The sequence below is a fragment of the Pseudomonas sp. BIC9C genome (genome assembly GCF_034541995.1).
In the GTDB taxonomy this organism is placed as follows: domain Bacteria; phylum Pseudomonadota; class Gammaproteobacteria; order Pseudomonadales; family Pseudomonadaceae; genus Aquipseudomonas; species Aquipseudomonas fluorescens_CC.
Genome location: NZ_JAWDGM010000006.1, coordinates 173,015 through 287,949, shown reverse-complemented (window position 1 = coordinate 287,949; position 114,935 = coordinate 173,015). Strand labels below are relative to the sequence as shown.

At 59.3% G+C, this 114,935-nt stretch carries 99 protein-coding genes, 1 other RNA gene and 5 pseudogenes (1 of these 105 cut by a window edge); 52 read left to right on the top strand and 53 right to left on the bottom strand.

From position 1 onward, the window contains the following. Positions 1–48 precede the first annotated feature (48 nt). From RS887_RS24945 to RS887_RS24900, 10 genes and pseudogenes are all read right to left on the bottom strand, one after another. Complete coding sequence (locus RS887_RS24945; RefSeq protein ID WP_322617488.1) at positions 49–555, bottom strand: hypothetical protein; 507 nt, start codon at positions 553–555, stop codon at positions 49–51. A 4-nt stretch (positions 556–559) separates the two neighbouring features. Continuing rightward, entirely contained in the window at positions 560–1,297 is a 738-nt protein-coding gene (locus RS887_RS24940) for a hypothetical protein (RefSeq protein WP_322617487.1), read from the bottom strand. A gap of 34 nt (positions 1,298–1,331) precedes the next feature. Then, entirely contained in the window at positions 1,332–2,876 is a 1,545-nt protein-coding gene (locus RS887_RS24935; protein ID WP_322617486.1) for an SUMF1/EgtB/PvdO family nonheme iron enzyme, read from the bottom strand. Then, on the bottom strand, positions 2,866–4,089 hold the full coding sequence (locus RS887_RS24930) for an ABC transporter permease (RefSeq protein ID WP_322617485.1): 1,224 nt from the start codon (positions 4,087–4,089) through the stop codon (positions 2,866–2,868). Before RS887_RS24930 ends, RS887_RS24935 begins: the two co-directional genes overlap by 11 nt. After that, positions 4,073–4,774 carry an ABC transporter ATP-binding protein gene (locus RS887_RS24925; RefSeq protein WP_322617484.1) on the bottom strand — a complete coding sequence of 234 codons (702 nt, stop codon included), beginning with the start codon at positions 4,772–4,774 and terminating at the stop codon, positions 4,073–4,075. The genes RS887_RS24930 and RS887_RS24925 overlap by 17 nt, the downstream gene beginning before the upstream one ends. A gap of 10 nt (positions 4,775–4,784) precedes the next feature. Then, positions 4,785–6,764 carry a vWA domain-containing protein gene (locus tag RS887_RS24920; protein ID WP_416340011.1) on the bottom strand — a complete coding sequence of 660 codons (1,980 nt, stop codon included), beginning with the start codon at positions 6,762–6,764 and terminating at the stop codon, positions 4,785–4,787. Positions 6,765–6,775: 11 nt separating this feature from the next. Further along, positions 6,776–7,801: a hypothetical protein gene (locus tag RS887_RS24915; RefSeq protein WP_322617483.1), complete on the bottom strand. Its 1,026-nt coding sequence runs from the start codon at positions 7,799–7,801 to the stop codon at positions 6,776–6,778. Positions 7,802–7,804: 3 nt separating this feature from the next. Next, positions 7,805–10,514 (bottom strand): annotated as a pseudogene (locus tag RS887_RS24910) (putative virulence factor). Further along, a complete protein-coding gene (locus RS887_RS24905) occupies positions 10,511–13,576 on the bottom strand; it encodes a virulence factor SrfB (RefSeq protein WP_322617482.1) in 3,066 nt (1,021 codons plus the stop codon). Before RS887_RS24905 ends, RS887_RS24910 begins: the two are co-directional and overlap by 4 nt. A 17-nt stretch (positions 13,577–13,593) precedes the next feature. Beyond that, positions 13,594–14,970, bottom strand: a complete 1,377-nt coding sequence (locus tag RS887_RS24900) for an SrfA family protein (protein ID WP_322617481.1) — start codon at positions 14,968–14,970, stop codon at positions 13,594–13,596. A 267-nt stretch (positions 14,971–15,237) separates the two neighbouring features. On the opposite strand from RS887_RS24900, the gene RS887_RS24895 reads away from it, so the two are divergent. Beyond that, a complete protein-coding gene (locus tag RS887_RS24895) occupies positions 15,238–16,449 on the top strand; it encodes an aldose 1-epimerase family protein (RefSeq protein WP_322617480.1) in 1,212 nt (403 codons plus the stop codon). A 6-nt stretch (positions 16,450–16,455) separates the two neighbouring features. Here RS887_RS24895 and RS887_RS24890 read toward each other — a convergent pair whose 3' ends face one another. Together RS887_RS24890 and RS887_RS24885 are read right to left on the bottom strand one after the other, a co-directional pair. Beyond that, complete coding sequence (locus tag RS887_RS24890; protein WP_322617612.1) at positions 16,456–17,148, bottom strand: ATP-binding protein; 693 nt, start codon at positions 17,146–17,148, stop codon at positions 16,456–16,458. Between the two features lie 183 nt (positions 17,149–17,331). Next, positions 17,332–17,817 (bottom strand): hypothetical protein, encoded by a 486-nt coding sequence (locus RS887_RS24885; protein WP_322617479.1) that lies wholly within the window; start codon positions 17,815–17,817, stop codon positions 17,332–17,334. 459 nt (positions 17,818–18,276) lie between these two features. Here RS887_RS24885 and RS887_RS24880 point away from each other — a divergent pair, with 459 nt between their 5' ends. The 8 genes from RS887_RS24880 (at position 18,277) to RS887_RS24850 (ending at position 32,222) form a co-directional block, all read left to right on the top strand. Then, positions 18,277–20,205, top strand: coding sequence for a CHAT domain-containing protein (locus RS887_RS24880; RefSeq protein WP_322617478.1), 1,929 nt, complete (start codon positions 18,277–18,279; stop codon positions 20,203–20,205). Beyond that, positions 20,202–21,335: a hypothetical protein gene (locus tag RS887_RS24875; RefSeq protein WP_322617477.1), complete on the top strand. Its 1,134-nt coding sequence runs from the start codon at positions 20,202–20,204 to the stop codon at positions 21,333–21,335. The genes RS887_RS24880 and RS887_RS24875 overlap by 4 nt, the downstream gene beginning before the upstream one ends. A 7-nt stretch (positions 21,336–21,342) precedes the next feature. After that, a complete protein-coding gene (locus RS887_RS24870) occupies positions 21,343–25,740 on the top strand; it encodes a trypsin-like peptidase domain-containing protein (RefSeq protein ID WP_322617476.1) in 4,398 nt (1,465 codons plus the stop codon). Positions 25,741–26,288: 548 nt separating this feature from the next. Further along, positions 26,289–26,909 carry a TnsA endonuclease N-terminal domain-containing protein gene (locus tag RS887_RS24865; RefSeq protein WP_322617475.1) on the top strand — a complete coding sequence of 207 codons (621 nt, stop codon included), beginning with the start codon at positions 26,289–26,291 and terminating at the stop codon, positions 26,907–26,909. Further along, positions 26,893–28,809 carry a DNA-binding domain-containing protein gene (locus RS887_RS24860; RefSeq protein ID WP_322617474.1) on the top strand — a complete coding sequence of 639 codons (1,917 nt, stop codon included), beginning with the start codon at positions 26,893–26,895 and terminating at the stop codon, positions 28,807–28,809. Before RS887_RS24865 ends, RS887_RS24860 begins: the two co-directional genes overlap by 17 nt. Beyond that, positions 28,806–29,684, top strand: a complete 879-nt coding sequence (locus RS887_RS24855) for a TniB family NTP-binding protein (RefSeq protein WP_322617473.1) — start codon at positions 28,806–28,808, stop codon at positions 29,682–29,684. The genes RS887_RS24860 and RS887_RS24855 overlap by 4 nt, the downstream gene beginning before the upstream one ends. After that, entirely contained in the window at positions 29,642–30,766 is a 1,125-nt protein-coding gene (locus RS887_RS30655; protein ID WP_416340009.1) for a TniQ family protein, read from the top strand. The genes RS887_RS24855 and RS887_RS30655 overlap by 43 nt, the downstream gene beginning before the upstream one ends. Before the next feature lie 469 nt (positions 30,767–31,235). Beyond that, complete coding sequence (locus tag RS887_RS24850; RefSeq protein ID WP_322617472.1) at positions 31,236–32,222, top strand: hypothetical protein; 987 nt, start codon at positions 31,236–31,238, stop codon at positions 32,220–32,222. Positions 32,223–32,896: 674 nt separating this feature from the next. Here the strand turns inward: RS887_RS24850 and RS887_RS24845 are convergent. From RS887_RS24845 to RS887_RS24785, 14 genes and pseudogenes are all read right to left on the bottom strand, one after another. Further along, entirely contained in the window at positions 32,897–33,088 is a 192-nt protein-coding gene (locus tag RS887_RS24845; RefSeq protein ID WP_322617471.1) for a hypothetical protein, read from the bottom strand. Between the two features lie 11 nt (positions 33,089–33,099). Continuing rightward, complete coding sequence (locus RS887_RS24840) at positions 33,100–34,389, bottom strand: hypothetical protein (protein WP_322617470.1); 1,290 nt, start codon at positions 34,387–34,389, stop codon at positions 33,100–33,102. A gap of 313 nt (positions 34,390–34,702) precedes the next feature. Beyond that, the gene (locus RS887_RS24835; RefSeq protein ID WP_322617469.1) at positions 34,703–36,559 is read right to left on the bottom strand and encodes a hypothetical protein; all 1,857 of its coding nucleotides are present in this window, start codon (positions 36,557–36,559) and stop codon (positions 34,703–34,705) included. Positions 36,560–36,607: 48 nt separating this feature from the next. Beyond that, positions 36,608–36,952 carry a DUF6527 family protein gene (locus RS887_RS24830; protein WP_322617468.1) on the bottom strand — a complete coding sequence of 115 codons (345 nt, stop codon included), beginning with the start codon at positions 36,950–36,952 and terminating at the stop codon, positions 36,608–36,610. Positions 36,953–36,955: 3 nt separating this feature from the next. Further along, positions 36,956–38,329, bottom strand: a complete 1,374-nt coding sequence (locus tag RS887_RS24825; protein ID WP_322617467.1) for a ThiF family adenylyltransferase — start codon at positions 38,327–38,329, stop codon at positions 36,956–36,958. Next, on the bottom strand, positions 38,326–39,417 hold the full coding sequence (locus RS887_RS24820; RefSeq protein WP_322617466.1) for a multiubiquitin domain-containing protein: 1,092 nt from the start codon (positions 39,415–39,417) through the stop codon (positions 38,326–38,328). The genes RS887_RS24825 and RS887_RS24820 overlap by 4 nt, the downstream gene beginning before the upstream one ends. A 314-nt stretch (positions 39,418–39,731) precedes the next feature. Next, entirely contained in the window at positions 39,732–39,992 is a 261-nt protein-coding gene (locus RS887_RS30650; RefSeq protein WP_416340008.1) for a YegP family protein, read from the bottom strand. Between the two features lie 106 nt (positions 39,993–40,098). Continuing rightward, on the bottom strand, positions 40,099–40,662 hold the full coding sequence (locus tag RS887_RS24815) for a helix-turn-helix domain-containing protein (RefSeq protein ID WP_322617465.1): 564 nt from the start codon (positions 40,660–40,662) through the stop codon (positions 40,099–40,101). A 24-nt stretch (positions 40,663–40,686) separates the two neighbouring features. After that, positions 40,687–41,778: an ATPase gene (locus RS887_RS24810; RefSeq protein ID WP_322617464.1), complete on the bottom strand. Its 1,092-nt coding sequence runs from the start codon at positions 41,776–41,778 to the stop codon at positions 40,687–40,689. Positions 41,779–42,249: 471 nt separating this feature from the next. Next, entirely contained in the window at positions 42,250–42,843 is a 594-nt protein-coding gene (locus RS887_RS24805) for a hypothetical protein (protein ID WP_322617463.1), read from the bottom strand. A gap of 465 nt (positions 42,844–43,308) precedes the next feature. Further along, a pseudogene (locus tag RS887_RS24800) lies at positions 43,309–44,154 on the bottom strand (YifB family Mg chelatase-like AAA ATPase); the annotation flags it as partial. A gap of 267 nt (positions 44,155–44,421) precedes the next feature. After that, on the bottom strand, positions 44,422–45,222 hold the full coding sequence (locus RS887_RS24795; protein ID WP_322617462.1) for a hypothetical protein: 801 nt from the start codon (positions 45,220–45,222) through the stop codon (positions 44,422–44,424). A gap of 101 nt (positions 45,223–45,323) precedes the next feature. Continuing rightward, positions 45,324–45,770, bottom strand: a complete 447-nt coding sequence (locus tag RS887_RS24790) for a hypothetical protein (RefSeq protein WP_322617461.1) — start codon at positions 45,768–45,770, stop codon at positions 45,324–45,326. Between the two features lie 535 nt (positions 45,771–46,305). Beyond that, positions 46,306–46,566 (bottom strand): accessory factor UbiK family protein, encoded by a 261-nt coding sequence (locus RS887_RS24785; protein ID WP_322617460.1) that lies wholly within the window; start codon positions 46,564–46,566, stop codon positions 46,306–46,308. A gap of 420 nt (positions 46,567–46,986) precedes the next feature. Between RS887_RS24785 and glnK the strand changes: the two genes are divergently transcribed. From glnK to sutA, 4 genes are all read left to right on the top strand, one after another. Beyond that, positions 46,987–47,325: a P-II family nitrogen regulator gene (glnK, locus tag RS887_RS24780; protein ID WP_002555808.1), complete on the top strand. Its 339-nt coding sequence runs from the start codon at positions 46,987–46,989 to the stop codon at positions 47,323–47,325. 35 nt (positions 47,326–47,360) lie between these two features. Beyond that, positions 47,361–48,698, top strand: coding sequence for an ammonium transporter (locus RS887_RS24775; protein WP_111282964.1), 1,338 nt, complete (start codon positions 47,361–47,363; stop codon positions 48,696–48,698). A 214-nt stretch (positions 48,699–48,912) separates the two neighbouring features. Then, positions 48,913–49,338 carry a secondary thiamine-phosphate synthase enzyme YjbQ gene (locus RS887_RS24770; RefSeq protein ID WP_008015517.1) on the top strand — a complete coding sequence of 142 codons (426 nt, stop codon included), beginning with the start codon at positions 48,913–48,915 and terminating at the stop codon, positions 49,336–49,338. A gap of 101 nt (positions 49,339–49,439) precedes the next feature. After that, on the top strand, positions 49,440–49,763 hold the full coding sequence (gene sutA, locus RS887_RS24765; RefSeq protein WP_007980816.1) for a transcriptional regulator SutA: 324 nt from the start codon (positions 49,440–49,442) through the stop codon (positions 49,761–49,763). Positions 49,764–49,948: 185 nt separating this feature from the next. Here the strand turns inward: sutA and RS887_RS24760 are convergent, their stop codons facing one another. From RS887_RS24760 to lptM, 6 genes are read right to left on the bottom strand one after another with little or no spacing between them, the layout of a single operon-like run. After that, positions 49,949–50,656, bottom strand: coding sequence for an HAD-IA family hydrolase (locus RS887_RS24760; protein WP_322617459.1), 708 nt, complete (start codon positions 50,654–50,656; stop codon positions 49,949–49,951). Continuing rightward, on the bottom strand, positions 50,653–51,552 hold the full coding sequence (gene xerC, locus RS887_RS24755; protein ID WP_322617458.1) for a tyrosine recombinase XerC: 900 nt from the start codon (positions 51,550–51,552) through the stop codon (positions 50,653–50,655). Before xerC ends, RS887_RS24760 begins: the two co-directional genes overlap by 4 nt. Before the next feature lie 2 nt (positions 51,553–51,554). Then, positions 51,555–52,280, bottom strand: a complete 726-nt coding sequence (locus RS887_RS24750; protein WP_322617457.1) for a DUF484 family protein — start codon at positions 52,278–52,280, stop codon at positions 51,555–51,557. 13 nt (positions 52,281–52,293) lie between these two features. After that, on the bottom strand, positions 52,294–53,124 hold the full coding sequence (dapF, locus tag RS887_RS24745; RefSeq protein ID WP_322617456.1) for a diaminopimelate epimerase: 831 nt from the start codon (positions 53,122–53,124) through the stop codon (positions 52,294–52,296). Positions 53,125–53,128: 4 nt separating this feature from the next. Continuing rightward, positions 53,129–54,376, bottom strand: a complete 1,248-nt coding sequence (gene lysA / locus RS887_RS24740; RefSeq protein ID WP_008015512.1) for a diaminopimelate decarboxylase — start codon at positions 54,374–54,376, stop codon at positions 53,129–53,131. A 9-nt stretch (positions 54,377–54,385) separates the two neighbouring features. Then, positions 54,386–54,562, bottom strand: a complete 177-nt coding sequence (lptM, locus tag RS887_RS24735; protein ID WP_007992225.1) for an LPS translocon maturation chaperone LptM — start codon at positions 54,560–54,562, stop codon at positions 54,386–54,388. Positions 54,563–54,782: 220 nt separating this feature from the next. Here lptM and cyaY point away from each other — a divergent pair, with 220 nt between their 5' ends. From cyaY to rnk, 3 genes are all read left to right on the top strand, one after another. Further along, complete coding sequence (cyaY, locus tag RS887_RS24730) at positions 54,783–55,115, top strand: iron donor protein CyaY (protein ID WP_322617455.1); 333 nt, start codon at positions 54,783–54,785, stop codon at positions 55,113–55,115. Between the two features lie 4 nt (positions 55,116–55,119). Continuing rightward, entirely contained in the window at positions 55,120–55,344 is a 225-nt protein-coding gene (locus tag RS887_RS24725) for a DUF1289 domain-containing protein (RefSeq protein ID WP_322617454.1), read from the top strand. Positions 55,345–55,470: 126 nt separating this feature from the next. Continuing rightward, positions 55,471–55,881, top strand: coding sequence for a nucleoside diphosphate kinase regulator (gene rnk, locus RS887_RS24720; protein ID WP_008015509.1), 411 nt, complete (start codon positions 55,471–55,473; stop codon positions 55,879–55,881). Positions 55,882–55,888: 7 nt separating this feature from the next. On the opposite strand, the gene RS887_RS24715 is transcribed toward rnk, so the two are convergent. The 3 genes from RS887_RS24715 to RS887_RS24705 all read right to left on the bottom strand — a co-directional run bounded on the left by RS887_RS24715 (position 55,889) and on the right by RS887_RS24705 (position 59,680). After that, positions 55,889–58,732, bottom strand: coding sequence for a class I adenylate cyclase (locus RS887_RS24715; RefSeq protein ID WP_322617453.1), 2,844 nt, complete (start codon positions 58,730–58,732; stop codon positions 55,889–55,891). A gap of 192 nt (positions 58,733–58,924) precedes the next feature. Beyond that, complete coding sequence (locus RS887_RS24710) at positions 58,925–59,170, bottom strand: TIGR02647 family protein (RefSeq protein ID WP_322617452.1); 246 nt, start codon at positions 59,168–59,170, stop codon at positions 58,925–58,927. 225 nt (positions 59,171–59,395) lie between these two features. Further along, positions 59,396–59,680: a hypothetical protein gene (locus RS887_RS24705; protein ID WP_322617451.1), complete on the bottom strand. Its 285-nt coding sequence runs from the start codon at positions 59,678–59,680 to the stop codon at positions 59,396–59,398. A 124-nt stretch (positions 59,681–59,804) separates the two neighbouring features. On the opposite strand from RS887_RS24705, the gene RS887_RS24700 reads away from it, so the two are divergent. Continuing rightward, on the top strand, positions 59,805–60,464 hold the full coding sequence (locus RS887_RS24700) for a glutathione S-transferase (protein ID WP_322617450.1): 660 nt from the start codon (positions 59,805–59,807) through the stop codon (positions 60,462–60,464). 148 nt (positions 60,465–60,612) lie between these two features. Here the strand turns inward: RS887_RS24700 and argH are convergent, their stop codons facing one another. After that, positions 60,613–62,007 (bottom strand): argininosuccinate lyase, encoded by a 1,395-nt coding sequence (gene argH, locus RS887_RS24695; protein ID WP_322617449.1) that lies wholly within the window; start codon positions 62,005–62,007, stop codon positions 60,613–60,615. A 531-nt stretch (positions 62,008–62,538) separates the two neighbouring features. Between argH and RS887_RS24690 the strand changes: the two genes are divergently transcribed. The 7 genes from RS887_RS24690 to RS887_RS24660 all read left to right on the top strand — a co-directional run bounded on the left by RS887_RS24690 (position 62,539) and on the right by RS887_RS24660 (position 68,992). After that, positions 62,539–63,285, top strand: coding sequence for a LytR/AlgR family response regulator transcription factor (locus RS887_RS24690; protein WP_111282937.1), 747 nt, complete (start codon positions 62,539–62,541; stop codon positions 63,283–63,285). A 138-nt stretch (positions 63,286–63,423) separates the two neighbouring features. Beyond that, entirely contained in the window at positions 63,424–64,365 is a 942-nt protein-coding gene (hemC, locus tag RS887_RS24685) for a hydroxymethylbilane synthase (protein WP_322617448.1), read from the top strand. Further along, positions 64,362–65,129 carry a uroporphyrinogen-III synthase gene (locus RS887_RS24680; protein ID WP_322617447.1) on the top strand — a complete coding sequence of 256 codons (768 nt, stop codon included), beginning with the start codon at positions 64,362–64,364 and terminating at the stop codon, positions 65,127–65,129. The genes hemC and RS887_RS24680 overlap by 4 nt, the downstream gene beginning before the upstream one ends. Positions 65,130–65,145: 16 nt before the next feature. Continuing rightward, positions 65,146–66,306: a uroporphyrinogen-III C-methyltransferase gene (locus tag RS887_RS24675; RefSeq protein ID WP_322617446.1), complete on the top strand. Its 1,161-nt coding sequence runs from the start codon at positions 65,146–65,148 to the stop codon at positions 66,304–66,306. After that, positions 66,303–67,541 carry a heme biosynthesis protein HemY gene (locus RS887_RS24670; protein WP_322617445.1) on the top strand — a complete coding sequence of 413 codons (1,239 nt, stop codon included), beginning with the start codon at positions 66,303–66,305 and terminating at the stop codon, positions 67,539–67,541. Before RS887_RS24675 ends, RS887_RS24670 begins: the two co-directional genes overlap by 4 nt. Before the next feature lie 263 nt (positions 67,542–67,804). Beyond that, positions 67,805–68,356 carry a disulfide bond formation protein B gene (locus RS887_RS24665; RefSeq protein ID WP_322617444.1) on the top strand — a complete coding sequence of 184 codons (552 nt, stop codon included), beginning with the start codon at positions 67,805–67,807 and terminating at the stop codon, positions 68,354–68,356. Between the two features lie 177 nt (positions 68,357–68,533). Continuing rightward, positions 68,534–68,992, top strand: coding sequence for an Rsd/AlgQ family anti-sigma factor (locus RS887_RS24660; protein WP_008015492.1), 459 nt, complete (start codon positions 68,534–68,536; stop codon positions 68,990–68,992). Between the two features lie 59 nt (positions 68,993–69,051). On the opposite strand, the gene RS887_RS24655 is transcribed toward RS887_RS24660, so the two are convergent. Next, entirely contained in the window at positions 69,052–69,717 is a 666-nt protein-coding gene (locus tag RS887_RS24655; RefSeq protein ID WP_322617443.1) for an FKBP-type peptidyl-prolyl cis-trans isomerase, read from the bottom strand. 192 nt (positions 69,718–69,909) lie between these two features. Here RS887_RS24655 and RS887_RS24650 point away from each other — a divergent pair, with 192 nt between their 5' ends. Then, the gene (locus tag RS887_RS24650; RefSeq protein ID WP_322617442.1) at positions 69,910–71,004 is read left to right on the top strand and encodes an AlgP family protein; all 1,095 of its coding nucleotides are present in this window, start codon (positions 69,910–69,912) and stop codon (positions 71,002–71,004) included. On the opposite strand, the gene RS887_RS24645 is transcribed toward RS887_RS24650, so the two are convergent. Continuing rightward, a complete protein-coding gene (locus tag RS887_RS24645; RefSeq protein ID WP_322617441.1) occupies positions 71,001–71,465 on the bottom strand; it encodes a TIGR02444 family protein in 465 nt (154 codons plus the stop codon). The two genes, RS887_RS24650 and RS887_RS24645, sit on opposite strands and share 4 nt — an antisense overlap. 50 nt (positions 71,466–71,515) lie before the next feature. On the opposite strand from RS887_RS24645, the gene RS887_RS24640 reads away from it, so the two are divergent. The 6 genes and pseudogenes from RS887_RS24640 (at position 71,516) to RS887_RS24615 (ending at position 78,880) form a co-directional block, all read left to right on the top strand. Further along, positions 71,516–73,426: an ATP-binding cassette domain-containing protein gene (locus RS887_RS24640; RefSeq protein ID WP_322617440.1), complete on the top strand. Its 1,911-nt coding sequence runs from the start codon at positions 71,516–71,518 to the stop codon at positions 73,424–73,426. After that, complete coding sequence (locus tag RS887_RS24635; RefSeq protein WP_322617439.1) at positions 73,426–74,007, top strand: mechanosensitive ion channel family protein; 582 nt, start codon at positions 73,426–73,428, stop codon at positions 74,005–74,007. Before RS887_RS24640 ends, RS887_RS24635 begins: the two co-directional genes overlap by 1 nt. Before the next feature lie 186 nt (positions 74,008–74,193). Next, complete coding sequence (rhtB, locus tag RS887_RS24630) at positions 74,194–74,826, top strand: homoserine/homoserine lactone efflux protein (RefSeq protein WP_007998964.1); 633 nt, start codon at positions 74,194–74,196, stop codon at positions 74,824–74,826. 119 nt (positions 74,827–74,945) lie between these two features. After that, positions 74,946–76,275, top strand: a pseudogene (locus tag RS887_RS24625) (IS4 family transposase). A 147-nt stretch (positions 76,276–76,422) separates the two neighbouring features. Then, positions 76,423–78,321, top strand: a complete 1,899-nt coding sequence (locus RS887_RS24620) for a cytochrome c/FTR1 family iron permease (RefSeq protein ID WP_322617438.1) — start codon at positions 76,423–76,425, stop codon at positions 78,319–78,321. Positions 78,322–78,424: 103 nt separating this feature from the next. Continuing rightward, entirely contained in the window at positions 78,425–78,880 is a 456-nt protein-coding gene (locus RS887_RS24615; protein ID WP_322617437.1) for a YaiI/YqxD family protein, read from the top strand. A gap of 100 nt (positions 78,881–78,980) precedes the next feature. On the opposite strand, the gene elbB is transcribed toward RS887_RS24615, so the two are convergent. After that, entirely contained in the window at positions 78,981–79,649 is a 669-nt protein-coding gene (elbB, locus tag RS887_RS24610; RefSeq protein WP_322617436.1) for an isoprenoid biosynthesis glyoxalase ElbB, read from the bottom strand. Positions 79,650–79,764: 115 nt separating this feature from the next. Between elbB and RS887_RS24605 the strand changes: the two genes are divergently transcribed. Beyond that, positions 79,765–81,000: a sterol desaturase family protein gene (locus RS887_RS24605; RefSeq protein ID WP_322617435.1), complete on the top strand. Its 1,236-nt coding sequence runs from the start codon at positions 79,765–79,767 to the stop codon at positions 80,998–81,000. On the opposite strand, the gene RS887_RS24600 is transcribed toward RS887_RS24605, so the two are convergent. Continuing rightward, positions 80,981–81,613 (bottom strand): DedA family protein, encoded by a 633-nt coding sequence (locus RS887_RS24600; protein WP_322617434.1) that lies wholly within the window; start codon positions 81,611–81,613, stop codon positions 80,981–80,983. The genes RS887_RS24605 and RS887_RS24600 overlap by 20 nt on opposite strands. A 208-nt stretch (positions 81,614–81,821) precedes the next feature. Here RS887_RS24600 and hemB point away from each other — a divergent pair, with 208 nt between their 5' ends. Both hemB and ppk1 read left to right on the top strand, forming a co-directional pair. Continuing rightward, positions 81,822–82,835 (top strand): porphobilinogen synthase, encoded by a 1,014-nt coding sequence (hemB, locus tag RS887_RS24595; RefSeq protein ID WP_007982864.1) that lies wholly within the window; start codon positions 81,822–81,824, stop codon positions 82,833–82,835. A gap of 18 nt (positions 82,836–82,853) precedes the next feature. Next, a complete protein-coding gene (gene ppk1 / locus RS887_RS24590; RefSeq protein ID WP_322617433.1) occupies positions 82,854–85,076 on the top strand; it encodes a polyphosphate kinase 1 in 2,223 nt (740 codons plus the stop codon). Positions 85,077–85,250: 174 nt separating this feature from the next. Here the strand turns inward: ppk1 and ppx are convergent, their stop codons facing one another. The 5 genes and pseudogenes from ppx to RS887_RS24565 all read right to left on the bottom strand — a co-directional run bounded on the left by ppx (position 85,251) and on the right by RS887_RS24565 (position 89,830). After that, positions 85,251–86,753 carry an exopolyphosphatase gene (ppx, locus tag RS887_RS24585; protein WP_322617432.1) on the bottom strand — a complete coding sequence of 501 codons (1,503 nt, stop codon included), beginning with the start codon at positions 86,751–86,753 and terminating at the stop codon, positions 85,251–85,253. 231 nt (positions 86,754–86,984) lie between these two features. Beyond that, positions 86,985–87,722, bottom strand: coding sequence for an amino acid ABC transporter ATP-binding protein (locus RS887_RS24580; RefSeq protein WP_322617431.1), 738 nt, complete (start codon positions 87,720–87,722; stop codon positions 86,985–86,987). Continuing rightward, positions 87,709–88,359, bottom strand: coding sequence for an amino acid ABC transporter permease (locus tag RS887_RS24575; RefSeq protein WP_322617430.1), 651 nt, complete (start codon positions 88,357–88,359; stop codon positions 87,709–87,711). The genes RS887_RS24580 and RS887_RS24575 overlap by 14 nt, the downstream gene beginning before the upstream one ends. Further along, positions 88,356–89,024, bottom strand: coding sequence for an amino acid ABC transporter permease (locus tag RS887_RS24570; RefSeq protein ID WP_322617429.1), 669 nt, complete (start codon positions 89,022–89,024; stop codon positions 88,356–88,358). The genes RS887_RS24575 and RS887_RS24570 overlap by 4 nt, the downstream gene beginning before the upstream one ends. 22 nt (positions 89,025–89,046) lie before the next feature. Continuing rightward, positions 89,047–89,830, bottom strand: a pseudogene (locus RS887_RS24565) (transporter substrate-binding domain-containing protein). Between the two features lie 256 nt (positions 89,831–90,086). Here RS887_RS24565 and RS887_RS24560 point away from each other — a divergent pair. The 6 genes from RS887_RS24560 (at position 90,087) to RS887_RS24535 (ending at position 96,318) form a co-directional block, all read left to right on the top strand. Then, entirely contained in the window at positions 90,087–90,794 is a 708-nt protein-coding gene (locus RS887_RS24560) for a FadR/GntR family transcriptional regulator (RefSeq protein WP_322617428.1), read from the top strand. Positions 90,795–90,915: 121 nt separating this feature from the next. Further along, positions 90,916–91,245 carry a thioredoxin TrxA gene (gene trxA / locus RS887_RS24555; RefSeq protein ID WP_003206727.1) on the top strand — a complete coding sequence of 110 codons (330 nt, stop codon included), beginning with the start codon at positions 90,916–90,918 and terminating at the stop codon, positions 91,243–91,245. Between the two features lie 248 nt (positions 91,246–91,493). Further along, positions 91,494–92,753, top strand: a complete 1,260-nt coding sequence (gene rho, locus RS887_RS24550) for a transcription termination factor Rho (RefSeq protein WP_003206716.1) — start codon at positions 91,494–91,496, stop codon at positions 92,751–92,753. A 141-nt stretch (positions 92,754–92,894) separates the two neighbouring features. Next, the gene (gene ubiD, locus RS887_RS24545; protein WP_111282894.1) at positions 92,895–94,361 is read left to right on the top strand and encodes a 4-hydroxy-3-polyprenylbenzoate decarboxylase; all 1,467 of its coding nucleotides are present in this window, start codon (positions 92,895–92,897) and stop codon (positions 94,359–94,361) included. Further along, positions 94,361–95,329, top strand: coding sequence for a CDP-6-deoxy-delta-3,4-glucoseen reductase (locus tag RS887_RS24540; RefSeq protein ID WP_322617427.1), 969 nt, complete (start codon positions 94,361–94,363; stop codon positions 95,327–95,329). Before ubiD ends, RS887_RS24540 begins: the two co-directional genes overlap by 1 nt. A gap of 320 nt (positions 95,330–95,649) precedes the next feature. After that, on the top strand, positions 95,650–96,318 hold the full coding sequence (locus tag RS887_RS24535; protein ID WP_007978886.1) for a gamma-glutamylcyclotransferase: 669 nt from the start codon (positions 95,650–95,652) through the stop codon (positions 96,316–96,318). Here RS887_RS24535 and glpT read toward each other — a convergent pair. Continuing rightward, positions 96,294–97,643, bottom strand: coding sequence for a glycerol-3-phosphate transporter (gene glpT, locus RS887_RS24530; protein WP_322617426.1), 1,350 nt, complete (start codon positions 97,641–97,643; stop codon positions 96,294–96,296). The genes RS887_RS24535 and glpT overlap by 25 nt on opposite strands. A 416-nt stretch (positions 97,644–98,059) precedes the next feature. After that, positions 98,060–99,037: an NADPH:quinone oxidoreductase family protein gene (locus RS887_RS24525; protein WP_322617425.1), complete on the bottom strand. Its 978-nt coding sequence runs from the start codon at positions 99,035–99,037 to the stop codon at positions 98,060–98,062. Between the two features lie 151 nt (positions 99,038–99,188). Between RS887_RS24525 and RS887_RS24520 the strand changes: the two genes are divergently transcribed. Next, positions 99,189–99,596 (top strand): flagellar basal body-associated protein FliL, encoded by a 408-nt coding sequence (locus RS887_RS24520; protein WP_111282887.1) that lies wholly within the window; start codon positions 99,189–99,191, stop codon positions 99,594–99,596. Between the two features lie 141 nt (positions 99,597–99,737). Here the strand turns inward: RS887_RS24520 and RS887_RS24515 are convergent, their stop codons facing one another. Beyond that, entirely contained in the window at positions 99,738–100,190 is a 453-nt protein-coding gene (locus RS887_RS24515; protein WP_322617424.1) for an EVE domain-containing protein, read from the bottom strand. A gap of 195 nt (positions 100,191–100,385) precedes the next feature. On the opposite strand from RS887_RS24515, the gene RS887_RS24510 reads away from it, so the two are divergent. Further along, on the top strand, positions 100,386–100,541 hold the full coding sequence (locus RS887_RS24510; RefSeq protein WP_007982896.1) for a hypothetical protein: 156 nt from the start codon (positions 100,386–100,388) through the stop codon (positions 100,539–100,541). A 35-nt stretch (positions 100,542–100,576) separates the two neighbouring features. Here RS887_RS24510 and RS887_RS24505 read toward each other — a convergent pair whose 3' ends face one another. From RS887_RS24505 to RS887_RS24490, 4 genes are all read right to left on the bottom strand, one after another. Then, positions 100,577–101,182, bottom strand: a complete 606-nt coding sequence (locus tag RS887_RS24505) for a 5-formyltetrahydrofolate cyclo-ligase (RefSeq protein WP_008015434.1) — start codon at positions 101,180–101,182, stop codon at positions 100,577–100,579. 86 nt (positions 101,183–101,268) lie between these two features. Then, positions 101,269–101,447: non-coding RNA, 6S RNA (ssrS, locus tag RS887_RS24500), on the bottom strand. A gap of 30 nt (positions 101,448–101,477) precedes the next feature. Next, positions 101,478–101,795 (bottom strand): cell division protein ZapA, encoded by a 318-nt coding sequence (locus RS887_RS24495; RefSeq protein ID WP_015097304.1) that lies wholly within the window; start codon positions 101,793–101,795, stop codon positions 101,478–101,480. Continuing rightward, positions 101,792–102,001 (bottom strand): TIGR02449 family protein, encoded by a 210-nt coding sequence (locus tag RS887_RS24490; protein ID WP_007982902.1) that lies wholly within the window; start codon positions 101,999–102,001, stop codon positions 101,792–101,794. Before RS887_RS24490 ends, RS887_RS24495 begins: the two co-directional genes overlap by 4 nt. Before the next feature lie 193 nt (positions 102,002–102,194). Between RS887_RS24490 and RS887_RS24485 the strand changes: the two genes are divergently transcribed. From RS887_RS24485 to gcvH, 9 genes and pseudogenes are all read left to right on the top strand, one after another. Next, entirely contained in the window at positions 102,195–102,749 is a 555-nt protein-coding gene (locus RS887_RS24485; protein ID WP_322617423.1) for a YecA family protein, read from the top strand. 27 nt (positions 102,750–102,776) lie between these two features. Next, entirely contained in the window at positions 102,777–104,111 is a 1,335-nt protein-coding gene (pepP, locus tag RS887_RS24480; RefSeq protein ID WP_322617422.1) for a Xaa-Pro aminopeptidase, read from the top strand. Beyond that, positions 104,108–105,295 (top strand): 2-octaprenyl-6-methoxyphenyl hydroxylase, encoded by a 1,188-nt coding sequence (gene ubiH, locus RS887_RS24475; RefSeq protein WP_322617421.1) that lies wholly within the window; start codon positions 104,108–104,110, stop codon positions 105,293–105,295. The genes pepP and ubiH overlap by 4 nt, the downstream gene beginning before the upstream one ends. A gap of 38 nt (positions 105,296–105,333) precedes the next feature. Beyond that, a pseudogene (locus tag RS887_RS24470) lies at positions 105,334–105,444 on the top strand (tetrameric acyl-CoA thioesterase); the annotation flags it as partial. A gap of 9 nt (positions 105,445–105,453) precedes the next feature. Next, entirely contained in the window at positions 105,454–106,671 is a 1,218-nt protein-coding gene (locus tag RS887_RS24465; protein ID WP_322617611.1) for a 2-octaprenyl-3-methyl-6-methoxy-1,4-benzoquinol hydroxylase, read from the top strand. A 248-nt stretch (positions 106,672–106,919) separates the two neighbouring features. Next, a complete protein-coding gene (locus RS887_RS24460; protein WP_111282879.1) occupies positions 106,920–107,924 on the top strand; it encodes an extracellular solute-binding protein in 1,005 nt (334 codons plus the stop codon). 218 nt (positions 107,925–108,142) lie between these two features. Next, positions 108,143–109,759 (top strand): iron ABC transporter permease, encoded by a 1,617-nt coding sequence (locus RS887_RS24455; protein ID WP_322617420.1) that lies wholly within the window; start codon positions 108,143–108,145, stop codon positions 109,757–109,759. 155 nt (positions 109,760–109,914) lie between these two features. Continuing rightward, positions 109,915–110,997, top strand: coding sequence for a glycine cleavage system aminomethyltransferase GcvT (gcvT, locus tag RS887_RS24450; RefSeq protein WP_322617419.1), 1,083 nt, complete (start codon positions 109,915–109,917; stop codon positions 110,995–110,997). 49 nt (positions 110,998–111,046) lie between these two features. Beyond that, positions 111,047–111,430 carry a glycine cleavage system protein GcvH gene (gene gcvH, locus RS887_RS24445; protein ID WP_322617418.1) on the top strand — a complete coding sequence of 128 codons (384 nt, stop codon included), beginning with the start codon at positions 111,047–111,049 and terminating at the stop codon, positions 111,428–111,430. Between the two features lie 114 nt (positions 111,431–111,544). Here gcvH and RS887_RS24440 read toward each other — a convergent pair whose 3' ends face one another. Beyond that, positions 111,545–112,684 (bottom strand): DegT/DnrJ/EryC1/StrS aminotransferase family protein, encoded by a 1,140-nt coding sequence (locus tag RS887_RS24440; RefSeq protein WP_322617417.1) that lies wholly within the window; start codon positions 112,682–112,684, stop codon positions 111,545–111,547. A 154-nt stretch (positions 112,685–112,838) separates the two neighbouring features. Between RS887_RS24440 and gcvP the strand changes: the two genes are divergently transcribed. Further along, on the top strand, positions 112,839–114,935 hold the 5' portion of the coding sequence (gene gcvP, locus RS887_RS24435; protein ID WP_322617416.1) for an aminomethyl-transferring glycine dehydrogenase. 777 nt of this gene lie beyond the right edge of the window; 2,097 of the gene's 2,874 nt are visible here — the first part of the coding sequence; its start codon is at positions 112,839–112,841; the stop codon falls past the right edge of the window.

Genomic DNA, 114,935 nt, shown 5'->3' with positions numbered 1-114,935 from the left:
TTCCTGAAAAAGTGCAGGCATCCATCGGGATGCTTGCGGGGTGAAAAGTTACTCTTCGTAGCCGAGGCTGAATTGCAGCTGATTGACTTTTTTCTGCAATGTTTTCAGCTCTTGCTGCTTGGCCGCCAGTGTCGCGGGTGTTGATTTGGTCGCTGGCGCCGCTTGCGAAGCCTTGAGCTGCCGCTCGAGGTCGGCAATCTGCTTCTGCACCTGGGCTTCATTGCCACGGCGGGCCTTGAGCGAGGTCAGCAGTTGCGCCAGCGACTGATTCAACGCCGCCTGGGCTTTCTGCTGGCTGGCCAGATCGGTCTTGGTGCTGAGCTGCTGGGCCTGAATGTTCTCGTACACCTGGCGGAACATTGCGTTTTGCTGCCGGGACTCGCTCAGTGCCAGTTCCTTCTGCTTGACCTGATCGCTGTAACCACCGGAGTAGTCGCAGTTCATCTTGGTCAGCATGCTGCTGTCGCGATTGGTCGCATCGCATTCGCCGGGCTGGCTCGCGCAACCGCTCAGGGTCAGGACGGCAGTGATGAGCATCAGTTGTCTTGGCGTCATAGGCTTAACCCAGGGTGATTGCGGAGCGTTGGCTGTACAGAGCGTCGACTTCCTTCTGCAGGCTGACGACTTTCTGGTTCATTCTTTGAATGTTCATCTCCACTTGCCTGATCTCGGCGCTGGAGCCTTGTGAACGCTCGGCGTCTGCCACTTTGCTGTACTCGGTGACTTTGGTACGCATGTTGGCCAGGTCTTTACGCAGGCGCGCGATGTCCGAATCGATCCCGGCGATTTGCGCCTGAGCCCTGCTCCTGTCGACTTTCTTGTTGGCAATGTCCTTTTTGATCTGGGCAATTTGCGCATGGTCATCATTGATCACTTGCTGAGCGGTCGCAGTCCGGGCGATCACGTTTTGCGTGTCTTGCTGGACGTCGCTGTTCATCTTCGCCAGGCGGGTGGAGGTGTCGGCGTATTCGGCGCGACGTTGATCCAGGTAATAGTTCGCGCCCATGGCCACGCCACACGCGGTAATACCGGCGGCGATGACGCACACGGTTTTGTTGTTGCTGTTGGACAGTGCGCAAGCGAGGATGCCGACACCGGCGCCGACGGCGCAGGCCTGGTAACCGGACTTGCTGAAGAACTCTGCGTCATTGCCCTGGGTCAGGCGCGGGTCGGCACCGTCGCCTTCGCCTTCGCCCAGCATGGAGCTGCCGGTGTTGGCGCAACCGGTCATGAGCAGACTGCCGGCGACAACGAAAGCGATCTGTAGCTTGAAGCGAGTCCAAAGGCTGCGCGACATGGTGAAACTCCTGGGTAACGGTGTTGACCCGTTGTTATTGAGTGACGGTTTTGCAGCTGGTCAGCCAGGCTTCAGTGTCGATTTTCTGCTTTTGCAGGAACGCCTTCTGATTGGCCCAGTGGGTGCGCAAGTAAGGTTTGAGGTCTTGCAGCTGTTTGTTGCGGGTGATGATTTCTTCCATCACCGGGACTTGCGTTTCAAGCAGTGGCTGGCCGTACAAGGTAGCCGATTCCACCAGGCTGCTGGCGTAGTAACGGCTGAGTTTGTGCAGGCGATCCTTTTGCTCCTCGAGCTTGCCTTTACGCATGTCGCAACTGGCATCTTTGTCTGCGCTTTCACAGTTGAGCTTGTAGTTCTTTTGCAGGAAGTCCACGTACTGGCCGTCGTCGAGCATCGTGGTGCACAGGAACGCACCCAGGTTGAGGCTGGCGCGGATCGCCTGGTCGCGGGTTTCTTCCTGCTGCTGGTTGCTGGCGCGCAGCTGGTTTTCCAGGGCCTGGAGCTTTTCCTTGAGCGCTTTGTCTTCGATGCCCGAGGCGAGGCTGTTCAGGGATTGTACGGTGCCTTTGTCGGCGGATTCGGTTTCCTTGCTGCCGGTGCCGAGTTTCTTCCAGCTGCTTTCGATGCTGGCGACCCGTTCGCGAGAGGTGAGGGTCGGGGAGACCAGCACCAGTCGCAGGCCGGTGGTCTTGTTTTTCACCTGGCCTTCGGCGTTGTAATACGGCTCTTCCTTACGCAATGCCGTACGCAGGTCGGCCTGCGCGGTCAGGTAGTTGCCGCCACGGACGACGTAGCCGCCGGCCTGACCGTGCTGGCGGTCGAGTTTGTTCAGGCGAAACGGCTCGAACATCATTTCGTCGACGTTACCGAGCATGTCATGCAAGCCCAGCGGGTTGGGCTTTTGCAGTCCGGTCAATTGCACTTTGCCATTGGACGATTGCGCCCCGGCGAACCACTCGTAGGCGTTGATGCCTTCTGGCATCGGGTAGTGTGTGTCGCGGAATTCTGCGGCACCGACTTCCAGCCCGCCGCGCGCGGCGAACTCCCATTCTACTTCGGTTGGCAGGCGCAGGAAGCCTTGCGCGCCGTCTTCCTTGGGCAGCTTGTCGGCGGCGTTTTTACGCAGCCACAGGTTGTACTTGTCGGCGGCTTCGACGGCTTGCACCCAGCTCACCGCCGTTTGCGGCAAGCGCATCCGGGTGGCGGCGGTGGGGCAGGTTGCTTCGGTCAGCGCAGCGTATTGCAACTGACTCATCTCGTACTTGGCCATCAGGTAGTAGCGGGATTTGTCGTTCTTGGCCCCGGTAAAACTGCCGGCGATAAAGGTCGGACGGGTCTGTTCGACATAGCCGTATTCCGCGCCGTCCTGACCGATGTTGATCGGGTAGTCATCCAAGGGACCTGCGACCGGAATGAACACCTTGCGAAACACCATCGAGCCTTCGCAGGGCATCGGCAGCACGACGTCGCCAGACTCGGGCATCGGGTTGTAATACTTCTCTTCCCAGCCCGCCGCCGAGGCGTCGAGCAAGTAGCCGAGGCTCAGGGGTAACAGCAAGCCAAAACGTTTATAGCTCACGCAGACTCTCCGCAGGTTGGATGTTGATGGCTCGCAGGGCGCCGATCACGGCCACCAATGCAGCGACCAAAAAGGTCAGGAGCAGGGCGGCCAGGCCATGCCAAACAGTGATGTGGCAAACGAAGGTGCCGGTGGCCTGGCTGCTGCCGAGCAGGTAGTCGAACAAATGACTGCCCACGGCATAAAACCCCAGCCCGCCAACGTAGCCGGCCAAGCTCAACGCCAGCGCTTGCAGGACCACGAAACCGCCGACAGCCCGGCGCTTGAAGCCCAGCAGACGCAGGACCGCCAGGCTTTTGCGTTTACGGTCGATGTTGGCCAGGAACGCGCCGACCATCGACGCCACGCAGCCGATCAGTGCCGCCATGGCGATCACACCGAAGATCAGCCCCAGCACATGGTTGATGGCTTTGACGTTGTCGATGTCGGCCAGCCGACTCGACGTTTCGATGTGTTGTTCGTTGAGCCAGTGTTCCAGCGGTGCGACCTGATCAATGTCGCGCGCATAGACGCGGGCGCGGGCATACAGCGGTTGTAGATTACCCTGAGGCTTGCCGGTGGTAACGCCGAACTCACTGACCTGATAACCGTCGCGAAAGCGCTCCAGATCCAGCAGCAGCGGCGGGGCGACAAACCCGGCAGCGCGACCGAAGCGGGCGCCATCGAGCACGGCCAGTACCGTCAGCGTCATCTCGCCGCGTTCATTGACACCTTCCAGACGACGCAACGCCCGCAACTGCACGCTGTCGCCGGCCTTGGCCTGCAAGCGTTGCGCTGCACTGGCGCTGAGGATCACTTGATTGCCGACGGGGTTGAGTGGCGCCAGGTTCAGTTGTGGGTCGCCCGGCTCGGTGGCGATGATTTCCGCACCTTCGACAAACCGTTGCATGCCGATCAGCAGGTCAGCCTGAGTATTGAGCGAGCGGGTCTGGCCGAGGGCAAAACCGGTCTCGGGGCGCAGGCGTAAACGCTCGATCCAGGCCGTGTCGTAGTTGCCGTTGCTGAGCATCTTCACTTCAAGGTTGCGCGGGTCGCGCAGCAGTTCGTCCTGCAGCTGGCTGACCACCCCATGTTTGAGCCCGAACAGCAACAACAACGGCGCAATCACCGCCACCAGGGAGGCGGCGATGCACAGCGAGACCTTGCGATCGTGCCAGAGGTCTTGCAACGCCAGTGAGCCCAGCAGGCGCAAGCGATCAGTCCATCGGTTCAAACAGAGTCTCTCCCTGATGGCTGATAGCGCCGAGTCGCGGTAAGCCGAAATCTTTCAGCAAGGCCCAGTCATGGGATACAACGAGTGCACTCAGGCCCATGCTCGACACCAGGCTCAGGAGCAACTCGAACAAACGCCGGGCACTGTGAGGGTCGAGCGCGGCGGTCGGCTCGTCGGCCAACAGCAGTAGCGGTTCATGGGCAATTGCCCGAACGCAGGCCACGCGCTGGCGTTCGCCGATCGATAAGGCCTGAGGTTGTTTATCCAGCAACCCTTGCAGGCGCAACACGTCAACGGCGTGGTCGATGTGATCGCTCTTCGCCGGCATCCCGAGCAAACGGCGCGGCAGGCTGATGTTGTCTCGCACGCTCAGGAACGGCAGCAAGCCGCCGCTCTGCAAAATGAATCCCAAATGTCGTGAACGCACCGCTGCAAGAGCAGGCTGGTCGTCAGTGGCCAATAGTTGGGCGATATCCTGAGCGTGCATCGGGCCCAGCCGAAAGCGCTCGAGTTCCACCGGCGCGAGCAACAGGCCAATGGCTTCAAGCAGCGTGCTTTTGCCGCTGCCGCTCTCGCCGGTGATGGCGAGGATTTCCCCGGCGCCGACCTGCAAGTGCGGCAGTCGCACATGATGAGCCTGTGCGCCTTCACCACGGCGCACCAGCAGGTTCTTGATATCGAGCATGGGCGTCTCGTTAAGGCATCATTTCCAGTGGCACGGGGTAGACGTTGTCCCGCGCATCGCTGTCTTTGGCTAAAGCTACCCAACGGTCGACATCGGCGTTGTAACGCTGGTAATGCCGCAGTTTGGTGTTCAGCGTGCGGATGAATTTTTCTTGTGCCAGACCATCCCAGCTCTTCCAGGTCTCTTCATCCAGGTTCAGCACTTCACTCTGATAGGGCAGGTCTTCGAGGTATTCACCGAGGACGCCCATGTCCGCCAGTTTGGCGTTGCTGTTCTGTTTGAGCTGATTGGGATCGGCGCCCATGGTCGCCGCCACGGAACGCAGGCGATCGAACATTTCCGTCGGTGAAATCAGGCCTTCGTTGGCGGCATCGAGAATCTGCTTCATCACGTCGCTCAAGTCGCTGAGCTGTGACTTGGTCAGCAGCACCCGCACGTCGGTGGTCGGGATGTTCTGCTTGATCAGGTCGCGGTCGGTGATCCATGCCTTGAACACTGGCGGGGCCTTGCTGTTGGTCTTCTCGCCGAGATAGGCGAGTTGCATGGCGTGGCCGATCAGTGCCGTGTCTTCGAGCATTTTCTTCTCGGCCGGGTCCTGCTTGGCGTTCGCCGCGCTGCCGATGGCGTCTTCGCCCATGTAGGCGGCTTTGACTTGTGTAGTGATCGCCGCAGCCAGTGCGTCGACCTTGCGCCCGAACTCCTGCACATCGCCAGCGTTCACCGGGTAGTACAGCGAAGTGTTGGTGCCCGGGTAGGTCGACAGGTTCTGGTACTGCGCCTCGGCCTTGGCATGGTCCTTGGCCCCGGCCGGGGTTTTCAGGTGCAGGGTGTAAATCGCCACGCCCGGGTTGGCGGCCTCCATACGCACCTGCGCGGCGCTCAAACCGGTCTTCGACAGCTTGTCGTCGCCTTCGATGGCGCCCGCGTCGGTGATCAGCACCACGTAGCGCGCGCCGAACTGGCTCCAGTCGACCTTGTCGATGCTCTCCATGACGCCGGCAAACGAGTCTTCATCGAAGCTGCTGCTCGACACGGTGGCCTGTTTGAGGTCTTTGATCCTGGCGAAAAAGTCAGCGCTGTCTTTCACCTGCGTCGGGTCGGCGTACATCTTGGTGGTGTATTCCAGCCCCGGCACCGCCTGGGTGTTGGAGCGGAAAGCCACCAGGCCGAACTTGACCTGCTTGCCGAGATTCTGCGCTTCGATCTTCTGGTAAACCTTGCGGATCGCCTCGCGGGTGCGGTCGATGTAGGGGTCCATCGAGATCGTCGAGTCGATGACAAATACCACGGCCGCACTGAATTCCTTCAGTTGGTTGGCCTTTTTCTCTTCGGCTTCCTTGCTGCCGGCAGCGCTGTTTGCAGCACCGCCCTTGGCGTTCTTGTCATCCGGCTTGCTGACGGAGGCGACGTTGAGCAGGCGCGTGCGGAAACCGCTTTCGGTCATGACTTCTTCGCCACTGAGCACCGGCAGCAGGTAAAACTGCTTTTGCAGGTCGACGAAGTATTCAGGTTCTTCAGCCAGTACGCCCGGTGCTTGCTGGCCCTTTTTCAGCGTGGCCCGCAGTGGCGCGACTTTGCTGACCGGGTCCGGTGCATCAAGAATGCCTTCGACGGTGGCGCGGTCCTTGAAGAACAGCAGCCGGTCGCGGTTGGCCGGGTTGGTGAAGGCCAGCGTCAGTTGCATCTTCCAGTCGGTGGTACAGCTGGCAGGCAGCCAGCCAATGGTTTTGCCGTAGCTGTCGGGGCCGACTTTCAGCCACTCGGCGTTGTTTGCTTGCGCGCGCTCGTACACATAAAAGCGGCTGAAGACCGGTTGTGCGTCGCCTGTCGCACCGCCCGCCGTCGGGCTGATTTTGCAGCCAGGCGTGGTCAGCACGCGTTGGAACAGGGTCTTTTTACCGGCCTGGATCAGCGGTTTGTCATCGGCCTGGGACAGCGGGCTGATGCACAGCGCCAGTAATGCGGCGCTGCTCAGCAGGAATCGACTCATGGGCGAACGCATCACTTCTGCAACTCCTCGAAACGCTGCTTGGCTTCGGCGTTGTTCGGGTCCTGGGTGAGGATGGTTTCATACCAGTAGGCGGCGGTGGCGTTGTCCGCGGCCGGGAAGCACTCGCTGGCCTTCAGGTATTTAGGGTCGTATTCGCGGGCATAGGCGTTGGCGATCAGCGCGTCACCGGCCTGGGCACGGTTGGCGTACAGGCGCTGGGCGACGCCGCAGTGCTTGCCGGCCTTGGCCTGGTTGATGATCTCCAGCAACCTGGCACTGTCGGGTGCCGCCTTGATGCAGGTCTGGACGAAGGTCAACTCGGGCAGGCTGTTCATGCTGTCGAGGGTGCAGGCTTGAGCCTCGGCGCCGGCGGGTGCGGCGGCAGTGGCTGCAACCGCAGGGGCGGGGGTGCGTTTGTAGAACCAGAATCCGGCACCCGCCGCCAGCAGCAACACCACCACAATCAACAGACCGATCAGGCCTTTGTTGCTTTTCTTCACCGGTGCGGGAGGCGGCGCGTAGGCGGGTTCGGTGAGCACCGACTCCAACTCCACTTCTGGCTCGGCGGTGGACAGGGTCAGTTCAGGCAGCTCCGGGATTTCAGGGATCTCCGGTGCCGGTGCGCTCGGCGCGGTCAGTTCGGCACCGCCGTAAGTCGAGCGTGTCTGGCCGCCGGCCGTGGACGGCAGCAAACCAACGCCTGGGCGAACCACGCCTTTATCGGCATGACCGTGGCTCTGTTCGCGCAGTTCGATCTGGAATTGCGAGTTGGCGACGCCTTCCAGCAGTGGGTCAACCACGTCCGGTCCGACCTGCGTTTCCATAGCTTCGCCGTTGGCCGTGAGGTTGAAGCGCGAGACCTTGAACCAGAATGGATTGTTGCTCCAGGCCTTGTGGCCCTGAAGGTAAAAACCGTCCTGGTTGCGCTGAATGGAAAACTCCAGCTGTTCCTCGCCACCCTGCCATTTCTTCACAGTGAGGCGGGCCTGGCCAGGCACATTGGGCTCTAACGCGAGCAGGTCGACACGAATTGGCATTGCTTATCTCGCTGCGAAGGCTGTGAGCACTTGGCCCAGCCGTTCGTTCTGTTCAGGGGTTATTTCACGTCCGGCACCATGGCCGGCATTGTCCTGCGTGATGTAGGCCAGGCCCGAGAGCCAGTCGCCTAGATACCGCTGCGCCTGATTCGCCGGTTGCGCCGGCAGCACGGGCACTTGTCCCGGGCCAATGTCGGCGTAGAACGAAAATAGAGGCGCCTTGGCTCCGGCGCGGCTGTTCGGGCGCTCGCTCACCGGCTTCTGGAGGTAGCCGAACCAGGACACGAAATCGCGCAGCACACGTTGCACTTCCAGTACCTGGCGTTCGACCAGTTGATCGCGCCGCGCGCCACTTTGTGCGCGCTTGAGGACGGCGCGGCTCAGTTGCCCCGGCAAGTCCTGGCGATAGCCGGCGGTGATCAGTTCATCGACCACCGCTTCCAGCAAGGCCTTTTCCAGCCCCAGCAGGTTGAGCAGGCTTTGCCGGGTGGTCAGTTCACGCAGATGCGCGATCCAGGCCTTGAACGCCGCTTTGGCGAAACGGTGTTCGTTGCTTTGCAGCTCAGGTGCCGAGGTGCCGGTATTACTGCTGACCGGCGCGTCTTGGCTCAGGTCGTCACCGAAATCGAAATCGAAACCGGCGTCGTTACCGTAGAGGCTCTGGCTCGGTGTCGGGGTGACCGGTTCGTCGTTCACGGTCGGCTCGTCATCGGTTTCGTACACGCCGCTGAGGTACAGGTCGCGCACCTCTTCGCTCGGCATGTCGAGTTGATCGATCAATTCGCCAAGCACCGCAGGGCGACGGCCCAGGCCCGTCAAAATCATTTGCGCCTTGGCTTTCTTGGCGGCTGCGGCACCGTCGTCGTCAGCGTGGTACCAGGTGCTCAGGCCGTGAGTGGTCAGGCCTTCGAGGCACTCGCTCAATTGCTCGCGGATGCGCTGCAATTTGAATTCGATATTGGCCACGCCTTTGAAACTGCCGCTGAAGTGGCTGATGCCACCGTCATCGTTGCACAGCATTTCCGTCCAGGCGTTGGCCGGGTTCTTGATGTGCTTGCACACCAGAGCGTTGCTGGCGAAGCTGGTGCCCAGCGCGCTGACACGTTCCTGATAGATGGCATTGAGGCCGGTTTCCGCACCGGTCGCGTCCTGCCCGATGAACGCCGCGTCCATACGCGGTTTGCGCACCAGGTAGGTGTTCTGGAACGGTGTGCCGGCCCAGTCGTTCATCCAGCTCAGGCTGCCGAAACGCTCCAGCATGGTCAGCTTGACCATGCCGTTCCAGCTCTCGTCGTACTGATCAGGTGTCAGGCTCAGGGAGTTGGTGATTCGCAGGTCGAGCATGGTCAGCGCCCAGATCAGGCCGGTATCGCGCTTGCTGCGAGCGGCCGAGTCGGCGCCCTGGGTTTTTCGATCCAGCGGGTCAGCACCGGGCCCACGTCGTTGACGTCGCTCTGCTTGGTCGAACTGGTGCAGACCACCAGTGCGTTCATTTCCTGGTTGTCGGTGTAGCGTTCGAACAAGTAGGCGACCTTGCCGCGCAGGATCAGCTGGGAAACGGAGTTGTCCTTGGTGCTGGTTTGCGGGTCGTTGGAATCGGCGATCTCGTGCAGTTTCTGGCGCCCGCGATAACCGGGGAAATCCAGCAGGTCGACCTGATTGACGATGTCATCCACTGGCGCTTCGATCAGGCGGAAGGTCATTTCGGCGGTCAGTGCCGCCAGTTGCGCGACCGCAATTGCCTGACTGTTTGCAGGCGATCGCCAACCAGCGGTCGAACATCGATCGGCAAGTCCAGCGGGCTGCCGAAGCGTTCGAGGATGTCGACGTTCATGATGCTGTCGCGCTGGCTGTAGGTGTCGTTTTCGAAACTCACCAAGGCCTTCAACGGTGCGAACACGGTCTCGGGCAGACCCAGCTTGTGCAGCGCGCCGGCCAGTTTCTGGTACACGCGCGTCAACTCGCTTTGCTCGCCCCAGAGGATCGAAAACAGCTCGGCCCGTTCCTGGAAGTTCAGGCGTGGCGCCAATTGCAACGCTTTGGGCCAGTACAGGGGCTCAAGCTTCTTCACCGAGTTGCGGAAGTTGTCGCGCAGGTAATCCCACAGCGACACCAGATCGTCGGCATTGACCCCCGTTTGCAGCGGGCCGGTTTCGCGGCCTTCGAACGGTTTGAGCACGCGCTGGATGCGCTCTTCGTCGATCTCGTAGGAAATCCTCTCAAGGTCGAAATCCTTGAACCAGGCGTTGGCGAGAATCTTCGCCAGCTCGATTTCCTTGAACAACGTAAGTTCTACCGGGAAGTCCTTGTCCTGACTTTCCGTCGCCCGCCGGCTGAAGCGCGTTACCAGGCCGGTGGCTTCCTTGCCACCACCCACCGGGTTGATGTGCTTGATGAAGTCCAGGTGCTGGCCGCCGAAATCGGTTTCCAGTTTGCCGTTCTGACCGGCGGCGAGGGCTGAAATCAGGTAGGACTTGCCGGCCTGGGACAAGCCGAAAAAGCCAATGGTCATCGGTGTGCAGGCCACACGACCGAGGCTTTGAGCCAGGTTGCGGGCGCGGTGCAGGCGGATGTTCAGGTTGTCGGCTTCGCTGTCCAGACGCGGCGCATTGCCACGCGTCTGGCCAATCCAGTCCAGCGCCTGACCGGCGCCTTCATAAACAGCGGCCCAACTGGCAGAGAGCTGAGTTTGATCGGGGGTCAGGTCTTTCATTTGCGTTTCACACTTCCACTGTCGAGCCAGTACTTGGTCTCGCTCAGGCCGGCGTCGAGCATGGTGTTGAGTTCCAGCTCGAGGTCGCTGCGCGGGTTGAAGTTGACGTTGTTGCTGTTGGATTCGATGTCGCGGACCGAGAGGCGGTCGCTGACCAGATCCTGCTTGCGCGTGTATTTGTCCGCCGGTTTGACCTCGAACCGCACCTTGAGCAGCGGCGCGCTGCCGTTTTCACCGATTGCCCGGGAAAACTTCTCCCGCCCCGTCTTGGTGAACCGCAAGGTATACAGCGGCGAAGCGGCCCAGCGATCAGCGGCCAACTGGCGGAAACCGAGGCGCAGATCGCCGCGCATTTCCAGCTGCGGCGTATCGGCGGCGTCGCCAACGCCAATTTCAGGCAGTTTGATTTTGTAGTCTTCGGACTGGATGTCGCGGTACAGCACGTCGGCATCCTTGATCACGTTGTTCAGGTCGATGACACCGATGTGCTTGACCGTCGAATACGGCTTGAGCGCCGATGCCCGGAAGTAGAAGTTCGGCACGCTGTGGTTGGCGCACAACAGGCAGAGCATGGCGCCAACCGAGGCGGTGCTTTTCGGGTCGTCGATCCGGCCGCTCTTGTGAAACGGATACCAACCGCCGGTGCGGTAGTTTTGCAGCGCCAGAATGCGTCCCGGTGGCAGTGGCAACACCTTGCGAATGAACGCCTGGATGCCGGGCAGGCGCGAAGGGCGGCCGGTCAGCAGCAAGACATCACACGGGTAATGCGCGACCACTTCACACAGCGCACCAAGGATCTTGGTGATGTTGATCTGGTCGTTGAGGAACGCGGCGTGGAGCTTTTGCAGGTCGAAGCTGATCGGCGCGGCATACAGGTCGAAACCGCTCTGACCGCCGACATCGCGGCGTACGGCAGCGTTGACGTAGTCGAGCACGGTCTTGCTGATCGCGTTGTCACCGAGTAATTGGCGGTAACTTTGCGGGGTGACTTCTTGCGGGACCTGCGGATCGTAATGCTCGTACGCCTTGAGCAGCGCCAGGCCCAGCGGGGCGAACACCTGAAGGTTCAATTGTTGACGCAGGATCATGTCCTGGGCACTGACCGACTCATCGCCACACAGCCGTGACATCAGTGAGTTCGGGGCTTTCACGCCGGCGTTCTGCAAGGCTTTTTCGAAACTCGGCAGGACGAAGTCCTGAATCACGTCCAGCAGGATGTCGTCGCCGGCCACTTTGAAGCCATCGCGAAAACGCTGTTCGGGCACGATGTGCACGTTGCTGCCGCTGCCGGTATTACCCGCGCGGTCGAGGCGATAGTCGGTGATCACCAGGTCGGTGGTGCCGCCGCCGATGTCGATGGTCGCGAGGGTGATGCGTTGGCGGTCGGCCTTGTCCGGCCGGGCGATGGTGTCAAAAAACTCTTCCGGGTGACCGGCGAAGTTCTCGTTGACCTCGGTGTACAGGTACACCAACTGGCCGCAGGACGCTTCGTCCCATTCCACGCGGATACTCGGGATCGGCGTGCGCGGGCTAACGGCCTGATCCTGATGTGGATCTTCCTCGCCGGCATGCCAGCCGAGGCTTTTCCACACCAGGCCGATGGCTTGCAGCATGCGTTCGTTGAGGATGCTGCGCTCGGCCTGCGGCATGCCCGGTGGCACGGTCAGGGTAATGCTGTTGAGTTGGCGCGGTACGCGGGTGTGACCCTGGCGCGAACGCTGGGCCGGGCTGTTGATTTGCGACAGCGCCTGGGCCAGTACTTCGGCGAGCATGAAGGTCATGAGCGAGCTGCGTGAATAACGCGGCATGAACACCGGCAGGCGATCGTCTTCTTCGAGGCTGTATAGCGCCTCGCCGGTTTCGTTGATCAGGTGCGAGAACGGCGCGGCGGTGGCGTACGGCTCGTTGTCGGTCCTGATGTACGAGCAGTTGAAACGCCAGCCGTGGCCATAGGCGTTTTCGTCCCACAGATAGCGTTTCGGGCTGGACAGGCCAGTGGAGCCTTCGGTGCCGCGACGACGACTGGCCAGACGGCTGGCCTCATTGCCGACGCGGGCAATCGTCGCCCATTGGAACGCATCGTGACGGCCACTCTTGACCGAACAGTGATCCTTGCCGAAATACGCCTGGGCGAATTCCACGCGGCTTTCGAACGGCAGGTTGTAGGTGTGTTCGGGGGTGATCAGGTCGCGCAGTTCCAGCACGTAGTTCTGCTTCAACCCGGAGCCGGCCTGACCGTGATTTTCGATCAGGATGCCGCAGGTGCGCGAGTTGCCGACGTCCAGCACCAGGTCCACCGGAATCGGTTTGACCAGGCCATTGCTGTCGTTGGCAACCACTTTCAGCTCGGGGATTTCAACTTTCGCCCGGGCCGTTGACTGCTGGGCGGCTGACGGCTTGCTCAACAGGCTGAGCAAATTGAGGTAGTGCGCCAGGTGATAATTGGCGCGGATATCGATGTCCAGCTCTGCGCGCGAACGGTGGGCACTGCCCTCATTGAACACTTCCAGCAGCCACTCGTTGACCCACGGCTGCGCCAGAAACCAGCGGGTTTCGCTCGCCTTGGTCGCCAGTTTGAAAGACACGCCGGAGCTGATGTCTTCTTCATTTGGCGCCAGATAAGCAGTGCCGTCACGCTTGGGCATCACACGGCTGTCGAACGCCATCGTCAGGCGGTGGGTGTTACCGTCGATGTCGGGAGTCGCCAGTTTCACCAGACGCATGCGTGACCAGTTGGTTGGACCTTCGTCGAAGCGATGCGGCGGCATGAAGCGGAAAAACGGGGTCGGCAGCCAGATACCGTCGAGCAAATCGAGGCTGCTTTTCATGTCGACGCTGAACGCAGGTTTGGCTTTTTCGACCTTTTCCGGTTCGGGTTCGTAGAAAAAGAAGTCTTTCTCTTCGTTGTACGCCAGGCGGCAGATCAGCCCGCTGATCATCGGTGCGAACTCGCCCGCCGGTTCCTTGCGGGGATCCAGGCGCAGGGCGAAATCCATGAACTGGATGCCGGTGTCGCTGACCAGCGTGACGGTGTCTTCGAATTGAGTGACTTCAGGCAACATGTCGGGTTATTCCGTTTTTATTCGGCCACTTGCCGCATGGACATGGGGAATTGTTCTTTTCCGTAACCGCCGGTGCAGTCCGCGACCGTGGTCGCCCCTTTGCGGCAGTTGACCTTGGGCATGTCGTAAGTGCTGCCATCGCCGCAAACGGCCTGGCCCTGGCTGTCGATGGCCAGGCTGCCACCCTTCATAGTAGCGCTCACAGGCCCGCTACATTTCGAGCCGTCGGCCTGGTGTACGGTGACTTGGCCCTTACCGTCCTTGAGCTGGTATTCCAGACGCAGCGGTTTGCCGGTCCGGCGGTCCTGTATTCCGGCGCCTGCGCTGTACTGACCATCGAGAAACCTGGCGGCACCGTCGGCGGCGTCTGGCGGGATACTCAGGGGAGGGCCGGGTTTTGCGGCAGCGGATTTTTCTGCCTCGGGCGATGTGACATCCGGCGGCGCGGTTTTGTTTTCGGGTGGCGCGGTTTTGTTTTCGGCTGCCGGGTCTTTGGCTGGGTCCTTGGTCAAGTCGGCGGGTGCTGCGTCAGCCTTGTTACCCTCGTTACCCTCGACGGCCGGCGCTTCCACACCCTGTGTTCCGGTTATGGCGGTGCCGGTGCCGTTGGTGGCGCCTACGACGGTGCCAGTCACGGGGACGCCATTGAGCGTTGTGACATTGCCGGTCAGTGGCGGCTCTTCCAGCTGTTTTTCCACCGGCACGACGCCCTCGGGCAGCAGGTCTACCGCAACCAATGGGAGCGGGACGCAACCGCGCAGGCCGAGCAACAGCCACAAAAGCAGCAGCAGGAACGGCAGCAGCAACAGCCACCACCAGCGACGCCACCATGGACGAGCAACCACCGGCACGACGGGCGCGACAACAGGCGCTTCGACCACGGGTGGCAGCGTGAACGCGGGCGGGACCTGATAGAGGCAGTGCAGGGGATCGCCATTGCCGGTACCGGCATGCTCGAAACCCCAGAAGGTCAGCACCGGTTTGCCTTGCACCAGGTAGACGAAGTTTTCGTCCGGGAAATGAATCACGCGCTTGAGTAGCTTGCCGAACACGGCTTTGTCGCCTTGCTGCTGTTCGGCGGAGTCAGTACCCAGGAAACGCTGGCTCAACTCCTCGAGCGCGGTCTTGAGGGCTTCAAGCTGGCGGCGGGCAGGGGCACGTTCTTCTTCGGTCGCGCTGCTCCACGGGATCACATCGCCGTCGAGGCCGCTGTACCAATCGATCCGGTTGCCGAGTTCATCGCTTTGAGGGATGGCCAGATGATCGACCAAATCGGGGTTCTTGCGGCGAATGGCTTCGCGCAATTGCAGGGCTGCCCGGTAGACCGGTTGACCTGTTTCGCCGAGGGCAGTGAATGACCCGCTCTTACCGCTGCGTAATAGTGCCCCGCGCATTCAAACTCCATACGATCCGTTGCGCAAAAATGACAGACAAATGTGTCTGTACGTGCTCCTGCAATTAGCGGGCGAACTTAATGTCATTATGATATCGCCGTCAATCTGCCGGAGGTTCAAACCTTATGAGACTAACGTAAGCGTGCGGAGGTTGCATAAGGTCAATTTTAATTGGCTTGGGAAGGCTCGGGCGTAAGTTTTTTTAAGCTTGCTGAATCGTTTCATCAGCGCTATAAAAAATGCACAACTCCAAGAAAGGCTTTCCCCATGACCCCGCTCAAACTCCTCGTTGTCCTTGGCGCGCTGTCCGCCTCCCACGCCATGGCCTGGGATTACGTCCTGCTCGACAGCGACAAGGCCGCGCAAAACTGGCAGATCACCAGCCAGCAACTCGGTGTGAAAACCGACCAACCCTTCTCCGTGACCCTTCGTACCTTGCACGGCGGTCGGCAAGAGGGCGTCAGCATCGTCGACATCGATAACGGCACGATGAAACTCTCGGTGGTGCCGACTCGCGGGATGAACGTCCTGCAGGCGTCGGTCGGTAATGTGCGCATGGGCTGGGATTCGCCGGTCAAGGACGTGGTCAATCCGTCCTTCATCGAGCTCAACGGTCGTGGCGGCCTGGGCTGGCTCGAAGGCTTCAACGAGCTGGTGACCCGCTGCGGCTACGAATGGGTCGGCCATCCAGGCATGGACAACGGCGAACTGCTGACCCTGCATGGCCGCGCCGCCAATATCCCGGCCAGCAAAGTTACCCTGCATATCGATGAACAACCGCCTTACGCGATCAGCCTGCGCGGCGAACTCAAAGAGCAGGCGTTCAAGAAAGTCGATTTCTCGGTGATGACTGAACTGGTCACTGAGCCCGGCAGCGTTGCATTTGCCCTCAATGACACCCTGACCAACAGCGGTGATTATCCGAAGGAATACCAGGCGCTTTACCACAGTAACTTCAGTACGCCGTTCCTTGAGCAGGGCGCCCGATTTGTGGCGCCGGTCAAACAGGTGTCGCCGTTCAACGACAAGGCCAAAGGGGATCTGGCGGATTGGCAGACCTATCGCGCACCGACCAAGGACTATGACGAAACGGTTTACAACATTGTGCCTTATGGCGATGCCAAAGGTGACACGTTGACCGTGCTGCATAACAAGGCAGGGAGCCTTGGGGTGTCGGTTGGGTTTAATACTCAGCAGTTGCCTGTGTTTTCGTTGTGGAAGAACACCGATACGCAAGGGCAGGGATATGTGACCGGGTTGGAGCCGGGGACGAGTTTTTCTTATAACCGCCGGTATCAGCGGCCGATCGGTTTGGTGCCGACGATTGGAGTTAAAGAGCAGAAGCAGTTTCAGATCAAGTACAGCTTGCTGGCGGACAAGGGGGCTGTGGATAAGGCGTTGCATCGGGTGAGCGAGATTCAGGGCGCTCGGGAAGCCGAGGTACGACAGACGCCGTTAGTTGATCTCTCCAAGGAGTAATTCTGGTCAGTTTGTGCTCGGCCGGTACTGCAGCGCCTCAGCCAGATGATCGCGGGTGATGCCATCAACCTGCTCAAGGTCCGCCAGGGTGCGTGAGACTTTAAGCAGTCGATGGGCCGCTCGCAGCGACAAGGTCAATCGCTCACACGCCGTTTCCAGCCAGGTTTCGTCGGTTGTGGATAACTTGCAGTGTTCGCGCAGGCCCGGCAGATCAAGGAAAGCGTTCGCGCAGCCCTGGCGTTTTTGTTGTCGCTCTCGGGCGTCGGCAACCAGCACTGCGGCGGTAGCGGTGTCATCACCGGGTTTCAGCGCAGGGTTCAACGCCGTGGCTTCCCGAGCGACGGTCAGGTGCAGGTCGATTCGGTCCAGCAACGGCCCCGACAGTTTGTTGCGGTAACGCTGGACCATGTCTGGTGTACAACTGCATTTGCCGCTGGGTTCGCCAAGATATCCACAGGGGCACGGGTTCATCGCGGCTACCAATTGGAAACGGGCCGGGAAGCGGACGCGATCCTTGGCGCGGGAGATTACGATGTGACCGGATTCAAGCGGCTCCCTTAACACCTCCAACACCTTGCGATCGAATTCCGGAAGTTCGTCGAGAAATAGAACGCCATGATGGGCGAGGGTTATTTCACCGGGTTGCGGTCGCGAGCCGCTGGGACAAAAAGAATTTGTTGAGAAATGCCGAGCCCACAGGCCTCATTCCTGTGTGTTTTCATGAAGAAATAAACGAGGCGATATTCACTAATAAGTGAGACTCGGTTAGAAAACTTTGGAAATAGGTGAGACTGGCCTGAATCCAGACTTTTCCAGTTGGGTCACCTTTGCGAAATTGCACTCCACTTGACCACTGTTTGCATTCTGTCCCCATTTTTCTGATCAGTTAGGCAGCTCGCACAGATGGAAGTGCTCATCTAGGTGCCGGTGCAGCTCCGCACGAAGTTCATTCTCTCCCAGCAATCGGAAGCTGAAGTCGTAGATCGACTTCCTTCTTCCATCGATGCTCCACTTCTTGAACCAGGCGTCGGCTGCATCGACATAGACGCTCGGCCTACCGGGGAACTGATCACCGGTGACGTCAATAACCAGGTTTCCAACTTCAATCCAGGCATGCGACTTTCCGCCTTTGTCGGCCCGGACGAGCTCGGCCTGAGCCAGACCGCGGCTGATCAAGTAGTCGCCCAGGATCTCTGAGCAGTTGCCGCAACAGCCGCCGGGGAAGTTGGTCATGCAGGACGGCATGCGATTCTGCAGATGGATCGCATCGCAGGACTTGCGGAAGGCAGCGACCACTGAGCGCAGCAGCTCTACGGTGTCCGGAGAAAGCGCTTGAACGCTCGAGGTAGGGATGGAGTAGCGAGGCATGGGGGCACCGGTAGGGGCGGGGGCATCGAATGTACATCGTGGCCCGCTCAGGTGCTATACCGGAGCTTGAACCGCCGGGTACCCCGCCTGTTCACGAAGTGATGCACTCATCAATGAGGCAGCTTTCAGCCTGGGCTTTGAAAGCGCTTGTTCAGGAACGGTACTAGTATGGCTAGGTAATCGTCAGAATTTGCACTCTAGAGGTCAGATATCCGAACCTCATGCTGCTGGATGGAAGGACCGGATGTTTGGTGGGACACCAAGGTAGATTGCGTAGCCACATTGAAGTAATGCTTGGGAGACTGATTACGACTTTGAAGCAGCCGAGGCTGATGGAGGGATTCAAAGCATTGGAAGGCAAGTAATGACGATGTCGTCTGCTCTGACACAGGCCTTTTTCTTTGTGCCTTTCGGCGAAGGCTTAGTGCTACAAAATGGCGTCAGACTTTGGAGGAGGCCATGAGCAAAAGAGTGATCGAACCTGAGGTGATCAACCTCATGCTGGAGCAATACCTCAATACTGCAAAGCTCTATGCCAAGTCTCCTGGCGATTCGGAGCTGCTGCGCCGACTGAAGAAAGATTTCGCTAACCTGAACCGGCTGCACCTGAGTGGCGACACCGATTGGCTGCAGACTTGGGATGATATCACGAAGATTCATCGCATGAGTTTGCGAATGCCGCAGAGCGAAAGCTTGGCTCACATCCGCAAGCTCGTGATCCTGAAAAGCAATTTCATCCAGGATTATGGGGATGGAATTAACACGGTATATCTGGACGATGCCAGCGTGCCGTACACGGTTCCGATGTCCACCGGGAAGCGCGTTTCCGAGCCATCGTCCGGTATGGATGACTCAGCGGCGGTCGTACCAAGCCCTGTTGTGCTGGCAGAGACTTCTGTTTCAGACGAAGAGGCATCCGCACGGCATGGCGAGCGGGCAGCCCCTATTTCCAGATTCGAAAAGCGACACCTCACCGCCCGCGCGCCCTTGGTAGTCGTGCCCGATGCGAAATTCTCCATCATCGCCTGCATTGATGTCGTGCCGGGTGGTAATGGTCCATCCACCCCATTGGCTGAGGTCGCCATTCCGTCTAGCGGCCTGATGATCACCGTGGAGGCCATCGCGGGCAATAACCTGAAGCTGCTGGGCCCCGCCAGTCAAATGGTTCGAGTGTCACCCGGCGAGAAGTCACCCGAAATCGAGATCGCCCTGCAAGCCACCGCGCTCGGCTCAGTTGAAGTCGTGCTGCGTGCACACACGGACCAAGCGTATCTCGGGGACCTGCGCATCAGCATGATGGTTGCAAAACAAGGAGCACCAGATCTGCAGGACGTGAAGTCGGGCATCGCGGCAGCACCACGCATGGCGCGTAAGGCAACGCTGACAATCAACTATTCGCGAAGGGATCGCACGTACCGGTTCTTGCTGCTCGGCGACGCGACCGGCGCGCATAAAGGGGAGCTGACGCTCGACGAAGACCTCGACGTGATGATGCCCAAATTGATGGCGCAGGCCAACGGACTTGCGCGGGGGGTGGCCGGCTACACCGATGGCGCGGTGGAAACCATACTGAGCGGCATCGGCTCTGATATTTGGTATCGCCTATTGCCCCGTGAGATCAAAGACGTGCTCACCGTGTGCTGGAACGGTATCGATCGGCTAGACATCGTCTCCGACGACGACATGACTCCGTGGGAGCTGATGTTCGCCCACACTGCAGGCGGTCCGGAGATGGGGTTCATCTCCGACAAGTGGCTGGTCAGCCGTTGGCGTTTTGGTGCGGGTGCCCCGGGGGATGTCGGAGCGGGGGAATCGGTGTACGTGGTCCCGTCCAGCGCACCGCAGGCCGCCAATGACGAGGTCGATGCGCTGCAAAAAATATTTCCCTCGCAGGCCGTCTGGAAAACCGTGGACGAACTCAACAAGGGTATCCGACGCCCCGGCATGGGTATGCTGCACATTGCCGCGCACAACCATGTGCGTTACGGCGACGCAGCCGCCAGCTTTATCTCGCTGGACAAGCCGTTCCCGCAGACCATGCTCGGGGCGCACCTGCAAGGGGTGTTGGAGAACAGGCCTCTGGTGTTTATCAATGCCTGTGCGAGCTCCGCGCCCACAGTGCAATGGCAGGGCGCGACTAGCTGGGCGTCTCGTTTCCTCAACGCCGGCGCGGGCGCCTTCATCGGCAGCAACTGGGAGGTGCGCGACAACACCGCATCGATCTTCGCGCTGGAGTTCTACCAGCAGGCGCGGCAGCAACCGCTGGGCCTGGCCTTCCAGCGTGCCCGTGAAAAATGTAGCAAGCCCGGTGATCCGACCCGTTTCGCCTATTCCTTCTTCGGCCATCCAGATGCCGTGTTGCAAACGCAAGGAGCAGTCGCACCATGAACGCAGAACCCCTTCTCGTAGTACACGGCATCGCGAACCGCTCGAATGCAGACTTCCTTGCGCAATGCGCCTGGCTGCAGGAGCAGGTAGGCAAACGTTACAAGCTGATCGATGTGTACTGGGGCGACCTAGGTGGCATCAGTGACGGACTGATGGATTCGCTGCCCGCGATATTCCCTTTTGGCGAGGATAGCGGCGACTTCCACGACCACCTTACGCGAGCGCACGCGGTGATAGATGGCGGCACGCCAGCTGCGCAGGCCATCACGGTGCGTGCAACGGGCGAGATGCCAACGCAAGGCGGCTTTCACGTTCGCACCGATCCACAAACGGACGTGCAGGAGGCCATCCGCATTGCGGTGGCGCAGTCGACATTTGTGAAAGACGTGACCGACCCTGAAGTGCTCAACGCGGTGGGTGACCTGGTTGCCGCCGCGCTTGCCGAGCAGGCGCCTGGCGGTGAATTCAACGTGCGTAGCGGTACCTTTATCGTGCGCGCCGACCTCGCGTCATCGGTACTAGGCGCGGTCAAGGCGGTGATCAACGCGGCTGACGTGATGATCGGCAGGATCACCGGTGCCGTAGGCGGCACGCTCAACCAGTTCGTGCGCGGCAAGCTGGCGGGGCCGATCGCGCTCACTCTTGGCGATGTGGTGGGCTACCACCAGAACCGCCAGAAAATCCATGAGCGCCTGTTCGCGCGGCTCGACTCTGAGGCCGCTGGCTGGGGTGTGGAGGGCAAGCCAGTGCACGTCATGGCGCACAGTCTAGGCGGCCTGCTGGTGCTGGACGCAGCGCTGGGCGCGTGCGGACGCACGCTGCATATTGAGCGACTCGTCACCTTCGGCAGCCAGCCCGCGTTTTTCCACATCATGACGCCGCGCAACGGCCTGGCACCTTACCGGCACGCGCAACCCGTCGTCTTGCCGGCATCCATCGCGCGATGGATAAACCTGTGGCATCCACTGGACGTGCTGGCATTCATTACGGCCTCGGTGTTCCGCCTGAGCGGCGGCGGCGCGCCGCAGGACGTTCAGGTGCAGACCAACGCAAGCACCATTGCCGACGCGGGCGGATGGCTGCATTCAGTTTACTGGCGCAGCCCGGAGCTCGTCGCGGCCTGGGAGTGAACAGCGCATGGTCGCAATGGAGCAAAGCGTCCTCATGGTCTGCGCTGCCGACGTTTCACGTACGCACCTAGGCACAGCCTGGGTGTGCGGCCCCGGCCTCGCCATCACGGCATGGCACGTGGTGAGGGAATTCGACGAACAGATGCTCGTATGCGCAGCCGGAGAGACCAGCGCGAAACGCATAGACTACAGCGAGCTCTACGACGTGGCGTTGCTGCGCTTCGACAACGGCAAGCTGAACCCGCCCGCACTACCCATGAACGACGACGGCGACTGGGGCGTGGACGATAAATGGTGTAGCTGTGGTCATCCGGTGGGATACCCCTCCGGCTTCCCGCTGAACGGCGCGGTGTCCTCGCCCCGCTCTGCGGCGAACGGCATGCACCACTTGGTGCTTAATTGCCCGCAGGGCCCCAAGAATTTCATGCGCGGAATGTCGGGCGGGCCCGTGCTCGACGCGCGAGGCGCCGTCATCGGCGTGCTGACTGGCTACCCGGAGAATCTGGCGCAGGTCACACTTTTCGCCACGCGGCTGGACGACGCATGGGCACAGCTTTGCAAGTGGCGCGACCGCGCGCCGGCGCAATGGCAATCCGCCGGCACAGTGTCGCAATATTTCTCGCTTCAGGAGCCGGAGTGGGACCGGCCGACGCACCGCCTACCCTTTCTGCGCCGTGCCGCGCCGAAGCTCTCCGACATCTTCATCACTCCCCGCTTCCGCGCGCCGCACAACCCGCAGCGCGGCGGCGCCGCGCCACCGCAGGGCATGCACGGCGCCGACACCCTTCTGGACGTGCTGTATGCCGACACGCGGCACCTGGTGCTGCGCGGTGACCCGGGCACCGGCAAGTCCGTGCTGCTGCGCTGGCTTGCGTCGCTCGCGGCAAAACACTGGCGCACGCGACAGGTACGCAGGCTGGTGCCCGTTATCGTTCACGCGGCGAAGCTCGCGGCCGCGGATTGGGGCAGCGTGCTGCATGCGGAGCTGGGCGACGATGCGCAGTCGCTGCCGCCGCAGGCGTCATGGCTGCTGATGGTGGATGGCCTGGATGAGGTCGTCGATGTGGGAGACCGCAGCCGTATCGTGGAGCGGCTGCGCTGCAGCATGCCGGCGTTTCGCGGCAGCCCGGTGCGTCTCGTGCTTGCCAGCCGTCCGCTGGCTGTACTGGATGAGTTTCCACCCTCTCTGGCGCAGCACTTTGTACTGCAGCCCTTCACCAGCCTGCAGCTGGAGGCGTTTGCTGGCGCGTGGTTCGCTGGCCAGGCGCCGGCGCGACTGGCACAGGAATTCATCGATGAAGTGCGGCTGTCGCGCATGGAGGGGCTTACCGCGATTCCCGCGCTGGCGACGATGGCTGCTGTCGTGTTCGAGCGCTCGCCGGGCCGCACGCTGCCGCGCCGGCGCAGTGACCTGTACGATCGTTTCGTCGAACTCATGCTGCAGGAGCGCGAGGAGAAAGCCTGGGAGGGCTTCGAAAACCGGTGCATCAAACTGGACCGTTCACGCGACGGCAAGGCGCTCGCGGGAGTTCTGTGGGGCAAGCGGCTGGAGTACGCCAGGCGTCTGGCGGTGGAAATCCAGGACGGCAGTGTTGGTCTGGGCACGGACGACTTTGTGCTGCCTCTGGTGCGCATCGCGCAGGACGACGGTGTGTTGCCCGTGGTACCCGCGGGCTCGGGACAGGCCGACAAGCAATGGGTGCTGATACACGACCTCATGCTGGGCTGCGGCCTTTTCATTAGCGGCACGGCCGGGCGCCTGGAGTTTTTTCACAACACCATCCGCGAGGCGCTGGCCGCACAAGCCATCACGGCCGGCACGCCGCCACTGGCCGCAGCCATGTGGCCGATGGTGCGCAAGTGGTCGGAACCGCGCTGGCGCGAGATCGTGCTGCTGGCTCTGGCGCGCTGGAGCGAACAGGGCGAGGCGGCTCAGCGCGAGATTTGGTCGCTGCTCTCGTCGCTCATGGAAAGCTCGCTCAGAGGATTGCAGTTCACTGGCATGGCGGTGGCCGAAGGCGTGCAGCTACCTGCAGAAAATGAGGCGGAAGTGACGGCCGCGCTGTTCAACCGCCTGAGTTCTTGGAACCCCTGCGCCGAAATATTCCTTGAGTTCCGCTCGCCTAACCCGCTGGACGTGCTGCGTCTGCTCACACGGCGCGAGCGCTTCGTGCAGATGCTGGTGAAGGAGTTCGACGAGAACCCGGAGAAGTGCGCGATACGCATGTGGGCTTTTCTGGAGCTCACGCTCGACCAGGCCGGCAGCGCCGCATTGCGCCACTATCTGGATGCGGAGCCTGGCGTGGCGCTGGCGGCCGCTACACTGCTGGCGCGAGCGGGTGAGGGAGACGTTGCCGCCCCGCGGATGATCGACGCGTTGCGGTATGGGACGGACGGTGAGCGCCAGCTCCGGGCGGCCGAGGAATGGAGGGTGGCGGAGGTGATCGCGGAGTACTGCTCAGCCGCGCACCTGCAGACGGTGCTTGATGCTGGCGACATCTCGCCCGACACCCGCCTTGCTGCGACCGCCGCAGGATGGCGGCGCTACCGCGACAGCGCGATGGCAGCGCAAGCCGGGCAGCTGCTGGCATTCTGCGATTTCGATGTAGAGAGCGAGGGCGACATAGCGATGCTACGGCGCGCGCTGGCGGTGCCCGGCATCGCGGAGCGCCCGCCGCTGAAGTCTTCCGTACCCGCAATTCTGGCCGCCATGTGCGCACCAGCGCAGGACGCGCAGGCATGCGCCGCGTGGGTACATGAGCTGCGTGATGGCGTGGCCGAAACTCCCACGCTACGGGCTTATGCGCAGGCGGCCGTCCTCTTTGCCGAGCCGTTCGCGCCGCTCGATGCGGACGCGGTGCTGTCCTTGCTGCAGGACGCTGCCTTGAGTGATGCGGCGTTGGCCGCACTCGTCGAGGGGGTGGGCCATGCGCGGCGGCTTGACATGCTGGACCGCGCTAGTGCCGATACGTCGTTGCCACTCACCGCGCGTTTTGCGTCGACGTTGGCGTGGCTGGCTGGGGATGGCGGCGAGACGCCGAGCACGCGAATCGCGCAATTGCTGGTGCAGCTGCGTGGTACGCCGAAGTGGGACGGCTGCGTAGTGAGGTTGGGTGCCGCCGGCCAGGTGGGCATTGCCGCGGACGAATGCATGCATGTGTTGACGGCGCCCGGCGCGCAGGGTGGCGCCCAAGAGATCCGTTATCTCATGGACATGGGGTGTTCGGGCCATATTGCGCGAGTCATACGCACGGACGGCATCAACCCCATGGCCGCGCGGTTTGCGGTGCGCTGCCTGGGACAGCTGGGCGATGCGACGAGCCTGGGCGATGTGGCGCGGGACAGCACCGTGCCCGCGGCGGTGCGGCTGCATGCGGTGACGACGTTGGCCGAGCTGGGCTGGACGCAGGAGACGGTGGATCAGGTGCTTGGTATCGCACAGGAGATCGGCGAGCCCCCAGGGCGCACGGTAGAAGAACTGGAGGGCATCGCGATGGCGGGGGAAATAGTATCCGGCCCATGGTCGCCAGCGGTGCTCGTCCAAATGGCTGAGGCCGCGAAAAAATACTTCCCGGTGTGGAGTGAGGGTCTGGTGGATTTGCTCGCCCAGCCCAGCGTCAGCGGCAAGGATGCGGTCAGTATCATGGGGGTGCTGGGGCATGGCCAAGTTCCGCTGGAACCGGTGCTCTTGCGCTGCCTTGAACAGCCGGGCGATGGAATGCCGCTGCGCTCGCTATCCGTCTTCGCGAGCGATGAAGGCAATTTCGGTATTGCCTTGCACGCGCTCGGCGCGTTGTGCGGGGACGAGGATGAAGGCGACCCGCAGCCTGATGCGGCATGGATGCTGCGCAGGTGCGCAGCGCTCATAGCACTTCCGAAGCCGGCCAACGATCATGAGCGTACGCGCATGCTCGAATGGGTAGCCGAGCGCGCTGGCCGAATTTGGCTTGGCCTTTTGAACAGCAGCGCGCTGGGCGAGACGGAATTGGTGCAGTCGCTGGAGGCGCTCGCCGCGGCGGAGCAGCAGAAGTACGTCGCACAGAAAATGCTGCTGGATGTGGCATTGGATAAAGCCGCTGCACAGCCGGCTAGCCCTGAGCTGTGGGCCGCTATGGCACCTTACGCGCTCGCACTCGAGCGCACCGGTGATGTGTCCGGTGCGGCAAAAGTCGCGCGCGTACCGTTCAAGCAGGGTGTAAGGTTCGACCTCGCAAATGGCGATTGCCTCACGCTAGTGTTGCAGCTCGCGCGTTGCAAATTGGCTGCGCTCGTGAAGGTCGAACTGCGCATGATCGCGCTGCACGCACCACTGCCCATGGCGGTTCGCGTCGAGGCCGCCACCGCGTTGGCGAGGAAAGTCGGCGGCAAGGAAAACCAGGAACTTCTAGCGATGCTGCAGGCCTAGATCAATTTCTTCCTCGTTGTAACATTTGTCCTCAATCGGATTATCAGCAGCCCTTCACGCCTTGGCCAGACTATGTCGAGGGCAACTACGAGTTCAATAGCGGCTCCGCGGAGCGATATTCGCGATTGGTGAGCACGCCGGCCACATTCAGCAGGGCTTGGCAGAGCTTAGGTCTAGAAGCCTCAGATCCAGTGAGGCATTTCCAAAGCAAATCTGATGATTGCTCAGTCGCATGATGATGGCCGATCAAGAGCGCCCTTTTCAGATGAAGGGCCTCTGCAGATTTGCCGTGCTGTTTTAAACTTATCGTTCCTTTCCAAATGTGAATGTGTGCGGTACGCGTCAGAGCAACCCAGAGTTCTATGGAGCGCTCAAATGGACGTGATGCTTGGCCACTCGCAGAACTGTTGCCCTAAAAAGGGGGCAAATAGCGAGCCTTTGGTCAGAGTGCGCTGGGTAGCATCGTTGGCAAATTAGCCTATAGGTGCCCTATGTCCTCTACCGTCTACTTGGGTCAAGAGATCTCTCAGACCCGAAAAAGCCGATCCATGACGCGCAGCCTTTCCGGTGTTTTTCCTTTCCGCGGAAAAGGCATTTACTACGAGTCGGGCCTTGAGCGTGATTTCATCAGGATCTGGTCGCTCTCCCCGGAAGTGGTCGCACTTGTCGCGCAGCCGGTTCAAATCCCGTTCACGGCTCACAATGGGCGCGACTACATCCATACCCCGGACTTCTTCGTTCAGTTCGACGATGAGCTCAACCTGAAACCGCTACTGGTAGAAGTAAAGCCTCGTGAAGACTGGAAAGAAAACTGGCGGTTATGGTTACCCAAGTGGAAAGCCGCGTGGCGTTTCGCCCGAACCCAAGGTTGGGAATTCCATATCTTCGACGAGTCTCGTATTCGGGGCATCCGACTGAAGAACGTCGAGTTCTTACAGCGTTATCGGAATATGGCGCTGGATCCGAAGCTGACGGAAGTCATTCTGGGGAAGCTAGCGATGATGCGACGTGCGCCGTTCCACGCATTGCTGGCACTGCATTTTCATGGTCATGAAGCTATCGGCCGATCCCATCTCTGGCATCTGATTGCCACAGGCCAGGTTTGGACGGATCTCGACCAGGAGCTCAACGAGTTTTCTGTCATGAGGTGCCATGATGAGCGCTTCTGATGTCCAGAGCCATGCCCTGAACAGGGCCGCCCTTAAGATCCAGGTGGGTGAGTTTGTACGCCATCACAAGGACACCTACAAAATCGCGTTGCTGGTGGATTTCCACCATGTGCTTGGTCAGGACATCGAGTCGGGCATTTCCAAATTGCTGCCGATCGTCGAGCTGAAAAGGCCTGAAGGCAAAAATGGGCGGGTGTATGCGAGCGGCCTTGATTTGGCGCGAATCGCGGATAAACAGTGGGCCATTGCCGAACAGCGCTATGCAATCATCTCCCCACTTCTGGCCATGGACATGCACGTTGAAGGCGCTGTGCTCAAACGCGCTAAGGACTGCGGCGTCAGTAAGGCAACGGTCTATCGATGGTTGTATGCCTACACGGAAGGCAGCCGTTTCTTGAGTCTGTTGCCCCAGGCTCGAGGCTGGAAGAAAGGCAATGCACGCGTAAGTGCTGAAGTGGAAGACATCATCGGAAATGTTATTCAAACGCTCTACCTGAGCACGCGCCGGTACACCATCAAGGATGTACATGAAGAAGTGACCAAGATTTGCCGACTGCGAGGGCTTAAGGCCCCGTCCATTCCAACTGTTAGTCAGCGCATCAGGAAGGTTCCTGCCAGGCAAGTTCTCAAAGCCAGGGGCTATGCAGATATCGCTTCTGACACCTATGAGGCGCGTCCCGGTAAATATTCTGCCGACTACCCGTTGCACCGGATTCAGATCGACCACAGCCCGGCAGACGTGATGATCGTCGATGATGTACATCGCGTCTCCATCGGCCGCCCGTGGGTAACTATGGCCATCGATATGTACTCGCGGATGGTCGTTGGCTACTTCATATCATTAGATGCGCCGTCGGCTGTATCGGTGGCCATGTGTCTGGTTCAGGCAATGCTGCCCAAGCATGAATGGCTCACCCACCATCAGGTTTCAGGTGAATGGCCTGTGTGGGGTTTACCGTACGAAATCCACAGCGACAACGGCCCTGACTTTAAAACCAAGAGCCTGATTTTGGCTTGTACTGCCCACAACATCGAACGGCAATTTCGCCCTCGCAAGCGACCTCACTGGGGTGGGCATATCGAGGCGTTGATGGAGGAGAACGCCAAGGTATTCAGCAAGCTGCAAGGCGCCACTCAGCGTAACCCTGACAGCCGTGGAGATGTCGACTCGGACAAAGAGGCGACCATGAGCTTTGACGCACTAGAGAAGTGGTTGGTGCACACCATTCTGATCTACAACAACAAGCCGCATAGCGGCATCTTGTTCAAACCTCCGATAGCCATGTGGAATCAGGCCTTCTGGGGACCTAAGGCATTTTGCGGCATGCCACCGATTCCGGAGGACCCCCTGTCTCTGCAGCTGGACTTCCTGCCCTCTGAATACCGCACCATCCAGACCTATGGCGTCGAATGGGATGCGATGTATTACGCAGAGGCGCTTCGCCCATGGATTAATCAGGTTGATCCCAAGACGGGCAAGAAAATGCAGTTCCTGTTTCGGCGAGATCTACGAGATATCAATTTCATCTGGTTCTTTGATCCGGGTCTGAACAGGTATTTCCGAGTGCCGTTGGCTGATGGGCGGTTTGATAGCGTCTCCGTGGCGGAGTACGTCAAAACCAAGCGTGAGCTTAAAAAAGAGAACTTGGCCTCGGTGGACAACGACACCATTCGGCAGCACATCGAAAAGCGAAGAGTTATTGAAGAGGAAGAGGCGGTCAAAACCAAGGCTGCCAGACGAAACGCTCAGAAAACCAAGAACAATGCTAAGGGCAAGACCCCTGCGACGGTATTCCTTGGTCAGCAACAGGACAACCCGCCTAGGTTGCAACCGGCATTACCAGTTGAGGATGCATGGGGTGATGATGACGATGTTCCGCTGTATGGAGGTGTGGCATGAGCAATTACCCTCATCTGCTGCAGGAGTTCAAGCCGATCATGGATCTCTCTGACGCGGAGCGCCTAGCCTTCATCAAGTCCCGATGGATCGATTACGAGCTGTCAGAAAATCTGTTTGAGCAGTTGTACGCCAAGCTCTGTGGCCATAGAGATGTACCGGATTTTTTCATCGTCGGCGAGTCCCGGATGGGCAAATCATCCCTGGTGGACAGGTTCATCGCCGTGCATGGAGATGAATACGTGAATGAGGACGGTTGCAGGGTTCGGCCGATCATCAAGGTCGAAGTCAGTAAGCCTAGTCTGCGAATGTTCTACTGCTCGATCCTCAGCTGTTCGAACTCACCCTTCAACCCCGATGCCAGCGAGATGAAGCTGCGCTACAAGGTGGAGAGTCTGCTTACCTCCAGCCAGACCAAGATGCTCATCATCGATGAAATCCAAACCATCGCCAATGGAACGTCGCGGCAAGTCGCCGACTTCATGAATGAGATCAAGTGCCTGACGAATACCTTGAAGCTGGCAGTCGTCGGAGTCGGAATGCCCAGTGCCAACAAGTTGCTCATGCTCGAGCGCCAGTACGCGGCTCGGTTTGTAACAGTGGAGCTTCCTGTGTGGGCGCCTTCTATTGGTTTCAGACAACTGCTAAAGGGTTTTGAATCCTGGCTGCCACTTAAGCAACCCTCCAATCTTGCGAGCAAGGAGATCGCGGGGCTGATTCTTAAACGAAGCCAAGGTATTACGGGCTACGTGGAGGAGATCCTTTTTCACAGTGCTCGCAAGGCTATCGAGACGGGTAGGGAAAAGATCGATCTCGAGTTGTTGGAGAAGTACCAATGGTCTCCCGATGCTTCTGGCATGAGGAAGTACGTCCGGTAGGCCAGAAGTGGCCATGGGCACCAGTGCTGCAGCGTGACGAGCTGTTTTCTTCGTGGTTGATCCGCTGCGCTCTGTGCAATGCCTGCGATGCAGTGGAGATGGCGCGTTATATCTGGCCGCAGCGTCGGATATGGACAGGAGATTGTGATTTGGTCATTTGCTCATTGTGCCTGAGCGACCTGCAAGATCGCTCAGGCATCCCCGCCGCGGCGCTTATCAGTTCCTCACTGGCTCCAATCTGCGTGTCCATGGGGCTGAAACTTCCTCCCGTAGGCATCACGCCTTGGGTGCTATCACTGGGAGGGAGAAACCTGCGTCGAGCCGGCGGTTTGCAATATTGTCCCTGCTGCTTTGCCGAGTCTCCTTTCTACCGACTTCAATGGCGGCTGGCTTGGTATACCTGCTGTCCTGAACATGGGGTAAAGCTTCACGATTGTTGCCCTCACTGTTCGGCAGTCATATCACCTCATCGGCTTGATTATCGGGCCCGTGACCTTGCGCGGTGCCATGAGTGCGCTGGGTTGTTGTCTGCGGTTGATGCCCAGGCCGGGGGAGCCGACGAACTGCAACTGATTCGACAAGCCGATTTGATTCTTCAGGGGCGGCCGGTTGGCCTCAACTGGCCTGCGATGCCCGTAGCAGAGGGTTTTTCTATCTTGAAAGGGCTGTTCAGATTGGTGCGCGTATTGGCAACTAGCCCTTCGGCAGCGGGAAAACAGTTCTTGGCGGCCCTTGATGTGGATTGCGCTTCGTTAACGCCGGCAGTGGACGTCGGATTGGCGTTGGAGTGCTTGAGTAGCACTGAGAGATCACACCTCCTGCCTGCGGTGAGCCAAATCCTGTCGGCCGGCGCCGATCGCTTCCGGGCGGCGGCTGAAAGTGCTCAATTGTGTCCTTCTATCCGTGACGCGGTAGCGGGGGCCGGTCAACCCTATCTTGCGCAACTTTTGCCGCAGCGACCGTGCCGTCGTTATGTACGGACGTCGTCCGCATCGGGCTTACGCCCCAGATCCCCGCGCTCTGTGTTGAAGGCCTGGTTACGCTTCAAAAGAAAAATGCTTCGTACGGAGGGGCGCTGGTGAGCAACAAAGGCGATTGTAAAGGAGCGGTGTCTTGATCAGTTCTCCACCCCTTGCATGCGCCTGTCATGAATGCGGACGCGCGATGAGCAAGGCCAAGAAGATTTACCACGAAAAGCGCTTCTGTGAAGCGTGCTATGCCCGACTGTTTAAACGACAAATTTGCCCGGCCTGCGGCAACTTCGCCCGTCTCCCGGTGTTTGATGCTTCTGCGGTCTGCCGCACATGCGAAGTGAAGAAACCCTGTGTCCGCTGCCACCGTTCCGGCTTGAAGATCGGCAAACTCACGGCGCAAGGGCCAGCATGCGTTTCCTGTGCACATTATTTCCGGAAGCCGCAGCCGTGTGAGCGTTGTGCATCCCCTTCCACTCGCTTGGTTAGGATTCAAGTCGAAGAACGTTGGCTACGGTGTTGTCCTGCCTGTCAGTCAAAATTAAGTAACGCGTGCTGCTCAGCCTGCCGACGGCCCAGGGTGATCGTTTCGGTAGATGGACCGGCCCTGTGCAAAAAGTGTTTTGAACTGGGCGAGGTTCCCTGTCCACGCTGCGCCAAGTTGATGCCGGCCGGCTTGGGCAACGCTTGTATGGCGTGCTTCTGGGATTCATCTTTTGAGGTGCGAAGGAGCCGTCTGCTGAGTGCGATTGAGGACGAGCGCCTCTGTATAGCGATGGGTGGCTTTTCTGTCTGGCTCAAAGCACGTCGCGGGGCCCACTTTGCCGCATTGAACATGCAGCGTTACCAGCCATTTCTGGAGGCTATACACCTGCATTGGGAGTCGCTGCCTTCCTATGCCGAGATGGTTACCCATTTCGGTGCGGAGACGCTCAGACGATCGCGTTCGGTGGTGATCTGGCTCGCAGAGAGTGGGATGTTAGTGGTTGATCCGGAGGCCCGAGAGAACTCAAGCGATCAACGTCGTATCAATCAATTTCTGCAGTACTTCCCTGATGGAGTCGCCAAAGAAGCTCTCCAGGTTTACCAGCAGTTTCTGACTGGGCGCTCTGTAAAGCTACGGACGGTACGCCTGGCACTTGGGAGTGCGGTGCGCCTTTTACACCGTTGTGACGAGGCGGGCCAAGCGCTCCCGAGCCAGCGAGTGCTGCGCCTGTTCCTTCGCACTCGGCCAGGGCTTCATGCATCGCTGTTTGGCTTCGTGAGCTTTTTAAATCGCCATTATGCGTTGCGATTGGACGCTCGCTTTGACCAGGGGTGGCTAGTTAAGTCTGCCAACCATGTTGCAGAGGTCAAATTGGCTCAACTCTATGTTACGGCTGCTGGAGAACTGCCGGAGCAGAAATGGATTAGAGCGGCCATGGCGTATTTTCATAGGATCAAGCTCCCATCACGAGAGTTGCTGCAGTACGAGAAGGAGGCTCAGGGCGACCAGCGTGGCTTCATCGTGAAGTTTAAAGGGGGGGCGTATTGGGTGCCTGAGGGACGGGCTCCTCACTCAGCGTAATGAGAACCCGCGGTCAGATGCGAGCGTGTCAACGACGTCGCCTTACTCGAGACAGGTTTACTGACGGTGACGCCAAACTGCCACCACGCCTAGATTGCGGTACCGTCCAGCCAGGCTGGCATGTAGTCGCTGAATCGACAGGAATAGAAGGTTAACAATTATCTATGCGCGTTGAGCAAAGTGCTCGAGTCGCGAAGTGATCGGGTTAGCAATTCGAAACTACTCTCCAGCGATCAACTGAATGCGGTAAGCAAACCGATCAAGGATTTCAGCGTTTTGACCAGACCCACTTGGTTGACTACTTCTGTTATCACAAAGGCCAGCCAAGCAAGGTGGACTCGGCGTGTGGAATGAACATTCCGCCGGCGATTTTTTAGATTTTTTTGTTCGCTCGCAGGTTTTTATAGGTCACTGATTCTAAAAAACTGGCTTTATGCGCAATTATGCAAGAATTCATAATTTGTCTTTGATGCATGCGTTGGCGGCGAAGCAAGGCATGCAGGACGCTTGGAAAAAAGGCTGGACGTAACCGTTGCACCTTCCTGATAAGCACCCAGGAGGTGTAAACCTTATTCAGGACGAGACACGAACAACAAAAAAGCCTGCGTCACCGCAGGCTTTTTTTGCATCCGCTTTGTACCGCTGCATCACCCGCTGCAAGCGCGGGTTTCTCATCAATAGCTGGCGAGTGTAAGCAACGTCTCGCGAGTGCTCGGCTTTTTATCAATCTGCCGGATCATCAGATCGTAACTGCTAGCATCAGTGGTTTGACGAGCTGGGCGGATTTGCTGGTTCTCAAAGCGCAGCGCGTCTTTCGCGGTAACCGATGCGGTTGGTTCCACTGGTTGGGGGGCTGAGAAGTTCATGTCGGACTCCATCATTCTGTTCGCTTAAAGAAACGGGGATTCAGCTCGGGTTTGAAATAGTGTTTTCGATCAATCCACACGAACCCATCATGCTTGCTAATCACAGCGACATCTATAGGTCCCGAAACGGACTCACTGGGGCGCGTTACACGCTCCTTCAGTGACTCTAGCTCAATCAAGCTCCTTGCCAAGCCCGCCATATCTGGAAGGGGAAGAGAATTTATAATATTTGAGAGCGGAGATATATGTTGGTTTCGGATTTGTTCATACCATTGGTCGGCGTGTGATTTCCGGGTTTCTGTTGTGATTTGTTCAAGGTCTTGTTGAGAAAGAGGATTTTGCGCTCCACAAGCGTTCATCACTCGTTCGCCCATTTCATTCAACGCTTCCCATGAGGAGTTGTAGATCGTATCGAAGACGTCAGGCGAAACGCCCATGCGAAAGGTATCGATCATGTGTGTGGTTGCGAAAGGCTGAATAACTGCCGCCGTCGATGCGTCCATCGCTTTGGAGTCGTTTATGTTCTTCTCCACGATCAGTCGATCGCCAAGGAATCCGTAGCAGTCGTACACCTCAAGGACAGGGAAATATTCTTCCTTGCCGTATCCTGCGATCACCACTCCAGTCAGCGGAGCGTAGTCCAGGAATTGTTTGACGGCCAGCTTGATAAGGGCGTTAACAAACCGTGGCACCAAGTGGGCGCGAGTATTGTCTTGGACGAAAATCGCAATGCTTTGAGCCGCAACGTTTTCCCAGGTGTCGGTGGTCTCTGTAACTGCGCTTGCGATGTCTGCTTCGGTAAGGAGCCTATGGAGTGGAAACTCTTCGACATCGTGCTCAGCTAGGGTCAGAGCAGCATCAATCTCATGAACTGCCACAGACTGCAGTTCCCGAACGTCACTGAAACCCAAGTGACCGGCGATCATTTGCTGCAACCGGAACGATGCTCCACCAACGAGCATGAGCAGTGCATCTACCTTGCTTTCTTTCGAAAACAGCTTTTCGTTATGCTGCACGAAGTCGAAGAATTTTGCCGAGTAGGTTTCGAGCTTGTCGAACTGCTCGGTGCCTAAGTCCTCGCGAAAAGATTTGATGTAGAGCTCCCAAGGCACTGTTTGAAGCGCGGCAGAGCCGAAGATCATCAGTCCCACTGGCGCTTGTCTGGACAGCTCATATAACTTGTTGGCGCCCTTGAAATAGCGCTTCTCGAGCTCCCCATTTTTCCATGTTGTCACGGTCGTGGCGCTATCGGCGGCAAGCACCACGGCTGTGCGGCTCATAATCGCGATCTCTGCCGTCATCTCAATTCCCTTCGTAATATCGCGGCTGAATGGTGGCAATATGCCTGATAGGGGCAACGATTGCTATACAAGGGCTGGCTCGTTGGCCGGCTCCAGCTGTTGGCAAAGAATCGCAGCAACCTTGGGCAAACGCTTCTGATTTAAAGATGAAGCTGCGTACTGAGCTTCAGCTCTGAAACGCTCGATCAACACCCTTGAGCCCTGCATCCCAGGCTCCTCCTCATGTGAAGAGCACTAGTTAGCTCAAACGGAGACCACTCGAGTATATGGGGCTACATCGTGTGACTCGTTCCCATCTGCTGAATGGTGAGCTTCAGGTGGGTACGCGACGGTACTTAAGATCCTTGATGGTGTTCAACGCATTGGCTGCAGCTTTGTCTAGAAGCGCACCAGGATCTGAGCCCCAATGGTGCGGGAAAATGTAGCACTGATAATCAAAAGGCCAGCTCATATTCTTGAAGACACCGTTGTGCTCAGGCAGCTCCTGATCGATATGGCCGCAGATTTGTTGTATCCGAGCTCTGTCTTGGTCATGGATATGACAGATCATCCCGCAAAACGACTGCTCCTTTGGCTCGAGGTCTTTACCTATCCAGCGATGGCGCTGGATCTCTGCGACTAGGTATAAATCAGCGCCTTCGGTTACCAAGAGGTACATCATTCCCCGGCGAACATCTTCTTTAATCGTGATCCATTTATTTTGTCTCTCAAACTCTTCAGCCCGCGCTTGGGGATCTCTATGCTCCCAGGTTGGGCCAAGTTCCAACCTATCAGAGAAGGCAATACACTTCGGGGGACCTTCGGTGTAGGCATCGTCAGGCACATACCAGGACAATCCATCGATTTTTTTCCGTTGCGCCATCCGGTTGAAGGCTTTCCACATTTCTATCAGCGCGCCTTGGGCCTCAATGTCGACCGTATTTGCACTGGCAGTCATCTTGCCCGTCGTAGCGTCACCCTGGCCCTGACTATCTCCAGTTCCGTATTTGTCCGGTAAATCCTTGTCCTTTGGAATGAACCTCACCTGGCCAAATGGCTTCTCCACTTTTGTGCGAGTGCTTTCTCGCGTGGTAATGAATTCAAACTCTTCAGCGTCAATATCTTCATGGATGTAGTTGCTGGTGGGTTGATGCGAGTCGGTCATCACGATGTCGAGATCACTCTCAGCAAGCCGCCGCCCTTTTTCCAATGGGGTCGCCAAATCACCGGGAGCATTCCCATCCCGTGCGTTCGCCACGCGACGGATGTCGATCTTGAGTCCTGGAGGCTCACGAGTGCCCACCAAAGCCGTGCAGATGAATTGGGTTTTGCCTTGCGTCCAGAAGCCGCGGCATTTGAGGGTCGTAGCTCCAAGAAACCACGGTCTGACCTGCAAACTATGAGGCTGTCCCGATTTGAAGCTTTTTGGGTTCACTTGGCTAAAAAGGTGTCTAGCAGCTCGCGTCGCACATCCGTCTCCATTGGCGAGCAGCGCCAAGATAGCTTTGTCTTTTTGCAGCATATCTCTGTGCGGATACACGACTAGCTGATCTGGCAGATTTCTCTCTTCCTGCGGGGTTGGCTGTGCCAGCAGACGACTCAACACTTCTGGCCACTCGTAAGTGGTCAAGATTCGTGGAATTTCTGAACCTAGCGAATAGCCGCTCACCAGGAAATCAATGCAATTTACTATCAAGGATTTGCCATCCGGCAAAGTAAATCTCAACAGCCAGTCGTCGTCGCATTGCTCCGGAAGAAGGTACGGGCTACTAGGGGCACAGAGCTGGTAGCGGCTAGCACGATTCCATTTCCAGCCGTAGCTGAAGTCGACATCGAAATACTGAGTGGTCATGCCCACCTTGGCGACCGGGTATCCCTCCCGGAGAATTACACCCATTTGGTACAACCGCAGACGGCTAAGAGCGATATCACGAACTTCTATCTTGTCTGTCAGCATATCGGCATCGAGAGCGCGAAACACGACGTTTACCAAAGGAACAGTATTGTCGGCGGAGTTTCTGATGATTTTGCTGTACCACCAGACGATCCATTCACCTGGTGGGAGCTTGAGGTCTAGCTCCCTCGAGCGTCTGCGCGAGCGAGACAGAGCTAGTTTTTCGCGCTTGATCTGATGCGGCACTGCGATGTCTAGTGCTGAATCTAATGAGATTTCCATTGTGGGAAGATTCAAGGATCTACCTGCCGCTCTGCTCGTTGAATATTGAGGCCAGCGATGCCCTTAACGGCACCACTGAATCCGACCTTTTTTAAGCCAGAAATGGGACTTGCAGCCATTTTTCAGCCACACCGATGGATGAACCGAGGGGTGGCCTTTGGCATCCACGTTGTAATCCCATCTAGGATTTGCCTCATCAATCACCAACAGCTCAATCGTGCGTCCGCATCCGCAGGGACACTGCAGGCCAACCGACCAGTCCTCTCGGCTCTCCTGCATCAGAATTACGGAACGGATTGGCATTTTTTGGGGCAGGGAATCTCCTTTGATAACGACCAACCGCCTAGGCGGAAGTACGTCATCAAATTTCAAAACCAGCCTGCGCCAGAGGCCACGCAGCATGTCCATTTATTACACTCCCAAAGGTGGTAGACCCAACAGCGGCTCGTGATCACCATTGCCGAGGAGTATGTTAGGGCTCTTGGCGAAGGAGGCCTCAGACGCAAAGTCCTCAAGACACCCTGAGAGCGTGAAGAGGGTTTGTGCGTAGTCGCTGTTATCTTCTTCACGGAAGGGGAATGCTCGAGCGATGAACTCGTTGACGCATGCACTGGCTGCTCGCATGTTCAACGTGATCACAGAAGGTGCCTCCTCTTGCACCCCGGTGATATAGCCCCTGGCGACTCGCTCGCGATGAGCCTCCGGGTCTGAGTTGAGCAGCTGCTCGGCGTGTAAGGATTCCGGTGTGTAAATTCTACGGTCACTCAGCGTTGGCCCACCTGGACGCACATAGTCGATTCGCCCTTGTACGTCATGAATCTTCGGTGTCCCAGTACGCGATAACCTCGTAGGGATCGTCACTCCGACGTCAAACAAAGGGGTGAGAAAGGATGACGACATGAGGTCGCAAATCAGTCGCCCTTGTTGAGAATCCACGCAGCAAAAAATGACATCAGCATCGGCTACAGCCAGAACCGCTTGTCTATCGAAAACCGAAGCGTTAATGGGATGAGCGATTCGGGTGCCCCTAATACGCTCAACCGCGTCAGCAAGGACCTCCACTTTGGGGCGGCCAGCTTTGGCATCTGCGAATGTCGAGTTGAGGATCCGATTCAGGTTTTTTTCTTCCACCTGATCGTGATCGATGAGAAGGAGTTTTCCGAAACCCAACCTTGCCAGCTGTTCAGTCACGACGGAACCCGTGCCAGAGACGCCAATAACGGCCGCGGTCAGTTTGGAGAGGGAGGCTGTCATTTCTGAAGTGAAAGCCATACCTGGTTGCTGTCCTGACATGTCACACGGCCAGAAACAGATGTTGTTTCCCGGAACGTTCACCATCGCGATGTCTTCACCTGACAAATCCGGATGGTAGACGCGGGCGCGCATGGCGCCGCTAGGAATCATGATGGCGGAGCCATGAATGGCCTCTACTCCTTGGACGAGCGAGACCATAGTGCTTTCATCGCTGTTGTCATCAGCCAACGAGAAGTCGAACAGACCACCCGGGTGCGAATGCACCAGGATGATCGACAGCGATTGCGGGAGCGCTTCGTCTATCGCCAGTTCGAGATACTCGCCAGGCCAGGTAAGCGCGTCGGGTTTGCGAACCTTGCACTCGTCGTGAGGCACCAAAATAACCTTCTTCGAGAGGAGTTTCAGCGCAGAGCCAGGCGAGCGTGTACAGATGAGGATGGCTGCGGCTTCCTTACCGTCGCCCGGGAACAGGTGTTCCCGGAGCTCGGCGTGGATTTCTTCCGTCAGCACAAGGCGGGATTGTGCTGTCACAGACCAACCTCCTTTAGCAGGCAACCGTCGACCATGACCAGCTGGGTAACCACATTGTCTGTGGCCGGATCCCAACTGCGATGACGAGACCAACCTTGGAACGTCACACCATCGATGTGTCCTGGAATGTGCGTTTGCGCGATCTCCGCACCGTTGGCCAGTCGCACGGCCGGATAGAGGTAGAACATGTCCAGCAAGGTGTTGGGATAGGTAGGAGGAATGTTCAAGGCCATCTGAACGACTGCTTCCGAGTAGCCATCCGGCAACGCGTAGCCATGAATCACCAACCAACGCCCGCCTTCACTGGTGTTACGGGTTTCCCACCGATGACCAACCGTGTCGAGATACTGTTCGTCCCGAGGCAGCAGTTTGAAATCGCGGCGAAGCGGTAGAGCCGCCTCGCCGTTGTTCACATCCTTTTGAGTCAGGCGGAGCTTTTCGATACCCTCCGGACGCAAATCGATGTTGTCGCCAATTTCCAGAGCCTGCTTAGGTTGATCGCGAACCATGAGGAAGATCTGCCAGCTCAGGTTCGGGTTCAAGTTGGCCGTTACGATGGCTTCCCGCACAGACACAATGGGCTTATCGAACTCATACACTTCACCCTGGATGTTCAGTTTCCAGATTGCTTTGCGGGTGATGAAATGTTCGATTCCGTCCTTGTCCAGGTTGATCAGATGAGAGTCTTCGATCTCCTGATCAGGTTCATCTTCTCGCTCAAGCAACAGACGTTTACCCGTCCCGACATCGGCGAGTTTGCGAATGGTGTGACCAGAGATATGTTTGCAGGGCCACTCATAGCGGGCGCCATCCACCATAAGCAGGTACTTGCGGTCAGACTCAACGACAATGAAGCGATTGACCCCATCGCTCAAAGCTGTTGTCTCGTCTGGACGGATGTCTTCCTGGGCGCCAGATTCGAACATCTGCAGGATCACCGGTGACTGGTCGGGCTTGAACCCCGCAGCCGCGGCGATTTGGGCACCAGTTGGGGTGCTGTCTTGGAGATGAACCTGACGATAAACCAGGTCGTTGCTGGCCACTTCGACACTGTGGCGCTGTTGGTGTTGCAGTTGTTCATGTTGCATGGGGTGTATCTCCTAATGATTTCCGCTCACGCGGTTATTTGGCTTGCGAAATGGCAGCCAGAATTAGCCGTAGAGGAGAGGACCCCCAACCATTACTTGACTGGTGTGGATCACGCGGAGATACTCAGTTTTCGCTCAGAGACATCTCGACTCGGTTCCTTCGCGCAATGTGGCGTTGCGCTATGGTTCTCATCTACGTTGGATCGTCTTACTCGTTAGATCCCTGTCTGCTTCGTGTCAGCTCCTATTTTGTGCAGTCGATAATTTGCGCGGTCTGGGCATAGCGTTTCACCAAGCCAATTGCGTTCTTTCTTTCATCGGCTGATGTGCTGAAGCACCCTGCCGATAATTCTGTTGTTTGAAGCCTTCACGTGGAATGTGAAATGCAACGAACCTGCAATCCTTCCGTAAAATCTGTCGAAGGGTGAATGCTCTCGGCAAGACTCGATACCGTTCAGGCAACCGCCCAAGGTCTGATAGCTATCGCTATGAAGCAGCACTTGGTTGTCCCCAGTCTTGAGCTGGAAAATCCATCCGTTGTCCTCCGCTCTGTGAACCTCGTACGCTGCTTTCATCAATCATCCCTGTTCTTTTTCTCGTTCAATGATTCTGTTTACCGGAAGGCCAAAAAAAAGGGGCTTGCTCGAAAGCATACCCCTTTTTCTCGGTAAAGCAAGCCCGTTAAACAGATTTTCCTATCACCTGGTAGATGAACTCCTTTCCGCCACTACCCGCCGACATCTCCACGCGGGTTATGAAGCCCTCTTCTGAGAGACGTTTGAGTCGGGTGCTTGCATTCTGAACGCTCATCTCAAGCGCCTGTGCTACCTGGGTGGTGGTAACGGAGCGGTTAGCCAAGACGACATCGAGCAGGGGAAGGCTAGCAGGAGAAGGCGCAGGGCCCACAAACCGGCACTTGCCATCTATCCAGCACGTGACTCGAAAATCTCCAGATATCGCAGCACCTTCTAAGTTAGCGATTATGTCTTCATCAGCTAAGTCACAAATGAAGAAGGAGATTTTTTTAGCGTACTGTTTAAAAGTGAATATAAGTGATTCGCGGAGAAATGAAACATCGGCTCCATCAATGTTCTTGAGGGATATGCCAATTGTTTTGATGCCTACAACTGAGGCAATCTTTTCCAACAACTTGGCATGAGCCTTCCTACCCCTGGCAGTACCATAGGGGTTGTTGCTTCCATCCGTGAAGTCGTGAAGGTCGATTATGTAAGTTTTCTCGTTCATTTCTTGAGTTTAATCAGAATGTATTTATTTGTCAAGTTTGAATTCAAAGACGATATGTGTTCCGCGAAGCCGAGGTAAGCCTAATGACCAACTGTGATTATGCAAGTCATTTTCTTTATAAGTCAGTGCGACCGAAAAATCTTCTTGGCGAATACTAATTTTCGCATTAAGACTTTCCGCGTACCCGCTACTTGTGTAAAGGCCAGCCCCACCTTTTCCTTTACCTCTACTGCTCAATCCGCCCTTACGCATGGCATGAATGATGAGTTGAGCATCTGAAGCTTCCAGTGTTTTAGGGAATTGATTTGCAACGTCAGGAAAATGCAGGTCTAACGCAGGTCGGAGGGTCGAGCAGATTCCTTTCCCAGAGTCTGAGATGACCGCCACAATAGACGTCGAACCTTTCAACGTGTAGCTCTGGAGGCCCGCAAAGCCAGGGATTTTCGTGCCAGAATGTTCCTCGGCGTTTCCGATCAATTCCCCCAATACGCAATGAAGCTTTTGAGCATGGTTCTTTCCAAAAGCATCAATGAAACTTAACTTAAAACGTTCTGGTACGTTTTCATCGCTGTTGGCGTCGATAGGCAGCAACTCTACCAATTTGGTGGTGTTTGCTTTATGACGAAGTGCAGTCGAACTGCTGGGTTTGCGGGGTAGGACTTTAATAGATTTAGTGAGTCGGTCGAAGAAGCCTGCTCTATTCAAATAAGAAAGTGCGTCAGGGTTCTCGCTGAAATCGAGCTCTACAATCCGCTTAACTTCCGCTAACTGATTGGCCAGTGCTAAAATTCTAGAGGCGGCACAAAATAAAACTTTGCGCTCCTTAGGAATTTTCAAAATGATATGACCATGCACACTGTCGAGCGGAGAGCCATATTTGACTAGTGAGCGCTCAAAGTGTTCCTGAGTAATCCAGGTTCGGCTGGCAGTGAACTCGATCTTGAGACACGCATTCTTCTTCAGAAGCCAGACGAAATTTTCGTCTTGCACAAACTCCTCAAGATTATCGTAGAGGCATTTGGTGACTTCCCGGCGTTCACAGTTTAGAGCTTTGGCGATATCTCGAGCTTTCAAACCCGGGCTATCGCTTAAGATCTGGGCAATCCTTTTCCGCATGAAGAGTTCGCTTAACTTCTTGATCTTATAGTCTTTCTTTGGTAATCCCAAAGCCCTGTTTTTACACTTCCTTCCACCGAAACCGTTGCCAGTCAGGTTTGGAAATTATACCCCTAGGCCCAGAGAATCAAAATGCCATCTATCTGAACCAGCTGAGATAAATACGCCCTCGCTGGCCTTAACCGAGTGCGACGACCACACGAAGTCCGCCAACTTTGCGTTTTTTCTCACTGGAAGCGAATTGTTAAAGAGCGGTGATACTGCTGCGGGCTGTCTTGGATCGCTGGACAAGCTGTCGCAGGGTTTGGTCTCATGACTTATACTGTATGGATGTACAGTACATGTTTTCTTTTGCGCTTAGCAAGCCCCCTCGTCTCGATGTGATACGGAAGCTCCCGTTAATACGAGTCCAAAATGGAGATTCTGTCGAGTGGCTAGGCAGGATGGGTGGCGGGTTGAGGCGCGATCCATTTATCGATTAGCCGTGAATGCGGCCTGGCGGTGTAGCTCAATCGTGAAAGGCTTTCCGGAGGGATCCATTGCCAGCAAAATCACGCGATCTGACCTCACCGATTGCAGGTGGAGTTCGTCTGACAACCCACTTGGATAGGAACTGTCTAGATTGCGCATTGGTTCTCCAGATAGCTTGGCCACCAGCTCAGGAGAAAAATCGATGCCCGCCAGATTGACCGATTTGGGCAGTGTATTGAGGCTGATTAGGGATATGGAAAGCAGGTCGCGATCTGTTGTCCAAGTGCCAGCTCCTATGACGTTGTATGAGAACTTGAACTTCTGTTGCTTGACCTCCCCTTCAAGAGTTATCACCCCGCCTACGTTGTATTTACCTTCATGCAGGTAGGTTGTCAGTCCCTTAAAGCTCCAGGTGCCATCCGTAATTGGAAAGGAGTAGTTCGTTTCCCATCGGCCGATAAGATCGGGATTATGATTGTTGAGTGGGGAAAGTGTTAAATACAGGGAAGCCAGCCCAGCGAAGCCGCTCAAAATGCCTATGATAGTGCCAATTTTCTTGGTCACTGGTGCGGAAGCCCAGTCGAGAAATTTCATACGAAGTGTCCTTTTTTTGAATGCCTAAACGATTGCTTATCCAGTACTGCGCCTTAAGCGCATTGCGTTTGGATCGTATCGGCTGACTTCTTATTCGCTGAATATCTCTTGGCCACGTTACCGCCCTAGATCGCGGGTATCGCCCACGGCGGTGCGAAGGCTCCTGGCAGTTTGGAAGGTTGGCGAACCGTGCTGCGCCTTATTCCCCCCAAGGTAAAGATATCTTTCCTTTAAGCGCTGAAAATGGCCATAGAGGCAATATTTCTTTACTTACGGCAAAGCAGTGCGTCTTGAAGGATTGCACGGCCCGAGCGCACTCGAAGAATCGAGCAGCATCAGCAGCCAGTTTGATGAGGCCGGTACAGCAAGGACCTTTTGGATACGCATGACGCGTCAGCGGAGCGTGTAATCGCATTTTTCCTCTCAGTTTATTCCTTGTTTTCTCATTAATTTCTTTTTGTCCCAGCCGCCGCCGACCAAGGCCGGCCCGGAAGCGGAGTGGTGGGGTTGGCGGAATGGTCTTTGCGGCCATTGGCTCAATGGCACGCAACTGGTAACGGATTGAATGGCTGCGACTTCAAGCGCTTCATTTTCGGCTAGCGGTGGGAGCAAACCCGGTAAACGACTCGCCAACAGCGTTTTCCCCGTCCCCGGCGGCCCGCTGAGCAGGAGGTTGTGAGCCCCCGCCGCCGCAATCAGCAAAGCGCGCTTGGCCGAGAGTTGGCCCTGTACTTCATTCAAGTCAGGATAGGGTTTGCTGGCATAGAGCAAGCCGTTGGAGACATAAGGCTCAATCGGTGTATGCCCATTGAAATGCGCAACAGCCTCAAGCAGATGATCCACGGCAATCACTTTCAGTCCCGAGGCAAGGCACGCTTCCTCGGCGTTCGCTCGCGGCACCATCAACCAGCGCCCGGCCTTGCGCGCCGCCAGCGCTGCCGGCAAGACCCCACGAACCGCCCGCACGGCACCTGATAGCGCCAACTCCCCAAGGCATTCCGCATCATCGAGTGTCAACGTAGGCACCTGCACACTGGCCGCGAGAATCCCCAGGGCAATCTCCAGATCGAACCGCCCGCCATCCTTGGGTAAATCCGCCGGCGCCAGATTCAACGTGATCCGCCGCGCCGGAAATTGCAGCCCCGAATTGATGATCGCACTGCGCACCCGATCCTTGCTTTCCTTCACCGCCGCTTCGGGCAGGCCGACCATGGTCAGCGATGGCAAACCATTGGCCAGGTGGACTTCAACGGTGACAGCGGGTGCATCCACGCCAATCTGGGCGCGGCTGTGGACGATGGAGAGGGACATGGTCGTTCCTTGAGCTAAACGGGGGCCGCTTCCTGCGGTTTTTTGAAGGGTAGTCGCAGAGTCTGGCCGGAGAGGAGGGAAACTTTCGCAGAATGTTGCTGAAGCCTCGATCTTGAACAGCAGCCAAACGCTGCGTTCGACTGCGGTGGCTCCCTCCTGAGTAATCGCACTACTCAACGCCGTTTGCGAGTTGCATAAGGATCACCTGCAAAACATATCGCACGTATTTGACATCTCGGATTTATTAAATGTGTAAAATCAAATAACTTATGTTGCGACAGTATTTTTGAGGGAAGTTGTGCCGGTAAATAAGCTGCTGTCACCTTCTATGATTTTGCTGGCGAAGCCCTCGGTATCCGTCTTCTTTTTACCTTCTGCGATATGCGTAAAATAGTTGAAGTCTAAATCTATCCAGTCCGTAAGTTTGGTTTCGTAATCGTTTGGATACTGTGCTTGCACCACTGGGGGTAGACCCTTGTAATGGTCAAGGACACTTTGGAAGAATTTGGTGAGTTTTCCGGTGCTGTTATATTCATATTCTGCTTCGGCCACCACTCTCTGTCGCCATGCAAATTCTTGTTTGGCTGACTCTTCCAGTGCTGCCCGTCTTTCATTGACGGTAAAGGTTCCGCTGTCATCGTAAGTGATTAACGCAAGTTGATCCATGGGCATTCCGGAAAACGGATTTTTGCCGAGTCCGTTTGTATACTGTGTCGCACTTTTGGCACGCGCTAATAATGTGGAGTTATCTGAGTCTGGAACTTCAGAATCGTACTTTGATTTGTTGGCAGTGTAATTGGCGCTCTCCAATTCGTTGAATGTATTTCTAGCCATCGAACCAAGTTCCGTTCTAGTGAGGCGTGCATCCCGGGCCTGTGCGCGTACTGAGGCTTCGCTCAACTGGCTCGCTAGCGTGGAAACGGTACTGCTATCTCGTACCTTGCCAGATGGGCCTTGGGGTGTGCTTTGGTTGACAGCTGGTGTTTTGTTGGGAGTCGCGGTCAATGTTTTTGCTCCAGCCAGCGCTGTGCCGCTGTTAGCTGCAGTGTTGATTGGTAAGTTAACCATTTATTGCCACTCCCTGCTCGAAAACTAAAATATGATATGTCGCCTAATAATGTTGACTCTTTAGCAAAACCTTACACGCACCGTAGGGGCTGTTATATGCTTTACTTCATGGTGATCTCTACTGACCAAGCATAGGAGGACGGATTTGTTTTGGTTGTTTTTATGGTGCAGTTGGCCCCGCCACCAGGTGTGGCCGTATGATTCCACTTTGGAGTTTTGCTCGCGCCTGAGCCAGTAGCGGCCACAAATGTAGCTAGGTAAACACATTCCTTGTTGCCAATTTGATATCTCAAATTAGCATGGTTGTAATCAGGTGATATCCGGCTTTGTATTGTGTAGGTGTCTGTGCCATTTGCAATCACGGACACTTGTGGAGTAGGTGACGCATTTGCTTTCGTTATAGCTTCGTTGTTGGATATAGGGGTGTACGTAGCAGTCTGGGTTCCAAGATTTTTGAACGTGACTGTCACAGGTGGCCCTGCGACAGCTGCACTTATGTGAAGTGCAGTCAATGCGAAAGCCATAATTGACGGCTTGAACGATTTCATGGGTGTTGCTCCTTGTGGTGTTGGTAAAAGTATTCCATTTAGAAAATCGCGTTCATCACAAACTATTATCCAGTCCTTCAGTAAGGTCTTGAATTTTCTCGAGCGGGTGCAATTCCCGCATACAAATGAAGGAAGCAGCCGCTGATTTTCGCCAAACGAATCGGGTGGCAGTTGTGCGCGGGTTTGCGAACCGGCGACTCTGGAAAAATCGGCAGACCCGAAGGTCTTCCATGTACGACCACTATTCGAGAAAGAGATAAATCTCTGGTTTGAACGCGGCCACGGTGCGTTGGGTGGTATTCGAGTCGCCAAACCCATTGCTGATTAAATCAGCTGAGAGTGAGCTTAGAAACCGGAGCTTTGCAACGCAATCGGACGGCAAATGAGATCTTTGTAGGAAATTGCCGGGTTTCTTGCAGGCTTGAAGATCCCAGCCTGCGGCAATTCCTACAGCTGAGTCTGAAGGTTATTCCGAGCTATCGCGAACAAGCTCGCTCCCATTTTGGATCGGGTTTGAAAGTGGGGACAGGGGGGGTTACTCGCTCGGCGGATTCAGCTTCGCTTCCAGCTCCGCCACCTTCGCCTCAAGGCTTTCCAGCCGAGCCCGGGTGCGTGCGAGTACAACCATCTGACTATCAAACTCTTCCCGACTCACCAGATCCAGTTTGCTGAAGCCGCTCTGCAGCAACATCTTGAACTGGCTTTCGATTTCAGCTTTCGGCAGAGGCGTGTCGCCGCTGAAGAGGCGGGAGGCTGTGCCGGTCAGGGCGTCGAGGAAGTCTTTTGGCGCGAGCATGGGCAATGTCCTGGAAACAATGACGGGCAGTGTATCACGCAGTGTCTATAGTCATTTGCGCGGGCAAGGGGTGCACGCTTTTCGCGCATGGGGACGGACGGCGTTGCACCGTTGTTGTGCGTAACGTGCCGGGTGTTGTCGCGAAGTATCAGCCATCCGCCGGCAAGAGCTTGAAAACAGTCAGTTTTGTGGAGATGGCAAGCTTTCTGCTTAGTCCCTCATGACCCATGCACTGATGCAGTCGCTGTGACGAATGCAGTGCGCCAAGCGGAACGCGGGGGAGTGTTTCGTTAGGAGTGGTTAGCTGGCGTCGGACGGGCAGGTAAGGCCGACGATGCGTTACAAAGCCAGGCACTGCGCTTAGACTTGAGACGGGTTTGTTTTCCTGGGGCAAGTCCACCAATTCGGGAGAGAGTTTTCATGAAGCTAGTCACTGCCATCATCAAGCCGTTCAAGCTGGACGACGTACGCGAGTCGCTGTCCGAGATCGGCGTGCAGGGCATTACCGTCACTGAAGTCAAAGGCTTTGGTCGGCAGAAGGGTCACACCGAGCTGTATCGCGGCGCGGAATACGTGGTCGATTTCCTGCCCAAGGTGAAGATCGACGTCGCCATCGACGACAAGGATCTGGACCGGGTAATCGAGGCCATCACCAAGGCTGCCAACACCGGCAAGATCGGTGACGGCAAGATCTTCGTGGTCAATCTGGAACAGGCGATTCGCATCCGTACCGGCGAAACCGATACCGACGCAATCTAAGCCGCCACAAACCCAACGCCCCAGGAGAAAACAATATGACTCTGCGTAAATTCGCAGGGCTAGGAGCCCTGTTGTCCATCGTAATGCCCAGCCTTGCTTTGGCGGCAGACGAAGTGGCGGCCCCAGTCCTCAACTCCGGCGACACCGCCTGGATGTTGACCTCGACAGCCCTGGTACTGTTCATGACCATTCCCGGCCTCGCGCTGTTCTACGGCGGCATGGTTCGGTCGAAAAACATTCTTTCCGTGATGATGCAGTGCTTCGCCATTACCGGTCTAATCAGCGTCCTGTGGGTCATCTATGGCTACAGTATCGCGTTCGACACCACGGGCATGGAGCAGGGCGTCGTCAATTTCAACTCGTTCTTCGGCGGCATGGGCAAGGCATTCCTCGCCGGCATCACGCCAGCCAGCCTGACCGGGCCTGCGGCGCTGTTCCCTGAGGCTGTGTTCGTCACCTTCCAGATGACTTTCGCCATCATTACCCCGGCGTTGATCGTCGGCGCCTTCGCCGAGCGGATGAAGTTCTCCGCGATGCTGGTGTTCATGGGCGTGTGGTTCACCCTGGTTTATGCGCCGATTGCGCACATGGTCTGGTCCGGCAACGGCGGCCTGTTGTGGGACTGGGGTGTTCTGGATTTCGCCGGCGGCACCGTGGTGCACATCAACGCCGGTGTGGCCGGTCTGGTTGCCTGCCTGGTGCTGGGCAAGCGCAAAGGCTTCCCGACCACGCCGATGGCGCCGCACAACCTCGGTTACACCCTGATGGGCGCGGCCATGCTGTGGGTCGGCTGGTTCGGTTTCAACGCCGGTTCCGCCGCTGCGGCCAACGGTACCGCCGGTATGGCGATGCTGGTGACGCAAATCGCTACCGCCGCTGCTGCACTGGGCTGGATGTTTGCCGAGTGGATCACCCACGGCAAACCTAGCGCATTGGGTATCGCTTCGGGCGTGGTTGCCGGTCTGGTGGCAATCACCCCGGCTGCCGGCACCGTTGGCCCGATGGGCGCGCTGGTAATCGGCCTGGCGGCTGGCGTGGTGTGCTTCTTCTGCGCTACCACCCTGAAGCGCAAGCTCGGTTATGACGACTCCCTGGACGCCTTCGGCGTGCACGGTATCGGCGGTATCCTCGGCGCAATCCTCACCGGTGTGTTCGCCGCGCCGTCCCTGGGTGGCTTCGGCACCGTGACCGACATCGCCGCACAAGTGTGGATTCAATGCAAAGGCGTGGGCTTCACTGTGATCTACACCGCGATTGCCACATTCATCATCCTCAAGGTGCTGGATGCGGTCATGGGCCTGCGCATCAACGAAGAAGAAGAAGCGGTTGGCATCGATCTGGCGCTTCACAACGAACGCGGCTACAACTTGTAAGTACGCGCGTAAAAACTTGCCCGGCTTGCCGGGCATTTTTTTTGTCTGAAATTTGTCATTGAAGAGGGCGCTGAAAGGTTTTTTCCTGCGGGTTTTGCGATGTTTGTGTCGGGTGTTTTTGTGCAGGCAAAGGCTTACAGGATTGAAGGAATATTAGGGCCTTTGTTTTTTCCCAGAGCGCGCTAGAATGCGCCCCGAACGTGCGGAGAACTGTATGTGGCAACAGACTCTGATTACCTTGCGGGCGAGGCCCCGGGGCTTTCATCTGGTAACGGACGAGTTACTCGCCGGCCTGCCTGAACTCAAGGCGTGTCGGGTCGGTCTGTTGCATTTGTGGCTGCAGCATACCTCGGCGTCGTTGACCATCAACGAGAACGCCGATCCGGCGGTACGTCGCGACTTCGAACGGTTTTTCAATCGTCTGATCCCACAAGGAACAGACGGCTATGAGCATAACGACGAAGGCCTGGACGACCTCCCGGCGCACTTCAAGGCCAGCGTGCTTGGCTGTCAGCTCAGTTTGCCGATTTCGGCAGGCCGGCTGGCGTTGGGGACCTGGCAAGGCGTTTACCTGGGCGAGCACCGTGATCATGGCGGTGCCCGTAAAGTCCTCGCCACCGTGCACGGTGAAGAGGCATAACCGCTGGTCAGCAGCGGCTGTTGATTTTTTTCCGGCAGCCTTCGACAGAGGGCAAAGCTGGGCTATAACTAATCTGCTTTTCGCAAGTCATGAGGTAGAACATGAGCGACGATGATCTGGAAAACGACGACCTCGAAGTAGGCGACGACGACGAAACCGAAGAAGGTCTGGAAGCAGCGGCAGAAGACGTCGCTGAAGACGACGGCGGTGATGCGCCGGTTCCGACCGCCAAAGGCAAGGCCAAGGCAGCGGTATCGGTCGATGAGCTGCCGAGTGTCGAAGCCAAGAACAAGGAACGCGACGCCCTGGCCAAGGCCATGGAAGAGTTCCTGGCTCGTGGTGGCAAGGTGCAGGAAGTGGAGGCCAATGTGGTCGCCGATCCTCCCAAGAAGCCTGACAACAAGTACGGCAGCCGGCCTATCTGAGCCTGTTACCCGCTTGCTGAAAAAGCCCGCCGTCGCCGCGGGCTTTTTCATGCCTGAAACAAAACTTTCAGATTGAATACAGTCCACTGTGGGAGCGGGCTTGCTCGCGAATGCGGTGTACCAGTCGACATTGATGTTGGCTGACACGGCGCCTTCGCGAGCAAGCCCGCTCCCCAGGTTTTGTGTCAGGCCGAAGCTGCGTTCCACAACGCCAACAACGCCGGCAACTCGGTCAGGCTGCGAATCTCGGCATCCGGCAGGCGTTCGGCTTCCCAGGTCTTGCCCGACGGGTTGAACCAGATTGCCCGCAATCCTGCCTGCTGCGCCCCGGCAATGTCATCACCCGGATGATCGCCGATGTGCACCGCGGATTCGGCGGTTACGCCGCCGCGTTGCAGCGCCTCATGAAACAGCCGTGCATCGGGTTTGGCGATGCCGATGTCTTCGGCGCACAACGCAAACTTGAAGTAGTCCGCCAGCCCCAGCCGACGCACATCGGCATTGCCGTTGGTGACCACGCCGAGGGTGTAATGGTTGGCCAATACTTCCAGGGTCGGTTGCACTTCCGGGAAGATTTCCAACTGATGTCGGGCATGCAAAAACACTTCGAAACTCTGATCGGCCAGGTCGGACGCTTCTTTGTGGGGGTAACCGGCTTCTTCCAGCGCCTGGAACAATACGCGGCGACGCAGGGCACTGATGCGGTGCTTGAGGTTTGGCTCGATGCTCAGGATGCGTTCGCGAATGGCCCACAAATGCTCCACCGGCACCGCGCCCAGATCAGGTGCGTGCTCAGCCAGCCATTCACGCAATATGGCTTCGGCGCTGACGATCACGGGGGCTGTGTCCCACAGGGTGTCGTCGAGGTCGAAGGTGATCAACTGAATACTCATGAATCGTCGCCTTTCGTGCGTTTGGCCCGTGGGTGGGCGCTGTCGTAGACCGCTGCCAGATGCTGGAAGTCCAGGTGGGTGTAGATCTGCGTGGTCTTGATGTCCGAGTGGCCGAGCAGTTCCTGCACCGCGCGCAAGTCCTGGGAGGACTCCAGCAAGTGGCTGGCGAAGGAGTGCCGCAGCATGTGCGGGTGCAGGTTCTGCCCCAGTTCGCGCTCGCCGGCCGCCTTGACCCGCACCTGGATCGCCCGTGGGCCCAGGCGCCGGCCTTGCTGGCTGACAAACACCGCATCGTCCGCCGGGTTGGCCATGGCTCGCAGGGGCAGCCATTGTTCCAGCGCCTCGCGGGCCTTTTTGCCTACCGGCAGCAGGCGGGTCTTGCTGCCTTTGCCGAGCACCTGGACCATGCCATCTGCCAGGTCGAGCTGATCGAGATTGAGCCCCGTCAGCTCCGAAAGCCGCAACCCGGAGGAGTAGAACAACTCCAGGATCGCCTGGTCCCGACGCGCGAGAAAGTCATCTTCAACCCCGCCTTCAAGCAGCTGCAGGGCACGGTCGGTGTCGAGGGTTTTCGGCAGGCGGCGTTCGCCTTTGGGTGGTGCCAGGCCGTTGGCCGGATCGTGGTCGCACAGGCCTTCGCGGTTCAGGTAGTGATAAAGCCCGCGAACGGCCGACAGCAATCGCGCCAGGCTTCGCGATGATTGACCCTGGGCGTGCAGGCGGGCAATCAGGCTGCGCAGGCGCTGGATGTCCAGCGCCGCCCAGCTGCCGATGTTCTGTTTGGCGCACCAGCCCAGCACTTTGTCGAGGTCGCGGCGATAAGCCGACAGCGTATGCGGCGACACCTGTCGCTCACTGCGCAGGTGTTCGCAGTAAGCGTCCAGTTGCCGTTCCACGTTCAGCGTACCGAGCGCAGGGAGTTGTTGACCCGTGGCAGCACGCGACCCATGACTTCAGCGATGTAGCTCAGGAACAGGGTGCCTACCGAGCTTTTGTAGTGCTGCGGATCGCGGCTGGCGATGGCCAGGATGCCGTGGATGCCCTGGTGGCTGATGGCAACGACTGCGGTGGAACCGATCTGCTTGCGCTGTTCTTCGCCGAACAGGAAGTCCAGCTCATGTTCGCGCAGGCTGCCGCTGACGCTTTTTTCTTCCGAGAGCAAGCCGCCGATGGCCACTTGTGCTTCGGCATGAGTGGCCCAGCGGCCGACCGGCATGGCGTTGTCACCAAGCAGGATGAGGCTGACGAAGGGCACCTGGAATTCCTGGCGCAGGCTGTCTTCGACGCACATCACCATATCTTCCAGGCTGGCGGCATCCATCAGCGCCAGGATCAGGCGACGGGTCTTGTCGAACAGCCGGTCGTTGTCGCGGGCTACGTCCATCAGGTGCGACAGGCGATGACGCAACTCGATGTTGCGGTCGCGCAGGATGGTCATCTGACGCTCCACCAGCGACACGGTGTCGCCGCGCCGATGGGGGATACGCAGGGACGGAAGCAGTTCTTCGTGCTCGACGAAGAAGTCCGGATGAGCCTCCAGGTACGCGGCTACAGCCGCCGCCTCCAGGCTTTCGGACGGTGATTCGTCAGCTTGTCGTGCGGGTACCTGGGGCTTGTCGGTCATGGGTTTCGCTCACTCAAAGACGCACTTGTCCTTCATATACGCGCACTGCCGGGCCGGTCATCATCACCGGTTGGCCGGGGCCTGCCCATTCGATGGACAGGCGCCCGCCAGGCAGGTCGATCAATAGCGGCGAATCCATCCACCCCTGGCTGATCGCAGCCACTGCGGCAGCACAGGCGCCGGTTCCGCAAGCCTGGGTTTCCCCGGCACCGCGTTCCCAGACGCGCAACTGCGCGCGGCTCCGGTCGATGACCTGGAGAAAGCCGACATTAACCCGTGCCGGGAAGCGCGGGTGATGTTCGATTTTCGGGCCCAGTTCATGCACCGGCGCGTTGTTGATGTCGTTGACCCGTACCACCGCATGGGGATTGCCCATGGACACGGCAGCCAGATCGACCGGGGCGCCGTCGACGTCGACCTGATAACTCTTGGCCTGCTCCGGCGCCTGGAACGGAATATCCGCTGGCACCAGGCGCGGAGCGCCCATGTTGACGCTGATCTGGCCGTCGTTACGCACGTCCAGCTCGATGATGCCGCTTTTGGTTTCGACGCGAATCACACGTTTTGCGGTCAGGCGCTTGTCGAGCACGAAACGGGCGAAGCAGCGCGCACCGTTGCCGCACTGCTCCACTTCGGAGCCGTCGGAGTTGAAGATCCGATAGCGGAAGTCCACGTCCGGGTTGCTCGGCGCCTCGACGATCAGCAACTGGTCGAAACCGATGCCGGTGTGCCGGTCGCCCCATTGCTTGGCATGCTTGGGCAGAATGTGCGCGTGCTGGCTGACCAGGTCGAGGACCATGAAGTCGTTGCCCAGGCCGTGCATCTTGGTAAAACGCAGCAGCATGGTTTTACTCCGGCAGCAGGCTTTCGCCAGCAAACAACTCGGCTACCGTCTCACGGCGACGCACTTCGAATGCCTGATCACCGTCCACCAACACTTCAGCGGTACGACCGCGGGTGTTGTAGTTGGAACTCATGACAAACCCGTAGGCGCCGGCCGAATGCACGGCCAGCAGGTCGCCTTCTTCCAGGGCCAGCTGACGATCCTTGGCCAGGAAGTCGCCGGTCTCGCAGATCGGGCCAACGATGTCGTAGGCGCGGGCAGCGGTAGTGCGTGGGCGCACGGCGGTGACGTCCATCCAGGCCTGGTACAGCGCCGGGCGGATCAGGTCGTTCATGGCCGCGTCGACGATGGCGAAGTCTTTGTGTTCGGTGTGCTTGAGGTACTCGACCTGAGTCAGCAGCACGCCGGCGTTGGCCACGATGAAGCGGCCCGGCTCGAACACCAGCGCCAGGTCACGACCGTCGAGGCGTTCACGCACGGCCTTGATGTAGTCGGCGGCCAATGGCGGCTCTTCGTCGCGATAACGCACACCCAGGCCACCACCGAGATCGATGTGGCGCAGGTAGATGCCGCAATCGCCGAGGCGGTCGACCAGGCCCAGCAGGCGGTCGAGGGCGTCGATGAACGGCGGCAGGGTGGTCAGTTGCGAGCCGATGTGGCAATCGACGCCAACCACTTCCAGGTTCGGCAGCTGCGCGGCACGCACGTACACGTCTTCGGCGTCAGCGATGGCGATGCCGAACTTGTTCTCTTTGAGACCGGTGGAAATGTACGGGTGGGTGCCGGCATCGACGTCCGGGTTGACGCGCAGCGAAATCGGCGCGCGAACGCCCAGTTCGGCGGCGACCACTTGCAGGCGTTCCAGCTCGTCGGTGGATTCGACGTTGAAGCAGTGCACGCCGACTTCCAGGGCGCGACGCATGTCGTCACGGGTCTTGCCGACGCCGGAGAACACGATCTTGTCGGCGCTGCCGCCAGCGGCCAGTACGCGTTCCAGCTCGCCACGGGAGACGATGTCGAAACCGGCGCCCAGACGCGCCAGGACATTCAGCACACCCAGGTTGGAGTTGGCCTTCACTGCATAGCACACCAGGTGTGGCGTACCGACCAGCGCATCGGCGTAAGCCAGGTATTGGGCTTCGATGTGTGCCCGGGAGTAAACGTAGGTGGGTGTACCAAAGCGCTCGGCGATGGCAGACAGGGCAACACCTTCCGCGAACAGTTCACCGTCACGGTAGTTAAAAGCGTCCATGAGGTTCCCTTATTGGTAGACGTCGTGCTTGTGTGCTTTCGAGGCAGGCTGCTGTTGCGACGACTTGGCCTGCTCGGCAGGGTCCTGGTCTTCATCAGGCAGGTAGAGCGGGCCTTTTTGACCGCAGGCCGACACAAGGCAGGCGACCGCGAGGAGCGCAGCAAGGGAAGAGATCAGGCGCTTCATGGCGAAATCCTTGAAAATGCATTAATTGCGCCGGAGTATACCGGCCACCCGGCGGCTTGCCTATGCAACGGACCGCCCGTCCGGCGGGGCTTGGCCCGATGCGGTAGCCATGTTCAATCCAATCTGGGAGCGGGCTTGGTCGTTATCCTTTGCAATCGACGGAGCTCGGTCGTATCTTGCGGCGCTTGAGCCTGATCAGACACTTTTTGAGGTTGCCGTAATGAGTTTGTCCGAAGCGCGTTTCCATGACCTGGTCGATGTCACCCAGCAAACCCTGGAGGACATCTTTGACGACAGCGACCTGGATATCGATCTGGAGAGCTCGGCCGGTGTGCTGACCGTCAAGTTCGAAAACGGCACTCAATTGATCTTCAGCCGTCAGGAGCCACTGCGCCAGCTTTGGCTGGCGGCGGTATCCGGTGGTTTCCACTTCGACTACGACGAAGAAAGCGAGCGCTGGATGTGCGACAAGAGCGAAGAGCAGTTGGGTGAAATGCTCGAGCGTATCGTCAAGCAACAGGCTGACGTCGAGCTCGATTTCGAAGGCCTGTGAGATCGTGACCCAGCCTGCGCCTGTCCGTCCGCCCAAGCCGCTCTACAGCAATGTCAGCCCGGCGGTGCCGTCGCCATGCAGCGGTGTGTGTCGGCTGGACGAGCAGAAAGTCTGCCTGGGCTGCTTCCGTCATGTCGAAGACATCCGCGAATGGCGCTCGGCCGATGACGAGCGCCGGCGGGTGATTTGTGCGCAGGCCTCGCAGCGCAAACAGGGCTCCGGGCCATGACTTGTATATTTTTTGAGCTGTGATAGTGTCCGGAAACGCCTCAACCCATCGAGGCTTGTGAAAACCCCGCCTTTTTCTGGCGGGGTTTTGCTTTTTTCGTGCAGAAGAAAGGAGTCTGCCCAGATCATGACCGCACCTTCCATCACCCTTACCCGTCTGGACGTCCAGCGTCTTGAGCGCCTGATCGACAGCCTGGACGAAACGCTGCCGGGCGTTATCGCGCTGCAAACAGAACTGGACCGCGCCGATACCCTGGTCGGTCACGATGAAGTGCCGGCGGATGTCGTGACCATGAATTCCCGTGTGCATTGCCGAGAAGAAGGCAGTGGCAAGGACTACCACCTGACCCTGGTGTACCCCAAGGATGCGAATGCCGACGAAGGCAAGATCTCGATCCTGGCGCCGGTGGGCAGCGCGCTGCTCGGCCTGAAGGTTGGTCAGCATATCGATTGGCCAGCTCCGGGCGGCAAGACCCTGAAGCTGACCTTGCTGGAAGTCGAATCGCAGCCAGCCAACGGTGGCGACTACAACGTTTGACCCTGCCTCAGACCTGCCCGAGCGCCTCGTTCAATGCGCGCTCCAGGTCAGCCTTGTAGCGCAGGTACAGATGGGTGGAACTCTGTCCTTCGCCGAGCAGGCCTGACAGGTCGAGATCGGTAATGTAGCAGCGATAGCGTTCGGTTTCCCGGCGCTGCCCGACGATTTCCCGGGCGACCACGCTGAACAGCTGGTCGCCATGCTCCAGTTCGGAAAACTCCCGTTGATTGCAATACAACGTCACCTGCACCTGACCCGGTGTGGCTTTGCCGACGATCGCCTGCACGTCGTAGAACGGTTTGTTCACCGGCGTTTGTGGTACCGGCCTGGCTTCGATGCGGCGCGCCCGGCCAGGGCCTGACGGCAGCAACTGGCAATACAGGGTGTCGAGGTTCAAGGGGTGGGCTGCGTCCATCGGCAACAAGGTATCGCGCCGGTACTGGATCGATTGCAGGAAGCGCTGCAACGGCACCAGCAGGCTTTGCTCGTCGTGCCAGGGCAAGCGTTGCTGCCACAGGGCATTGAATTCATCGAGCACGTACAGATCAGCCTGATCTTCGTTGACCCGGTAGAACACCTGAATGCAGTCGGGCTGGCCCGTTGGCAGGAACAGCGCAAGGTCGTGGTCTTCCAGGGCCTTTGGGTCCAGGTGAAGCGGGCTGTAGCTCGCCATTTCTTCGCCCAGGTAATCGATCAGCGCCGGCAGAGTGGTTAGCGCGATGTGCTGGACCTGGCCCGGCACCAACTCCAGCACGTGGTAGTGCTGCTGGACCTGGATCAGGTAGCGATGATTGAGCCGGCTCAGCAGCAGGTTCTGCGCGGTATCGAGGATTTCTTCCACCCGTTGGGCGATGAACTGCGCACGGTTATGGCAAAAGCAACGCACCCGCAACTTCGGCTGTTGTGGCCCGGCCGGCAGGTTGTTGAGGTAGTCGCGGATGCAGTCAAGCAGGGCGTGGGGGCCGTCGTAGCGACCGACCAGCACTTCGTTCCAGCTATTGAGCGTGACCTGGTCCAGGGTCAGCACCAGATTCTCCCGGACGCCTGCATAGCTCAATGAGTCGGTGCGCTCGGTGGTCATCAGGATATTCAGGTCGCGATGGTGCTTGAGCGGATCGATGCCGACATTCACCAGAATCAGTACTTCACTCGGCACGCTGGCGCGCAACAGAGGTTCTTCGGCAACGGTGGGCAAGGGCAGGGCGATGGTCTGTTGCAGGCTGCCGAGCAGGTTGAACAGTTCGAACTCGCTCAAGTCGCTGGTGCCGGGATGCAAGGCAAGGCGGGTGCTGCTGTCGATCACGCCATTGCGGTGGCACCAGGTCAGCAGTTCCAGCAAGTGACGGCTGCGTTTGATCGGTGCGAAATGCTCCCACTCCAGCGCCGTCAGGCTGCCGTTGTACAAGCTCCACTGGCCTTGTCCCGGTTCTTTCCTGTTCGGTGCGTGCACCAGCGTCAGGGTGTCTTCGGCCAGGTCCGGGGCGATGCCGGGGTTGATGAACTCGACTTTGCCGGCCTTGCGCTCGAAAGCGGCATGCAGTCGGCGACCGAGGACACTCAGGTCGCGCTTGTTGATGCGGCTGACCGTTTGTTCGTGACGGGCAAACTGGGTGAGGAAGCGGTAGCTGTAGTTCAGCTCGTTGACCAGCGCCCGTCGCTCGGAGCTGACCTGGCGGACTTTCCACTGGCTGCGGCTGTCGAGCAGGGCCAGTTGCCGCTGGTCCCAGTGCCATTCATGGGCCAGGCGCTCAAGCAATGAACGTTGCCAGCTCTGGGTGCGGCTGCTGCCGGTCAGTTTGCGATTGACCTTCAGGTACAGCGCGCGACGTACCAGTTCCAGGCGCTCGGGTTCATTGCGGGCGAGCAAGTATTCTTCGATACGCCGGTACACCACGACGTACGGATCCAGCTCGTCGAGGTCGAGGCGGTTGGCGAACACCGCTTGCTTGAAGCGCAGGCTCAGGCAATGGACCCTGGGGTGTTCGCTGGCGTAAACCTCGGTCAGCAACAGCTTGAGTACCGACTTGTAAGGCGACTCGATGCCCTTGAACAACTGCCAGAGCCCGGCACCGATAAATTCGCCGGGCGGGATGAAGGCCAGGTTGCCGAGGTCGAGTGTTTCATCGGCGCGGATAAAGCGTTTGGAGATCAAGGTATGGGTGTAGCGGTCGTAGCTCGACTCTTCATAGACCGGCACCAGCCACCAGATCGGCGTACGCCCGGCCAGCCAGATCGCAGTGCGGTAAAACTCGTCCAGCAACAGGTAGTGCTGGGTGGTGCCGCAGTCCTCGGAACTCAGCTGGGTGTCGCGCTCGCCACGGACGAAGCGGGTCGGGTCGATCAGGAAAAAGTGCGCTTCGGCGCCCTGGCTGGCGGCCCAGGCTTCCAACAGTTGGCATTTTTTGCGCAGTTCGGCGAGCTCGCTCTCGGTCAGGTCCGGCCCATGGCAGACCCACACATCCATGTCGCTCTGGTCGGCTTGCGCCAGGGTGCCGAGGCTGCCCATCAGGAACAGTCCGTGAATCGGCCGAGGCGGGTTGCTGCCGTGGCGCGGCTTGTAGGAAAACGAGCGGGTCAGGCGCTGGGCTTCAGCGAGGACATTGGCATCCGGCTCGAAATTCGACAGCCCGGCCGGTGTACTGCCGGAAACGTAGCCGGGCAGCAGCGGATGATTGACGTGGAAAAACAGCGGCAGCAAGGTCAGGACCCCTTGCTGGCGGGTCGATAACCCTTCCATGGCGCGAGCCATGCGTCCTTCGTTGAGTTTCAGAAAGCGTGCGCGCAACTGGCTGAGAACCTTGCGGTCGATTCCCTCGTCCAGATCAGGGCGGATTTCATGGGTGCGCGTCATGTCAGCTCAAACCGGCTCGCAGGGCTCGGACGTGGGAGTCTCAGGTGTGGGGCAGTTTAGCGCCTCGGCTGCGGGACTTTTAAGCTGATTTTGTATTTCTGGCGTCAGATTTCTATCGCGCGGCGACAACGGGCAACAAAGTGCGCCCGCGGAACTCCTTCAGCAGGGGTTTCCGTGGGCGATATGGGGAATTCAGGCTGTTTCTTCGGATTTCAGAATGGTGAGCACGGTTTGCACATTTTGCGCGGCGTCACGGCCCAGGCTGGTCAGATAACCACCATCGGGCTGGTCGATCAGATCTTTTTCAAATAGGCGTTTGGCAGCGGCAATGGCTTTCGGGGCAGCGGTCTGATGAATTTTCAAACCTTCCTGGGAACTGTCCAGGTTGAAGAGTGCGAGGATTTCCAGTTCGGCAACCAACTCAGGGGTAAGCGACATAAGGACTCCAGACTTTCTAGGAATTGGACGACAGCGCCCCTAAGGTGAACCCGCTTGTCCGGCATGTCCAGTGCTCGCGACAGGGTTTTTTTGGTTGGGGTGGAAATTGACTTGTAGGAGCGAGCTTGCTCGCGATGGTCGTGAACGATGACTCGTAAAACCAGATGCCCCGTGGCGCTCTCGGGTTTTTCGCGAGCGAGCTCGCTCCTACAGGGGGGCGTGGGCTTATTGCTTTTCCGGTGGCAGCTCGGGCAATGCGCGCAGTGCAGCTTCGTACCATTCGGTATTGAAAGCGCGGTCTTCTTCGAGGATCGCGTCGATTTCTACGGCCAGAACGTGGGCCATCAAGTTGAGGATCTCTTCCCGCTCGTAACCCACCAGCGTCAACTTGTTGAAGGTCGCCTTGGCCGCTGGCGGATTGTCGCTTTCGATCTGGTTTTCGATGGCCTGGATCAGGGTACTTTCGGCGAACTCTTCGTCGTCGTTGTCGATATCGGTCGGCTCGCTCATGGCAGGCTCCTCAGGGAAAGGTGGCCAGTTTACCCGCATTCAGCCGCGTGATGCTGCTGGCAAGAATCCCGGCAGCGTTCTATAAACAGGCACTGCCCACCCCGCATGGCCTGGAGGCTTTGTGATGATCAAGCTTTATGGATTCTCCGTCAGTAACTACTACAACATGGTCAAACTGGCGTTGCTGGAAAAAGGACTGCCCTTCGAAGAAGTACCGTTTTACGGTGGTACCAGCCCCGAAGCACTGGCCATCAGCCCGCGTGGAAAGGTCCCGGTGCTGTGCGTAGAACAGGGCTTCGTCAATGAAACCAGCGTGATCCTCGAATACATCGAGCAAAGTCAGAAAGGCAAACCGCTGTTGCCGAGCGATCCGTTCGAGCGCGCGCAGGTGTTGGCACTGGCCAGGGAAATCGAGCTGTACATCGAATTACCGGGGCGGGCCTGCTTCGCCGAAGCGTTTTTCGGCATGACCGTGCCGGAAGCGATCAAGGAAAAAACCAAAGCCGAACTGTTGCTGGGGATGGCAGCACTGGGCCGGCACGGCAAATTCAGCCCTTACGTGGCTGGCGACAGCTTGAGCGTGGCGGATCTGTATTTCCTGTTCAGCGTGCCGCTGGCGTGTGGGGTCGCCAAGAAGTTGTTTGACATCGATCTATTGGCCGAGATGCCGAAGGCCAAGGCGCTGCTGGAGTTTTTGGGGGGTAATCCGAATGTGCAGCGTGTGGCGGCTGATCGGGAAGCGGCGATGCCGGCGTTCATGGCGATGATTGCTGCCAAAAAGTAGTTCTGTGGCGTTCTGAAGTCAGTCATCGCGGGCAAGTCGGATCGCCGCACCGCCGCTCCCACAGGTTTCTTTGTTTGCCATGGATTTTTGGCAAGTACTGAATCCTTGTGGGAGCGGGCTTGCTCCGGGCGGCGTTCCGACGAAGCTTTTATCGGCTGGCCAGAAGTGCCTGACCGCGCGTCACAGCAGCTTTCACCTGCGCCGGCGCGGTGCCGCCGATGTGGTTACGGGCATTGACCGAGCCTTCGAGGGTCAGCACGGCGAATACGTCCTGATCGATCTGGTCGCTGAACTTGCGCAGTTCTTCCAGGCTCATTTCCGCCAGGTCCTTGCCGCTGTCCACGCCGTACTTCACTGCATGCCCCACGATTTCGTGGCAATCACGGAATGGCAGGCCGCGACGCACCAGGTAGTCGGCCAGGTCGGTGGCAGTGGAGAAACCGCGCAGGGCCGCTTCGCGCATCATCGCGTGCTTGGGCTTGATCGCCGGAACCATGTCGGCGAAAGCCCGCAGCGAGTCGCGCAGGGTATCGGCGGCGTCGAACAGTGGTTCCTTGTCTTCCTGGTTGTCCTTGTTGTAGGCCAGAGGCTGGCCTTTCATCAGGGTCAGCAGGCCCATCAGCGCGCCGAATACGCGGCCGGTCTTGCCACGCACGAGCTCCGGCACGTCCGGGTTTTTCTTTTGCGGCATGATCGAGCTGCCGGTGCAGAAACGGTCGGGCAGATCGATGAACTGGAATTGCGCGCTGGTCCACAGCACCAGCTCTTCGGAGAAGCGCGACAGGTGCATCATCGCGATGCTGGCGGCGGAGCAGAATTCGATGGCGAAATCGCGATCGGAGACATTATCCAGCGAATTGCCGCCAACCGCGTCGAAACCCAGCAACTGTGCAGTGTATTCACGATCGATCGGGTAGGTGGTGCCGGCCAGCGCCGCGCTGCCCAGCGGCATGCGGTTGGTGCGCTTGCGGCAATCGACCAGGCGTTCGTAGTCGCGGCTGAGCATTTCGAACCAGGCCAGCATGTGGTGCCCGAACGTCACCGGCTGCGCAGTCTGCAGGTGGGTGAATCCCGGCATGATGCTGGCGGCTTCGCGCTCGGCCTGCTCCAGCAGGCCTTTTTGCAGGCGGGTGATTTCAGCCAGGATCAGGTCGATTTCGTCACGCAGCCACAGACGGATGTCGGTGGCGACCTGATCGTTACGACTGCGGCCGGTATGCAGCTTTTTACCGGTCACGCCGATGCGGTCGGTCAGTCGCGCCTCGATGTTCATGTGGACGTCTTCGAGGTCGATGCGCCAGTCAAACTGACCGGCCTCGATTTCACCCTGGATGGTCTTCAGGCCATCGATGATGCTGTCGCGCTCGGCATCGGTCAGCACGCCGACCTTGGCCAGCATGGTGGCGTGGGCGATCGAGCCCATGATGTCGTGGCGATACAGGCGCTGGTCGAAGGTGACGGAGGCGGTGAAGCGGGCGACGAAGGCGTCGACGGGTTCACTGAAGCGGCCGCCCCAGGACTGATTGGTCTTGTCAGTGCTCATGAATTCGCTCGTATCGGCTTGATGAAAGAAGGCGTGGAACGCTGGCGCGGATAATAACAGGGTTGCCAATTCTGTCGCTGACACTGGTCGACACGTTTTCTTGATGTAGGAGCGAGCCTGCTCGCGATGAACCTGAAGTCGACGCGTTTATCCAGGAGGCACGCGTTATCGTTAACGCCCATCGCGAGCGAGCTCGCTCCTACATTAGCGATTAGCGCAACGATATTTTCCAATTGAGCTGTATCGTCCCGGCAACCGTCTACAGTTGGACAATAGGATCAGCGCACTTCTCGGTGCAGCCGCTGACCATAAAAAGTGTGGGGTGCTCATATTGCGTGTCAGTAAACCCTGTGGCGATGTGTCGCCAATGCGGGCCTGGGCCGCCAGTCGCCTGGCAGATGAAAATTTAGCCGCCCGACCAGCGGCACTTTTTGACGCTCGGGCTAGTCTTAGCGTGGATCGCGGTGACAGACGTCACTTCACCTGTCTACGCTATCCTTGTGCGAGACTCACGCAGGAATCCAGCGCAATATGAATGTCCTGATCGTTGATGACGAACCCTTGGTCCGCGAGCGCCTGAGCCGAATGGTTGGCGAACTCGAGGGATACAGTGTCCTGGAGCCTAGTGCCACGAATGGCGAAGAGGCGTTGGCACTGATCGACAGCCACAAGCCGGATATCGTCTTGCTTGATATCCGCATGCCCGGCCTCGATGGCCTGCAAGTGGCTGCGCGGTTGTGCGAACGCGAAACTCCGCCCGCCGTGGTGTTCTGCGCCGGGCCCGATGAATTTGCCGTGGAAGCCTTACAGGCCAGCGCCGTAGGCTATCTGGTGAAACCTGTGAGAACTGAACAGTTACATGACGCATTAAAGAGAGCCGAGCGCCCCAGTCGTGCCCAGCTCGCCGCCCTGACCCGCCCTGCTGCCGAAAGCGGCAACGGCCCGCGCAGCCATATCAGTGCCAGAACCCGTAAAGGGATCGAACTGATTCCGCTGGATCAGGTGGTGTACTTCATTGCCGACCACAAATACGTGACCTTGCGCCACGAAGGTGGTGAGGTGCTGCTCGATGAGCCGCTCAAGGCCCTCGAGGATGAATTCGGTGACCGTTTCGTGCGTATCCATCGCAATGCACTGGTCGCCCGCGAGCGCATCGAGCGATTGCAACGCACACCCCTGGGGCATTTTCAGCTGTTCCTCAAAGGCCTCAACGGTGATGCGCTGATCGTCAGCCGGCGCCATGTGGCTGGCGTGCGCAAGATGATGCAACAGCTTTAAACAGCTGTCCGCAGGTGAATTTCACACCCGATTGCCGGACATCCGGGGCCAGGGAGGCCGAGTAGTATCTGATTCAAGTCAAAGCGGATTTGGCTGAGCTGTTATTATCTGCCGTATCTATTCAGTACGGATTGATCCATGTCCTCTCGCCAGATCCGCATCGCCACCCGCAAAAGCGCACTCGCCCTGTGGCAGGCCGAATACGTCAAAGCCCGCCTTGAGGCGGCTCATCCGGGCTTGCTGGTGACCCTCGTCCCCATGGTCAGCCGTGGCGACAAGTTGCTCGACTCACCGCTGTCGAAAATCGGCGGCAAGGGCCTGTTCGTCAAGGAACTCGAAACCGCGCTGTTGGACAATGAAGCCGACATCGCCGTGCACTCCATGAAGGACGTGCCAATGGACTTCCCCGAAGGCCTCGGTCTGTTCTGCATTTGCGAACGGGAAGACCCGCGCGACGCCTTCGTTTCCAACACCTACACCAGCCTGGACGAGTTGCCCCCGGGCAGCATCGTCGGCACCTCCAGCCTGCGCCGCCAGGCTCAATTGCTGACCCGTCGCCCGGACCTGGAAATCCGCTTCCTGCGCGGCAACGTCAACACCCGCCTGGCCAAGCTCGATGCCGGCGAATACGACGCCATCATCCTCGCCGCTGCCGGCCTGATCCGTCTGGGCTTTGAGGATCGCATCACATCGGCCATCAGTGTCGACGACAGCCTTCCGGCCGGTGGCCAGGGTGCGGTGGGGATCGAATGCCGCAGCGCCGACAGCGAAATTCATGCGCTGCTGGCGCCCCTGCATCACCAGGACACCGCCACCCGCGTGACCGCCGAACGTGCCCTCAACAAGCACCTCAATGGCGGTTGCCAGGTGCCGATCGCCTGCTACGCCGTGTTGGAAGGTGAGCAGGTCTGGTTGCGCGGGCTGGTCGGTGATCCGAGTGGTGGCCGGCTGCTCAGTGCCCAGGCTCGTGCGCCGCGTGGCGATGCCGAGGCGCTTGGTGTGCAAGTGGCCGAAGACCTTTTGAGCCAGGGCGCCGACGAGATTCTGAAAGCGGTCTATGGCGAGGCTGGTCACGAGTGACTGGCTGGCGCTTGCTGCTGACGCGTCCCGCCGATGAGTCGGCGGCGCTGAGCAGTTTTTTGGCCGAGCAGGGGATATTCAGTAACAGTCTGCCGCTTTTGGACATCGTGCCCCTTGCGACCACTGACACAATGCGCCAGGTGATTCAGGCGCTGGATCAGTTCTGCGCCGTCATCGTGGTCAGCAAGCCGGCCGCCCGGATCGGCGTCGAGCTGCTTGAGCGGTTTTCGCCAACGCTGCCTGGTGTGAAGTGGTTCAGTGTCGGCGCGGCGACTGCGCAGATCCTCGAGGATCACGGATTGGACGTGAGCTTCCCGGCAGAAGGCGATGACAGTGAAGCCTTGCTCGAACTTTCCCGACTGCGGGAGGCTATCGCCAAAACCGATGCGCGAGTGCTGATCCTGCGCGGGGAGGGTGGGCGCGAGTTGCTGGCTGAGCGTTTGCGTGAGCTTGGTGCTAGTGTCGAGTATCTGGAGTTGTACCGCCGGGCATTACCGGTTTACCCGCCGAAAGCGCTGCCGGAACGGATCCAGGCGGAACGCCTGAACGGGCTGGTGGTCAGCAGTGGACAAGGTTTTGAGCACCTGCATCAGTTGGCCGGCGACGCCTGGCCGCAATTGGCGCGGTTGCCGTTGTTTGTACCAAGCCCCAGGGTTGCCGAGCTGGCGTATGCCGCCGGGGCCAAAACAGTTGTGGATTGCCGCGGTGCCAGTGCCGCGGCCTTGCTGACGGCGTTACGGGAGCATCCCGTGCCCGTTTTCTAATGCAAAGGATGGATACGTGAGCGAAACAGCCTTGCCGAAAGATGACTCGCGACCGGTGCTTGATACACCTGTTGATGCTCCTGTTGATGAGATGCCGCCGCCACCTGCTGCCGTGCAGCGTCGAGGCAATGGTCTGGCTATCGTCGCGCTGCTGCTGGGCGCGGCCGGTGTTGCGGTGGGCGGTTGGGGTGTCTGGCAGGTGCGTCACCTGCAGGCCAATAATCAGCAGCAACTGAGCCAGGTTCAGGCGTTGAATGACCAGGCGCAGAACCTCAAGCTCAATGAGGAACGCTTGAGCGCTCGCCTGGCGCAATTGCCTGCCGCCGATGAGCTGGAAGCACGCAGTCGCCTGGTGATCCAGCTGCAAGGTGATCAGCAGCGTTTGAACCAACGTCTGGAAACCATACTCGGCGCCAGTCGCAAGGACTGGCGTCTGGCCGAAGCCGAGCATCTGCTGCGCCTTGCCAGCCTGCGACTGTCCGCCTTGCAGGACATCAGCAGCGCCCAGGCACTGGTCCAGGGTGCCGACGAGATACTGCGCGAGCAGAACGATCCAGGCGCGTTTGCCGCTCGCGAGCAGGTGGCCAAGACCCTGATTGCCTTGCGCAGTACCCAACAACCGGATCGCACCGGGCTGTTTCTGCGTCTGGGCGCGTTGCGCGATCAAGTGGCCAGCCTCACCGAGCTGGCGCCGGAGTACAAGGACCGTGGCGATTCGTTGCTGGGCCTGACCGCTGATGGCGACGGTGCCAGTCGCTGGGCGCAATGGTGGGATCGGATTTCGCGTTACATCCGTATCGATTTCAATGCCGATAAGAACGTTCGCCCATTGCTGGCCGGCCAGAGCCTGATTCAGGTGCGCCTGGCTCTGAGCCTGGCGCTGGAGCAAGCCCAGTGGGCCGCACTCAATGGTCAGGCTGCGGTTTATTCCCAAGTGCTGGACGAAGCGCGGGACATCCTCAAGGGCAACTTCAACCCGGACAACGCGCAAAGCAAAGTCATGCTTGAGCAGGTGGCCGAGTTGAGCAAGCAACCCGTCACCGTCGTCACGCCGGATATGACCGGCACCCTGAGCGCAGTGCAGGGGTATCTGGAACGGCGCAACGTCAACGCCGAGGATTCGATCAAGCCACTGGCCAAGCCTGCCGCGAACACCGCGCCGGAGGCCACGCCATGAAACGCCTCTATGTGATCGTGTTCTTAGTGATCGCCGCTGCCGCTGCGCTGGGGCTGGCGATCGCAGAACATTCCGGCTACGTGCTGATCGCCTACAAGACCTTCCGCTATGAGTCGAGCCTGTGGGCTACCTTGGCGCTGGTGGCTGTGCTCTGGCTGGTGATCTGGGGCATCAAGTCGCTGGTCGAACTGATGATGGCCTCCAGTGGCGTGGTCAATCCGTGGTCGCGACGCAACCGCAGCCGTCGGGTGCAGGTGGCGATCGAGCACGGTCAACTCGACCTGGCCGAGGGTCGCTGGGCCAGCGCGCAGCGTCACTTGCATCGGGCTGCCGAAGCCGAGCGCCAACCGTTGCTTTACTACCTCGGTGCGGCCCGTGCCGCAAACGAGCAAGGCAATTACGAAGAAAGCGACAACTTGCTGGAGCGTGCCCTGGAGCGTCAGCCTCAGGCCGAACTGGCGATCGCTTTGAGCCACGCCCAATTGCAGACTGACCGCGGTGATACCGAAGGCGCCCTCGCCACCCTGCAAGCCATGCGTGAACGCCACCCTCATAACGCACAGACCCTGCGTCAGTTGCAGCGCCTGCTTCAGCAGCGTGGTGACTGGTCGGCAGTGATTCGCCTGCTGCCGGAGCTGCGCAAAGACAAAATCCTGCCGGCAGCCGAACTCACCGAACTGGAGCGTCGGGCCTGGGGGGCGAACCTGTCTCTGGCGGCGCAACGGGAAGAAGACGGAACGGTGGGGCAGCAATCGCTCGAGCGTGCCTGGCAACAGCTGACCTCGGCACAGCGTCAGGAGCCGCAACTGGTGCTTGCGTATGCCGAACAACTGCGTCAGTTGGGTGCTCAGGTCGAAGCCGAAGAAGTGCTGCGCACCGCTCTCAAGCGCAGCTACGACAGCCACCTGGCACGGCTCTACGGACTGGTTCGCGGCAATGATCCGGCCCGCCAGTTGCAGGCTGCCGAAGGCTGGCTCAAGGAGCATCCGGCCGATCCGGGCCTACTGCTGACACTGGGTCGTCTATGCCTGCAAAACAGTTTGTGGGGCAAGGCCCGGGACTATCTGGAAAGCAGCCTGCGTGTACAGCGCAATCCGGAAGCCTGTGCGGAACTGGCGAGGTTGTTGGCGCAAATGGGCGATACTGAGCGCAGTAACCAGTTATTTCAGGAGGGCCTGGGTTTGTTGGATGAGCGCTTGCTCGCGGCTCCTCTGCCAGTGCCAGTTCGCGCTTGAGCCATTCGCTGGCGCCAGGCTCAAGCACCTGAGCAATGACCTGCGGCGAGGCAGAAATCTTCCTCGCCGCAGTACGATGATTGGTAGAAATTCAGTCGCCAAATTTCGTCGCAGATAAAGTCCTACAGAGGACTACTTGTTATCCTCTCGCCTGCGTCGGGGTTTCCCTACACCTTTGCTGAAGTCTCTGTGGGCGCCTGCCTTGAAAGGCCGTCGCGCTTTCCTCTACCGTAACGGTCTGTCACTACTTTTACGGAAAAGCCATGTCTTTGGCCTACTCACGCTCCTTGTTTTTCATGGCTTTCGTTGCGGGTGCCCTGGCGATGGGCGTTTCCTATTATCTGGAATATGCAGTCGGCCTGCGGCCTTGCGGCTTGTGTCTTGTGCAACGGTTTTGTCTGGCGCTCTTTACCGGTGTCTGCCTGATGGCTTCGGTCCATGGCCCCGGTCGCATCGGGAACATTCTGTATTGGCTGCTCGGTCTTGGTTGCAGCCTGGCCGGCACTGTCACGGCGTGGCGACAGGTCCTGCTGCAAAGCCTTCCGGCGGAACAGGCTGCGGCGTGCTCGACCCATCTGGCGGAACTGTTGGCCAGTTCGCCGTGGCTATCCGTAATACGGCAAATGTTCAAGGGCGCAGCCGAATGTTTGGAAATTTCCTGGACGCTGTTCGGTCTGAGTCTCACAGAGTGGAGCCTGCTGTTCTTCGTCGCGATGTTGATTCTGGCCGTTTACCAGTCGTTGCGACTGGTCTGGATCAGCTTTCGGCGACCGCTCAGCGGCGAGTCGTCGCCCCGGGCCTCTGCGGGCGATTAAACACTTGTATGAACATTATCGCCTGCGTACCTTGAAGCCAGTGTCGTGCGGGCATAATCTGGCCCGCACGTGTCATTGGAATTCTGTTGCTCGATGACGCTCTGCCTGACCGCCCACCGACGTTACAAGAGGCGAGCGGGCATAGAGCAGCTGACCCACAAGGGAAGAGAGATCACCATGCTCGAAAGTTGTCAGAATGCTCAGGAACGCTGGGGTGGAGTGCACCTGCTGATCGATCGCTGGTTGCAGGAGCGCAAAGAGCTGATCGATGCCTACGACAAGCTTGGCGCAAAGCCTGAGGCGCTCGGTGAGGATCGTAAACCCTTGCAGGAGTTCTGCGGTGTGCTGGTGGATTATGTGTCCGCCGGGCATTTCGAGATCTACGAACAGCTGACGGGGGAGGCCAAGGCCTTCAACGACAAGCGTGGCCTTGAACTCGCCGAGACGATCTACCCGCGGATCGACGTCATCACTGAAAAGCTGCTCGCGTTCAATGACCTGTGTGATGCCGGAAAGTGTGTCGCCGAAGAGTTCAAGACACTCGGCGGACTACTGCATGAACGCTTTGAGCTGGAAGACTGCCTGATCGAAGTGCTGCATACGGCCCATAAGGAAGCCGATTCGGTTCAGGCCTGAAGCGCTTCCTGCAAGACCTCGAAACGGTGTGCCAAGGCACGCCGTTTTCGTTTGTGTCGTCAGCCGGTAGCACCGCGCAATTCGACTTCAAACACCAGTGGAGTGAAGGGTGCGATCACGTCACCGGCACCGTCGGCGCCATAGGCTTGGGCCGATGGAATCACCAGTCGCCATTTCGCCCCGACCGGCATGTTCTGCAATGCACTGCGCCATCCGGCGATCACGCTGGCGAGACTGAACCATTGTGGCTGGCTGTTCTGATCGAACACCGTGCCGTCGGGCAAGCGACCGATGTACAGCACCTGCACCTTGCCGTTTGGTCCGGCCTTGGCGCCAGTGCCTGGCGTCAACTCGGTCAACAACACGCCATCAGCCAGTTCGCGCACGCCGGGTTTGGCTTTCTCTGCGGCGAGAAAGCGCTGTTCTTTTTCCAGTGCCATTTCGCTTTGCGGCTCGGCTGACTGCATGGCCATCCGGGCTTCATGCTCGGTCAATATCTGCTGGATCTGCTCGTCCTTCAGTGCCAGCGGTTTACCTTGATAGGCCTGCTGCAATCCTTCGACCAGTGCCTGGAGTTGCAGGTCGGGAGCCTCCTGGCGCAAGCGTTCGCCAAGGCTCGCACCCAGGCTGTAAGCGAGATCGTGGGCTTCATTTTCCTGTGTTGTTGCTGTGGCCTGGGCCACCGAAAAAAACGCGCACAGCGATAAAAAAAGGTAGCGCGGCATGGGCACTCTCCGATCTGAATTGCGGGCGATTATGCCAGTGAGAATGTGCGCAACGGTGAACTGCTTTTGCTTCGACGCAGAAGTTTTTCAGTCCTTTGCAACGCAACGCTTTCGATAGTGTCAACATGCCCTAGCGGCGGTTGCAGCAGAGGTCTAGTATGAGCCGCACTCACTTCAGCCAGGAGGTAAACCATGTCGGCCACCAAGAAGCCAGTAAACACTCCATTGCACCTGCTCCAACAACTCTCGGGCAGCCTGCTCGAGCACCTGGAAACCGCTTGTTCCGAAGCCTTGGCTGATGCTGAAAAACTGCTCGCCAAACTGGAAAAGCAGCGCGGAAAAGCGCAAGAAAAACTGCACAAGTCCCGCACCAAATTGCAGGACGCTGCGACGGCCGGAAAAGCCAAGGCGCAAGCCAAGGCCAAGGACGCAGTGGCCGATCTTGAGGAGCTGCTCGATGCTCTCAAGGATCGTCAATCGGAAACCCGCGGCTACATTCTGCAACTCAAGCGCGATGCTCAGGAAAGCCTGAAACTGGCCCAGGGCGTCGGTCGTGTACAAGAGGCTGTCGGCAAGGTGTTGTCCCTGCGCGCGGCCAAACCTGCTGTGGCACCTGCGAAGAAAGCCGCTGCCAAACCGGCTGCTGCAAAAGCACCGGCCAAGCCTGTTGCTGCAAAACCTGCAGCTGCCAAGCCAGTAGCCAAAACTGCCGCCGCCAAACCGGCTGCAAAACCGGCAGCGAGAAAACCGGCTGCTGCCAGCGCTGCAAAACCTGCGGCTAAAACCACGGCTGCCAAACCAGCCGCTGCACGACCAGCCGCTGCAAAAACCGCCGCTGCCAAACCGGCCGTGGCTAAAACCGCCGCCGCTAAACCGGCAGCTAAACCAGCCACCCGGACCGCTGCGGCGAAACCTCCTGCCAAGCCGGCTGCAAAACCGGTCGCTGCAAAACCAGCAGCCAAACCAGCAGCAAAGCCAGCGGCAAAACCTGCCGTAAAAGCGGCTGCCAAACCTGCTGCTAAACCAGCTGCAGCGAAACCAGCCGTTGCCGCCAAGCCAGCCGCTGCCAAGCCAGTTGCCGCCAAACCGGCTGCTGCAAAACCAGCAGCCAAACCTGCAGTGAAAAAGCCGGTTGCCGCCAAGCCAGCCACCGCACCAGTTGCCAAACCAGCCAACCCGGCTCCGGCAGCAACGTCTGCTTTAGCAGCAGCCACCTCGACAGCCACGCCAGCGCCAACGCCGGCCGCCGCATCGATCGCAGCAACCACCCCAACCAGCGCTTCCTAAGTGCCGGTTACCGCGACGCGCAGCTGATGCAGCGCGTCGCGGTGCAGGTGGGCGGCCTCAGCCGCCGCACCTTCCAGCCAGGCCGCCAGATCGGTCTCGGCACCTTGCGGCCAACTCTGCGCCGCTCTCTCCAGCCGCAACAACAGATGCCGTTCGGCTTCCAGTTCGAGTGCCTTCACTTGTTCACGCAGGCTATGCAAATCGGCGTCTTCCGTAGCCTCGGCCTTCCATTGTGTGCGCAAGGCGCGTAACGGTCCCACGACATCGGCGTCCCAGGCGACGGCCACACTGCGCAGTTGCTGCAAACGTTGCTCATCGCAGGCAACGCCCCGTTGTCCCAACCACGCACCACACAGCAACAGACACACGTTCACCCCCGCCGACTGCAATTGCAGGCATGCCTGCTCAACGCCCGGACGGGCGTAGGTGGTCAGGGAAAAGCTCCACAGGTCAGAGGACATAGTGCTACTCGCGCCAGTTGCGAGCGAAGCTGGTAGACTCCGCCGCCATTATGATTCGACTTCAGAACCTGACTTTACAGCGTGGCCCGCAACGTCTGCTAGAAGACGCCGAGCTGACCCTGCACGCCGGCCAGAAAGCCGGCCTCATCGGTGCCAACGGCGCCGGCAAATCCAGCCTGTTCGCCTTGCTTCGGGGCGAGCTGCACCCGGACTCGGGTGATTGCTTCCTGCCGGCCGACTGGCGTATCGCCCACATGCGCCAGGAGGTCGACACCCTCGAACGCCTGGCGGTCGACTACGTGCTCGATGGCGACCTGCGCCTGCGCCAGGTGCAACGCGACCTGGCGGCAGCCGAAGCGGCCCATGACGGTGCCGCACAGGCCCGCCTGCACTCGGAACTCGACAGCGCCGACGGTTATACCGCCGACGCCCGGGCGCGCAAGTTGCTGGCCGGTCTCGGGTTCACCAACGAGCAGATGGATCGTCAGGTCGGAGATTTCTCCGGTGGCTGGCGGATGCGCCTGAACCTGGCGCAGGCCTTGATGTGCCCATCGGACCTGCTGCTGCTCGATGAACCGACCAACCACCTGGATCTCGACGCCATCATCTGGCTCGAAGAGTGGCTCAAGAGCTATCCCGGTACCCTGATGCTGATTTCCCACGACCGGGACTTCCTCGATGCCGTCGTCGACCACGTGGCCCACGTCGATCAGCGCAAGATCACCCTGTACCGCGGTGGCTACAGCGCCTTCGAGCGCGCCCGTGCCGAACGCCTGGCCCAGCAACAGCAGGCCTACGAGAAGCAGCAGGCGCAACGTGCGCACATGGAAAGCTACATCGCCCGCTTCAAGGCCCAGGCCACCAAGGCCCGTCAGGCCCAGAGCCGGATCAAGGCACTGGAGCGGATGGAAGAGCTGACCGCCGCCCACGTCGATTCACCGTTCGACTTTGTCTTCCGTGAATCGCAGAAAATTTCCAGCCCGCTGATCGACCTGTCCGATGCCCGCCTGGGCTACGGCGAGAAGGCCGTGCTGGAGAAGGTCAAGCTGCAACTGACCCCGGGGGCGCGAATCGGTCTGCTCGGACCTAACGGCGCCGGTAAGTCGACCCTGATCAAGAACCTTGCCGGTGAGCTCTCGCCATTGGCCGGCCGCTTGACCCGTGGCGAGAACACGGTGGTCGGTTATTTCGCCCAGCATCAACTCGACTCTCTGGATTCCAAGGCCAGCCCGTTGTTGCACTTGCAGCGCCTGGCGCCGACCGAGCGCGAACAGACTCTGCGCGACTTCCTCGGCGGTTTTGACTTCCGTGGCGCGCGGATCGACGAGCCGGTACTGAATTTCTCCGGTGGCGAAAAAGCACGCCTGGCATTGGCCTTGATCGCTTGGGATCGGCCGAACCTGTTGCTGCTCGACGAACCGACCAACCACCTGGACCTGGAAATGCGCCTGGCGCTGACCATGGCCCTGCAGGAATTCAGTGGTGCGGTATTGGTGGTCTCTCACGATCGCCATTTGCTCAAAAGCACCACCGACAATTTCTATCTGGTGGCGGACGGCAAGGTCGAGGAATTCGACGGCGACCTGGAGGACTACACCCGCTGGCTGGTGGAGTATCGCCAGCGCAATGCCCCGGTCAACAACACGCCGGTCAACCCGGACAAGACCGACAAGAAAGCCCAGCGTCAGGCTGCGGCAGCGTTGCGTCAGCAACTGGCACCGCACAAACGCGAAGCTGACAAGCTCGAAGCCGAGCTGGGCAAGCTCCACGAAAAACTCGCGAAGATCGACGCCAGCCTCGGTGACAGTGACATCTACGAACCGGCGCGCAAGAACGAGTTGCGTGACCTGCTGGCGGAACAGGCCAAGCTGAAGGTGCGCGAGGCACAGCTGGAAGAAGCGTGGATGGCAGCCCTGGAATTGCTGGAAAGCATGCAGGCGGAGCTGGAGGCGCTGTCCTGATGGACGCCTTCAAACTGCCGTTGCCGGCGGTGTGGGTCGAGCCGATCTGGCTCGGCGTGCAAATCCTGCTGATCCTGCTGGCCGGCTACTTCGCCCAGCGCTTCGTCGCCAAATGCCTGAGCCGTCTTGGTGAGCGTTACCCGTTCCCGCCGCAATTGCTGATGCCGCTGCGGGGCGGTTTGCGCTGGCTGATCATGGGCAGTGCGCTGATTTTCGTTCTGGAGCGACTCGGTGTCTCGGCCACGGTGCTCTGGACCGCATTGTCGGGTTTCGTCGCCGTTGCGGCAGTGGCGTTTTTCGCCATGTGGAGCGTGCTGTCGAACCTGCTGTGCGCGATCCTGATCTTCACCGTCGGCCCGTTTCGCCTGGGTGACGTGGTGGAGTTGGTCGACACCACCGACAAGCCCGGCATCAAAGGCCGGGTGGTGGCGATCAATCTGCTGTACACCACGCTGGTCGAGGCCGAAGAACTCGGCACGGGCAGTGCCATGGTGCAAGTGCCCAACAGTTTGTTCTTCCAGCGTTCGGTGCGGCGCTGGCGCGGGACGGATGTGTTTCCTTCCGGCGGGTTTGAAAAGTAAGCCTTCTGTTGACTGCTACACCGCCTTCGCGCCAGAGAACCCCTGTAGGAGCGAGCTTGCTCGCGAAGAGGCCCTCAAGCCGTAAGCGCTGGTCGGCAACCGCAGCATCCTGGAAAAAATCGGTAGTCATCCACCCAAAGCCGCATTAGCTTAGACGTCTGTCACGAATCTGAGTCGAGGTGTGCAATGGAGCTTCAAACATGGCTGGCGTTTTTTGCCGCCTGCTGGGTGATCAGCCTGTCCCCCGGTGCCGGCGCCATTGCGTCGATGTCCAGCGGTCTGCAGTACGGTTTCTGGCGCGGTTACTGGAACGCCCTGGGCCTGCAACTGGGTCTGGCTTTACAGATCGCCATTGTCGGTGCCGGTGTCGGCGCCATTCTCACGGCTTCGGCCACGGCCTTCTATGCCATCAAATGGTTTGGCGTGGCGTATCTGGTTTACCTCGCGATCAAGCAATGGCGTGCACTGCCCAGCGATATGAGTGATGACGCGGCAGTGCGCCAGATCGGCAAGCCGATGGCCCTGGTGTTCCGAGGTTTTCTGGTGAACATCAGTAACCCCAAGGCGCTGGTGTTCATGCTGGCGGTGTTGCCGCAGTTCATCGATCCCCATGCTCCACTGCTGATTCAGTATCTGGTGATTGGTGTGACCATGGTCTGCGTCGACCTGATCGTGATGGCCGGTTACACCGGTCTGGCCTCCAAAGTGCTGCGTCTGCTGCGCACGCCGAAACAGCAAAAACGCATGAACCGGACCTTTGCCGGGCTGTTCATTGGTGCGGCAGCGTTCATGGCGACGCTGCGCAGAGCAGCGGTCTGAATCGACAGAAACCCGAAAAGGCGACCCAGGCGGTTAATGCCGATCAGTTAAGCCTCGTCGCTTGACCTTTGGCCGCAAGAAATCAAAATCCGATGCCTGAATAGGCATCGGATTTTTTTATGCGTCTGGCTCGGGCACTGGAACTAACCCACAACTTCGTCTCGACTCCCAATTCCATTGAGGGATTGGACTCGTTGCTTGATCCCTCTCTGGTCGAGCAAGCGTTGGAACAGGCCGGCGTAGCCACCCTTCGCAAGCGGCGTCTGCCCTTGGAAATGATGCTCTGGTGCGTCATCTCCATGGCGTTTTTCCGGCGCATGTCGGCGTGGGATGTGGTCAGTCGCATGAACATCATGCTGCCCGGGCAACGCCCACTGGTCGCACCCAGCGCCGTAGTCCAGGCCCGTCAACGATTGGGTAGCGAGGCCGTACGACAAGTCTTCGATCTGACGCAGAAAAGCTGGCATGAAGCGGCCGGCCATCCGACCTGGGCCGGATTGCGTTTACTGGGGTCGACGGTGTCGTCTGGCGAACGCCCGATACACCCGAAAACCGTGCGCGTTACGACTCCGCCAGCAACCAGCATGGCGATACCGGTTTTCCTCAGGTGCGCATGGCTTGCCAAATGGAGTTGACCAGCCATTTGCTGATCGGCAGTGCTTTTGATGGCTATCGCAGTAACGAAATGAAACTGGCAGAGCAACTGATCGACACCACGCCAGATCACTCGCTGACGCTGTTTGATCGCGGTTTCTACTCCTTGGGGTTGCTGCACCAATGGCAGCAGGCCGGCACTGAGCGGCATTGGCTGATGCCGCTGCGTAAAGGTGCGCAGTACGAAGTGATTCAGCGCTTGGGGCGTCAGGATGCGGTGGTCTCGCTCAGCACTTCGCCGCAGGCCGCAAGCAGTGGCCAGGCTTGCCAGAGCGCCTAACCGCAAGGCTCCTAAGCAAGACCGTAAAGGGCAAGGTCTGTCAGATTTTGACGTCGATGGTCGATCCGCTGCGTTTCCCATCCGATGAAATCGTCGACCTATACAGCCATCGCTGGGAAATCGAATTAGGATTCAGGGAAATGAAACAGACACTGCTCAACAGCAGCTACACGTTGCGTAGCAAGACGCCCGAGATGATCGAGCAAGAGTTGTGGGGCGTGTTGCTGGGCTACAACCTGTTGCGTTATCAGATGGTGGAAATGAGCCGCCATTGTCCGGGCATCCATCCGTGCGAGCTAAGCTTCACCGCGTGTACTTGGGCGATCCTGGGTTTTATCAATGGCGTTTCTGCGGATCGCTCAGGGAACATCCCCAAATACCTCGCCGAATTGCATGCCTCGGCCCCGCACTATGTACTGCCGCATCGCCGGGAAGAGCGGGTTTATCCGCGAGCTATCAGGCTGAAATCCCCGAAGTATCCGATCAAAAATAAAAATGCCAGTCAGCTTAACTGACTGGCATTACCCAGGCGGTCGCCTTTTTTATTGGCGTATCAGTACCTTGGAGAACCCTCGATTTCGCAGGAAGTCCCGACAAAGCTTGAGCGAAACCCGTTGGGCGTTAACAATATGTAACTTCGTTTTTCCAAATGAGATTCATTCATGATTGCCCCCTCCCGTTTCCTGGCCTGGCTGTTGCTGCCGCTGTTCGCGGCGTGCAGCGTTCAGTTGCTGGCCGCCCCCGTCGAAGGTGCGCCGCAGGCGCTGCACTTGCTCGATTACATCGGCGCGGATTACCCGGACACGGTGCAGGCGGGCAGCATCATGGATCAGGCCGGATTTCGCGCGCAGCAAGAATCGGTCAGGACGCTGGGAAGTCTGATCGCGGCCATGCCGGCCAAACCGGAAAAAGTTGCGCTGGAGCAAAGCCTGACCGCGCTGGGAAGTTCCATCAGCGCCCGTCAGGACGGTGCCGACGTCGCGCGCCAGGCCCGGCAACTGGGTGCGAAGCTGGCCGTGGCCTATGAAGTCAGTCAGGCCCCGGTCATCACGCCGGACCCGGCGCGTGGCGCGCCGCTGTACGCTCAGCATTGCTCGGTCTGCCATGGCGATACAGGGGCCGGCGATGGCCCGGCAGGTGTTGGCATGACGCCACCGCCATCCAATCTGCGCGATAGCACACGACTGGATCGACTGAGCCTCTACGCGATCTACAGCACCTTGGGTCTGGGCGTTGAAGGGACGGACATGCCGGCCTTTGCCGATCAACTGGATGATCGCCAGCGTTGGGACCTGGCCACCTATATCGCCAGCTTCAGTGCCGACCTGGCGACAGCCAATGCTGATAAAACCTACAACATCGCCGACCTGTCACGTCAGAGCCCGGCCGAAGTGCAGGCCGTCGAAGGCCCGCAAGCCGCCGCAACGTTCCGTGCCCAGCGGGCTCAACCGCCGCAGGTCAAGCGTGGTCCGGCACAATTGCTCGACTACACCGCTGCCACTCTCGACAAGAGTATCGCGGCGTATCGTGCCGGTGAGCATGATCAGGCTTATGACTTATCGGTAGCGGCGTATCTGGAAGGCTTCGAGCTGGTTGAAAGCTCGCTGGACAACATTGACGCCAACGTGCGTAAAGACACTGAAAAATCCCTGATGGCTTATCGTCAGTCGTTGCAGGACGGCTTGCCGGTGAGCGAGGTCGAGCAGCGCCTGGAAGTGGCCAAGGAAAAGTTGAAGGCGTCGGCCGGCCTGTTGGGCAACGACGGTTTGAGCTGGTCGCTGAGTTACATTTCCGGCTTGCTGATTCTGTTGCGCGAGGGTCTGGAAGCGATTCTGGTGCTGGCGGCGATCCTGGCATTCCTGCGTAACACGGGTCAGCAGGCAGCGGTGCGCAGCGTCAACGCCGGTTGGGGCCTGGCGTTTGTAGCGGGGCTGGGCACCTGGGCGCTGGCAGCCTATGTGATTGATGTCAGCGGTTCGCAGCGCGAATTGCTGGAGGGCGCGACGGCGTTGTTTGCCAGCGTCATGGTGCTGTGGCTGGGGGTGTGGATGCATGATCGTCGCCACGCGGCGGCCTGGCAGGATTACATCAAGACCAGCCTGGTAGGTGGCGGTGGGCGTTTCGGTTTTGCGACCCTGGCGTTTTTCTCGGTGTATCGCGAACTGTTCGAAGTGATTCTGTTCTACGAAACCCTGTGGTTGCAGGCCGGTCCCGCGGGGCACAACGCGGTGTTGGCCGGTGGGGCCACGGCGCTGGTGCTGCTGGTCGGCCTGGCCTGGGTGATTTTGCGCGGTTCGGCGAAGTTACCACTGGCGCTGTTCTTTAGCATCAACGCTGGTCTTTTGTGTGCCTTGTCGGTGGTGTTTGCCGGGCATGGCGTGAAGGCGCTGCAGGAAGCCGGGATCTTTGGCACACGGCCGGTGCCGTTCTTTGAGTTCGACTGGCTGGGGATTCATGCCGATGCGTATTCGTTGAGCGCCCAGGCTGTGGCGATCATTGCGATTGTCGTGTTGTATGGCCGTAGCCGGGTGGTTGAGAAGCAGCGGGTGGTGGCTTCATAAAGCATTCGCTGCGCTCACATTCGCGAGCAGGCTCGCTCCCACAGGATTGTGTGTAACCTGTGGGAGCGAGCCTGCTCGCGATTTTTTTGGAAGAGGTAAAAACATGCGTGTCTGGATCGATGCCGACGCCTGCCCGCGGGCGGCCAAGGATCTGGTGGTGAAGTTCGCCCTCAAGCGCCAGTTCGAAGTGGTGCTCGTAGCCGGGCAGCCGCAGATCAAGCCAGGTCTGGCGCTGGTCAAGCTGATCGTGGTGCCGAGCGGACCGGATGCGGCCGATGATTACCTGGTGGAGCACGCGATTCCCGGTGAATTGGTGATTTGCAGCGATGTGCCGTTGGCCGACCGTCTGGTGAAGAAGGGCGTGGCCGCGCTGGACCCGCGCGGGAAGGAATTCGATGCGCAGAACATGGGTGATCGGCTGGCTGTGCGCAACCTGTTCACCGATTTGCGCGAACAGGGGCAAATGGGCGGAGGGCCAGCGCCGTTCGGCGACCGTGAAAAGCAGGCGTTTGCCAATGCGCTGGACCGGATACTCACACGTCTGACGCGCACACTGTAGGAGCGAGCTTGCTCGCGAAAGACGTGAGAGCGCCGCGTTCATCCAGCCAGTACTCGTCATCGTTGACGTCCATCGCGAGCAAGCTCGCTCCTACAGTGTGTCAGGCGTCGTTTTCGTGGGTCAGTTCCAATACCCGGTCTACCAGCTTGTTGATCCCCGAAGCTGCTTCACTGATCGATTGCGCCAGCATGTAAGCCGGGGTGCTCACCAGTTTGCGCGCCTTGTCCTCGACGATGTCACTGACTGCGCAATCGGTATGGGTCGCGCCCATCTTGTTCATCGCGGCAGCGGTGTCGGTGTCATTGCCAATGGTGCAGGTGACGCCGGGGCCGTAGATCTTGGCCGCCAGGGCCGGGGAAATGCACATCAAGCCCACCGGTTTTCCGGCCTCGGCAAAGGCTTCGGTCAGTGCCAGGACATCCGGCTGAACGGTGCAGCCGGCGCCTTCAATGGCGAAGTTGGACAGGTTCTTGGCCGAGCCGAAGCCGCCGGGCACGATCAGCGCATCGAAGTCATCGACGTTCGCGTCACTGATATCCTTGATGTTGCCCCGGGCAATCCGCGCCGATTCCACCAGCACGTTGCGCGATTCGGGCATTTCTTCGCCGGTCAGGTGATTGATTACATGCAACTGCGCGATGTTCGGTGCAAAACACTGCACCTGCGCCCCGCGTTGATCCAGGCGCAGCAGGGTGATGACGCTCTCGTGGAGTTCGGCGCCGTCGTACACGCCACAACCGGAAAGGATCACTGCAACTTTTTTGCTCATGGGCTTTTCTCCAGGTTCATGGCGTTAAATGTCCACTAATTTGTCACGCGTTGCCATAGGGTTAATTCACGGTTACACATAGCATCGGTCCTCAAGATTCCGGTCAGGGCGCGTCATGGACTTCATTCTGTATGCGGTGCCGTTTTTCTTTGTCCTGATCGCCGTCGAGCTGCTGGCCGACCGCTGGCGTGGGGTGAGCAACTATCGGGTGGCGGACGCGATCAACAGCCTCAGCACCGGCGTGCTGTCGACCACCACGGGACTGTTGACCAAGGGGGTGGGGCTGCTGACCTACGGCTTTGCCCTCAAGCATCTGGCGCTGTTCGAGTTGTCGGCCGGCAGCGTCTGGACCTGGGTGTTCGCCTTTATCGTCTATGACTTCTGCTACTACTGGCTGCACCGCATGGGCCACGAGCGCAACATCCTCTGGGCCGCGCATTCGGTGCATCACCAGAGCGAGGACTACAACCTGTCCACGGCGTTGCGCCAGACCAGTACCGGTTTCCTGCTGAGCTGGATCTTCTATCTGCCGATGGCGGTGTTCGGCGTGCCGCTGCTGGTGTTCGTCAGCGTCGCCGCGCTGAACCTGCTGTACCAGTTCTGGGTGCACACGCGACACATTCCCAAACTTGGCTGGTTCGAATGGTTTTTTGTCACGCCATCCAATCATCGGGCTCACCATGCACAGAACGCTCTCTACATGGATCGCAACTACGGCGGCGTGTTCATTATCTGGGACCGTCTGTTCGGCTCGTTCCAGGAAGAAGACGACAACGAGCCGGTGATCTTCGGCGTGACCACGCCGCTGGCGAGCTGGAACCCCGTATGGGCGAACGTGCAGTTCTACGCGCAGTTGTGGGCAGATGCACGGCGTGCCGAAAGCACCTGGGACAAGCTGCGGATCTGGTTCATGCGCACCGGCTGGCGCCCGGCGGACGTGACGGCCAAATACCCGATGAACAAGCCGGACTTGACCCGGTTTCGCAAATTCGAGGTGCCGCTGGACGGGCGCCAGCAGCTCTACATCCTGTTGCAGTTCTGCATCTACATCGCGCTGGGCAGCTACTTGATGAGTCTTGAACCGAAGCTGCCAGTCGCCGCCCTGGTGTTGGGCTGGGGAGCGGTGGCGTTCGGTCTGTTTGTGCTGGGCGTGGCCCTGGAGAATCGCCCGTGGGCGTTGAAGCTGGAGCTGGTGCGGCTGGCGTCGAATCTGCCATTGATGTGGCTGGCCCCGATGGTGGGGCTGTGGCCGGCCAGCGTGGCAGGCTGGGGCGGCCTGCTCAGTTACAGCCTGTTGAGCGGCATCGGTCTCTACTGTTGCAGAAACCGCATCACTCGACTGGCGTCGTAGGGCCTTCGGTCTTGGTTCTTTCGGACTTCAGGGCTTGTTCGTCGGCGTAGACCTGTTTGGCCAGGCGGGCATTCTTGAAGCGCCGACGCAGCCACAGCACGAAGCCCAGGACCAGCAGGGCGCCGAGTACCCAGAGTTCGTACTTCTTCACACTGCCGAGCATACCTTCGAGCACTGCGCCGAAATGGTACGCGGCGGCCGCCAGGGCTGCGGCCCAGATCGCTGCGCCAATGCCGTTGAGCAGCAGGTAACGACCCGGCGGATAGCCTGACAGCCCGATGGCCACCGGCATGACCGTACGCAAACCGTAAACGAAGCGGAAGCTCAATACCCAGATATCCGGATGCTTGCGAATGCGTTCCAGCGCCCGGTCACCCATCATCTGCCAGCGCGGTTTGCGCGCCAGCAGCTTGCGGCCGTGCTTGCGGCCCAGGAAATACCACAGTTGGTCGCCGGCGTAGCTGCCGAAGAAGGCCACGACCACCACCAGGTTGATGTCCATGTATCCACGGAACGCGAGGAAGCCCGCGAGTACCAGGATGGTTTCGCCTTCGAAGAACGTGCCTAGGAAAAGGGCAAAGTAGCCAAAGTCATGCAGAAATTGTTGGAGCATTGTCTGGGTGCTGGCGAAATGAACGCGCAGCCTAACCCTTCGGACACATTCAGGAAAGTGTCCAAATGTGTCTCGACGTGAACATTTCCTACAACGACAATGGAATGCGACTACCTGTCACAGGGATGCACACAACTGTCACACGTTCGTCATAATGGCCGCTTATAACTGTCACGCTCGCCCGTAAGCGCGGGCTCAGGAGTCTGCCGTGAGCTTTACCCCCGCCAACCGTTTGTTCCCCGCAACCCGCCTGCGCCGCAACCGTCGTGACGACTTCTCGCGTCGTCTGGTCCGTGAAAACGTCCTGACCGTCGATGACCTGATCCTGCCGGTGTTCGTGCTGGACGGTGAAAACCGTCGCGAAGCCGTGGCCTCGATGCCGGGTGTCGAACGCCTGACCATCGACCTGTTGCTGGAAGAAGCGGCCAAGTGGGTCGAGTTGGGGATTCCGGCGCTGGCGCTGTTCCCGGTGACGCCAGCGGAACTCAAGTCCCTGGACGCCGCCGAAGCGTGGAACCCGCAAGGCATCGCCCAACGCGCGACCCGTGCGCTGCGTGCGCAATTCCCGGAGTTGGGCGTGATCACCGATGTTGCCCTGGACCCGTTCACCACCCACGGCCAGGACGGCATTCTTGATGAAGAAGGCTACGTGCAGAACGACATCACCGTCGACGCACTGGTCAGGCAAGCCCTGTCCCACGCCGAAGCCGGCGCTCAGGTCGTGGCACCATCGGACATGATGGACGGTCGCATCCAGGCGATCCGCGAAGCCCTTGAAGTGGCCGGTCACGTCAATGTACGGATCATGGCCTACTCGGCCAAGTACGCCAGTGCCTATTACGGCCCGTTCCGCGATGCGGTCGGTTCAGCGCTGAACCTGGGCAAGGCCAACAAGGCCTCCTATCAGATGGACCCGGCCAACAGCAATGAAGCCCTGCACGAAGTGGCGGCGGACTTGTCAGAAGGTGCAGACATGGTCATGGTCAAGCCAGGCATGCCGTACCTGGACATCCTGTGCCGGGTAAAAGAAGAATTCAAAGTGCCGACGTTTGTGTATCAAGTCAGCGGCGAATACGCCATGCACATGGCGGCGATCCAGAATGGCTGGTTGAGCGAAGGGGTTATCCTCGAGTCCCTGACCGCTTTCAAACGTGCAGGGGCTGATGGCATCCTGACGTACTTTGCCGTTCGTGCCGCTCAATTGCTACGAGAGCAAAAATAGCCCTCCCAGGAACATTCGATGAATACCGAAGTACTCACTGAAGTTGCCGTAAAAGACGCTCAACCTGTGGTGGAGCAAGTCGACGAGACCCCGCCGGAGCTGGAGCCAGCTCCGCCCGCGGCGGTCGTCGAAACCGCTGCGACAGTGCCAGCGGTGGCCATTCCCGGCCTGGATGACAGCAGCCTGTACATCCACCGCGAGCTCTCGCAACTGCAGTTCAACATCCGCGTGCTGGAACAGGCGCTGGACGAGTCCTACCCATTGCTGGAGCGGCTGAAGTTTCTGTTGATCTTCTCCAGCAACCTGGACGAGTTCTTCGAAATTCGTGTCGCCGGCCTCAAGAAGCAGATCACTTTCGCCCGTGAACAGGCCGGCGCCGATGGTCTGCAACCGCATCAGGCCCTGGCCCGCATCAGCGAACTGGTCCACGGTCACGTCGATCGCCAGTACGCGATCCTCAACGACATTCTGTTGCCGGAGCTGGAAAAACATCAGGTCCGCTTCATCCGCCGCCGTTACTGGACGACCAAGCTCAAAACCTGGGTCCGCCGCTATTTCCGCGACGAGATCGCACCGATCATCACCCCGATCGGCCTCGACCCGACGCACCCGTTCCCGTTGCTGGTGAACAAGAGCCTGAACTTCATCGTCGAGCTCGAAGGCATCGACGCCTTTGGCCGCGATTCCGGTTTGGCGATCATCCCGGCGCCACGCCTGCTGCCGCGCGTCATCAAGGTGCCGGAAGAAGTCGGTGGCCCTGGCGACAACTATGTATTCCTGTCGTCGATGATTCACGCTCACGCCGACGACCTGTTCCAGGGCATGAAGGTCAAGGGCTGCTACCAGTTCCGCCTGACCCGTAACGCCGACCTGGCGCTGGACTCCGAAGACGTCGAGGACCTGGCCCGCGCCCTGCGCGGCGAACTGTTCTCCCGTCGCTATGGTGATGCGGTGCGACTGGAGGTGGCCGACACGTGCCCGAAACACCTGTCCGACTATCTGCTCAAACAGTTCAACCTGGGCGAGACCGAGTTGTATCAGGTCAACGGTCCGGTGAACCTGACACGGCTGTTCAGCATCACCGGCCTGGACAGCCAGCGTGATTTGCAATATTTGCCGTTCACCCCGCAGATCCCGAAACTGCTGCAGAACAGCGAAAACATTTTCAGCGTGATCAGCAAACAGGACATCCTGCTGCTGCACCCGTTCGAGTCGTTCACCCCGGTGGTCGACCTGCTGCGCCAGGCCGCCAAGGACCCACACGTGCTGGCGGTGCGCCAGACCCTGTACCGGTCCGGCGCCAACTCGGAAATCGTCGATGCGCTGGTGGATGCAGCGCGCAACGGCAAGGAAGTCACCGCGGTGATCGAACTGCGTGCGCGGTTCGACGAAGAGTCCAACCTGCAACTGGCCAGCCGCCTGCAAGCGGCCGGTGCGGTGGTGATCTATGGCGTGGTCGGCTTCAAGACCCACGCCAAGATGATGCTGATCCTGCGTCGCGAGGCCGGTGAAATCGTGCGTTACGCGCACCTCGGTACGGGTAACTATCACGCCGGCAACGCCCGCCTGTATACCGACTACAGCCTGCTGACCTCCGACGATGCCTTGTGCGAAGACGTCGGCAAACTGTTCAGCCAGTTGATCGGCATGGGTAAGACGCTGCGCATGAAGAAGTTGCTGCATGCGCCGTTCACCCTGAAAAAGGGCATGCTTGACATGATTGCCCGCGAAACCCAGTTCGCCCTCGACGGCAAACCGGCGCACATTATTGCCAAGTTCAACTCGCTGACCGATCCGAAGATCATCCGCGCGCTGTACAAGGCCAGCCAGTCGGGCGTGCGCATCGATCTGGTGGTGCGTGGCATGTGCTGCCTGCGACCAGGGATTGCCGGGGTTTCCCATAACATCCACGTGCGCTCGATCATCGGTCGCTTCCTGGAGCACACCCGGGTCTTCTACTTCCTCAATGGCGGCGAAGAACAGATGTTCCTGTCCAGTGCCGACTGGATGGAGCGCAACCTCGACAAGCGTGTCGAGACTTGCTTCCCGGTGGAAGGCAAGAAGCTGATCATGCGGGTCAAGAAAGAGCTGGAGCTGTATCTCACCGATAACACCCACAGCTGGAGCCTGCAGTCGGACGGTCGTTACATCCGCAACACGCCGACCGGCAACCAGAACCCGCGCAGCGCCCAGGCGACATTGCTGGAGCGTTTGGGCAGCCCGATTCTGGCTGTCCGGTAAGGCAGGCGAGGTATAAAAAATGGCGATCCCTGCGGATCGCCATTTTTGTTTACACCGCCGCCCCCTGTAGGAGCGAGCTCGCTCGCGATGGACGTGAACGATGACGCGTGCTGTCTGGAAAAAAGCGTCGCCTGCCGGTTTTTCGCGAGCGAGCTCGCTCCTACAACAGGGGCTCTAGCGAGCGGTCAACACGATGTCGACCCGTGTCAGCCATTGCGCTTCAATTTCAAAGTCGGCCTGGGTCAACTGGTTTTCATCCAGCCAGTTTTCCGGGAAAACCACTTCCAGGTGGTTGTCATAGGCGTTCAGTTCCACCTGGGGCATCTGCTGGGTGCCACGGATGTGGTGGAACAGAATCGCAAAGCGCAGCAGCACGCACAGGCGAATCAGCTTGGTGCCGTCGTCGCCGAACTCGGCGAACTTGTCCTTGGGAATGTTGCGTCGGTGGCCGCGTACCAGCAGCGCGAGCATCAACTGGTCTTCGCGGGAGAACCCGGCGAGGTCCGAGTGCTCGATCAGGTAGGCACCGTGCTTGTGGTACTGGTAGTGAGCGATGTCCAGGCCCACTTCATGGACCTTGGCCGCCCAGCCGAGCAGTTCGCGCCAGACGCCGTCTTCCAGATCCCAATCCGCGGCCACCTGATCGAAAGCATGCAGTGCCTTGCGCTCGACGCGTACCGCCTGTTCCTGATCGACGTGGTAGCGCTCCATCAGCGAAGTGAGGGTCCGTTCACGCACGTCTTCGTGATGATGGCGGCCCAGCAGGTCATAGAGCACGCCTTCACGCAGGGCGCCTTCACAGTGATCCATGCGTTGCAGTTCGAGGGAGTCGAAGATCGCTTCGAGGATCGCAAGGCCCGCCGGGAAAATCGCCCGGCGATCAGGCTTGATGCCTTCGAAATCAATTTTCTCGACGTCGCCCAGCTTGATCAGTTTGCGCTTGAGCCAGGCCAGGCCTTCGGCATTGACCTCGCCCGAGCCTTGACCGCCAGCCTTCAGTGCCAGGCCGATGGCACGGATGGTGCCCGAGGAGCCGATGGCTTCGTCCCAGGTCAGGCGGTGCAATGCGTGCTCGATGCTCATGATCTCCAGCCGCGCTGCGGTGTACGCCTGGGCGTAACGGGCCGGGGTGATCTTGCCGTCCTTGAAATAGCGTTGGGTGTAGCTGACGCAACCCATCTGCAGGCTTTCACGCAGCAGCGGTTCGAAGCGCTGACCAATGATGAATTCGGTACTGCCGCCGCCGATGTCGGCCACCAGGCGTTTACCAGGCGTGTCGGCGAGGGTGTGGGACACGCCGAGATAGATCAGGCGCGCTTCTTCACGGCCAGAAATGACTTCCACCGGGTGGCCGAGGATTTCTTCGGCGCGGTGGATGAATTCGGCGCGGTTACGGGCTTCCCGCAGGGCATTGGTGCCAACGATGCGCACGGCACCGGTGGGCATACCGCTGATCAGTTGGGCGAAGCGCTTGAGGCAGTCGAGCCCGCGCTGCATCGATTCTTCGCTGAGATGACGCTCTTCGTCGATGCCTGCGGCCAGCTGAACCTTCTCCCCGAGACGCTCGAGAATACGGATCTCGCCGTTCTGGGCCTTGGCCACGACCATGTGAAAACTGTTGGAGCCCAGGTCGATTGCGGCGATCAGGGACAGATTCTTGGCTTGGGATTGCGGCATGGTCTGGGGTCTCGGTCGATAACCTCGACATCGTGCCACGATCAAAGGCTGGCGCCAACGCGCAGTGTTCAATGCATTGACCCAGCACAGCAAAGCAAGCGGCCGCTATGCGGCCAATCGCGGCAAGCCCGCTCCCACAGGATCTCGGTTGAAACACTATTGTGTGTTCGACGCAAAACCTGTGGGAGCGGGCTTGCCCGCGAAGGCGGCCTTCAAGGCACTGAGGATCCGTCACCCCGCCGCCTCAACCGTCCCGATGAAATTCGCCAGCTCTACCGTCTGAGGCCTGGCAAACAGCACTTTCGGATCCCCCACCTCATGCACCTTACCCTGGTGCATGAACACCAACTTGTCCCCAACCTCCCGGGCAAAACGCATTTCGTGGGTGACCATGATCAGCGTCATGCCTTCCCTTGCCAGTTGCCGGACCACGCTCAGTACTTCGTTGACCAGCTCCGGGTCCAGGGCCGAGGTGATTTCATCGCACAGCAACACGTTCGGCGACATCGCCAGGGCGCGGGCAATCGCCACCCGCTGTTGCTGGCCGCCGGACAGTCGGTCCGGGAAGGCATCGAACTTTTCGCCCAGCCCGACCCGTTCCAGCATCTGTCGCGCCAGTTCGGCCGCCTTGGCCTTGGGCACTTTTTGCACCACTTGCGGCGCCAGCATGACGTTCTCACCCACGGTCAAGTGCGGGAACAGGTTGAACTGCTGGAACACCATGCCGACTTTCTGCCGCAGGCTGCGCAGGTCGGCGCGGGCGGCGTCGAGGTACTCGCCGTCGACTTCGATCACGCCGTCGTTGATCGACTCCAGGCCATTGAGGGTGCGCAGCAGGGTGGATTTGCCCGAGCCGCTGCGCCCTATGATCGCCACCACCTGGCCTTCCTCGACGCTCAGGTCGATGCCTTTGAGCACATGGTGATCGCCGTAGTATTTATGCAGGGCGGAAATTCTAAGCAGAGGCATGCAGTCTCCTTTCCAGGTAGCGAGCACTGAGGGACAAGGGGTAGCAGAGCAGGAAATAGCCGATGGCGACGAGACCGTAGACCATGAAGGGTTCGAAGGTCGCGTTGGCGAGCATGCCGCCGGTCTTGGTCAGTTCGGTGAAGCCGATGATCGACGTGACGGCGGTGCCTTTGACCACTTGCACCGAGAAGCCCACGGTCGGCGCCACGGCAATGCGCAGGGCCTGCGGCAGGATCACATGGCGCAGTTGCTCCAGCGGATTGAGCGCCAGGCTCGATGAGGCTTCCCACTGGCCGTTGGGGATCGATTCGACGCAACCGCGCCAGATCTCCGCCAGGTAAGCGCTGGTGAACAGCGTCAACGCGATCGCCGCCGCCATCCACGGCGAAATCTCCAACCCGGCCAGGGCCACGCCGAAAAACACCAGGAACAGCTGCATCAACAGTGGTGTGCCCTGGAACAGTTCGATGTAAGTGCGCGCAAAGCTGCGTGGCAGGGATTTATCCGAGATGCGCATGACCATGATCAGCAAGCCGATCAGCCCGCCGCCAATGAACGCCACCAACGACAGTGCCAGCGTCCATTGCAGGCCGGTGAGCAGGTTGCGCACGATGTCCCAGAAGGTGAAATCACTCATCGGCCACTCCTTGCGATGAACCGCTGGCCGATCCAGTTCAGGAACTGGCGGATCAGTAGCGCCATGCACAGGTACAGCAGCGTGGTCAGGGCGTAGGTTTCAAAAGCGCGGAAGTTGCGCGATTGAATGAAGTTGGCCGCGAAACTCAGCTCTTCGGTGGCGATCTGCGAACACACCGCCGAGCCGAGCATGACGATGATGATCTGGCTGCTCAGGGCCGGCCAGACTTTGCCCAGTGCCGGCAGCAGCACGACATGGCGGAATGCTTCGAAGCGCGTCATCGCCAGTGCCGCCGCGGCTTCCAGCTGACCCCGGGGGATCGCCTGGATACCGGCACGGATGATTTCGGTCGAATAGGCGCCGAGGTTGATCACCATCGCCAGCACCGCTGCCTGCCATTCGGAGATCTGCACGCCCAGTGACGGCAAGCCGAAGAAGATGAAAAACAGCTGCACCAGAAATGGTGTGTTGCGGATCAACTCGACATAGACCGCGAAAATCCCCGCGAAAGGCCGGATGTTCCACGCCCGCACCAGCGCCCCGACGATGCCAAGTCCCACGCCGAGCACAGCGCCGATGGCTGTCAGCTCAAGGGTGAACAGCGCACCGCGCAGCAACAGATCGGTGTTGTGCACCACCGGCAAGAAATCGAACTGATAAGCCATAAAACGTCTCCTGCGCGCGGGATCAGAGATTGGCCGGCAGTGGTTCTTTGAGCCAGGTCAGGGCGTTCTTTTCCAGCGCGCCGTCGCTCCTGGCGGTGACGAGGATCTGGTTGACCTTATCGAGCAGCTGCGGCTCATTCTTGTTTACGCCCACATAAACAGGCGAATCCTTGAGCTTCACTTTCAGCGCCGGCACGCGTTTGGGGTTCTTCTCGCTGATCGCGACCATCACTACGTTGCCGCTGGCGATCAGGTCGACTTGCCCGGCCAGGTACGCGGCGATGGTCGAGTTGTTGTCTTCGAAACGCTTGATGGTCACGCCTTCGGGAGCGACCTTGGTCAGCTCGATGTCTTCGATGGCGCCACGGGTGACGCTGATGGTTTTGCCCTTGAGATCGTCCAGACCCTTGATGTCGGCGTCTGGCGGACCAAACACCGCGAGGTAGAACGGCGCATAGGCACGAGAAGTCGATGACCTTCTCGCGCTCCGGGTTTTTGCCGAGGCTGGAAATCACCAGGTCGACCTTGCCGGTGGTGAGGAACGGGATGCGGTTGGTGCTGTTGACCGGCGTCAGTTCGAGTTTGACCTTGAGCTGGTCGGCCAGCAGTTTCGCGGTATCAATATCGAGGCCGCGGGGTTTCATGTCCGGGCCGACCGAGCCGAAGGGCGGGAAGTCCTGGGGCACGGCAACCTTGAGGACGCCGCGCTTGACCACATCCTCCAGACCGTCGGCGTGGGCGGGTGCCTGGCTCAATATCAGGCTGGCAAACAGGGCTGCGAGGAGGGCGCTGTAACGCTGGGTCATGGCAAATCTCCGAATCGGCAAGAAGTGATTTCTGCGGATCGACAGAGCACGGGCCATGCCAACATAGGGTTTCGGGGCCGCCAGGGCGCGGTTTTGCTGGCCTTTCACGGTCTTACTGGTCTGAACAGTCAGGTTGTTTTTCGCACCCCGATAGCGCATCTGTGAAAACCATCGAACCCCCATGGGGCACGACTTGCCGGGGACCGCGAATAGCTTTACAACTGAGCGCACATTGGCCTGGTTCGTCTGGAAAACCATGAATTCGATCTCCCGCGCCGTACCCGAAGTGGCGCTGCAAGCCATCCGCAAACTGATTACCGAGCAGGGCTTCGGGCCGGGGGATGCCTTGCCCTCGCAATGGGACCTGGCGCTGCAACTGGGCGTAAGCCGGGCTTCCTTGCGCGAGGCGTTGTCGTCCCTGAGTGCGCTGGGCGTCGTCAGCATCCAGCCGGGCAAAGGCGTGTTCGTGCAGGCGCCGGTGGAGCTGCCGCGAGGCGAGGCGGCGCCGGGCTGGCCGTTCGCGGCTCAGGCTTCGCCGCTGGATATCTTCCAGTTGCGCTATGCGCTGGAGGGGTTTGCCGCGGGGCTGGCGGCCGTGACCTTGAGCACCGATGAACTCGATGCGCTGGAGGACAATGTCGCCGCCATGCGCAACGAATTGAAAGCCGCTGATTTCGAAGCGACGGCTCGCCTGGACTTCGAATTCCACCGGCGCATCCTGCTGGCCAGCGGCAATCAGGCAATGTTGAGTATCCTCACCGCCAGCGCCGATATCTTCCTGGAAAGCCAGAAACTACCGTTCATCCGGGCCGAACGGGCCATGGAAACCTGGCAGGAACACCGCAAGATCCTTCGCGCACTGGCTCGCCGAGCCTCTGGCGCTGCGCAAAAGGCCATGCAAGAGCATGTGCGCAACGCGGCGTTGCGCACCGGAATCGCCTTCGTCGCTCCCGCCCCGGCGTGACCCGGGCTATACCCAAACTCATGGAAAGCCATAGCGAGACTCAATCAACTGCACCTTCCTGAACGAGGGAAGGGCAGCTATGATGGGCCACGTTTTTTTGCTTACAACCCTGGAGAATTCCATGAGCAGCGATCTTATCAAACACGTTAGCGACGCTAGCTTCGAGGCCGACGTACTCAAGGCTGAAGGCGCTGTACTGGTCGATTACTGGGCTGAATGGTGCGGCCCTTGCAAAATGATCGCTCCTGTCCTGGACGAAATTGCCGAGACTTACAAAGGCAAGCTGACCGTTGCCAAGCTGAACATCGACGAAAACCAGGAAACCCCGGCCAAGCATGGCGTGCGCGGTATCCCGACCCTGATGCTGTTCAAGAACGGCAACGTTGAAGCGACCAAGGTCGGCGCACTGTCGAAGTCGCAACTGGCTGCTTTCCTCGACGCCAACATCTAAGCGTCGTTGCAAGTGTCCTGAAAAAAGCCCCGCAAATAGCGGGGCTTTTTGCGTATTCAGGGCTAGACGCTCCTGATACTCAGGTGGTACATTCGGCCCCGCACTGGTTTCTCCATTGCCCCCTGCTAGCCGTCGCCGACGCACTCCTTTTCGAATAAGTACGCGATCCTGTCGCCTTCTCTGCGGCGCGGCCTCATTAAGCCAAAAGCTTAATTTCCCCCCTCCATAAATGATTACGTCATTCCTATATGAATCTGACTGAACTCAAGCAAAAGCCGATTACCGAACTGCTCGAATTGGCCGAACAGATGGGCATAGAAAATATGGCCCGTTCGCGCAAGCAGGACGTGATTTTCTCCCTGCTCAAGAAGCACGCGAAAAGCGGTGAGGAAATCTCCGGTGATGGCGTGCTGGAGATTCTCCAGGACGGCTTCGGCTTCCTGCGCTCCGCTGACGCTTCCTATCTCGCAGGTCCAGACGATATCTACGTCTCGCCGAGCCAGATCCGTCGTTTCAACTTGCGCACCGGTGACACCATCGTTGGCAAGATCCGCCCTCCAAAGGAAGGCGAGCGTTATTTCGCGCTGCTCAAGGTCGACACGATCAACTTCGATCGTCCGGAAAACGCGAAAAACAAGATTCTCTTCGAGAACCTGACCCCGCTGTTCCCGACCGTGCGCATGAAGATGGAAGCCGGTAACGGTTCCACCGAAGACCTGACCGGTCGTGTGATCGACCTGTGCGCCCCGATCGGCAAAGGCCAGCGTGGTCTGATCGTTGCTCCGCCGAAAGCCGGCAAGACGATCATGCTGCAGAACATCGCGGCGAACATCGCGCGTAACAACCCTGAAGTTCATCTGATCGTATTGCTGATCGACGAACGTCCGGAAGAAGTAACCGAAATGCAGCGCACCGTGCGCGGCGAAGTGGTTGCCTCGACGTTCGACGAGCCGCCAACCCGTCACGTGCAGGTTGCCGAAATGGTGATCGAGAAGGCCAAGCGCCTGGTCGAGCACAAGAAAGACGTGGTGATTCTGCTCGACTCCATCACCCGTCTGGCTCGCGCCTACAACACCGTGATCCCGAGCTCCGGCAAGGTGCTGACCGGTGGTGTCGATGCCCACGCCCTGGAGAAACCTAAGCGTTTCTTCGGTGCCGCACGAAACATCGAAGAAGGCGGCTCGCTGACCATCATCGCCACCGCGCTGGTTGAAACCGGCTCGAAGATGGACGAAGTGATCTACGAGGAATTCAAAGGCACCGGCAACATGGAGCTGCCGCTGGATCGCCGTATCGCTGAAAAGCGCGTCTTCCCGGCCATCAACATCAACCGTTCCGGCACCCGCCGCGAAGAGTTGCTGACTGCCGACGACGAGCTGCAGCGCATGTGGATCCTGCGCAAGCTGCTGCACCCGATGGATGAAGTCGCTGCCATCGAGTTCCTGGTCGACAAGCTGAAAACGACCAAGACCAACGATGAGTTCTTCCTGTCGATGAAACGCAAGTAAGTCGAACAGGCACAAAAAGCCGGGGAAACCCGGCTTTTTGCTATCTGATTTTTGATCAAATGCCAGTTCGTGGTTCTGAATAGAGGGCTTCGGCGCTAAACTGCCAGCCCCCGAACGCCACGGCCAACACGAGGCTCACGCATGCAGTATCGCGACTTGCGCGACTTTATCAGCGGTCTGGAACAGCGCGGCGAACTCAAGCGCATCCAGGTTCCGGTGTCCCCAGTGCTCGAAATGACCGAAGTCTGCGACCGCACCTTGCGCGCCAAAGGCCCGGCCCTGTTATTCGAAAAGCCTACGGGTTACGACATCCCCGTGCTCGGCAACCTTTTCGGCACCCCCGAGCGCGTGGCGTTGGGCATGGGCGCCGAAGCGGTCAGCGAGTTGCGCGAGATCGGCAAGCTACTGGCGTTCCTCAAGGAACCCGAGCCGCCGAAAGGCCTGAAGGATGCCTGGTCCAAGCTGCCGATCTTCCGCAAGATCATTTCGATGGCGCCGAAAGTCGTCAAGGACGCCGTGTGCCAGGAAGTGGTCATCGAAGGCGACGACGTCGATCTGGCCATGTTGCCGGTGCAGACCTGCTGGCCGGGCGATGTCGGTCCGCTGATCACCTGGGGCCTGACCGTCACCAAAGGCCCGAACAAGGATCGCCAGAACCTCGGCATCTATCGTCAGCAAGTGATCGGCCGCAACAAGGTCATCATGCGCTGGCTGAGCCACCGTGGCGGCGCGCTGGATTTTCGCGAGTGGTGCGAGAAGCATCCCGGCCAGCCGTTCCCGGTATCGGTCGCGCTGGGTGCAGACCCGGCGACCATCCTCGGTGCCGTGACCCCGGTGCCCGACAGCCTCTCCGAATACGCCTTCGCCGGCCTGTTGCGCGGTAACCGCACTGAGCTGGTGAAGTGCCGCGGCAACGACCTGCAAGTACCGGCCACCGCCGAAATCATCCTCGAAGGCGTGATCCATCCGGGCGAGATGGCCGATGAAGGCCCGTACGGCGACCACACCGGTTACTACAACGAAGTCGACAGCTTCCCGGTATTCACTGTCGAGCGCATCACCCACCGGATCAAGCCGATCTATCACAGCACCTACACCGGTCGTCCACCGGATGAGCCGGCGATCCTTGGCGTGGCATTGAACGAAGTGTTCGTTCCGATCCTGCAGAAGCAGTTCCCGGAGATCACCGATTTCTATCTGCCGCCCGAAGGTTGCTCGTACCGCATGGCCGTCGTGACCATGAAAAAATCGTATCCCGGTCATGCCAAGCGGGTAATGCTCGGTGTCTGGTCGTTTTTGCGACAGTTCATGTACACCAAGTTCGTTATCGTCACCGACGACGATATCAACGCCCGGGACTGGAACGACGTGATCTGGGCCATCACTACGCGCATGGACCCCAAGCGCGATACGGTGATGATCGACAACACGCCGATCGACTACCTGGACTTCGCTTCGCCGGTGTCCGGCCTGGGTTCGAAAATGGGCCTCGATGCCACGCATAAATGGCCGGGCGAAACCACCCGCGAGTGGGGCCGGGTGATCGTCAAGGACGATGCCGTGACCCAGCGGATCGATGCCATCTGGAATCAGTTAGGAATAGATTGATGCGTGTAACCTTGCAGCCCTCCGGAGCAGTGCTTGAGATATTGCCCGGCGAGCGGATTCTCGATGGCGCGCGACGAATGGGCTACGAATGCCCGCAAAGTTGCCGCAACGGCAATTGCCACGTCTGCGCGGCGCTGCTGGTAGAAGGACGGGTCGAGCAGGCCGGCGATGTGCGCGACCATGGCGAGTTCTACACTTGCATAGCGGAGCCGCTGGAAGACTGCATCGTGCTGTGGGATGGCGTGCTCGCGCTGGGAGAACTGCCGGTGCGCAGCTTGTCGTGTCAGGTCATTGAGTGCAGGGACGTGGGCGGCGACACCTGGCGCGTGCGTCTGCGGGCTCCGGCTGGCAAACCGCCGCGCTACCATGCTGGTCAGTACCTGATGATCGAACGCGAGAACGGCGAAAAGTCGGCTTTCTCCCTCGCCTCGGCACCGCATGCGGGGCGAGACCTGGAAATCCATGTACTGGCGCGCGAAGCCAGTGCGCTGAGCCTGATCGAACAGCTTCAGCGCAACAACATGGTGCGGGTCGAGTTGCCGTTTGGCGATACCCACCTGGCAGAGTTGCCGGACGGTCCCCTCGTACTGATCGCCGCGGGCACCGGCATGGGCCAGATCCACGGCCTGATCGAACATTGCCGGGCCTCGGGTTTCAAGCATCCGGTGCACCTGTATTGGGGCGTGCGTCGTCCAGAAGACTTTTATCAGGTCGAGCACTGGGACGAGTGGCTGAAACTGCCCAACCTGTTCCTGCACAAGGTCGTCAGCGATCAATGCGGCTGGAAGGGGCGCTGCGGCATGTTGCATGAAGCAGTGTGTGAGGATTTCCCTGACCTCAAGCCGCTGCACGTGTACGCCAGTGGTTCTCCGGCCATGGTCTACGGAACCCTGGATGCGCTGGTGGAGGCGGGGATGGATGCCCACCAGATGCGCGCCGATGTATTTGCCTACGCACCTAGATCCTGATCCCGTCCCCCCGTACTTGTAGGAGCGAGCCTGCTCGCGATGGATTAAAGAGCGCCGCGGGCAGCCTGACTCCCCGCGTAATCGTTAACGACCATCGCGAGCAGGCTCGCTCCTACAGGGTTATAGGTTTATAACTCTCCATATAGCTCATCGGTATTTATAAAAATTTATAAATGTCGGTAGGTTATATCTCGTTCAAGTGATTAATTAAGAACTGCGCCAAGGCACTTAAATTACTTGAAAACATATGTGCCTTATTGTTTCGGCGGTGCGTTCTATTTAATAACTGTTTACTCGCGGGGAGCTGAACGCTATTCGCCATGAGCGCCATCGAATCTGCTTTTTTGAATCTGGCTTACCCTCCGCGGCTCGATCTGGGGCCGCAGCTCACTCACGAACAATTGCTCAGCTCGATGCAATCGACCATGGCCCGCCACAAGGGTGGACCGGTGTGGCTGTTTGCCTACGGGTCGCTGATCTGGCGGCCAGAATGCACGGCGGTTGAACGGGTTCGTGGCCGGGTGCATGGCTACCATCGCGGGTTGTACCTGTGGTCCCACGAACATCGCGGCACACCGGAAATGCCCGGCCTGGTGTTTGGTCTGGATCGCGGTGGTTCTTGCAGCGGTTTCGCCTATCGCTTGCCCGAAGAGCAACTCGAAGCATCGCTATACGCACTTTGGCAACGCGAGATGCCATTTCCTTCCTACCGCCCGCACTGGCTTAACTGCCGTCTCGAAGATGGCAGCCAGGTACAGGCCTTGGGCTTTGTGCTGGAGCGACATCTGCCCAGCTATGCCGGCAACCTGCCGGATCATGTGCTGAGCCATGTGTTCGAAAACGCTTGCGGGCGCTACGGCACCACTCGCGATTATGTCGAGCAAACCGCCCACGCCCTGCGCAGCCACGCCATGCCAGACCGGAATCTGGAGGCGCGGCTCAAGCGCTGTAAATCAAAGGCCGATCAAGCGAGCGCTTCGCGGCCCTGACTGGCGATTTGTTTGTGTCGTAGCGTCGGGGCCAGGAAGGCCATCGCCAGCAGGCAGGCACCGACCAGCAGCACGAAGCCGCCGTCCCAGCCGAAATGGTCCACGGTGTAGCCCATGGCTGCACTGGCCGCGACCGAACCACCCAGGTAACCGAACAGACCGGTAAAACCCGCCGCCGTACCCGCAGCTTTCTTCGGAGCCAGTTCCAGCGCCTGCAGGCCGATCAGCATTACCGGGCCGTAGATCAGGAAGCCGATGGAAAGCAACGCGATCATGTCGACCATCGGATTGCCGGCCGGGTTGAGCCAGTAAACCAGCGTCGCCACAGTCACCAGCGCCATGAATACCATGCCGGTCAGGCCGCGGTTGCCACGGAAGATCTTGTCCGACATCCAGCCGCACAGCAGCGTGCCCGGGATACCTGCCCACTCGTAGAAGAAATACGCCCACGAAGTTTTGTCTACAGTGAAACCCTTGGCTTCCTTGAGGTAGGTCGGCGCCCAGTCCAGCACGCCGTAGCGCAGCAGATAGACAAACACGTTGGCCAAGGCGATGTACCAGAGCATTTTGTTGCGCAGCACATATTTGACGAAGATTTCCTTGGCGCTGAATTCCTCTTCGTGGCTGGCGTCGTAGCCTTCCGGGTAGTCGTTCTTGTACTGCTCGATCGGCGGCAGGCCAACCGATTGCGGGGTGTCGCGCATGGTCATAAAGGCAAACACCGCTACCGCCAGCGCCACGGCTGCCGGCACGTAGAACGCGGCGTGCCAGTCATTGAACAGGCCCATGCCGATCAGGAACAACGGGCCGATCAGGCCGCCGCCGACGTTGTGCGCCACGTTCCACACGGACACCACGCCGCCACGTTCCTTCTGCGACCACCAGTGCACCATGGTCCGGCCGCTCGGTGGCCAACCCATGCCCTGAGCCCAGCCGTTGATGAACAGCAGAATGAACATCATGGTCACGCTGGACGTCGCCCAAGGCGCGAAACCGAAAATGAACATCACCCCAGCCGAAACCAGCAGGCCGAACGGCAGGAAGAAACGCGGGTTGGAGCGGTCGGACACCAGGCCCATCAGAAACTTCGACAGGCCGTAGGCAATCGCAATGGCGGACATTGCCAGGCCCAGCTGACCACGGGAGTAGCCCTCATCGATCAGGTACGGCATGGCCAGGGAGAAGTTCTTGCGCAGCAGGTAGTAACCCGCGTAGCCAAAGAAGATACCGGCGAAGATCTGCCAGCGCAGGCGTCGGTAGGTGCTGTCTATTTTTTCTTCAGGCAATCGAGCCTGATGTGCGGCAGGACGAAAGAAAGCAAACATTCAAGAGCTCCAGATTTCTTGTTTTGACTGCGGATGCGAATATTACAGTTTCGTTACCGAACATAGCACCCGTTCTCATTGGCAAAACAGCAGAGATGTTGGATATCGCGCGTTCCTTTATGAACATGTCGCTCAGATGTAAGTGAGGGGCGTTGCAGGAAGCGTTGCCCGTTTCGTATTGAGGGCTTTGATGTACCGAAACAGGGCGGCTTTTTGGGAAAGGTCCTTCGTTCAATGCTCTGGAGTTGATAGCCGGTTTGAATCACAAGGTGCCGGTTTACGGTCAGGCAATGCCTGGGCAATCCTGCTTCCAGGTATGTGAGGTATCTACCCGAGGGTATTCGGAAGTTGCTTTAGTGTTTGATCATAAAAGCGGTCTGAACCGATTCAATCGAAATCCAGACCGCTTTACCGGCTCAGCGAACCTGCACAACAACCTTCCCGACGGCCTTGCGCTGGCCAAGATCATTGATCGCTTGCGCCGCATTGCCCAGCGGATAGACCTGCGACACCAGCGGCTTCAATTTGCCTTCGGCAAACCAGCCGAACAATTGCTGGAAGTTCGCGGCATTATCCTGTGGCTGGCGCTGGGCGAAGGAGCCCCAGAACACGCCAAGCACGGCCGCGCCCTTGAGTAGCGCGAGGTTCACTGGCAGTTCGGGAATACGCCCGCTGGCGAAGCCGACCACCAGCAGACGGCCATTCCAGGCGATGGCGCGGATGGCCTGGTCGAACAGGTCGCCGCCCACCGGGTCGTAGATCACGTCGGCACCCTGGCCATCGGTCAGGCGCTTGATTTCGTCCTTGAGGCTGGTTTCGCTGTAGTTGATCAGTTCATCGGCGCCGGCGGCCTTGGCCACGGCGAGCTTGTCCGCACTGCTGGCCGCGGCAATCACCCGGGCGCCCATGGCTTGGCCGATTTCCACCGCGGCCAGGCCGACACCACCGGAGGCACCAAGCACCAGCAGGGTTTCGCCCGGTTGCAGGTTGCCGCGCTGTTTGAGGGCGTGCATCGAGGTGCCGTAGGTCATGCTGAAGGCGGCAGCGGTGTTGAAGTCCATGGACGGCGGGATCGGCAGCACGTTGTAGCCCGGCACGGCGACCTGTTCGGCAAAGCTGCCCCAGCCGGTCAGGGCCATGACCCGGTCACCGACTTTCAGGTGGCTGACTTTTTCACCCACGGCACTGACCACGCCTGACGCTTCGCCACCCGGAGAGAACGGGAAGGGCGGCTTGAACTGGTATTTGCCCTCGATGATCAACGTGTCGGGGAAATTGACCCCGGCGGCGTGCACGTCCAGCAGGATTTCATTCTTCTTCGCGACAGGACTGGCGACGTCTTCCAGCACCAGCGATTCGGCAGGGCCGAAGGCTTTGCACAGCACGGCTTTCATCAGGGCTATTCCTTTGGGAGTGATGGCCGATAAGTGTAGGTGTGTGGGTCGATGGGTCAACGAGCATGCCCGGCCCTGATAGTCAGCCATAAGTCTTGTGCTTGTGCGACGGGTCGTTATGCTAGGCCGCAAACCGGATTAGGAGCGAATTGTGAAAGCGTGGATCATGTTGTTGCTGGCCCTGTCTCTGCCTGTGGCAGCGGTGGCCGAAGAAGCCAAAGAAGATGCAGCTCCGAAGGTCAGTTACATCACCCTGAGCCCGCCGTTCGTGGGTAACTACGGGCTGGACGGCACGCCGAAACTGAAGGTCTACAAGGCCGATGTGGCGTTGCGGGTAACCGGTGACGAGGCCGCCAAAGCGGTGAAGGCCAATGAACCTTTGATCCGCAATCAATTGGTCGCGCTGTTCGCCCAGCAGACCACCGAGACGATGAACAACGTCGAGGCCAAGGAAAAGCTGCGTCAGGAGGCTCTGAAGCAGACCCAGCAGATCATGAATGATGAAACCGGCAAGCCGGTGGTTGAGGATCTGTTGTTCAACAACCTGATCATCCAGTAAGTTTTCCACCGCCTGTACCGGCCTCTTCGCGGGCAAGCCCGCTCCCACAAAGATCAGCTGTGAACACAAATATTGTGAACATCAGAAGTCACTGTGGGAGCGGGCTTGCCCGCGAATGCATTCTGATAGACGCCGAAAATCTCAGGGTTTGAGTGCAATCACCGCCGCCCACTGCTGTGCCGTTACCGGCATCACCGAAAGCCGCGAACCCTTCTGCACCAGCGGCAACTCGGCCAACGCCGTCTGCTGCTTCAGATAATCCAGCTTCAGCACCCGGGAAAACGTCTCGACATGCGCGACATCGATCGCACTCCAGGCGTTTTTCTCGGGGGTGGCCTTCGGGTCGAAGTAATGGCTTTCCGGCTCCAGTGCCGTCGGGTCCGGATAGGCGGCTTCGACAATCCTGCCGATTCCGGCGATGCCCGGTTCGGGGCAGCTGGAATGATAGAAAAAGAACGCGTCCCCCACCGCCATGGCCCGCAGGAAATTGCGTGCCTGATAGTTGCGAACCCCGTCCCAGCGCGCTTTGCCGAGCTTTTCCAGTCCTTTGATCGAGAGTTCGTCTGGCTCGGATTTCATCAGCCAATAGGCCATGTCTTTTGCTCCTTGCGGGGTGATTGAGCAGCTTGTCGGCAATTTTATGACAAACCGACAGTCGGTTGACGCCAGCATTTGCGCAGCGGTTCACGTTGTCGCAAAATGCCGGCCTTTCAAGCTTGACGCGGCTGCACGGCCTGTAAACGGAAACCGCTGCTGTCATCGTGTTGATATGCCTTTGGGGGGCAATCGATGAAACGCAAACCGGATTTACTATGGATTTTGGTCATTTTGTTTGGCCTTGGTGTCGTGACCACTGGCTATGCCCAAAGCCTGTGGGCCAACAAGACCGATGCACCGGTCGAGCTCGCCCAATTGCAGCAACAGTCGACAGCCTTCAAGCGCTGATCCTGTTGCCATGGCACCACTGATCGAAGTGGTGCCTAGCCTGCGTAATACCAGGCCTTGTCTGTCACCGTTCCTTGCAGCGGCACATCCCAGCTCGCCTGAGCCAATCGCTCGACCTTCTGGCATTCGTGGGCAAGCCCTAACAGCGTAGGCTTGCGCCAGTCTTGTCGTCGCGCCAGGTAGGCCAGGCTCCGATCGTAGAAGCCACCCCCCATCCCCAGGCGTCCGCCGACATCGTCAAATCCCACCAACGGCAACAACACCAGGTCCAGTGCCCAGATCCTGCGCTGCCGGGCGAGGTTGGCCCGTGGTTCGAGGATGCGGAAGCGGTTGGGTTTGAGTTTCTCCCCAGGCCGGATGCGCTGGAACACCATTTTGGTTCGCGGCCAGGCGCTCAGCACCGGCAGGTAGGTGGCCTTGCCCCGGCGCTGTGCGGCACGCAGCAACAGGCGCGGATCAATTTCACCGTCGGTCGGCAGATAGAGCGAGATGTGTCTGGCGCGGCGGAACAGCGGTTGCTGGGCCAGTTGCTTGTACAACCCGCGAGCGGCCTGGCGCTGCTGGCTCGGTGTCAGTGCACGGCGGGCGTTGCGCAGCATGCGTCGAAGTTGCGGGCGGGGAAGCAGCGCAGGTTCGGTCATGGATTCGGACTTCGGCAGGACGGATACGCAAAGCGTACCCGTAAAAACGCCGATGCCGGTATTTAAACCGGCATCGGACTGGAATCAGGCTCCCCGAATGTGTCGCTGTCGACTTAGCCCTTGAACCCGAAAGTTCAAGGTGGAAGATGCAGTAGGCTTTAAGGCTTTCCGTCTAGCGGACATGCACACCAGCCCAACGTGCAACCTCCAGGGTATAGCAAATCGGCTCAGGGACATCGCCAACTGGCAAACACCCCAGGGAGTGATTCGAGTATACCTCAAGCCGTCGCGCGAATCAGCCTTTGGTGACGTCCGGATCGGTGGCGAGCACCAGATCGACGCGATCGAGCAGGTCGCGCACCTGCTCACGGGTCGAGCCGCTGACCTGTACGTCCGGGCGATCTTCCTTGTGCAGCAGATCGTGGGTGATGTTCAGCGCGGCCATCACGGCGATACGGTCGGCGCCGATGACTTTGCCGCTGCTGCGGATCTCGCGCATCTTGCCGTCCAGATAACGGGCGGCGCTGATCAGGTTGCTGCGCTCTTCCTGAGGGCAGATGATCGAATATTCTTTGTCGAGGATCTGCACGGTGACGCTATTGCTTGAACTCATGAGTCTTGCTCCAGGGCCTTGAGGCGCGAAATCATCGATTCGACCTTACGCCGGGCGATTTCGTTTTTTTCAATGAGGTGCGCGCGTTCCTCGCGCCAGGTCTTTTCCTGAGCTAGTAAGAGTCCGTTTTGACTCTTAAGTTGCTCGACTCGGGTAATCAGCAGTTCGAGTCTGGCCATCAGCGCTTGCAGGTCGGTGTCTTCCATTGTCTTCACTGTCTGATGGGTGTCGGACTGTAGGAGCGAGCTTGCTCGCGATGAACCCGAGAGCGCCGCGGGGTATCAGGTACCCAGCGTTATCGTTGGCGACCATCGCGAGCAAGCTCGCTCCTACGGGGCAGTCGATGTAGGATACAAGGCCTTCATTCTAGACATAGCGCCGTCTGGCGCCTAGCTGCCCATGACCATTCAGAATTCTCCGTACCAAGCCTTCGCCACCCTGCTGACTTCCAGCGGTCACAACGTCTCGCCTGCCGAACTGCACGGCCTGTTGCTTGGCCGCAGCTGCGCCGGTGCCGGTTTCGATGCCGAAGGCTGGCTGATCGACGCCGCCGAACTGCTCGAAAGCGAGCCGCAGGACAATGTTCGCAGCGCCCTGATCGGCCTGCAGGAAATGGTCAAGGGTGAGCTCACCGGCGATGACGTGACCGTCGTGCTGCTGCTGCCGACCGACGATGCTCCGCTCACCGAGCGTGCCGCCGCACTGGGCCAGTGGTGCCAGGGTTTCCTCAGCGGCTTTGGCCTGAACTGCCGTGATAGCAGCATGCTGAGCACCGAGGCCACCGAAGTTTTGCAGGACCTGGCAGCCATTTCCCAGGTGCAAGACGCCCTGGAAGAGTCCGAAGACGGCGAAACCGACTATATGGAAGTCATGGAGTACCTGCGCGTCGCGCCGTTGCTGCTGTTCTCCGAGACCAAAAAAGACGTGCCAGCCGCCAAACCGTCGCTGCACTAATCGTTTGCCAGGGAACGCCATCTGCCCATGATCCACATCCCGAAATCGGAATACAGCCGTCGCCGCAAGGCCCTGATGGCGCAGATGGAACCCAACAGCATTGCCATCCTGCCCGCCGCCGCGGTGGCCATTCGTAACCGCGACGTCGAGCACGTTTACCGCCAGGACAGCGACTTCCAGTACCTCAGCGGCTTTCCCGAACCCCAGGCCGTACTGGTGTTGATGCCGGGGCGTGTGCATGGCGAATACATTCTGTTCTGCCGTGAGCGCAACGCCGAGCGCGAGCTGTGGGATGGCCTGCGCGCCGGGCAGGAAGGCGCGATTCGCGATTTCGGCGCCGACGACGCCTTTCCGATCACGGATATCGACGACATCCTGCCGGGCCTGATCGAAGGCCGTGACCGGGTGTATTCCGCCATGGGCAGCAACCCCGAATTCGACCGCCACCTGATGGAGTGGATCAATGTGATCCGTTCCAAGGCCAACCTCGGTGCCCAGCCGCCTAACGAATTCGTTGCCCTGGATCATCTGCTGCACGACATGCGCCTGTATAAATCGGCGGCAGAAGTGAAAGTGATGCGTGAGGCGGCGCGGATTTCCGCCCAGGCGCATGTGCGGGCAATGCAGGCCTGTCGCGCCGGGTTGCACGAATTCAGCCTCGAAGCCGAGCTCGATTACGAGTTCCGCAAGGGCGGGGCGAAGATGCCGGCCTACGGGTCGATCGTCGCGGCGGGGCGCAACAGCTGCATCCTGCATTACCAGCAGAATGACGCGCTGCTCAAGGACGGTGATCTGGTGCTGATCGATGCCGGTTGCGAGATCGACTGTTACGCCAGCGACATCACCCGGACCTTTCCGGTCAGTGGCAAGTATTCCGCGGAACAGAAAGCGATTTACGAATTGGTGCTGGCCTCCCAGGAGGCCGCCTTTGCCGAAATCGCCCCGAACAAACACTGGAATCAGGCGCACGAGGCCACGGTCCGGGTCATCACGGCCGGGCTGGTCAAGCTGGGGTTGCTGCGGGGCGACGTCGACGAACTGATCGCCAGCGAAGCCTACAAGGCCTTTTACATGCACCGCGCCGGCCATTGGCTGGGCATGGATGTGCATGACGTCGGCGAATACAAGGTCGGCGGCGAGTGGCGCGTGCTGGAGGTCGGCATGGCGCTGACCGTGGAGCCGGGGATCTATATCGCCCCGGACAACCTCAACGTGGCGAAGAAATGGCGCGGCATTGGCGTGCGCATCGAGGACGACGTAGTGGTCACCAAAACCGGCTGTGAAATATTGACGGGCGGCGTGCCGAAAACCGTCATCGAGATCGAGGCCCTGATGGCCGCCGCGCGGACGCAAGCGGCATGAGTCGAGTCAACCTGGCAATCATCGGTGGCGGGCTGGTCGGCGCAAGCCTGGCACTTGCGCTGCAGGCCGGCGCCAAGGCCCGGGGCTGGAAGATCGTGCTGATCGAGCCGTTCGCCCCTGGCGATACGTATCAACCGAGTTACGACGCCCGTTCTTCGGCGTTGTCCTTTGGCTCGCGGCAAATCTATCAACGGTTGGGCATCTGGCAGGAAGTCTCCCGCCGCGCCGAACCAATCAAGCAGATTCATGTGTCCGACCGTGGGCGTTTCTCCACCGCCCGGTTGTCGGCGATGGAAGAGGGCGTTCCAGCGCTGGGTTATGTCGTTGAAAACGCCTGGCTCGGCCAATGCCTGTGGCAAGGCCTGGACAAGGAGGTGATCAGTTGGCGTTGTCCGGCGGAGGTCACCCGCATGGAGCCGCTGACCGATGGCTATCGCCTGACCCTCAACGATGAAACCATCCTGGAATGCGACCTCTCGGTGCTCGCCGATGGTGGCCGCTCCGGCCTGCGCGAGCAATTGGGGATCGGCATCCGCAAGCGTCCGTACAACCAGAGCGCGCTGATTGCCAACATCACCCCGAGTGAAGCCCACAACGGCATGGCCTTCGAGCGTTTCACCGACGAAGGCCCGATGGCGTTGCTGCCGCTGCCGGAAAACCGTTGCGCACTGGTCTGGACCCGCCTGGGCATGGACGCGCAACGCCTGGCGGCACTCGACGAGCGCAGCTTCCTCAGCGAGTTGCAGGGGGTGTTCGGTTATCGCCTTGGCACATTGAAACAGGTCGGTGCGCGGCATCTGTATCCGCTGACACTGGTCGAGGCCGAAGAACAGGTGCGTCCGCATCTGGCGGTGCTCGGCAACGCGGCGCACAGTCTGCATCCGATTGCCGGCCAAGGGTTCAACCTGTCCTTGCGCGACGCCCAGGCCCTGGCCGATGCCTTGCTCGCCAGCGAAAAACCCTTGGGCGACTTTGCCACGTTGCAAGCCTATCGCGAACACCAGCGTCTCGATCAGGACCTCACCGTGGGCTTCTCCGATCAGGTCACGCGCCTGTTCGGCAGCACCCAGCCGCTGGTGTCCCTGGGGCGCAACATCGGCTTGCTCGGCCTCGATCTGCTGCCACCGGCCAAACGCTGGTTTGCCCGACAGGCGATGGGGCTGGGTACCCGTCCAGATGCGTGACTGGCTGATCCGCCGTTTTGCCAAGGCACGACCGATAAAAATACCTGCCGCAATTGCAGGTCGACATTCATGACGGCGCCGGCCACCTGGTGGCGCGGGTCGGGAAAACCCTTTACATGCGGCTCAAGCCGCAAGAGAGACAGGCTTAAAGCATGGAAATGCGCGCAGATCTGCTGATTGTCGGGGCCGGAATGGTCGGCAGCGCCCTGGCGCTGGCGTTGCAGGGCAGCGGGCTGGAAGTCCTGCTGCTGGACGGCAGCCCCATGAGTGTCAAACCCTTCAACACTCAGGCCGCGTTTGAACCGCGGGTGAGCGCCTTGTCGGCCGCCAGCCAGCGGATTCTCGAGCGCCTTGGCGTCTGGGATGGCATTGCCGGGCGGCGCAGCAGCCCCTACACCGACATGCAGGTCTGGGATGGCAGCGGCACCGGGCAAATCCACTTCTCGGCGGCCAGTGTGCATGCCGAGGTGTTGGGGCATATCGTCGAGAACCGCGTGGTCCAGGATGCCTTGCTTGACCGCCTGCACGACTGTGACCTGGGGTTGCTGGCCAATGCACGTTTGGAACAGATGCGCCGCTCCGGCGATGACTGGCTGCTGACCCTGGCCGATGGCCGCACCTTGCGCGCACCGCTGGTGATCGCGGCGGATGGCGCCAACTCGGCGGTGCGGCGCCTGACCGGGGTCGCGACCCGCGAATGGGATTATCTGCACCATGCCATCGTCACCAGCGTGCGTTGCGCCAAACCGCATCAAATGACGGCCTGGCAGCGCTTCACCGACACCGGCCCGTTGGCGTTTCTGCCCCTTGAGCGCGACGGCCAACAGAATTGGTGTTCGATCGTCTGGTCGACCACGCCCGGCGAAGCCGAACGTCTGATGACGATGGATGAACAAGGCTTCTGCAAGGCGCTGGAGCGGGCCTTTGAAGGTCGGCTCGGCGATGTACTGGGCGCCGACCCGCGCCTGTGTGTGCCCCTGCGCCAGCGCCACGCCAAGCGTTACGTGGCTGAAGGCCTGGCGTTGATCGGCGACGCGGCCCACACCATTCACCCGTTGGCCGGGCAGGGTGTGAATCTCGGATTCCTCGATGCCGCCGTGCTGGCCGAAGTGTTGCTGCAGGCGGCAACCCGTGGCGAACGCCTGGCGGATGTGAAAGTCCTCAGCCGTTACGAGCGTCGGCGCATGCCTCACAACCTGGCGCTGATGGCGGCGATGGAAGGCTTCGAGCGCTTGTTCCAGGCCGATCCGTTGCCGGTGCGCTGGTTGCGCAATACCGGGTTGAAGATGGTTGAGAAAATGCCCGAGGCCAAGGCCTTGTTCGTGCGTGAAGCGCTGGGGTTGACCGGGGATTTGCCAGCACTGGCCAAGCCCTGAGGTTTGCGTTGAGCCTACTGGCCCCTTCGCGGGCAAGCCCGCTCCCACAGTAGCTTCGGTGTTAATGCATTTTGGGTGAACACTGAAGATCCCTGTGGGAGCGGGCTTGCCCGCGAAGGCGTCAGTACAAGCACCACAACTTCCAAGCGGCGCAACATCTGGTAACTCCTCCGCAAGCGGGTTCGATTGAGAAGCTAAATGTGAGTCCTTATCATTTGGCCTCATTTTTCAATCGAGAGACCGCTCCCATGTTGGCACCGAAGCGTCTACTGACTGCACTGGCCTTGACCCTGATCGGTAGCACCGCCGCCCAGGCCGCTGACGAGGTGGTGGTCTACTCCTCGCGAATCGACGAGCTGATCAAGCCGGTATTCGATGCCTACACCGCCAAGACCGGTGTGAAGGTGAAGTTCATCACCGACAAGGAAGCGCCCCTGATGCAGCGGCTCAAGGCCGAGGGCGCGAATACGCCGGCCGACCTGCTGCTCACCGTCGATGCCGGCAACCTCTGGCAAGCCGAGCAGATGGGCATCCTCCAGCCATTCACCTCGAAAACCATCGACGCCAACATTCCGCTGCAATACCGGGCAGCCTCCCATGCCTGGACCGGCCTGAGCCTGCGGGCGCGGACCATCGCCTACTCGACGGATCGGGTGAAGCCGGGTGAGTTGACCACCTACGAAGCGCTGGCCGACAAGCAATGGGAAGGCCGCCTGTGCCTGCGCACGGCGAAGAAGGTCTATAACCAGTCCCTGACCGCGACCATGATCGAAGTGCACGGTGCCGGGAAGACCGAGGAAATCCTCAAGGGCTGGGTCAAGAACCTGTCCACTGACGTGTTCTCCGACGACACCGCAGTGCTGGAAGCGATCAATGCCGGCCAGTGCGATGTCGGTATCGTCAACACCTACTACTACGGCCGCTTGCACAAGCAGAAGCCAGACCTGCCGGTGAAGCTGTTCTGGCCGAACCAGGCTGACCGTGGCGTACACGTGAACCTGTCGGGTATCGGCCTGACACAACACGCGCCGCACCCGGAAGCGGCCAAGGCCCTGGTGGAGTGGATGACTACGCCTGAAGCGCAGAAAATCTTTGCCGACGTGAACCAGGAATTCCCGGCGAACCCTGCCGTTCATCCATCCGAAGAAGTGGCGGCCTGGGGCAAGTTCATTGCCGATACCTTGCCGGTGGAAGTGGCGGGCAAGCGCCAGGCTGAAGCGATTCGCATGATGGACAAGGCTGGCTGGAACTGAGTCAGCCGTTATGCTGCGCCCCGCCTATGCGGGGCGTTTGTTTTTGCGCTACGCGCCTCTGACGCTGTAGGAGCGAGCTCGCTCGCGATGAACGTCAGGGCACCTCGGACCGTCAGGCATCCCGCGTTATCGTTGACGTTTTTCGTCGGAACGCCGCCCGGAGCAAGCTTGCTCCTACAGTGTCGATCTCACCCATTAGATAGTAGAGAACCAAGCCTGTGGCCCACCCCGCCCAACGCCGCTGGTATCCAGTCGTCTTCGCCATCGCTGCGCTGGTCCTGTTGCCCCTGAGCGTCCTGCTGCTTTCCTGGCAAACCATTGACGTTCAAATCTGGTCCCACCTGTGGGACACGCAGATGCCGCGCCTGCTGGGCAACACGCTGACGCTGGTGCTCGGTGTCGGTGCGGGTGTCACTCTGCTGGGCGTCAGCCTCGCCTGGCTGACCAGCCTCTGTGAATTCCCCGGCAGGCGCTGGCTGGACTGGGCATTGATGCTGCCCTTTGCGATTCCCGCCTATGTGCTTGCGTTCGTGTTTGTCGGCCTGCTGGATTTCGCCGGCCCCGTGCAAACCCTGCTGCGCGAGTGGTTCGGCAGTGGTCTGCGGCTGCCGCGCGTGCGCTCCACGGGCGGTGTAATTGTGGTGCTGGTGCTGGTTTTCTATCCCTATGTCTATCTGCTGGCCCGCACGGCTTTCCTCGCCCAGGGCAAAGGCCTGATGGAAGCCGCGCGGGTCCTTGGCCAATCGCCCTGGCACGCATTCTGGCGGGTGGCATTGCCCATGGCGCGGCCGGCCATCGGTGCGGGCGTGGCATTGGCGCTGATGGAAACCCTGGCGGATTTCGGCGCAGTGTCGGTGTTCAACTTCGATACCTTCACCACGGCCATCTACAAGACCTGGTACGGTTTTTTCAGCCTGTCTTCCGCCGCGCAACTGGCCAGCCTGTTGCTGCTGGTGGTGATGCTGGTGCTGTACGGAGAACGGCGTGCTCGCGGGGCCAACCGGGCGAGCAACGAGCGACCACGGGTCAAGGCGCTGTATCACCTGCGAGGCGTCAAAGCGCTGGCAGCCATGACCTGGTGCGGGCTGGTATTTGCCTGCGCCTTTGTCATTCCAATGCTGCAACTGATGGTGTGGTTCTGGCAGCGCGGGCGCTTCGATCTCGACGAGCGCTACGCCGGGTTGATCGTCCATACCTTGTACCTTGGGGTGATGGCGGCGTTGATCACCGTCAGCGTCGCCCTGTTACTGGCGTTTGCCCGACGATTGGCGCCCACCCGGGTCATTCGTTCCGGGGTCAGTCTGGCTAATCTGGGTTACGCGTTGCCGGGTTCGGTGCTGGCGGTGTCGATCATGCTGGCGTTCAGTTACCTGGATCGCGAGCTGGTGATCCCGCTCTCGAGCTGGCTCGGTGGCGCGGGCAAGCCGCTGCTGCTGGGCAGTCTGTCAGCGTTACTACTGGCCTATCTGGTGCGCTTCATTGCGGTGGCCTACGGGCCACTGGAAAGCAGCCTGGCGCGTATACGGCCATCTTTGCCCGAAGCGGCACGTAGCCTTGGCGTCAGTGGACCGCGACTGTTTTTCAAAGTGTATCTACCGTTGTTGTTGCCCGGCACCTTGAGCGCCGGGCTGCTGGTGTTCGTCGACGTGCTCAAGGAAATGCCCGCGACCCTGCTGATGCGCCCGTTTGGCTGGGACACGCTGGCGGTGCGGATCTTTGAAATGACCAGCGAAGGAGAATGGGCGAGGGCGTCTTTGCCGGCATTGACGCTGGTGCTGGTCGGGCTGTTACCGGTCATCGGATTGATCCGGCGCTCAGCACATCGAAACAGCTAGGTGTCAGTCCTACACCTTGCGGCTACAATGCGCGGCATTCGGTGCGGTCCGTCTGACAGACCAGGTAGCTGAAATCGGCTAAAGGCCCTTTTTTCAAGGCATTCAGTCCGTGCAGCACTTGCCCGCACCTTCGCCACGCCCGGAAGGAGAAACCCATGGGACAGCGTACGCCTCTGTATGACCTTCATCTCGCATTCGGCGCGAAGATGGTCGATTTTGGCGGTTGGGACATGCCTCTGCATTATGGCTCGCAAGTCGAGGAACACCATCAGGTGCGCCGCGATTGCGGTGTCTTCGATGTATCCCACATGACCGTAATCGACGTCGGCGGCGCCCAGGCCAAAGCCTGGCTTCAGCATTTGCTGGCCAATGATGTCGAACGCCTGCACAGCCCCGGCCGTGCGTTGTACAGCACCATGCTCAACGAGCGGGGTGGCATCGTCGACGACATGATCGTCTATCGTCTCGATGAGGGTTATCGACTGGTGGTCAACGCCTCCACCCGCGATCAGGACATGGCCTGGATGCAAGCGCATCTCGACGGTTTCGACGTGCAACTTCGCGAACGCTCCGAGTTGGCGATGCTGGCCATTCAGGGCCCCCACGCCCGGCAAAAAATTGCCGAGCTGGTCAGCCAGTCCCGCGGCAACCTGATCCAGCTCCTCAAGCCCTTCGAAGGCCTGTCCGATGGTGACTGGTTCATCGCGCGCACCGGTTATACCGGCGAAGATGGCCTGGAAATCATTCTGCCCGCCGATCAGACGCCAGGATTTTTCAATGATCTGGTCGGCGCCGGGATTTCTCCCATCGGCCTTGGCGCACGGGATACCTTGCGGGTCGAAGCCGGCATGAACCTTTACGGTCAGGACATCCAGCAGGACATTTCACCTTTGGCCTCCAATATGGCCTGGACCATTGCCTGGGAACCTGCCACCCGGCAGTTCATCGGGCGCAAGGCGCTGGAAGCCGAGCAGGCTGCCGGTGTACAGCAAAAACTGGTCGGTCTGGTCCTTGAGGAGCGCGGTGTTTTGCGCGCTCATCAGGTGGTCCGCATCGCCGATGTTGGCGAAGGGGAGATCACCAGTGGTAGTTTCTCTCCTACGCTTAGCAAGTCGATTGCACTGGCGCGCGTGCCGATGGCAACTGCCGACCGCGCTGAAGTGGAAATCCGTGGCAAGTGGTACCCGGTACGAGTGGTCAAACCGACCTTCGTCCGTCACGGCAAAACCTTGATCTAATCTATTCCGGCGGGCACGACCGCTGACCTATTTCCTGAGGACACAGAACATGAGCAATATCCCCGCCGACCTGCGTTTTGCCGAAAGTCACGAATGGGCACGTCTGGAAGCCGACGGCACCGTCACCGTGGGCATCAGTGATCACGCGCAGGAAGCGCTGGGTGATGTGGTGTTCGTCGAGCTGACTGAAGTCGGCAACGTGTTTGCCGCTGAAGATCAGGCCGGTGTCGTTGAATCGGTCAAAGCCGCTTCCGACATCTACTCCCCGATTGCCGGTGAAGTGATCGCGGTCAACGAAGACCTGAGCAGTACACCTGAGCTGCTCAACTCCGATCCGTACGGCGCCTGGATCTTCAAGCTCAAGCCAAGCAATGCTGCAGACCTGGAAAAACTGCTGGATGCCGCCGGCTACAAGGCTGCCATCGGCGAATAACGCTCGTCTTGTGAAAATCCATGTGGGAGCGAGCCTGCTCGCGAAAGCGTTGTGTCAGAAAACATTCATGCCAACTGACACTCCCGATTCGCGAGCAGGCTCGTTCCCACAGGTTTATGGGTTCAGAACGGCTTTCACGGCCGCCACCGAACGCTCGACATCTGCTTTGCTCATCGCCGTGAACATCGGCAGCGAGACAATCAGCCGACCGACCCGCTCGGCGACCGGGAACATGCCTTCCTTGAATCCGCGCTCGCGGTAAAGGCTCAACAGGTGAATCGGCGGGTAGTGATAGCCGATCCCGACACCCAATGCCTGCATCTGCTCCATGAAAGTCGCCCGCGCCGGTTTGCCATCCGTGCGCTCCGGCAGTACCAGCTGGAACAAATGCCAATTGCTCTGGGTGAAATCCGCTGGCGGCAGTTGCGCTCCGTACTGCGCTTCGAAATCCTCGCCAAAGCAGGCGAAATAGTGCCGGGCCAGGTCACGGCGATGAGCGGTGATCGCATCGATATGGGCGAACTGGCCCAGACCAATGGCCGCCGCAACGTCGGTCATATTGAACTTGCCACCCAGCACGTCGACGTCCAGGCCATCGAAGCCGTTGCGGGTAACGCCCTGCAGCCGGTATTTCTCGGCAAGTCGTACCTCTTCAGGCGTATTCAGCACCAGGCAACCGCCCTCGGAGGAGGTGACGTTCTTGTTCGCCTGGAAACTGAAGGACACGAAATCACCGGTCGAGCCAATGCGCTGACCGTTCCAGCTGGAGCCCAGTGCCTGGGCCGCATCTTCGACGATCCGCAGGCCGTGCTTTTTCGCCAGGGCGTACAGACGCGTCATGTCCACGGGCAACCCGGCGAGGTACACCGGGATGATGGCCTTGGTGCGCGGGGTAATCGCCGCTTCCAGTTGATCCAGATCGATATTGCGGGTCACCGGGTCGATGTCGGCAAACACCGGGGTGGCGCCGACCTCCAGGATGACGTTGGCGGTGGCCACCCAGGAAATCGGCGTGGTGATCACTTCATCGCCCGGCCCAACCCCGGCAATACGCAAGGCGATTTCCATAGTGCAGGTGCCGGAATTGAAGGTGCGCACCGGGCGCCCGCCAAAATACTCCGAGAGTTGCGCTTCGAAGGCCTGGACTTTCGGGCCGCTGGTGATCCAGCCCGAGCGCAATACGTCGCCGACAGCGGCAATCGTGGTTTCATCGATGGTGGGTTTGGAAAACGGCAGGAACGGCAGTTGGCTCATGAATACAGTCACCCGATCAGCGGACATTAGGTTGGCGCCGCACATGATGATCCGGATTGGTTGGCCGCGCTACGTCATCCATGCGGATATCGACTGCTATGCTGGTTTGACCGTGCTGCATCGACGCTGAGCGCCAGTCAAGAGAGAGCCCGTCATGTCCCAGTTGCCGTCCCTGAGCCAGTTACGCGACCCCAATGCCTTTCTGCGCCGCCACCTCGGGCCCGATGCCGTCGAGCAACAGGCGATGCTCGACAGCCTCGGCCTGGGCAGCCGGGTCGAATTGATCGAGCAAACCGTGCCGCCGGGCATCCGCCTCAACCAGGCGCTGGACCTGCCCCCGGCACTTGATGAAGAAGCCGCGCTGGCCAAACTTCGCGGTTATGCCGAGCAGAACCAGGTCTGGACCAGCCTGATCGGCATGGGCTATCACGGCACCCTCACACCGGCCGTCATTTTGCGTAACGTGCTGGAAAATCCCGGCTGGTACACCGCGTACACACCCTATCAGCCGGAGATCGCCCAAGGGCGGCTCGAAGCACTGCTGAACTTCCAGCAACTGACCATCGACCTGACCGGTCTTGAGCTGGCCAATGCCTCGCTGCTTGATGAGGCCACTGCCGCGGCGGAAGCCATGGCCCTGGCCAAGCGTGTCGCCAAGTCCAAAAGCAACTTGTTCTTTGTCGACGAGCACTGCCACCCGCAAACCATTTCCGTGGTGCAGACTCGCGCTGAAGGCTTCGGCTTCGAGCTGATCATCGACACTGTGGATAACTTGAAGCAGCACCAGGTGTTCGGCGCGCTGTTGCAATACCCTGACACCCACGGCGAGATCCACGACCTGCGGCCGCTGATTGATCACCTGCACGCGCAACAGGCCCTGGCCTGTGTCGCCACGGATTTGCTGAGCCTGTTGTTGCTGACTCCGCCGGGTGAACTGGGCGCCGATGTGGTGTTCGGCTCGTCCCAGCGATTTGGCGTGCCCATGGGCTACGGTGGACCCCATGCGGCATTTTTTGCCAGCCGCGATGAATACAAGCGAGCGATTCCCGGGCGGATCATCGGTGTTTCGAAAGATGCGCGGGGCAATACCGCCCTGCGCATGGCCCTGCAAACCCGCGAGCAACACATCCGCCGGGAGAAGGCCAACTCCAACATCTGCACGGCCCAGGTGCTGCTGGCCAACATCGCCAGTTTCTATGCGGTCTACCACGGCCCGGAAGGGCTCAAGCGGATCGCCCAGCGGGTTCATCGGCTGACCTGCATCCTTGCCGCCGGGCTTGAGCGCAACGGTGTTACCCGGGTCAACCGGCACTTCTTCGACACCCTGACGCTGGAGGTCGGCGGAACCCAGACCGCCATCATCGAAAGTGCCCGGGCCGCGCAGATCAACCTGCGCATTCTCGGACGCGGCCAGCTGGGCTTGAGCCTCGACGAGACCTGCGACGAAGGCACCGTGGCGAAGCTGTTCGACGTGTTTCTGGGGGCCGATCACGGGCTCAACATCGAGGACCTGGATGCCGAAGTCTTGCCTGGCGGAATTCCCGACGGGTTGGCGCGTACTTCGCCTTATCTGCGCCACCCCGTGTTCAGCACCCATCACAGTGAAACCGAGATGCTGCGTTACCTCAAACAACTGGAAAACAAGGACCTGGCGCTCAATCAATCGATGATCCCGCTGGGCTCCTGCACCATGAAGCTCAACGCCACCAGCGAGATGATCCCGATCACCTGGCCCCAGTTCGCCAACCTGCATCCGTTCGTGCCGAAAGAACAGGCTGCCGGGTATGGGTTGATGATCGAAGAACTGGAGCGCTGGTTGTGCGCGATCACCGGTTTCGATGCGATCTGCATGCAGCCCAACTCCGGTGCCCAGGGCGAATACGCGGGACTGCTGGCGATCCGCAAATACCATGAGAGCCGTCATCAGGGCGGCCGCGATATTTGCCTGATTCCTTCCTCGGCCCACGGCACCAATCCCGCGTCGGCACAAATGGCCGGGATGCGTGTGGTGATCGTCGAGTGTGACGAGGCGGGCAACGTCGACCTGGATGACCTCAAGGAAAAAGCCGCGCAGGCCGCCGACAAACTCGCCTGCCTGATGGCGACCTATCCTTCGACCCATGGCGTGTATGAGGAAGGTATCAGCGAAATCTGTGAAGTGATCCACCAGCATGGCGGTCAGGTATACATGGACGGCGCCAACCTCAACGCTCAGGTCGGGCTGGCGCGGCCGGCCGATATTGGCGCCGAT

Coding starts and splice junctions, on each gene's coding strand:
- RS887_RS24945 (WP_322617488.1), bottom strand. CDS start 555: ATGACGCCAAGACAACTGATGCTCATCACTGCCGTCCTGACCCTGAGC.
- RS887_RS24940 (WP_322617487.1), bottom strand. CDS start 1,297: ATGTCGCGCAGCCTTTGGACTCGCTTCAAGCTACAGATCGCTTTCGTT.
- RS887_RS24925 (WP_322617484.1), bottom strand. CDS start 4,774: ATGCTCGATATCAAGAACCTGCTGGTGCGCCGTGGTGAAGGCGCACAG.
- RS887_RS24920 (WP_416340011.1), bottom strand. CDS start 6,764: ATGAGTCGATTCCTGCTGAGCAGCGCCGCATTACTGGCGCTGTGCATC.
- RS887_RS24915 (WP_322617483.1), bottom strand. CDS start 7,801: ATGCCAATTCGTGTCGACCTGCTCGCGTTAGAGCCCAATGTGCCTGGC.
- RS887_RS24905 (WP_322617482.1), bottom strand. CDS start 13,576: ATGTTGCCTGAAGTCACTCAATTCGAAGACACCGTCACGCTGGTCAGC.
- RS887_RS24900 (WP_322617481.1), bottom strand. CDS start 14,970: ATGCGCGGGGCACTATTACGCAGCGGTAAGAGCGGGTCATTCACTGCC.
- RS887_RS24895 (WP_322617480.1), top strand. CDS start 15,238: ATGACCCCGCTCAAACTCCTCGTTGTCCTTGGCGCGCTGTCCGCCTCC.
- RS887_RS24885 (WP_322617479.1), bottom strand. CDS start 17,817: ATGCCTCGCTACTCCATCCCTACCTCGAGCGTTCAAGCGCTTTCTCCG.
- RS887_RS24880 (WP_322617478.1), top strand. CDS start 18,277: ATGAGCAAAAGAGTGATCGAACCTGAGGTGATCAACCTCATGCTGGAG.
- RS887_RS24875 (WP_322617477.1), top strand. CDS start 20,202: ATGAACGCAGAACCCCTTCTCGTAGTACACGGCATCGCGAACCGCTCG.
- RS887_RS24870 (WP_322617476.1), top strand. CDS start 21,343: ATGGTCGCAATGGAGCAAAGCGTCCTCATGGTCTGCGCTGCCGACGTT.
- RS887_RS24865 (WP_322617475.1), top strand. CDS start 26,289: ATGACGCGCAGCCTTTCCGGTGTTTTTCCTTTCCGCGGAAAAGGCATT.
- RS887_RS24860 (WP_322617474.1), top strand. CDS start 26,893: ATGATGAGCGCTTCTGATGTCCAGAGCCATGCCCTGAACAGGGCCGCC.
- RS887_RS24855 (WP_322617473.1), top strand. CDS start 28,806: ATGAGCAATTACCCTCATCTGCTGCAGGAGTTCAAGCCGATCATGGAT.
- RS887_RS30655 (WP_416340009.1), top strand. CDS start 29,642: ATGGTCTCCCGATGCTTCTGGCATGAGGAAGTACGTCCGGTAGGCCAG.
- RS887_RS24845 (WP_322617471.1), bottom strand. CDS start 33,088: ATGAACTTCTCAGCCCCCCAACCAGTGGAACCAACCGCATCGGTTACC.
- RS887_RS24840 (WP_322617470.1), bottom strand. CDS start 34,389: ATGACGGCAGAGATCGCGATTATGAGCCGCACAGCCGTGGTGCTTGCC.
- RS887_RS24830 (WP_322617468.1), bottom strand. CDS start 36,952: ATGGACATGCTGCGTGGCCTCTGGCGCAGGCTGGTTTTGAAATTTGAT.
- RS887_RS24820 (WP_322617466.1), bottom strand. CDS start 39,417: ATGCAACATGAACAACTGCAACACCAACAGCGCCACAGTGTCGAAGTG.
- RS887_RS30650 (WP_416340008.1), bottom strand. CDS start 39,992: ATGAAAGCAGCGTACGAGGTTCACAGAGCGGAGGACAACGGATGGATT.
- RS887_RS24815 (WP_322617465.1), bottom strand. CDS start 40,662: ATGAACGAGAAAACTTACATAATCGACCTTCACGACTTCACGGATGGA.
- RS887_RS24810 (WP_322617464.1), bottom strand. CDS start 41,778: ATGCGGAAAAGGATTGCCCAGATCTTAAGCGATAGCCCGGGTTTGAAA.
- RS887_RS24805 (WP_322617463.1), bottom strand. CDS start 42,843: ATGAAATTTCTCGACTGGGCTTCCGCACCAGTGACCAAGAAAATTGGC.
- RS887_RS24795 (WP_322617462.1), bottom strand. CDS start 45,222: ATGGTTAACTTACCAATCAACACTGCAGCTAACAGCGGCACAGCGCTG.
- RS887_RS24790 (WP_322617461.1), bottom strand. CDS start 45,770: ATGAAATCGTTCAAGCCGTCAATTATGGCTTTCGCATTGACTGCACTT.
- RS887_RS24785 (WP_322617460.1), bottom strand. CDS start 46,566: ATGCTCGCGCCAAAAGACTTCCTCGACGCCCTGACCGGCACAGCCTCC.
- glnK (WP_002555808.1), top strand. CDS start 46,987: ATGAAGCTAGTCACTGCCATCATCAAGCCGTTCAAGCTGGACGACGTA.
- RS887_RS24775 (WP_111282964.1), top strand. CDS start 47,361: ATGACTCTGCGTAAATTCGCAGGGCTAGGAGCCCTGTTGTCCATCGTA.
- RS887_RS24770 (WP_008015517.1), top strand. CDS start 48,913: ATGTGGCAACAGACTCTGATTACCTTGCGGGCGAGGCCCCGGGGCTTT.
- sutA (WP_007980816.1), top strand. CDS start 49,440: ATGAGCGACGATGATCTGGAAAACGACGACCTCGAAGTAGGCGACGAC.
- RS887_RS24760 (WP_322617459.1), bottom strand. CDS start 50,656: ATGAGTATTCAGTTGATCACCTTCGACCTCGACGACACCCTGTGGGAC.
- RS887_RS24750 (WP_322617457.1), bottom strand. CDS start 52,280: ATGACCGACAAGCCCCAGGTACCCGCACGACAAGCTGACGAATCACCG.
- dapF (WP_322617456.1), bottom strand. CDS start 53,124: ATGCTGCTGCGTTTTACCAAGATGCACGGCCTGGGCAACGACTTCATG.
- lysA (WP_008015512.1), bottom strand. CDS start 54,376: ATGGACGCTTTTAACTACCGTGACGGTGAACTGTTCGCGGAAGGTGTT.
- lptM (WP_007992225.1), bottom strand. CDS start 54,562: ATGAAGCGCCTGATCTCTTCCCTTGCTGCGCTCCTCGCGGTCGCCTGC.
- cyaY (WP_322617455.1), top strand. CDS start 54,783: ATGAGTTTGTCCGAAGCGCGTTTCCATGACCTGGTCGATGTCACCCAG.
- rnk (WP_008015509.1), top strand. CDS start 55,471: ATGACCGCACCTTCCATCACCCTTACCCGTCTGGACGTCCAGCGTCTT.
- RS887_RS24715 (WP_322617453.1), bottom strand. CDS start 58,732: ATGACGCGCACCCATGAAATCCGCCCTGATCTGGACGAGGGAATCGAC.
- RS887_RS24710 (WP_322617452.1), bottom strand. CDS start 59,170: ATGTCGCTTACCCCTGAGTTGGTTGCCGAACTGGAAATCCTCGCACTC.
- RS887_RS24705 (WP_322617451.1), bottom strand. CDS start 59,680: ATGAGCGAGCCGACCGATATCGACAACGACGACGAAGAGTTCGCCGAA.
- RS887_RS24700 (WP_322617450.1), top strand. CDS start 59,805: ATGATCAAGCTTTATGGATTCTCCGTCAGTAACTACTACAACATGGTC.
- argH (WP_322617449.1), bottom strand. CDS start 62,007: ATGAGCACTGACAAGACCAATCAGTCCTGGGGCGGCCGCTTCAGTGAA.
- RS887_RS24690 (WP_111282937.1), top strand. CDS start 62,539: ATGAATGTCCTGATCGTTGATGACGAACCCTTGGTCCGCGAGCGCCTG.
- hemC (WP_322617448.1), top strand. CDS start 63,424: ATGTCCTCTCGCCAGATCCGCATCGCCACCCGCAAAAGCGCACTCGCC.
- RS887_RS24670 (WP_322617445.1), top strand. CDS start 66,303: ATGAAACGCCTCTATGTGATCGTGTTCTTAGTGATCGCCGCTGCCGCT.
- RS887_RS24665 (WP_322617444.1), top strand. CDS start 67,805: ATGTCTTTGGCCTACTCACGCTCCTTGTTTTTCATGGCTTTCGTTGCG.
- RS887_RS24660 (WP_008015492.1), top strand. CDS start 68,534: ATGCTCGAAAGTTGTCAGAATGCTCAGGAACGCTGGGGTGGAGTGCAC.
- RS887_RS24655 (WP_322617443.1), bottom strand. CDS start 69,717: ATGCCGCGCTACCTTTTTTTATCGCTGTGCGCGTTTTTTTCGGTGGCC.
- RS887_RS24650 (WP_322617442.1), top strand. CDS start 69,910: ATGTCGGCCACCAAGAAGCCAGTAAACACTCCATTGCACCTGCTCCAA.
- RS887_RS24645 (WP_322617441.1), bottom strand. CDS start 71,465: ATGTCCTCTGACCTGTGGAGCTTTTCCCTGACCACCTACGCCCGTCCG.
- RS887_RS24640 (WP_322617440.1), top strand. CDS start 71,516: ATGATTCGACTTCAGAACCTGACTTTACAGCGTGGCCCGCAACGTCTG.
- RS887_RS24635 (WP_322617439.1), top strand. CDS start 73,426: ATGGACGCCTTCAAACTGCCGTTGCCGGCGGTGTGGGTCGAGCCGATC.
- rhtB (WP_007998964.1), top strand. CDS start 74,194: ATGGAGCTTCAAACATGGCTGGCGTTTTTTGCCGCCTGCTGGGTGATC.
- RS887_RS24620 (WP_322617438.1), top strand. CDS start 76,423: ATGATTGCCCCCTCCCGTTTCCTGGCCTGGCTGTTGCTGCCGCTGTTC.
- RS887_RS24615 (WP_322617437.1), top strand. CDS start 78,425: ATGCGTGTCTGGATCGATGCCGACGCCTGCCCGCGGGCGGCCAAGGAT.
- elbB (WP_322617436.1), bottom strand. CDS start 79,649: ATGAGCAAAAAAGTTGCAGTGATCCTTTCCGGTTGTGGCGTGTACGAC.
- RS887_RS24605 (WP_322617435.1), top strand. CDS start 79,765: ATGGACTTCATTCTGTATGCGGTGCCGTTTTTCTTTGTCCTGATCGCC.
- RS887_RS24600 (WP_322617434.1), bottom strand. CDS start 81,613: ATGCTCCAACAATTTCTGCATGACTTTGGCTACTTTGCCCTTTTCCTA.
- ppk1 (WP_322617433.1), top strand. CDS start 82,854: ATGAATACCGAAGTACTCACTGAAGTTGCCGTAAAAGACGCTCAACCT.
- ppx (WP_322617432.1), bottom strand. CDS start 86,753: ATGCCGCAATCCCAAGCCAAGAATCTGTCCCTGATCGCCGCAATCGAC.
- RS887_RS24580 (WP_322617431.1), bottom strand. CDS start 87,722: ATGCCTCTGCTTAGAATTTCCGCCCTGCATAAATACTACGGCGATCAC.
- RS887_RS24575 (WP_322617430.1), bottom strand. CDS start 88,359: ATGAGTGATTTCACCTTCTGGGACATCGTGCGCAACCTGCTCACCGGC.
- RS887_RS24570 (WP_322617429.1), bottom strand. CDS start 89,024: ATGGCTTATCAGTTCGATTTCTTGCCGGTGGTGCACAACACCGATCTG.
- RS887_RS24560 (WP_322617428.1), top strand. CDS start 90,087: ATGAATTCGATCTCCCGCGCCGTACCCGAAGTGGCGCTGCAAGCCATC.
- trxA (WP_003206727.1), top strand. CDS start 90,916: ATGAGCAGCGATCTTATCAAACACGTTAGCGACGCTAGCTTCGAGGCC.
- rho (WP_003206716.1), top strand. CDS start 91,494: ATGAATCTGACTGAACTCAAGCAAAAGCCGATTACCGAACTGCTCGAA.
- ubiD (WP_111282894.1), top strand. CDS start 92,895: ATGCAGTATCGCGACTTGCGCGACTTTATCAGCGGTCTGGAACAGCGC.
- RS887_RS24540 (WP_322617427.1), top strand. CDS start 94,361: ATGCGTGTAACCTTGCAGCCCTCCGGAGCAGTGCTTGAGATATTGCCC.
- RS887_RS24535 (WP_007978886.1), top strand. CDS start 95,650: ATGAGCGCCATCGAATCTGCTTTTTTGAATCTGGCTTACCCTCCGCGG.
- glpT (WP_322617426.1), bottom strand. CDS start 97,643: ATGTTTGCTTTCTTTCGTCCTGCCGCACATCAGGCTCGATTGCCTGAA.
- RS887_RS24525 (WP_322617425.1), bottom strand. CDS start 99,037: ATGAAAGCCGTGCTGTGCAAAGCCTTCGGCCCTGCCGAATCGCTGGTG.
- RS887_RS24515 (WP_322617424.1), bottom strand. CDS start 100,190: ATGGCCTATTGGCTGATGAAATCCGAGCCAGACGAACTCTCGATCAAA.
- RS887_RS24510 (WP_007982896.1), top strand. CDS start 100,386: ATGAAACGCAAACCGGATTTACTATGGATTTTGGTCATTTTGTTTGGC.
- RS887_RS24505 (WP_008015434.1), bottom strand. CDS start 101,182: ATGACCGAACCTGCGCTGCTTCCCCGCCCGCAACTTCGACGCATGCTG.
- RS887_RS24495 (WP_015097304.1), bottom strand. CDS start 101,795: ATGAGTTCAAGCAATAGCGTCACCGTGCAGATCCTCGACAAAGAATAT.
- RS887_RS24490 (WP_007982902.1), bottom strand. CDS start 102,001: ATGGAAGACACCGACCTGCAAGCGCTGATGGCCAGACTCGAACTGCTG.
- RS887_RS24485 (WP_322617423.1), top strand. CDS start 102,195: ATGACCATTCAGAATTCTCCGTACCAAGCCTTCGCCACCCTGCTGACT.
- pepP (WP_322617422.1), top strand. CDS start 102,777: ATGATCCACATCCCGAAATCGGAATACAGCCGTCGCCGCAAGGCCCTG.
- ubiH (WP_322617421.1), top strand. CDS start 104,108: ATGAGTCGAGTCAACCTGGCAATCATCGGTGGCGGGCTGGTCGGCGCA.
- RS887_RS24465 (WP_322617611.1), top strand. CDS start 105,454: ATGCGCGCAGATCTGCTGATTGTCGGGGCCGGAATGGTCGGCAGCGCC.
- RS887_RS24460 (WP_111282879.1), top strand. CDS start 106,920: ATGTTGGCACCGAAGCGTCTACTGACTGCACTGGCCTTGACCCTGATC.
- gcvT (WP_322617419.1), top strand. CDS start 109,915: ATGGGACAGCGTACGCCTCTGTATGACCTTCATCTCGCATTCGGCGCG.
- gcvH (WP_322617418.1), top strand. CDS start 111,047: ATGAGCAATATCCCCGCCGACCTGCGTTTTGCCGAAAGTCACGAATGG.
- RS887_RS24440 (WP_322617417.1), bottom strand. CDS start 112,684: ATGAGCCAACTGCCGTTCCTGCCGTTTTCCAAACCCACCATCGATGAA.